This window comes from Pseudomonadota bacterium (assembly GCA_013285445.1).
Classification (GTDB): Bacteria; Pseudomonadota; Gammaproteobacteria; order Xanthomonadales; family Wenzhouxiangellaceae; genus Wenzhouxiangella.
In genome coordinates this window covers 571,858-686,607 of record CP053448.1, presented here as the reverse complement: position 1 = coordinate 686,607, position 114,750 = coordinate 571,858, and the positions used below count along the sequence as shown (strand labels likewise).

Below are 114,750 nucleotides of genomic sequence, written 5' to 3'. Positions count from 1 at the left end.
CGGCTACCGGGAACTGGCGCCGCAGCTCACCCAGGTTGCGCACCACCTGGCGGTTGACCGCCACCACGATATCGCCGGCTCGCAGGCCGGCTTCCCAGGCACTCGAGCGACGCCGCACGTCCTCGACCAGCACGCCGCGCACGCGGCTGCGTTCCGGGATTCGCACCAGCATGGCGCCGTCGAGCCGGCTATCGAGCCGGCGGCCGGAGATGCGGGCATCGAGATCCTCCTCGATCGGCACGCGCACTGCACGCTCCCTGCCTTCGCGCACAAAGACAACCCGGACCTGGGAGCCAACAGCCAGCAGTCCCTCGATATTGCGCAGCGACTGCACACCGTCGACCGGGCGCTGGTCGATTTCAACGATCACGTCGCCGACCCGCAACCCCGCCTCGGCCAGCGGCGAATCACCAGCCAGCCCGGCGATCACCACACCGCGGTTGGGCGGAACCTCAAGGGCCTCGCGCAGCGCCTCGTCGAGGTCCTGCAACTCGACACCGAACGAGCCTCGACGGACCTCGCCGTAGCGAATCAGCTGACCCATGACGTACTCGGCTGTCGAGACGGGAATGGCAAAGCCGATGCCAACGTTGCCGCCAGAGGGCGTGAAGATGGCGGTATTGATCCCGACCAGCTCGCCGCGCAGGTTGATCAGGGCACCCCCCGAGTTGCCCGGATTGATCGACGCGTCGGTCTGGATGAAGTTCTGGTACTCGAGACCCCGCAGTCCGCTGCGGCCGAGCGCCGAGACGATGCCCGAGGTGACCGTCTGCCCGAGACCGAACGGGTTGCCGACCGCAACCACGAAGTCACCGACCCTCAGCTTCCCGGATTCGTCCAGCGGCAGCTCGGCCAGGTCGCCTGCATCGATCCGGATCACGGCCAGATCGGTATCGCGATCCGCACCGACGAACTCGGCCGAGAGCTCTCGCCCATCGTGCAGCCGCACGGCGATGTCGTCGGCACCGTCAATAACGTGGTTATTGGTCAGGATATAGCCGCCGTCGGCGTCCACAATGACACCCGAGCCCAGGCTTTGCTGCACTCGCTCGCGCGGCACACTCGGGAAATCAAAGAAGCGCCGGAAAAAGGGATCGTCGAAAAACGGGCTGGTTCGAACCTGGACCCGCGTTCGCGTATGCACGTTGACCACCGCCGGCATCACGTCCTCGAGGACTGGTGCAAGCGACGGCATCGGCTCGCCGCCGACCGCCGCCGGCAGTGCAGCCAGCACAGGTGGCGCCAAAGCCAGCAGGCCGGCAATCAACACCAGGCGTATTCTCAGCATCATGAAGCTCATCCTTGTGGTGCGACAGACACCGGCCTTTGACTGGACAAGCCGGACAGGGTTTCATGAATCACGGCACCGCCTGGTGTGTCGCGTTGCCTGGCCTCCGGTGCATGCGCCCGCTCAGCCGATCCGTTCACGACTCGACCATACTACCCCGCAACCGGCAGCCTGTCCCGCCCGGAGAACGCTCGACGCGTGTACCCGGCGGATCGGGCGCCGCCGCGCGGACAGCCGGGGTTGCATTTGCCGGCAAAACCCGGATGATAGGGGCGCAGCTCGAATTGTTCCACCCAACATATTGGGGTTGAGCGGTCTGGAGAACACCAGATGTTGAATCTAGATCAGCAGGTACTCAGAACCGACATCACCGGAATGCCGCTTGAGTGGATCGGTTATCAGGATGCGGTTCGACTGATCGTGCTCGATCAGGTCAGCTATGCGCTGGGCAGCATCCTCTATCACCTGCACGGCGGCATCAATGCGCGCAGCGGGCAGCGCACCGAGATTGCGGTCAACGCGATCATTGCCACACACGGCTCCCATCCCAACGCCCACCAGTTCTACGACCGCTACACGCCGCCGCTGTCCAATCGGGCGCTGTTTCGCCGTGACGAAAACCTGTGCCTTTACTGCGGCGACCAGTTTCCTGATCGCCAGCTGTCGCGCGATCATGTGCAGCCGCTGGCCCTGGGCGGTGAGGATGACTGGGCGAACGTGGTTACAGCCTGCAAGCGCTGCAACAACCACAAGGGCTCACGCACACCCGAGCAGGCCGGCATGCAGCTGCTTGCCATCCCGTTCACCCCGACCCATGCCGAATATGTCTACCTGCAGGGACGGCGGGTCCTGGCCGACCAGATGGAGTTTCTGCTGGCCCACTTCCCGCGCAACAGCATCCTGCGCAAGCGCCTGACCGGCCAGCACGCCTGATGGCGCTGCACAGCGCTCCGGGAGCGGCTTGCCGGTCCGCCTGTCGGAAATACGTCGATGACAGCGCACGCAGCTAGGCCCGACCGGCCGACCTATCTGGTCGATGCCAGCGTCTATGTCTTTCGCGCCTGGCATTCCCTTCCGGCGGCCTTCGCCGACCCGGCCGGCCGACCCACCAACGCCGTCTACGGCTACGCCCGTTTCCTGTGCGAGCTGCTTGAGCGCACCGGTGCCACCGACATCGCGGTGGCCTTCGATGAATCGCTGACCCGCTCCTTTCGCAATGAAATCTACCCCGACTACAAGGCCAATCGCGAACCCGCTCCCGATGCACTCAAACAGCAGTTTTCCTGGTGCCAGGATCTGACGCGGGCGCTCGGGATCTCGGTGTGGTCCGATGCCCGTCACGAGGCCGACGACTTCATCGCCACCCTGGCCGCAGGCTGCCGCCGCCGGGCCAGCCGCATCTGCGTCATCAGCGGCGACAAGGATTTGACGCAGCTGATCGGAGACGGTGATCACTGGTGGGACTTTCCCCGCCGCCGGCTGGACGGCGCCGGGGTACAGGCCCGGTTTGGCGTGCGCCCGGAACAGATGGCTGATTTTCTAGCCCTGACCGGCGACAGCATCGACAACATCCCCGGCGTGCCCGGCGTCGGCCCGAAAACCGCTGCCGCCCTGTTGCAGCACTTCGGAGACCTCGACGCCCTCTATCGGCGGCTTGACGAAATTGCCTGGTTAAGCATTCGCGGCGCCTCGAAGCTGGCCCAGCGACTGCGCCAGCATGAGTCGGCCGCGCGCCTGGCCCGTCGGCTGACCGGGCTGAAATCCGACGTACCGATGGCCAGTCAGGTCAACCGACTGGCGCGCCAGCGCACCGATCACGATGCCGTCAACGCCCTGATGGACAGGCTCGGCTTCGGCCGCCCGATGCGGGAGCGGCTGCTCGGCATCCCGCAGCGCCCGTAAACGGCCGATCCAAGCACTGGCCAATATCGTCCGGCTTTACTGGTCGCTGTCGCCGGACTCCATCTGCTGGCGCAGCTGCTGGAGAATATGTTCACCGACGATCTGGTTGGCGGCATCGGCAATGTTCACGCGCAGCACCGGCACCTCGGGCAAGGGCTCGTCCGGCACCCCCTGGGCATCAACGTGATGCCAGTGGCTGCCCCCCAGGAAAAACAGATCATCGTCCCGAACGAAACCGAAGGTCGGTGTATCGAACGATTCGACCGCGGCGGCCAGCGGCGCGACCGAGGTCACGCCCAGTCCGTCTTCGCCAAGTTCCAGGCGCATGATGCGTTGCGGTGAAATCCCGTTCTGGATGGTGACCAGATGACCGTCCCACCAGTAGAGCCCGTCAATTCCGCCCTCGTTGAGCGTGTCCGGAACGGCCAGCTTCCACGCCTGCTTGCCGGCTTTGGCATCGACAATGAAAATACCGTGCTCGTAGTCTGCCACGTACAGCAGACGATCATCGCCCGACAGGGCCATACCGCGCAGGCTCGCCAGATTGGCGTGACCGAAGAACGGCTCGAGCGCCTCGGCGCCGGGCCTGAGCCAGTAGACGAACGGCAATTCCATGTCGTTGGCGAAAACCGTGCCATCCGAAGCCAGCACGAGATTGCCGAGCAGGTTGCGGCCGCCGCCCTTGCTCAACTGGTATTCCTGCTCGAGCTCACCGCTTTCAAGATCCAGTCGCAGCAGCGAGCTGCGGACTCCATCCGGGTGAGGTCTGCCGTGAAACTGGCTGACGCGACCGCTGGCAACCCAGAGCGCTCCACGCTCGGCATCCACGGCCAGGCTGAAGACCGCCTGCAGCTGCGGCAGGCTGTCAGCGGACACGAACCGGGTCCAGTTCTCCCCATCGCTCGTTACCAGGATCAGCCCGTCACGCACGGTGCCGGCAAACACCCGGTCGCCGGACTTGTCATAGGCCAGCGCTTCAGGCATGGCCTGGCCGGATTCCAGACGCGACCACTCGGTCACTTCGCCGACCGGTTCACCCGCTTCTTTCATCAGTCCGTTGAGGTGCGAATACAGATCGTGCCGCCGCATGGGCTCGACCGCCTCGATTTTGTCCCAGTTCTCGGCCAGGCCCTGCTGCTGCATCTTGAGCATCATCGCGAAGGCTTCGGATAGATTGCCCAGCCGGGCATTGCCTTCAACCAGGTGGCGCATGATGTCCTGGTTGTAGGGACGCAGCTTGTGCAGCTGCCGGGAGGCCGCCACCCACTGCTCGATGTCCTGTTCCTGGTAAGCCTCGGCGGCACGCCGCAGCCAGTGGCTGAACTGTTCGGCCGGATGGTCTGTTGAACGCTTGGGTGACGATTCCGGCGCGGCGATCAGCGGCGGCGGCGCCGACCCGGGCTGTCCACTGCCCGGCTCCCCGGCCCGGGCTGAACCGGCGGCGACGAGCGCGCCGAGCATGATTGTCAAAGCAAGAATCCGCATGATTGTTCCTGTTATCGAGTCGTTGAGGTCATCGGTTGCCCGCACTGGGACTGCAGCCGGCGTCATTCGTTCATCCGGCTGGCGCCAGCCGCTGTCAACAGGCCCGGATTCTCCGGCAGCCGGACCGGTACAATGGAACCCGGCGGGGCTGGCGATCCGCGCCGGGGCTTTGAATCCCGGACCGCTGCCAGGTCACACTGGCAGCGCGCCCGCTGCGGGCCGAACCGCTTCATTTTCGCACGAACCGGACGCCGACGAGGATGCATCAGGCATGACCGACACCACAAGGCCACTCTATCAGGGCCGTTATCTGAGTCTGGTTGAACGCAGCGGCTGGGAACTGGTTTCGCGACGCCACCCGGTCGTCGTCGTGATTGCCTGGACGCCCGATGATGAGCTGCTGCTGGTCGAGCAGTTCCGCATTCCCGTCAATCGTCGCACCATCGAACTGCCGGCGGGCCTGGTCGGCGACGAAACCGGTCAGGGCAGCGAGTCGCTGGCCGATGCGGCGATCCGGGAGCTGGAGGAGGAAACCGGCTGGCGTGCCGGGCGGGTCATCGAGCAAATGCACTGCCCCAGTTCGGCCGGCATGAGCGATGAAATGGTCGTTTTCCTGCGCGCGCTCGATCTGGTTCGCGCGGGCAGCGGGGGCGGCGATGCGAGTGAAGCGATCACCGTGCACGCCGTAGCGCGCGAGCGCATCGACGCCTGGCTGAATGAACGCTATCGTGACGGGCTGGCGATCGATCCGAAAATCTATGCAGCACTATACTGGGAGCGACTGTATTGATCCCGCATCAGGGTACCGGAGGTCATTGACAGGCGAGGTCTGCAGCGCCTGTCCACAAGCGCCCTCGCTGCGCACTCCCCTCGATCAGCAAGCGTCCGGCGCCGACCGTTGGGACCCGTGCCCGGACAGCCACGACTCGATTGTGGCGACCGTGCGTTCCGGCCGGCGCATCCAGCGGTAGTGGTCGGAAAGCTCACCGGACGAGGCGGCTGCGACATCGGTGGTCGTGATCTCGCACCGCCTCAGCTTGCCCAGCAGCCAGTCAAACGATGCAGCGGGCACGAACCAGTCGTCGGCCATCCGTACTGCCAGGACCGGCAGCGTCAGATCCGCCATGCCCTGCTCCAGATCCTGATCAACGCCGCCGGGTTCGTAGCGACCGTCGCGGGCACTGCGGGCCCAGTCAGACATGACGCCGCGCGCCTCGCGCCCGGCAAACCCGATGCGCTTGCCGGGATAATGGCCGACCATAGCGGCCAGCAGCGGAAACAACCCGACCACGCCCAGCATCATCCAGCGCTTGGCCCCCGGAAAAACCCGCCAGTACGGGGCGCCGCCGGCAATCAGCACCAGCGCGCGGCAGCCGGCCGACGACCGTCCGGCACTCAGGCAGGCGAACTGCGCGCCCAGGCTGTGTCCAGCCAGCACGAACGCGCCATCGATGCGCGCCACAACCGCCGCCCGCGCCGCATCGATATCGTCGAGCAACTCCAGATAACCCCAGCTGCAGCGGCGCGATGCGCGCCGGTTCGAGCTGCCCACGCCGCGCCACTCGTGTATGAATACCTCAATGCCGCGCTCGGCCAGAGCCCTGGCGAAGGTGATGTACTGGCGCGCGCTCAAGCCCATGCCCGGCAGCAGCAGCAGACACCTGCGGGCGTCGGTGCACGGGACATGGATCAGCTCGAAGCGGTGCTGATCGGCAGTGGTGACAACAACAACAGGCTGATGATGAGGCATGATTCCAGTGGCTTTCCCGCAACAGGTTTCGGCAGTGTGAAGCTGCAGCAGGGTACACTAGGTTTGTAACCGCTCGCACAGCAGAACGCAGGATATTCGCATGGCCCATATCGATCCGCTGCCGCCCGATCATACGCCGGAACTCGAAGAGACATTCCGGCACTTCGAGCAGATCCTGGGATTCGTCCCGAACAGCCTGCTGACGATGCAGCGAAGGCCGGCGATCGTCAAGGCCTTCGGCGAACTGACCGCTGCGGTCATGGACCCTGGCGGCAGCGTCGATCCGGCCTTCAAGCGCCTGCTCGCCCATTTTGCCAGTCGCGCAGCCGGTTGCCGGTATTGCCAGGCTCACTCGCTGGTCGCCGCAAGCATCAGCGGACTGCCGCAGGCCAAGCTGGACGACCTGTGGGCTTACCAGACCAGTCAACACTATTCTGAGGCCGAGCGTGCGGCACTGGATTTCGCCCTGGCCGCCGGCAGTGTCCCCAATGGCGTCGACGAGGCATTGATGCGCCGCCTCAGGCAGCACTGGTCGGACGATCAGATCGTCGAAATCCTGGCCGCGGTCTGCCTGTACGGCTTTCTCAACCGCTGGAACGACTCGATGGCCACCGAGCTCGAATCCGAACCGCGCCGGCTGGGCGAACAGGTGCTGGGCCCGGGGGGCTGGAGCGGCGGCAAGCACCTCAAGGATCCTCCCGGCTAGCCGGCGGCATGGCGGCTTTCACAGACTGCAGGCGGATCATCTGTTCTACTTCGTATCATGAACGGGGCAAACGTCAACCAGACCCGCCGCCGGCTGCTCAGACAGTCGCTGCTGTCGCTGCCGCTGCTGATCTGCGGCAGTCAGACCGTGCGGGCGATGGCCGCAGGAGGACCCATGCCATTCGAACCCCTCGATTGGAGCGACGCACAGTGGCGTGAACTGCTCTCATCCGAGCAGTTCCGCGTGCTGCGCCAGGACGGCACCGAACGTGCCGGCTCCAGCCCGCTCAACGACGAAAAGCGCGCCGGCACGTATATTTGCGCCGGCTGCTTCCTGCCGCTTTTCTCCAGCGAGCACAAGTACGAATCCGGCACCGGCTGGCCCAGTTTCTGGCGACCGCTTGCGGAAGACCACATCGCGACCAGGCGCGATTTCAGGCTGATCTGGCCGCGCACCGAATATCACTGCGCCCGTTGCGGCGGCCACCAGGGCCACGTTTTCGACGATGGGCCCCAGCCGACCGGCCAGCGCTGGTGCAACAATGGCGTGGCGTTGAGATTCGTTCCCGGCGACGAAGCCCTGCCCGAACTTCGCCGCCGCCCGTGATCAGGATGCCGACGCTCACGCCCGCTCCCGGTCGCAGAGCCCCATACCGTGGCCGGGGTCGCACGCGCCTGACGGTGTCCGGAACAAGATTCACCGCCAGCCTGCTCGCCGTGTTACTGCTGTCCGGTTCAGTCCTGGCCGACACCGACCGGTCGCTGGCGCGCGCCACCTTTGCCGGTGGCTGCTTCTGGTGCATGGAGCCACCCTTCGACGCTGTTGACGGCGTTGTTGAAACGATTTCCGGCTTCAGCGGTGGCCACCTGGCCGAGCCGACCTACCGACAGGTCGTGCAGGGCGGAACCGGGCACCTGGAGGTCGTGCAGGTCGTCTACGATCCGGCAGCCGTCGACTATCGGGCGCTGCTCGAGATCTACTGGCGAAACGTCGACCCGTTCGACGGCGACGGCCAGTTCTGCGACCGCGGCCGGAGTTACCGCCCGGCGATCTTCGTCCATGACCCGCACCAGGCGCGACTTGCGCGTGCATCGCTGGCTGCCCTGTCCGAGCGATTCCGGCAGCCGATCGCAGTCACGATCGAGCCGTTCGAGGCCTTCTGGCCGGCCGGGGACGACCACCAGGATTTCTACACCAGCAACCCGGTGCGCTACAAATACTACCGCTGGCGCTGCGGCCGCGACGACCGGCTCGAAGCCATCTGGGGCGAGACATCCGGCGACTGAGCCCGACCGACTGAAAGCAGGACCGTGACTTTGGGCACACCCCATCGCGGCGCGGATGCGGCATGATGTGCGGTTCGAACCCAACCCGGAGTCCATTTCATGCCGTATCCCACACGTATCTGCATCCGCTTCTGCCTTGGTCTGCTGCTGGCAGCACCGCTGCTGGTCGCGGCCCAGGTAGACCACATCAGGCACGTCACAACCGTGGAGGGCATCAGCGAGTACCGACTCGACAACGGGCTGAAGGTGCTGCTCATGCCCGACGAGAGCCGGCCGACGGCAACCATCAATATCACCTACTTCGTCGGCTCCAAGCACGAGAGCTACGGCGAGACCGGCATGGCGCATCTGCTCGAACACATGCTGTTCTACGGCACGCCGGACCACCAGGACATCAAGGCCGAAATTTCCGAACGCGGCGGCCGGGCCAACGGTACAACATCCTTCGATCGCACCAACTACTTCCAGACGCTGCCCTCGGGCGAAGACAACCTCGAGTGGGCCATCCGCATGGAGGCTGACCGGATGGTCAACTCGACCATCTCCGGCGACGATCTGGAGTCGGAAATGACGGTCGTTCGCAATGAGTTTGAAATCGGCGAGACCAATCCGATCGGCGTGCTTTTCAAGCGGATGCAGGCCATCGCCTACCAGTGGCACGGCTATGGCCGGTCGACCATCGGCGCACGCTCGGACATCGAAAACGTGCCGGTCGAACGCCTGCAGTCGTTCTACCGTCGCTACTACCAGCCAGACAACGCGGTACTGATCCTTTCGGGCAACTTCGACACCGATCGCGCCCTGGAACTGATCGACCGGCACTTCGGCAGGATTCCCGCGCCGGAGCGCACCGGAGACATGACGCTCTGGCCGACCTATACGCGCGAGCCGGTACAGGACGGGGAGCGCACGGTCACGGTGCGCCGCGCCGGCCAGTTCCAGGCACTGATGGGTTTCTGGCACGTGCCCGCTGCCTCGCACGAGGACTTTGCCGCCATTCAGATCCTCGCCCACCTGCTTGGCGACTCGCCCTCGGGGCGCCTGCACAAGGCGCTGGTAGAGCAGGAACTGGCCAGTCAGGTCATGGCCTTCGCGCGACCACTGGGAGAGCCCTCCGCACTGAGCGTTCTGGTGCAGATCGATCAGGACCAGGATATCGGCGAGACCCGCAAAGAGATGCTGGCCACGATTGATGCGCTGGCCGAACAGCCACCGACCGGGGAAGAAGTCAATCGCGCGATCAATGCGCTCAAGCGCAATATCGAGCAGACCCTCAACGACACCAACCGCGTCGGCATCCAGCTCAGCGAGTGGGAGGCCGCCGGTGACTGGCGCCTGATGTTCCTGCATCGCGACCGGCTCGAAGCAGTCACCGTGGACGACGTCACCCGCGTCGCCGGGCGCTACCTGACCCGCGACAACCGCACCATCGGCCAGTTCATCCCGGACAGCAGTCCGGATCGCGCCGTCATACCGGCCGAGCCCGAGCTCGACGTACTTCTGGCTGACTACAGCGGCCGTGAAGACCGCGCGGCCGGAGAAGCCTTTGACCCGAGCCCCGAAAGTATCGAACAGCACCTGGTGCGCTTCGAGCTGGCCAGCGGCGCCCGGGTTGCGCTGCTGCCCAAGGCCACGCGCGGCAACCGGATCGAGGGGCAGATCACCATGCGCCTGGGCACACTCGAGACCCTGTCGGGACTCGACAGCGTGCCGGATTTCACCGGCAGCATGCTGATGCGCGGCACACAAACCCGCAGCCGCGAAGACATCCGCGACCAGGTCAACGCCCTGCAATCCAGCCTCGGCGTCGGCGGCGGCAGCATTGTCACGGCGCGGCTGGAAACCCGCCGCGATAACCTTCAGGCGCTGCTCGACATCACCGCTGACGTACTCAGAAACCCGGATTTCGAGGTCGGGGAAATCGACGAGCTGCGCCGCCAGCAGCTGACCGGGCTCGATCAGCAGCGTGACCAGCCCATCGCGGTCGCCTCGCGTCTGCTCAGCCGACACACCACGCCAGTACCGTCCGATCATCCCGACTACATGCCGGATTTCGATGAGTCCGAGGCACGCTTGCACGCCATCGAGCGTGAACAGCTGGTCGATTTTCACCGCCGTTTCTACGGTTTCGGGCCCGGCACAACCATCACCTTCGTCGGCGATTTCGACCCCGACGAGCTGCGCGCGGCGCTGGAGTCGCACTTCAACGACTTTACGCCCGAGATCGCCTTCGAACGCTACGCCCGCGAGTTCCGCGACGTCGAACCCGCCGTGCTCGAGCGGCAGCTCGACGACAAGGCCAATGCCGGGCTGATCGGTGCCCAGCTGATTCGCCTGCGCGATGACGACCCAGACTATCCGGCAGTCTCGCTGGCCGGTCATCTGCTGGGTGGTGGCTTCCTGAGTTCGCGCCTGGCCGACCGCATTCGCGACACCGAGGGCCTGAGCTACGGGGTTGGCGGGGCGTTCAACGCCCACAGCATTGACGAACGCGGCAGTTTCTTTGTCTATGCCATGTTCGCCCCGGAGAACCGTGAACGCCTGGTCGATGTGCTGTTCGAAGAGCTGGAAGCAGCGGTCGAAGACGGTTTCGAGGCCGAAGAGGTCGAGCGCGGACGACGCGGCTACCTCCAGCAACTCGAGCTCAACCGCAGCAACGACAGCCAGCTCATGGCGATGCTCAACGAGCAGCTCTACCTCGAACGCGACATGGGACACCAGGCCCGGTTCGAGGCGCGAGTGGCTGAGCTGACCGCCGGGGATGTCACCGCCGCGGTGCGCAAGTACCTCGATCCGCAGCGCCTGAGCTACGCGATCGCCGGGGACTTCGACAGCGAGGACGATTCCGAAACCGCTACCGACTGATTGTGTCGCGCGCCGGATTCGACTCAGCGGCGATCCCGCGTTCGGCACCACACCCCGGCGGACGTGGCCGCCGGGGTATCATTCGCGGCATCATGTTCCGACGACACATCATGCCGCGACTGGTCTACTGGTTTTATCGCCTGTGGTCGTGGTCCTGGCGCCTGCGCCGGCACGAACCGCAGGCGTTCAGCCAGCGGCTGGCCGCCGGAGAGCCTTTCCTGATCGCCATGTGGCACGGCGACGAGCTCGGGCTATTCGCGTTCTGTCGCTTTTATCCAGTCGCCACCATGACCTCCTACAGCAAGGACGGCGAACTGCTCGACTATGTCCTGCGTCGCCTCGGCTTCGCCACCACCCGCGGCTCGTCGAGCCGGGGCGGAGCTGGCGCGCTGCGTGGCCTGGTCCGGCTGGCCCGCGCCGGCTATTGTCCGGTGATCACGGTAGACGGCCCCAAGGGTCCCGTGTACCGGGCCAAGCCCGGCATCCTCGAGCTGGCGCGCCTGACCGGCCTGCCGATCTTTCCCTGCGCCATGGCCTGCAGCAGCCATATCCCCCTGCACCGCTCCTGGGACCTGGCCGCCCTGCCGCTGCCCTTTGCCCGGGTCCTGATCTGCTGGGGCGATCCAATCGAAGTCGACAGCCGTGATGCCGCCCGTTCACCACACACCACGCGCCAGCTTGAAGCAGCCATCAACGCCTGCCGCAGTCAGGCCAAAGCCATGATTGCACCGCCGGAAAGTCTCTGAACAACCTGCCTGTTCACCGTCCCCGGCCGGCGCCAGCAGCCCGGCCAAACCAGGCCGATCCGGCCTGGTTTGGCCGGGCTGCTGGCGCCGGCCAAACCAGGCCGGATCGGCCTGGCTGCAGACGATAAACCACGGATTGAGCAGCGACTCGCGCGCGTTGTAGCGCAGCGCCTCGCCGGTCTCGGCGTCGAGCACTTGTCCGCCCGCCTGCTCGACGACCGCCTGGGCCGCACAGGTGTCCCATTCGCTGGTCGGACCCAGGCGCGGATAGAGATCAGCTGAGCCATCGGCAACCAGGCACAGCTTGAGCGAACTGCCCATGGCGACAAATTCGGCTGCTCCCAGCCGGGCGACGAAATCCTCGACCTCCCGGGTATTGTGCGAGCGGCTGCCGACGACCTGCCACGGCCGGTCGAACTGCTTTTCGCCAACCTCGATTGCGACCGGATCGCGCGCGTCGTCCTGACGCCACGCCCCCTCGCCGTCGGCAGCGAAGTACCAGCGATCGAGCGCGGGCGCATAGACCACGCCCAGTACCGGGCGCTGGTTCCGGACCAGCGCGACGTTGACGGTGAACTCGTCGTTGCGTTTGAGAAACTCGCGCGTGCCGTCCAGCGGATCCACAACCCACAGCGTGTTCCAGGCCCGACGCTCCGACCAGGGCGCGTGTTTCGACTCCTCCGACAGAATCGGCGTGTCCGGCGCCAGCGCCCTGAGCCGATCGACCAGAATACGGTTGGCGGCCAGGTCGGCTTCGGTCAATGGACTCTTGTCGGCCTTGTCAACGACTTCGGTGGTGGCCGGATCACGATAAACCGCCAGGATCGCCGCGCCGGCTTCGGCCACGGCTGCGCGCACCTGCGGCAGCATGTCATTCAATTGCATCACTTTTTCTGATTGGTTCCGTATTTACGCAAAGGCAAAGGGCACGAGGACATCTTCTTTTTCTGCCTGAATGGCTCAATGGCGAGAGACCGTCGCGCGGGAGGCTGTATCGCCGGTGCTCCGTGCAAAAAGCCTGCGTTCCTTGCCTCCCGGCGGTTCAAGTGCGCTCCAGCCAGGCGCTGAAGTCGCCTCCCAGCTCCGGGTGCATTCGACCCAGCTCCACGGTGGCCTGCAGAAAGCCCAGCTTCGAGCCGCAATCGTAGTGACGGCCCTCGAATCGATAGGCATCGACCGGCGACTCCTCGAGCAGCCTGGCAATCGCGTCGGTGATCTGGATCTCGCCGCGATGATCCGGTTCGGTTCGCTCGAGAAGCTCGAAAATGCGGCTACTGAGCACGTAACGCCCGACAATCGCCAGATTCGATGGCGCGGCTGCGGGTGCCGGTTTTTCCACCACGCCCCGAATACGGCCGCTGCGGCCGGCGAACGACTCGACATCCACCACGCCATACAACGACGTGCGCTCGGCCGGGACCGCCTCGACGCTGATCACCGAAGCGCCGGTTGCGGCCTGATGGCGCACCAGCTGAGCCAGAGCGGGATCAGTGTCATGGACGATCAGATCGTCCGGCAGAATGATGCCGAAATACTCGCCGGTGATCAGCGAGCGCGCACAGGCGATGGCGTGACCAAGCCCCAGCGCCTGACGCTGGCGCACGTACAGACACTCCACGCCATCGGGCAGGCAGGCCCGAGCCGTGGCCAGGAGCTCGTGCTTGCCGCGCTGCTCGAGCTCGGTTTCGAGCTCGTAGGCCATGTCAAAGTGATCGGCGATCGCGTTCTTGGTTCGTCCGGTGACAAACACCAGTCGGCGCGCCCCGGCGGCCGCCGCCTCTTCGACCGCATACTGGATCAGCGGCTTGTCGACCACCGGAAGCATTTCCTTCGGAACAGCCTTGCTTGCCGGCAGGAACCGGGTACCAAGCCCGGCGACGGGGAAGACGACGGTATCGATCATGCTGCGAGGAGCCGCTGGGTTGCCATAACGCGGCCATGGTAGCGGAAAAAGGGGTTACGGGTTGCGGCTTACGAAAGACGTCAGTAATGGCCGGCCAGGCGCATGTCGCGCAGCCGGCTCTCGGCCAGGCGCGCCAGCGTCGTACCCGGATACTGGCTTCGCACCTGCTCAAGCGCCGCGCGCGCCTCGTTCCAGTTTTCAAGCTCGTAGTGGGTGAACCCCAGCTTGAGCAGCGCATCACCCTGTTTGCCGCTCTCCGGATACTGATCGATCAGGTCGCCAAACAGACGCAGCGCAGTGGTGAAGTCACGCGTGACATAGTAAGTCTCGGCCAGCCAGTACAATGCATTGACCGCGTAGGGCGAATCAGGGTATTGATCCAGAAAGTCGGAAAACCCGTCGGCTGCGTCCGCGTAGCGGGTTTCACGCAGCGCCGCGAAAGCACGGTCGTAGGCGGCCTGTTCCGCCTCCCCGACAGTGTCCAGATCGCGTGCCGCGGCCACACGGCTATCGGCCAGCGGGGTGATTTCCGGACGAGCCTCGATCGGCTGGCGTACTTCGGGAACCTCGGTGGCCGGTGGCATCGGCTCGCGTTCGGCCACCGTGGGCGGCGCACTGTCTTGTCCTGCCGTGACGTCGGCCACAGCCGACGATTCGTTCTGCTCGATCCGCTGCAGCCGCTGATCGAGATCCAGGTATTGGTCACGCTGACGCCGTCGCAGGTTTTCCAGATCACGTTGCTGTGACTCGACCTGGCCACGCAGCTCACGCACTTCCTCAAGCAGTGCCTGCACCTGATAGAGCAGCTCGCTGCTGCTCTCCTGGGCCTGAACCGGCAACGGGATGGCCGGCACAAGGCCGGCCAGCCCGAGCATGAGACCCGCAGTGAAGCGACCAGCAGACATCAGCGCGCCGTGTAGACGATCTCCACGCGCCGGTTGCGCTGCCAGCAGTTTTCGTCGCTTTCACGACAGACCGGGCGCTCCTCGCCATAGCTGACCACCTCCAGCTGGCGACCGGATGCGCCGCCGGCTTCAAGCAGCGATTCAACCGAGTTGCCGCGACGCTCACCGAGGCCGAGGTTGTACTCGCGCGAACCGCGTTCGTCGGCATGGCCTTCCAGGATCACCCGGGCACTGGCGTTGGCCCGAAGGTAGGCTGCGTGCGCTTCGATGATCGGACGGAACTGTGACTGGACATTGGAGCGGTCGAACTCGAAGTAGATCACGCGCTCGCTGAGCAGGCTGTCGGCGTTGTCCAGATTGCGCGGATCGGTGTAGTCACGCGGGTCCAGCGGCCGGGTTTCCGGTTCCGGAGCAGGTTCCGGTGCCGGCGGCGGCTCGGGCGGAGCCGGTTCTTCGACGGTTTCCCTCGCGCAGGCAGCCAGGATGGCGGCCAGCATCACGAGGGCGAGAAAACGCAGTGCAGTCTTCATGCTACCTCCTGGATTGGTCTGAATCTTGTTGGGGGCAAAGTCACGTTATCGAATTATGGGCGACCAGGCCGGCTCACGCACGTCACCTTCCTCACCGAGAATGAGGCGCTGCCTGACCCGGCCGTCCGCGGATACCGCGGCCAGTTCGCCACGCCCCTCGCGACGCGTGGCATACAGCACCATGCTCCCGTTCGGAGCAAAGCTCGGCGACTCGTCAAGCCGACCGTCAGATAATACACGCAATCGCTCCGTTTCGCGATCATGGATGGCAATCCGGTAGTCCTCGTCGCCCTCGCTGTAAATGACAGCAAGATAGCGTTCATCGAGGCCGATCGAGGCGTGCGCGTTGTAGCGCCCTTCCCAGGTCACCCGCTCCGGATCGCCGCCGCTGGCATTCATGACGTAGATCTGCGGCCGGCCGGCCCGGTCCGAGGTGAAATAGACGCGCTCTCCGTCCGGCGAAAAGACCGGCTCGGTGTCGATGGCCCAGTGGCTGGTCAGGCGTTCGCTGTCGCCGCTTGCCAGATCGATGATCCAGATGTCCGGACTGCCGGCACGCGACAGACTGACCGCCAGCCGCCTGCCGTCAGGAGAAAATGCCGGCGCGCCGTTGACGCCCCGATCGGCGCTGACCGTTCGATTCTGACCGGTATAGAGATCCTGGACGATGACCTGCGAGCGACCGGTGGCGAATGACACATAGGCCAGGCTGCGACCATCCGGAGACCAGGCCGGAGACAGAATGGGTTCGTCACTTCGCACCACGGTCTGTGGATTGAAGCCATCGGCATCGGCCACAACCAGCTCGAAGCTCTCGTCCGGACCGGTGCCGCTGGCGACAACGTAGGCAATACGGGTCGTGAACGCACCCGGCACCCCGACCAGCGCTTCGTAGACCGCGTCAGCCACACGGTGGGCGCCGACCCGCAGGTTGCCCGGGCCGACGGTCAGCGCCTGCGAAAGCACCACCCGGCTGGCATGCACGTCAAGCAGATGATACTCGAGCTCGTAGCCCATGCCGCCGGGCGCGTCACGCACGCTGCCGATGACCAGATGATCGACCTTGAGCAGTCGCCAGGTGCCGAAACGCACGTCAGGCACGCGGGTCGGTCGATCGATCATGTCCTCGGCAGCCATGGGATCGAAAAGACCCGATCGATGCAGGTCCGCGCTGACGATCCCGGCCACGCCGTTTTCCGACTCGGGCATCTCCGAGGCCCAGTCAAAAGGCACCACCGCAATCGGCATGGCGCCCTCCACCCCGTCGATGATTTCGATCCGCAGCTGCGCGCCGGCCAGTGCCGGCAGCAGCAGGAACAGCAGTGTGCTAGCCGTCGTACAGAAACGTAAAGACAATCTCTCGGGCAAAAACATCCTCGTATCCTCGGTAGGGCAACTGGCCGGCCCGCATGACCGCCGCACTGATTGAGCGGCGGGTCGCGTCGTCGGCGTTGCACGGTGAGACAATAGTCGCATCGATGATTTCTCCGCCCGGAATCTGCACCACCCGAACGTCGCAGCGAACGCCGGGTCGTGCGGTGGGCGGACGGATCCAGTTGCGCCGGACCCGCTCCCGGATGGTCGCAACGTACTCCTCACGCAGGGTGGCGCGCCGCGCCGCTTCGGCGGCCTGTTGCTCGGCCAGTCGCAGTCGTTCGGCCGCCTCTCGCGCTTCCTGCTCGGCCGCCTCGTCTGCGCGATTCCCGGCGAGTTCAGCCAAACGTCGCTCCTCGGCCTCACGCCGGCGCTGCGCCTCCTCGCGCTGTCGCCTGAGGGCCTCCAGTTCACGCTGGCGCGCCTGCTCGCGTTCGCGCCGCTCCCGCTCGAGCTGACGACGCGTTTCCTGCTCGGCCTGTCGCTGCGCCTCCCGGGCAGCCGCATTCGGTTCCGGTTCCGGTTCCGGTTCCGGTTCCGGTTCCGGTTCCGGTTCCGGCTCCGGTTCCGGCTCCGGCTCCGGCTCCGGCTCCGGCTCCGGCTCCGGTTCGGGTTCGGGTTCGGGCTCTGGTTCCGGTTGCGGGTCGGGTTCGGGCGCCGGGTCGGGTTCGGAAACGACTTGCTCCGGACTGTCGCTGTCGGGTATCACGACCGGACCCTGATCAACCAGTGTTACGCGCACCGGCACCGGCCGATGCTCGAACGGCTTCCAGTCCCGGCTGCCAAGCACCAGCAGCAGCAGGAATCCGGCGTGAACGGCCAGCGCGAGCACGAACGCGGTCAGGCCATCCCTGATCGCCCGGGCCGATTGACCGGTTGAGCGTTTCATGGCCCGAGCAACGACATCCGGGCGCCAGCTCAGTCTTCTTCCGGATCGCCAACCAGACCGACTGCGGGCACACCGGCACGCTGCAGCAGCACCATCGCACCATAGATATGCTGGTAGTCCGTATGGCGATCTCCGCTGACGGTGACCTGCAGTTCCGGGTTACGCGCCACGATAGCGCTCACCGTCTCGACCAGCGTTTCACCATCGACCAGCTCGGGCGCGTCGCCGGTATCCAGGTAAAGGTCACCGGAGGCCAAAACCGTGACCATCAGTGGATCACCCCGATCGCTCAAGGGCCCGGCCTGCCCGGTCGGTAACTCGACCTCCACCCCCAGGTTCATCAGCGGCGCAGTGACCATGAAAATAATCAACAGCACCAGCATCACGTCGATGTAGGGCACGACGTTGATTTCCGACATGCGCTTGCGGCGACGGCGAATGACCAGCTGGTCGCTCATCGCTGTGCAACCTCCTGCAGACGGCGAGCCTGGCGATGAAGGATGGCGGCAAACTCCTCCTTGAAATTGTCGTAGCGCACTTCGAGCCGCTCGACCTGGTTGGAAAACTTGTTGTAGGCAATGACCGCCGGAATCGCCGCAAACAGACCCATGGCGGTAGCAATCAGCGCCTCGGAGATGCCCGGCGCCACCATGGCAATGGTCGCCTGCTGTGCCCCGGCCAGGCCGCGAAAGGCGTTCATGATGCCCCAGACCGTGCCGAACAGGCCGACATAGGGGCTGACCGATCCGACCGTCGCCAGAAAGCTCAGGTGCTGCTCCAGCCGATCCATTTCACGTGTCAGCGTCACCCGCATGCTGCGCTGGGCGCCGTTGGCCAGCGTGTCTGGATCCAGGCGCCGCTCCTCGCGCAAGCGCGAGAATTCGCGAAAGCCCGACTCGAAGATGGCTTCGGCGCCCTCGCGCGCGGCACGCTGACCGGCGACGGCGTCATAGAGCTTGTTGAGGTCGGCGCCTGACCAGAACTTTTCCTCGAACTGGCGGGCACGTCGCTCGGCCCGACCCAGCATCATGCGCTTGCCGAAAATCACCATCCAGGAGCCAAGCGAGGCCAGCAGCAGCAGCAGCATGACCAGCTGCACCAGCAGGCTGGCGTTTTGGATCAGTTCCCAGATTTGCAGTTCGCCGTTCATTGTTGTCTCGATTCCTTGCGGTTCGGCGTGGAAGTTTCATCAGGTTCCAGGCGACCATCGATGGCCGTACGCAGATTCGCCGGCAGCCGGACCGGTCGAAAATCACTGGCGCGCAGACAGGCGACCTCGACGCGCGCCCGACACAGACAATCGTCACCGCGTAACAGTGCCTGGTCGAAGGTCAACGACGCCGCACGAAGGTGTTCGACGCCGACGACGACGGCAAGTTCATCCTCGAGCCGTGCCGGGGCGATAAAATCAAGGCGCATGCGTCGGACCACGAACAGCCGGTTTTCGCGCTCCTGCAGCGCGCTCTGCGGATAGCCCATCGCCCGTAGCCAGTCCGAGCGGGCACGCTCGAAAAAATGCAGATAGCGAGCGTGATAGACCACGCCACCGGCGTCGGTATCTTCCCAGTAGACGCGATAGCGGAACGGGCCGATCATGCCGGACGATCTGTCGGCCGATCCCGATCGACCCGCCCGAACCGCAGCCGGCCCAACACCCCGGTCGGGGCCGCGACCGGCCTCATGACCCGTCGTCGCTGGAGACAAACAGGTCCCCTGCCGGAGCGTCCGGCGGATTGAGCCCGAAATGCCGCCAGGCGGCCGCCGTGGCCATGCGCCCGCGCGCGGTGCGCATCAGGTAACCCTGCTGGATCAGAAACGGCTCGATCACGTCCTCGATCGTGCCACGTTCTTCCGACAGCGCCGCGGCCAGGCTCTCCACTCCGACCGGTCCGCCGCCAAAGTCATCAACAAGCTTCTTCAGCAGCCGTCGATCCATGGTGTCGAATCCGCGCGCGTCAACCTGCATCATCTCGAGCGCGGCGGCGGCCACAGGCCCGGTGATGATACCGTCGGCGCGCACCTGGGCGAAATCGCGCACCCGCCGCAGCAGACGATTGGCAATGCGTGGCGTGCCGCGTGCACGCCGGGCGATTTCGGCCGCCCCGGCATCATCGGATTCGATGTCGAGAATGCCGGCTGAGCGCTGCACGATCTCGGCCAGCTCGGCGGCGGCATAGAACTCCAGCCGCTCGACGATGCCGAAGCGGTCCCGTAACGGCGAGGTCAGCAATCCCGCCCGCGTGGTCGCCCCGACCAGGGTAAACCGCGGCAGATCGAGCTGGATCGAGCGCGCCGCCGGGCCTTCGCCGATGATGATGTCGATGCGGTAGTCCTCCATGGCCGGGTAGAGCACTTCCTCGACCACCGGGCTCAGGCGATGGATCTCGTCGACGAACAGCACGTCGCCCGGCTCGAGATTGGTCAGCAGCGCCGCCAGGTCGCCGGCGCGCTCGAGCACCGGCCCGGATGTCTGGCGCAGGTTGACGCCCATCTCGTGGGCGACGACGTGGGCGAGCGTGGTCTTGCCCAGCCCCGGCGGACCGAAGATCAGCACGTGATCGAGCGCCTCGTGGCGCCTGCGGGCCGATTCGAGGTAGATGGCAAGCCGCTCCTTCATCTCCGGCTGCCCAATGTACTCGGACAGGTGCGCGGGCCGCAGGCTGGCCTCGATGCGCGCCTCCTCGCTGTCGACTTCGGCGGTCACCAGGCGTTCCGATTCCATCATTGTGCCCCGCCGCTGATTGTGTGGGTTCGAGTGATCCGGACAGTGCCTGCCAACGCCGCAGGGGAGCGCTTTCCGGTTTGCCCTGCGCAGGCGTGCCGCCGCAGGCGCGTTCCGAATGTTGCAGCACCAGCGGTGGGGTACATCATCCTTGCATCTTCTTCTTCAAAGCCGCGCGGATCAGGGCCTCTGCAGGCAGCTCGGGGTCAGCCACCGCCCGCACCATCTTCAGCGCCTCGGAGGAAGAATAGCCCAGCGCGGTCAGCGCCGCACGCGCCTCGGCTGCGGTATCACCGCCACCGACGGCGGCAGTCGTCCCGTCGCGTTCGGGCAGGCGGCCGCGCATCTCCAGGATCAGCCGCTCGGCGGTCTTCTTGCCGATGCCGGGCAATCGCGTCAGTGCCTGACTGTCGCCGGCCTCGACCATCAGCGCGAAATCGTCGCCGCTGACGCCCGACAGGATGGCCAGCGCCAGCCGCGGCCCAATGCCCGAGACCTTGAGCAGCTCGCGAAACAGCTGCCGATCCGCATCGGTGAGAAACCCGTAGAGCGTGTGTGCATCCTCGCGCACCACCAGATGGGTCAGCAGCGTGACCGGCTGGCCGGCGGCCGGCAGCCGGTCAAACACGTTGAGCGGTGTTTCGACCTCGTAGCCGACACCGCCGACATCGACCACCAGCGCCGGCGGCCGGCGCTCCAGCAGGGTCCCGGACAGACGCACGATCATCGCAGCACGACGCCCGGCGGCAGCCGGCTGGCGGTCTGGGCCGTGTGGTGATGACACAAGGCCACGGCCAGCGCATCGTGCGCGTCCTCGCCCAGATCGCCGTCGATCTTCAACAGCACGCGCGTCATGTGCTGGATCTGCTGCTTGGCCGCCCCGCCGCGTCCGACGACGGCCTGCTTGATCGCCCGCGGCGCGTACTCATGAACCGCCAGCCCCGCACTGACCGCCGCGCAGATGGCCGCGCCGCGCGCCTGGCCCAGCTTGATCGCGGCCTGCGCGTTGCGGCTCATGAAGACCGTTTCGATCGCGGCCACATCCGGGTGATGCTGATCGATCAGCCGTCTGACGCCGACAAAGATCGCCGCCAGGCGTTCGGGCATCGGACCGCTGCCCAGCTGTAGCGCCTCGGCATGAATCAACCGCTCGCTGTCGATGATGCCGACACCAGTGATGCGCGAACCCGGATCGAGGCCGATGATGCGCATCAGTCGTAGGCAGCCGCCGGAATATCGGCATTCGACCAGACGTTCTGGGTGTCGTCGAGGTCCTCGAGCACATCGAGAAAGCGGAGCACCTGGCGGCCGCTTTCGACATCCAGCTCGACCAGGGTGCTGGCGCGCTCGGTCACTTCGGCCTCCTCGAATTCGAGCCCGGCTTGACGCAGGCCGTCGCGTACCGTTTCGAAATCCTCCGGCGCGGTCAGCACCTCGATCGATCCGTCGTCATCGCTGACGATATCCTCGGCGCCGGCCTCGAGGGCGGCGTCCATGACGGCATCTTCGCCGGTGCCCGGCGCAAAGGTGATGACGCCCTTGCGTTCGAACAGGTAGCCAACCGAGCCGTCCTGGCCCAGGTTGCCGCCATGCTTGTTGAAGGCGTGGCGCACGGCAGCGACAGTCCGGTTGCGATTGTCGCTGAGGCAGTCGACCATCACCGCCACGCCGCCGGGCGCATAGCCCTCATAGCGGATCTCCTCGTAGGCGGCGCCTCCCAGCTCCCCGGTGGCCTTCTTGATGGCCCGTTCGATGTTGTCCTTGGGCACGTTGGCGCTGTTGGCCTTGTCGATGGCCAGGCGCAGACGTGGATTGGCTTCCGGATCGCCGCCACCCTCCCGTGCCGCCACCGAGATTTCGCGGATCAGGCGAGTGAAGATCTTGCCGCGCTTGGCGTCCTGCGCCTTCTTGCGGTGCTGGATATTGGCCCACTTGCTGTGACCGGCCATGCGTCACGTGCCTCCTGTGTCGGTTCAAATGATGCATTTTAACCCGGCTCTTGCCGACATTTCCGGCGCCGCGGGGTTTCACTGCCCGGACCCGCACGGCTAGGGAGCCGGATAATCCTGTTCAGCCATCGGTCAGGCTGAGGCGCTAGAATGCGGTACAGACTCACCCGAAGGCGTCAACTCATGCGCTATCTCCTGACTGCCCTGATGCTTCTGCTTGCCGGTCGCGCGGCGGCTACCGGCGAAATCAACGTACTGACCGATCTGAAGTCCCCCTTTCCGCCGGGTTGCGTAGCCGTCGCGCTGCCGCCGGAACCGGCCTCGAGCGACAACACCCTGTGGGATGTGAACGTTGATGTGCCCTCGGTCGGCAGCCCGACGCGCGATGCGCGCATGCGGGTGACGATCTGGCGCGTGGGCTGCCCCGACCCGGGTTTTTCGGTTGTCATGGTCCGACTGCAGCGCGTGTCCGGCAGCGGGCCGGTCATCATTCCGCGGGTGTTTGCCGAGGCCGGCGAGGTCGATTTGCCGATGCACAAGGCTCAGCTCATTCGACACCCGGCCGTCGGCGACGTCGGGGCCTCGGGGGACGTGCTCAACCAGGCGCCGATCACCTACATGCTGGCGGTCGACCCGTTCGCCCTGCAGGGTGACGGGGTATTCACGCCGGCCGACTACAACGACACCTTCACGCTGGAGTTCTTCTGGGGTCACTATGCCAGCGGCGTGATCCCCGAAGCCGAGCTGTTCACGATCGATGGGTACGTGCCCGCGCTCGATCCACCCCAGTTCGAGTTCCCGGCCCTGCACGGCCGCATGTCGGGGCAGTACACGATCGACGGCATACCGTTCACCGGGCTGGTGCTCCAGGTCGGTGAGGCCGCCAACGATACCAATTCGGTCACAGCCATCTTCTTTACCTACTTCGAAGGTTTCCCGTTCTGGGTCATCGGCACCGCCGGCAATCTCCCTCCGGGTCTGGATCAGGTCGAACTCGAGATGCTCGAACTTTACGGTGGCGAGTTCTTCTCGGCCGGACCGGGCAGCTTCGACGAGAACGACGTGGCGATCGCCTCGGTCGGCACCCTGATCGTCGAAGTGCTGGACTGCAAGCGCTTGCTGCTGGGCTATGACTTTACCGAAGGCGGCCTGGGCAGCGGCGTACTGGAAGTCGAGCGCCTGATCCGCATGGCCGGTTACGACTGCAACCCCTGGGAGTGATCGTGGCCGAACCGGCCCGACTGCAGAAACACTGACACGGCATCGGCGACCGATCGCGCCGCCACCAGGCCGGTATGCGTCACAGGCAGGGTTATCAGATCGGCGCCAGGCAGACGGCACTCATCGACTGCCACGGTGCCGTCGTCGGGTCCGGACAGACCGCCGAACAGGCGACCGACCCCTACCGACCGTTCGCCGGCGATCACGCCGGTTTCGCGCCCCGGCGGCGCGCGATCAAAACCGACCGCCAGGGCGGCCCGGGCCTGACCGACCAGTGGCCGAAGCAGTCGCTTGCCGGCCACGCGGCGGGCCACGGCCGAGCCCCAGACCGGACTGCCAAGCAGCACCACACGGCCCGGGGGAATGTCGCCGTATTCGTCGAGCATGCGCAGGATAACCAGCCCCCCGAGACTGTGGCCGACCAGATCACAGCGATCGACATCGAGTGACCGGATGAAGTCGCGCAGCGCCCGGGCGTTGGCCGGCAGCGACTGACGAAGCGTCGGATAGCCGAAGCAGTGCACCTCATGCCCCGCCTTGCGCAAGCGCCGGCCCAGCAGTGCCAGGCTCACCGGGCCATACCACAGGCCGTGGACCAGAACCACGCATCGCTTCACCGGCCACGGCCCCCTTTGCCGATATCCGGGATCTGGCCGGCCAAGCCCCCTGCAACGCACCGGACCCGGGCCGCAAAGACAATCACAATGCGGCTCCGCTGCTTGTCTACCTTGCGATTCAAGGCGCCTTCAGTCCCGGGTCGTCAGATCCAGCTTGAGCTCGGCCAGCTGGCCGGGCTCGACCGCGGCCGGGGCACCGGTCAGCAGGCAGGAAGCGTTGGTCGTCTTGGGAAAGGCGATGACCTCGCGGATGGAGTCCTCGCCGGCCATGAGCGCGGCAATCCGGTCGATACCGAAGGCAATACCGCCGTGCGGCGGGCAGCCGTACTGGAGCGCCTCGAGCAGGAAACCGAAGCGGGCCTGTGCCTGGTCTGCATTGATGCCGAGCACGTCGAAGGCCGCCTGCTGCAGCTTCGGATTGTGGATACGAATCGAGCCACCGCCGATCTCGGCGCCGTTGAGCACCATGTCGTAGGCGCGCGACAGCGCGCCGGCCGGGTCGGCCTTGAGCGCATCCGCATCGTCGACTGCCGGCGCGGTAAACGGATGATGCAGCGCGTAGTAGCGACCCTCCCCCCGGTCGTACTCGAACATCGGGAAGTCGACCACCCACAGCGGTTTCCAGCCATCCCTGACCTGTCCGAGATCCTTTGCCACCCTGACGCGCAGCGCGCCGAGAAAGGCATTGACCGTCATCTTCTCCCCGGCGCCAAAAAACAGAATATCGCCGTCCTGCGCGCCGGTCTTGCCCAGGATGCCGGATACGGCCTGCTGGTCGAGAAACTTGGCGATGGGCGATTGAACACCATCAATGCCGGCCCCGGCATCAGTGACCTTCATCCAGGCCAGCCCCCTGGCCCCGTAGCGACCGACGAAATCGGCATAGTCATCGATCTGCCGGCGCGTCAGCTTTGCACCGTCAGGTACGCGCAGCACAGCCACCTTCGAGGCCGGATCACCGGCCGGGCCGGAGAAGACCTTGAACTCGACGTGACGGACCTGCTCACAGATCGTGACCAGTTCCATGTCAATGCGCAGATCCGGCTTGTCCGAGCCATAGCGGTCCATGGCCTCGGCGTAGGACAGGCGCGGAAAGGGGTCGGGCAGTTCGACATCGAGCACGTGTTCGAACACCGAGCGTATCAGATGCTCGGCCACGGCCTGAACGTCGCGCTCTTCAACGAACGACATTTCCATGTCGAGCTGGGTGAATTCCGGCTGCCGATCGGCGCGCAAGTCCTCGTCCCGAAAGCAGCGCGCGATCTGATAGTAGCGATCCAGACCGGCCACCATCAGCAGCTGCTTGAAAATCTGCGGCGACTGCGGCAAGGCAAAGAAGCGGCCCGGCTGCACGCGGCTGGGGACCAGGTAGTCGCGCGCGCCCTCGGGTGTGGCGCGCGTCAGAATCGGGGTTTCGGCGTCGATAAAACCCTGCCGGTCGAGCTGCGAACGAATGGCGGCGGTCAGTCGGGCACGCAGCCGAAGGTTTCTCTGCAAGCGTTCTCGGCGCAAGTCCAGGTAGCGGTACTTCAGGCGCACCTCTTCGCCATCCTCATCGCTCATCAGCAGCGGCAGCGGTGCACTGACACTGAGAATCTCGAGGCCATCGGCAAGCAGTTCGACCTGGCCGGTTGCCATCCCGGCATTGCGCTGACGCTCCGGTCGCAAGCGCACCTGGCCCGTCACACGAACACAGAATTCGTTGCGCAGCTTCTCGGCCTCGGCAAAAGCCGGCTTGTTGTCGGGCTCGACCACGACCTGAAGCACGCCGGCATGATCGCGCAGGCCGATAAAGATCAGCCCGCCGAGGTCACGGGCGCGATTGACCCAGCCGCAGACCGTGACCGTCTGGCCGTCCAGGGCCTCATTGACGTCTCCACACAGGTGTGAACGCATCGATCAGGCCGCCTGGCCGGTCGAGGCGCTGCTTGCGCCGCCACTTTTTTCGCTGGACGCGGCCGGCTTCTTGTCCGGCTGCTTGTCGCCGCCGGTGTCCGTCCGGGCATCCGGGCGCTTTTCGCCCTTGCCTTCGCCGACCAGGTTACGCTTGTTGTCCTTCTTGAAATCGGTCTCATACCAGCCGCCGCCCTTGAGACGGAAGCCGGCCGCCGAGACCAGTTTGGTTAATGCGGGACGGCCGCAGGCAGGGCAGTCAATCAGCGGATCATCGGTCATCTTCTGCAGCTTCTCCAGTTCGTGCTGGCACGCCTGGCAGCGGTACTCGTAGATCGGCATGTCTCGTCATCCCCATGGATTCAGAACAAATCTGTCCGGCCTGCGTATTGTGGGGGCCGGAACCGGATTTTTCGAGCCCTGTGATGGCGCGCACCCCGGAGGACGGCACCCGGGTAGGATATCGCCATGACTCGAAGCCCATCGAATCTGCCGCCGCTGGCCGCCGCCCTGAAGTCGTTCGACCCGGCGCGCCATCGGCTGATTGCGCGCTCCAGCCAGGGCCAGCTGCTTGAGGTCAACGCGCGGGAAGGCCGCTTCGTCGTCAAGATGCCGGTCGGGCGCCGCCTGGCCGGCATGCTGTGGCGCCACGCTCTGCGACGCGAGCATACCGCCTACCGCCAGCTGCAGGGGCTACCCGGTTTCCCCCGTTGCCACGGCCTGTTCGATGACCGCCACCTGGTCATCGAGCGCATCGCCGGGGTTCCGCTGCGTCAAGCAACGTTGCTGCAGCGGGAGCGATTCTTCGCCAACCTGCAGGCCACAATCACGGCCATGCATCAGCGTGGCATCGCTCATGGCGATCTCAAGAACCGCGACAACATCATGGTCCGGGCCGACGACCAGCATCCATTCATCATCGACCTTGGCACAGCGGTCGTTCGAAAGCCCGGCCTGCATCCATTCAACCACAGGCTATTCGACTATCTTTGCCGGATCGATCGCAACGCCTGGATCAAGCTCAAGTACGGCGGCTACGACCGGGTTCAACCCGCCGACCGGGCCTGGCTGCGCCGCTCGCTGATCGAGCGCATCAATTCCCGCCTGCGGCGAGGCCGCCGGCGTGTTCAGTCGCGTTCCTGTTAACCCGGCAGTCTACCCGGTCACTCATGGTGTGCTTGACAACCGGCCGCCTTGTGCATCGCGCAGCAGGCGCAGTCCCTCGTCGATACTGACCGCCGGGCTGTAGCTGAGGTCACGCCGCGCCGCGCTCAGATCGAACCAGTGCGCGGTGGCCAGGTGCTCGACCACGAACCGCGACAGCGGCGGATCGCCGCGCCGCCGGAGGCCTCGCCAGAGCCACTCAGTCACCGTTGCTGCAATCATCGCAACGGCCCGCGGGGCATGACCGATCCGCGGTGTTTCGCCGGCGGCTTCGAGCAGCGCAGCCAGCATGTCGCGCACCGCGCGCGGTTCGCCATTCGAGATGAAATACGCCCGCCCCGCGGCAGAACCGGCCCCGGCCAGGTTATCCAGCGCCAGCAGGTGCGCCCGGGCCGCATTGTCGATATAGACCGTGTCGATGCGCTTGTCCGGCGCCGGCAGCTTCAGCCGACCGGCACGATTCTTCTCGATCAGCCGCGGCAGCAGCTGGTTGTCGCCCGGCCCCCAGATCAGGTGCGGACGCAGCGCGCAGGCCCTCAGGCGGTCATCGCTGGCACCAAGCACCAGCATTTCGGCTTCGGCCTTGGTTGCCGGATACGGCGCGGCATAATGGTCGGGGTAAGGCAGCGATTCGTCGCCTCCTTCGATGTCGACTCCAGCATGCACCACGCTGGGTGAGGAGGTGTGCACCAGCACGCCGATACCGCGACGACGACAGGCATCGATGACGTTGCCGGTCCCCACCACATTGGTCGCCAGGAAATCGGCGGCCCGCAGTCCGGGGCCGGCTTTGGCGGCCACGTGGATGACCGCGTCGGCGCCCTCGGCCGCGACCATGACCGCCTCGCGGTCGGCAATATCGCCGCGATGGCAGGTCACGCCGAGCTCCGCCAGCTCCGGGTAGTCGGAACGGTTGATGGTGGTGACCGTGTCGCCGCGGTCGAGCAGCTGGCGGACGATGGCCCGGCCGAGAAAGCCGCCGCCGCCGGTTACCAGGACCTTCATCGCTTGAATCTCCGATTAAAGACGGTTGACAAGCTTACCCTATTGCCCGCGTCGATCAGCCTCGTCGGTCGGGGATGCGACCCCGACCTACAGCGCGTAGTCGGCCTCGTCGGTCGGGGATGCGACCCCGACCTACAGCGCGTAGTCGGCCTCGTCGGTCGGGGATGCGACCCCGACCTACAGCGCGTAGTCGGCCTCGTCGGTCGGGGATGCGACCCCGACCTACACGGCGTAGTCGGCCTCGTCGGTCGGGGATGCCACCCTGGCCTGCGGCGAACAGGTGGCGCCCTGATCCCTCACCACCGACTGGCAATCCGCTACACTCGCCCCCACATTCTCGCACTCGCAACACACCCAACGGATTGCTTCGATGGCCCAGTATGTCTACACCATGCACCGCGTGTCCAAGGTGGTGCCGCCTAACCGCACCCTGATCAAGGACATCTCGCTGTCGTTCTTTCCCGGCGCCAAGATCGGCGTGCTCGGCCTGAACGGTGCCGGCAAATCCACGGTGCTGCGGATCATGGCCGGCGTCGATACCGAATTCGACGGTGAAGCCCGTCCGCAGCCGGGCATCCGCATCGGCTACCTGCCGCAGGAGCCGGAGCTGCCAGAAGGACAGACCGTGCGCGACGTGGTGATGGACGGCATCGGTGAGGTGCGAGACATGCTGGCACGCTTCGAGGATATCTCCGAGCGGTTCGCTGAGCCGATGAGCGACGAGGAGATGACCGAGCTGCTCAACGAACAGGCCGAACTGCAGGACCGGATCGATGCGGCCGGCGGCTGGGAGATCGAGCGCACCCTGGAAGTCGCCGCCGACGCCCTGCGGCTGCCCGACTGGGAAGTCAGAGTGGACGTGCTCTCCGGCGGTGAGCGCCGCCGCGTGGCCCTGTGCCGCCTGCTGCTGTCGAAACCCGACATGCTGTTGCTCGATGAGCCCACCAACCACCTCGATGCCGAGTCGGTGGCCTGGCTGGAACGCTATCTCGACGAATTCCCGGGCACGGTCATGGCCGTGACCCACGACCGTTACTTTCTCGACAACGTCGCCGGCTGGATCCTCGAAATGGATCGCGGTCACGGCCTGCCCTTCCAGGGCAACTACTCTTCCTGGCTGGAGCAAAAGGAGGCCCGGCTGGCCGTGGAGGAGAAGCAGGAACAGGCCCGCCAGAAGGAAATCCGGCACGAACTGGAGTGGGTGCGGGCCAACCCGAAGGGCCGACAGGCCAAGTCCAGGGCGCGACTGAGGCAGTTCGAGGAACTCAGCTCCAGAGACGTCCAGAAGCGCAACGAGACCCAGCAGATCTACATTCCGCCGGGCCCGCGGCTGGGCGACAAGGTGATCGAGGTCGACGGCCTGTACAAGGGTTACGACGACCGGCTGCTGATCGAGGATCTGAGCTTCAAGGTGCCGCCGGGCGCGATCGTCGGAATCATCGGCGGCAATGGCGCGGGCAAGACAACGCTGTTTCGCATGATCACGGGTCAGGAACAACCCGACAGTGGTCATCTCGACGTCGGCGAAACGGTCAAACTCGGCTACGTCGACCAGCATCGCGACAGCCTCGACGGTCAGCGCCAGGTATGGGAGGAGATCTCCGACGGCGCCGAAGAGATCCACGTCGGCCACTACCGGATCCCGGCACGCGCCTATGCCAGCCGCTTCAACTTCAAGGGCGCCGAACAGCAAAAGCGCATCGCCCAGCTCTCCGGCGGCGAGCGCAACCGCGTCCATCTGGCCAAGGTACTCAGATCCGGCGCCAACGTCCTGCTGCTCGACGAACCCACCAACGACCTCGACGTCGAGACGCTGCGCGCTCTGGAAGAAGGGCTGCTGGCCTTTCCCGGCTGCGTCATGGTGATCTCGCATGACCGCTGGTTCCTCGACCGCATCGCCACCCATGTGCTCGCCTTTGAAGGCGACAGCCAGGTCGAATGGTTCGAGGGCAACTTCAGCGACTACGAGAAGGATCTCAAACGCCGGCGCGGCGACCAGGCCGGGCCACACCGGCTGAAATACAAGCGCCTGAAATAGCGGCTCGGGTCATCTGCCGCGGCGCCGAGCCCGCCCGGGGCCTTTCAGGGGCGAAACGGACGCGGATTCCAGCCCAGGCGCTCGCGCGCGGGCTGGTCGTCGACCACCAGGTCCATGCGCTGCCGTTCGATCATGACCGGCGTGACGTCACGCAGTCGACCCGCCAGCCGGGCGATGCGCAGCCCTATCTTCAGCAGCCAGCAAGGCAAGACAACGACCCGCACGCTGCGACCGCGGGCCGCCGCAATGCGCCGAACCATATCCGGATACGCCAGCGTCTCGCCGCCGGCAAGCCACCAGGTGCCGGCGCTGGCGCCGCCGACCGCCAGGCAGGCATGGGCCAGCCGGGCAAGATCATCGGCGTGAACCGGCGCGCGCAGTCCATGGCCGGCAACCGGCACCCACGGCAGCCGTTTGGCCAGCTCGGCAACGCGGTCAACATTGCCGTCACCGCCACCGTAGATCAGGGTCGGCTTGATGAGGGTCAGCACGATGTTGCGCTGCCCGGACACTGCTGCGAGCCGCTCTTCGGCCGCTTGAATCGCGGCCATCCGGGCGCGCTCGCCGGCGTCCGGTGAATGCCGCTTGAAACGCGTGCTGGCGGTGCTGATCGCGACGATGCGCCCGACAAAGGGTGTCCGGTCCATCTGGTCAAGCACGAACTGAAGTGGTCCGAAGCTGACCAGGGTGGATGCGCGGACGTCCACCGGCCCGCTGCTCAGGTCGTGCTGCAGCCAGGTCACGTGCGGCAGCGAACGAGTCGGTTGGTTCCGAGAGACCGCCAGCACGCGCACGCCCTGGTTTGCCGTGCGCTCGATGAACGCCCGGCCAGCCGGACCGCTCGCCCCGAACAGCAGGACAACGGGTGCTTCGCTCACCGGCGCCGGACCAACGTGACCGGCACCATGCAGGCGGCATGAACGACGATCATCAGCCACCACAGCGCGCGGTTCCAGAAGACCCATTCCCCGGCGCAGTGCTTGCGCAGATAGCGCCACAGCCCGCGATGTTTGTTCAGCATCACCAGCACCGGGCGCTGGCGCGAGGACACGCCGCCGGCGTGGGAGATGAACACCGACGGAACCAGCCGAATGCGCCAGCCGTGCTGAGCGAGCCTGGCCATCAGATCGAGATCCTCGAAGTGCAGATAAAAGTCCGGGTCGAAGCCCCCCAGGTCACGCAACACCTGAGTGCGCATCAGCATGCAGGCGCCGGAGACCGCCTCCACTTCAATCGGTCCGTCCGGCGCCGGATCGGCGGTCAGATCAATACCGTTGTGGCCGGCCAGCGGGTTGATTTCGGCCAGCACGTGCCGACGGGTGGGCAAACGCCGCCGGCTGCCGCGCTGCTCGCTGCCGCGCATGTCGAATACCCGGCCGGAAACCATCGCGGCTTCGGGGCAGGCCTCGAGTTCCTCGATCAGGCGCTCAATGGCCGCCGGCAGAATCAGGCAATCGGGGTTGATGATCAGCAGGTATTCGGTGCGGATCGTGCGCAGCGCCTGATTGACGCCGCGTCCGAATCCGAGATTGCCGTGCGCCCGCCGCACCCGGATGCCCGGCAGCGCCGGCAGCTCCTCGACGCTGCCGTCATCCGAGGCGTTGTCGATGACCAGCACCGGCGGCCGGCCTGCACCATGGTCGCGCAGGCTGCGCACGCAACGACCGAGCCACCGACCGGAGTTGAAGTTGACGATGACCGCGGTGACGCGGTCGAGCGGATGAAGCGGACCGGTATTGTTCATGGTCCCAGCAGGCGCCGCCACCAGGGGCGCTTGAGGCGCGCACGCAAACGCTCGATTTCCGCCTCGCGCTCGGCGAGGAGGTGGCCGGCCCGAATGTGACGCGCCACTTCCTCATTGTAGTGTTGATACACCGACTCGCTGCGGTCGCCATACATCGACTGCGCGGGCGCTGCGGGCAAATAGCGCTCCTCGGCGCTGGCCACAGCCAGAAAATAGACCGGTGGCCAGCCTGGCCGCGCCGCCTCGGCGACCACACCGTTGTCGTCGACCAGCCATTGACTCGGGCCGTGTCCGTCCAGTGCCCACAGCGCCGAGACGAACATCAGCTTCTGGCCCCACAGCCGGTAGGCGGAAAAGTGACGCGCCAGCAGTGCCTCGAGTTCATCCCGATAGAGCTCACGCACGTGAAACGGATTGTCGTAGCCGCGCTCATCGCTGTAGATGCTGCGGTCAGGCGAGGACAGCAGCACGAAGCCGTCTGGACGCAGCACGCGGCGAAACTCGCTGAGCAAGTCGTCCTGCGCCTCGAGATGTTCGAGCGTCTCGAACGATACGACCACCTCGAAGGCATCGTCGTCGTAGGGCAGCCGCGTGCAGTCTCCGCAATCGAAGCCAAGGCGCTCGCTGCCGTATCGGCTGCGCGCATGTTCGACCGTGGCCTGGTCGATGTCGATGCCGGTCACCGACCGGGCAGTGCGGGCCAGAAGCTGACTGCCGTAGCCCTCACCACAGGCGGCATCGAGCACGCGCCGGCCCCTGACCAGTCCGGCAGCCCAGGCATAGCGGTGCCAGTGCTCGTAGGCGATTTCACGAACGCATTCCGGCGTGAACCGCTCACCGGTGAATTCGAGTGCGGGTTGATCGGACATCTCGCGGCCGTCAATTGTGTGCGCGATCAGTTTAACCGCTCGGCTGGCCGGTCGCGATCGCCTGGAGACGAGATCCGCCATTTGAACGCAGGCGCGGAAGGGTGTAACCCGTCACTCAGTCGGCTGCGGCACGATAGGCCTCGATGATTCTGTGCCGGCGTTCGGCCATGGGATCGGCGTCGATGAAGGCGCGAACGCGCTCCATGTAGTCGGGGTAGCGCGCCAGCAGGGTCTCCATTGCCTGGCCGCCTGGCCGAATCCCCAGCGGACCAAAGCTCGCACTGCCCTGATGCGCGACATAGGCATCGTCACACAAGACGTGTCGCCAGCCGTCGGCTGTCGCCCGCAGGCACCAGTCGTTTTCCTCGCCGTAGCCGCGTCCGAACGCGGCCTCGTCGAATACGCCAATTCGATCCAGGCAGTCACGCCGGAGGAACATGCAGAAGCCGACCGCGGTGGGCACCTCCGGATAGTCTGGCGGGCCGGCCTGACGACAGGCACATGCCCAGCGTTCGGGATTCTCGGGCCATGGGTTGGGCCGGCAGAATTCGGGGATCGAGGCGATTTCGCCGTTGTTGGTCAGTGGCGTAACCGAGGCAATGCCCTTGTCGCTGGCCGCACAGCGCTCGATGGCCGTTAGCCAGCCTGAAGTGACGCAGGTGTCGGCGTTGAGCAGCACCACGTTGGCCGTGGCGGTCACCGCCAGGCCGAGATTCGCGCTGGCCACGAACCCCAGGTTTCGCGCATTACGCACCCGGTACCAGTGCTCCGGCACAGCGGCCAGCACCGACTCGATCGCCGGATCGTCTGAGGCATCGTCAATCAATACCACCGGCTGATCCGCTGGCACGGTCGCTACAAGCGCGTCCAGGCAGCGCCGGGTGGCCTCCGGTGCGTTGAAGATCGGGACGACGATGGCGGTCACGGCGAACGCCAGTTGTGCTCGATGCGCACCAGGCCAAGTTCGCGTGAGCGCCCGCGTACGGTAAAGGGGCGCTCGACCGTGTCATGCAGCCTGAGCCCTTCCGGATCGAGGGCGTGGGCGCGCACCGCGTACCCGCCCGGCAGCAGGGGCAGACGGGGGAAGTCGAGCACGATGGCGAAACGATCGTCGGCCAGCGGCTCGGGCACCACGCCGTCATGGTCGGTCGCCACGCCATAGACCGGCGTACCGTCTACCCGCACCAGCCCGATCAGGGCCGCCGGTGGCCGGCCCTCGGGTGAAACCAGCTCAAGGTGAATGCGCAGACCGTCACCATGCTCCAGCACGACTTCAGTGTCGGAGGCGCCGTTGATCAGCAGTCGGTCAACCCGATACGGGGCCCGCACCGTGGCCCGGGTCTGCCGGGTCTGCTGGCGCGCGTCCTTGCGCTCGTGCCAGGCCAGGTAGGACTGGGTGACATCGAACACATCCCCCATGGCCCGGGCCCGACCGCCGTCCAGCCAGATCGCGTGTCGGCACAGCTTCTGGACCTGGTACATGTTGTGCGAAACCATCAGCAGCGTGCCGCCGGCGTCGAGATAGCCCTCGATCCAGCGGATGCATTTCTTCTGGAACGACTCGTCGCCAACGGCAAGCACTTCGTCGGTGATCAGGAGATCCGGTCGTACCGATGCGACGACAGCAAACCCGAGGCGCACGACCATGCCGGACGAGTAGTGCTTGACCGGCTCGTCGATCGAGGCACCGATATCGGCAAAGGCGAGGATGTCGTCGAGCCGCTCGTCGATCTGGCGTCGCGACAGCCCGAGCAGCGCGGCGTTCATGCGCAGATTATCCAGCCCGGTATATTCCGGGTCGAAGCCGGCGCCGAGCTCCAGCAGCGCCGCCGAGGTCCCGTTTCTTTCAACCCTGCCGGCGGTCGGCGCCAGCACGCCCGAGATCAGCTTGAGCAGCGTGGACTTGCCGGCACCATTGCTGCCGATCACGGCGAGCGACTCGCCCGGACGGACCTCGAAGCCGATGTCGGTCAGCACGTCAATACCCCCCTCGGCCCGATTGCGCCACAGAATCTGCCAGAACGCCTTCAGGCGCTCACGCGGCTGTGCGGTGGGCGGATAGCGCTTGCTCAGCCCCTGAACCCGAAGCAGCGGCGCGCTCACAGGAAGTCCTCGAAATGGGGGCAGAGACGGCGAAAGAGCGCCAGCCCGCCCCAGCCCGACAACGCTGCAAAACCGACCAGCCAGAGGGCATCCATGCCCGGCAGGCGCTGACCGTGAAGCAGCGCCGAACGGATGCCTTCCATCCACCAGGTTACCGGGTTGAGCTGCAGCCACTGGCCCATATCGCCAGGCAGAAAATCAGGCGCGTATAGAATGGGGGTGAGAAAGAACCAGAACATGAACAGCGTCGGCACCGCCTGCTCGAGATCACGCACGAACACCTGCAGCGCGGCCAGGGCCAGCGCCAGACCAGCGGCGAAAACATAGAGCGTGGCCAGGTGAAACAGCAGGTTGCCCAGCGCCAGCCAGCTGATCGCGGTGGCCGTGAGCTGGAGCACCAGCAGCACACCCAGATAACCGGCCAGGTGAAGCAGGAAGACCGCGCTGACCGACGAGACGACCAGCAGCTCGCGGCGTAGTGCAACCTTGGAGATCAGCGCGGCGTGTTCGCGTATGGCCTGGGCGCCGCGCAGCACACCCTCGGAGAACATCAGCCAGGGCCAAAGCGCGACGGCCAGCCAGGCAATGAACGGCATGTCCAGACCGGCCGGCACCCGCGCGCGGAAGATCAGGCCAAAGACAAAGGCGTAGACGGCCAGCAGGAGCAGCGGGTTGAGCACCACCCAGACCCAGCCGCTGTAGCTCCCGATCAGGCGCGAGGCGATATCGCGCGCGATCAGTTGCGGCAGTACGCGCACCGGAATCCCGCGCTCTCGTGATGCTTCAGCGTTCGCTTGCGGTCAGCAGCGGTATCAGGGGCCGGTCTCTTCCAGCGGCACCGCCGACTGAAGCGCGCCATCCGCGCCAGGAGCGACGCCGTAGCGGGCCAGCAGCGCATCCAGGCCGCCTTCCACGAACTCCCAGGAACCGGACTGATTGAGCCGCTTGAGATACTCATCACGCAGTTCCGCGCGATGTTCCTCGCGCACGGTTTCAATGGCGCGATCCCGGACCGCCTCGAAGGATTCCGGCACGGATTCTTTGATCGCATCGAGCCGGGCGACGTGCCAGCCGAACCGCGTCAGGAACGGTTCGGTAATCTGCCCGGGTTCGACATCCAGCAGGTGATCGGCAAACCGCTCGTCCAGCTCATTGACAGCGACATCGGAATACACACCCGCATTGTCCTCGACCGACGGGTCCCCGGAGTGCTCGACAGCCAGCTCGGAAAACGCCGCCGGCTGCTCGGAAACCTGCTCGTAGATTTCGATGATGCGTCGCATCGCGGCCAGTTCCCGGCCCGGTTCATCGACAATGAGAATATGCGCGAAGTCGAGACGATCAGGTCCCGCGAAACGCTTCGGATCGAGCAGGTAGAGCTCGCGCGCGCGCGCCTCGTAGCTCTCGGCATCGTTGGTGTCAACGTAGTGATCGAGGTAGATACTGGTCAGGGCTTCGACCAGGGCGTGGTAGAGCTTGGCCTGCGTATCGGGTCGGGCATGAAAGCCGGCGGCGACAGCCTCGGAGACCACCTGGCGTTTGAGCATCAGATTCTCCATCAGCCGCGAGATTCGCTCGCGGTCGAACAGCACGCCGGCCCGGTGCTGTTCGGGAATCTGGCTCATGTAGGCATCGACCTCGGCATGGGTCAGGACACTCTCACCCTTGCGGGCCAGCACCGCTGATTCAAACTGCAGATCGAAGGTCCGCTCGACGGACCCGGCCTGATCATCGGCCCTGGCAGACCCTGCAATGCCGGCCGTCGCGACAAGCAGGCATCCGGCCGTGATGGTCACCAAAGACTGTCTCATTCCTGATCTTCCTTGATCGTTGATCCTGCGATTGACGGTTCGCCTCACGGGCTGCTAGTCCCAGCCGATAAAATTGCCGGGGTTCATCGCGTTACCGCAGACCGAATTGTTCATCTCGCAATTCCACTGCAGCTCGCTGACCGGCGTGTTCTCGGGCTGCGTATTGTAGAAGAAGTTGAGATAGTAGGTGACGCCGGGGTTCAGCGCACAGCGCGATTCGTCGGTCCGGAAACTGGCACCGCCGAAGGTAAAGGACTCGGTAAAGAACAATGCGTCTCTCTTGATACAGCCCGGCCCCAGATCCGGATCGCTCTCGATGGCCTGCCAGTCGAAATCGCCCGGGCAGGTCGAGATGGACCACAGCTTGAAGCCGGTCGACTCCTGCGCATAGCCCTGCGGGATATTCACGTTAATCTGGCCCTTGGCGCCCGACGGGATCGAGTCCCGGCTGAACTGCAGAGCGGCGTATGTATTGCTGTTGAGCAGAATCTCCTGGGTGTTCGAGGTACCGGGGAAGGTGGCGTTGAACACCGAGCTGTAGATGCGCCCGTCCTTTGTGTTATCGGTGGTGATGATCGCAGCCCGGGTCATGCCGGGCGGCGGTGGCCGGTTCTCGCAGCCGGGTGCGCCGGGATCGGCCACGTTGACGGTGCGCGTGGTCCAGGGCGAATCGCCAGCGGAGTTCGAGCAGCGCAGCCGCACGACGTACTGGCCGGGTAACAGGCTGCCGGAGGTCGTGACCGTCAGCGAACCCGAAGTCGGCTTCGACCCGCTCCAGCCCGGAAGCGTGCTGCCCGAGGCCGAGCAGCTGGTGGCGCTGCTAGAGCTCCAGACGACGTCGACGTCGTCACCGGGATCGATCGTCGTCGAGCTTGAACCGTTGACGGTCAGGCTGGGCGCATTGGGTGGCGAGCCCACGTCCGGGGCAATCACCTCCACCAGCGTGCTTTCGTTGAGCGGATCCTCGCCCTGGCGGGCGCATTCGACGCCAGCGCTGTACTGACCCGGGGTGGCCGAGGTCGGAACGCTGACCGTTTCCGGCCCCTGCAGGCCGATGACCCTGCCTGACCAGCCGCCCGGCAGGTTGCCGGTGGGGGTACAGGTCTCGGCGTTGGCCGAGGCCCACAGGATTTCCACCGAGGAGCCGGCTTCGACCGGCTGCGGACTGGACAGCACCGGACTGAGCGACAGACCGCCACCGATACAGTCCTGCAGATCGGCCACCTGCACCTTGACGTTGCCGGTCGCCGACTCGATCGCCACCGCGGAGGTCGCGTCCAGATCACAGGGATGCTGCTCGTTGATGACCAGCTGCTTGTTGGCGAGCACCGGCAGCATGACTACGAGCGCGCACAGGGCGCTAGCGGAGCGGATCAGGAGGTGATGGTTGTGTTTCACGGCCATGGACGTCTCGGTTGTAGGTGATCGATACTATACGGCTAATGCGGGTAAACGCGGGCGAAAACAAGCGTTAATAATTCATCAACAGCGATACCGGCAACTGAAAAGGGGCTACCCGGTGGGTAGCCCCTCTGTGAGCTTGGGAGCAGGAAGCGGCGGAGCCGCATCCTGTCCCGGCAGGACGTCAGACAATCAGTCGCTGACGATCCGGCGGCTGCCGCGATGCTCGAAGGCGCTGGCGTAGTTCGACAGCACCGAAGTACCGGCATCATCAAGCAGGGTACCGTTGGTGTAGCGCTGCACCCAGAAACCGACCGTCGGCAGACCGGCATAGCGGACGCCCGTCGTGTTGGCCGGAACCGACAGACGGGAGCCACCAGTCGGAATGGTGGTCAGATCGAACTTGACCCAGCCGCTGTCAAAGCCAGCCGGCAGCTCGAAATTGGTGTAGCTCAGGTGCGTGAAGCCACCGTCCCGACGGATTTCCTTGAGGATTTCCGTCTGGTCGGGCACGATGGAATCGCGGCTGAAGCGAATCACGTTGGCTTCGCGGCACAGGAAGAAGCCCACCTGCGGCGGCGGCGGCGAGATGATGATCTCACCTTCCGGCTCACGCTCCTCGCGATCCCAGACGCGCAGCTCCATGTCTTCACAGGCCGGCTGGCTCCAGGTCCGCGTAAACGGCGGAATCGGGGCGCCCGGCGGAACGAAGGCACCGCCCGGGGCATCGTCGGTGTGGAAGCGCTTGGTCGGGAAGGTCACCACCCACTCCGAGCGCGCGGCCAGATCCGGATCGACGATGTATTCATTGAACAGCTCGTCGAAGGTCAGCGTGGCGTTCAGGGCGAAGACGCCGGCCGGCCAGGTCTGGGTATCGACCATGGCGACACCGGTCAGGAACACGTTGCTGGTGGTATCGCCCGAGTTCAGGTCGGGAACCAGGCTGCCGGGATCGGTATGGCTACCGATGGAGCCGAACTCCCAGAAGCTGTCGATGGCCGTGGCGTTGTAGCTGAACATCGTGCCCTCGGCGACATTGAGGATCGAGGCACCGCCAAACAGACCGCCTTCAACCGGCTCCAGCTCGAAATTCGGGTTGGCACGCCACGGACCGCCAGAGGCCCAGTAGCTGTTGACCAGGGCGCAGCTGGCCGGGACACCACCGACGTGGGTCGCACCCGCCGCGGCATTGCCCACCAGGGTACCCATCTCGATCATTTCCAAATAGCCCGAAGCGGTACGCTCGATGCCCTGCGGGCCGCCGTCGCTGCGCGCGCCGGTGTACTGGAAGTTCAGGAACGGCTGCACGCCGATATTGCCCGGCACGCCGCCCTGGAAGTAGGGCACGGTGCAGGAGGTATCGGGAATCAGCAGCTGTCCGCCGCCGGCATCGGTTTCGGTGATGGCAGCAACCCACACGTCGTAGGGCGACAGGTAGAGGTTGAAGTCAAGCACTTCGCGCGAGTTCAGGGCCTCGATGAAACGGACTTTGACCGCCTTGGCCTTGGCCGTGGTGTTGACCACTGAAAACAGCGTGTCATTGCCACCGCGTGCGGTGTAGTACGGGTAAATCAGGACCTGCCCGAGACCGTCGGGGTTGAGGTTGACGGCGTGCGAGACGCTCGCCATGCCCGCCAGACCCGTCAGACCCGCCAGCACTGCGGTCGTCAAGGTATTTCTTTTCATTACAACACTCCTCATTTGTTGGACACAGGGCTCTGTGTAAGCACATGTTGAGCAGGACCGGAAAGCCCGGCCTGACCCAGCGCGTTCGATTCTAGGGCATCCAGGGGCGAAAGTAAAGGGGTTAGTCCTGGGCGTACCACCACTGCCCGTCGACCTGAATCCAGGGCTCCTCGACGGTGGTCGGGATCTCCACGCTGTCCTGGCCCATCCGCGCCTTGATCGCGCGATAGGTCACTTCGGTCCAGACCGTGCAGCGCTTTTCTTCGCACTCCGAGCCGAGCACCTCCGCGGCGAGCCAGCGCAGCGGCCGGTCACGCATATTGTCACGAAACTGCTGTTCGGAGACCAGCTCCCTGAATCCCGGCGAGTAGTAGGCCCGGGCCTGCTCGTACTCGCCCTCGATCAGGTGATTCCAGCGCGCCTCGGCGCGCGCCTCGACGTCGGGCGGGCCCGCGTCCTGCTGACACCCTGCCCCCAGGGCAAGCAGCAGCGCGGCGCACAACAGTCTACCCGCGTGTCTGAATGATGGATCTTCTTTCATGTCGTTGAACCTGTACAAGTGTGGAAAATCAAGAGTCCGGATCGGCCTCGCTACCGCCATCGAGCGGCTTGAGCCCCCGGAAACGGCGCTGGATACTGCGTGAGACCGCTTCCAGCCGCTCGGTCGACTCCAGCACGGTTGGCGTAATCAGCACCAGCGTCTCGGAGCGATCGGCCACATTGCTGCGTGACCCAAACAAGGCGCCGAGGCCCGGGATCCGGCTCAGAAACGGCACGCCCGATCGGCCCCGGGTGCTGGATTCCTGGATCAACCCGCCCAGGATGACCGTCTGGCCGGACTGGACGGCCACCTCTGTATTGACCTCGCGGTTGGCCACGGTGGGGTTGCGGCCTGCGTCCAGGTCGCTCTGGTCGGGACTTGAAACCTCCTGGCGCACCTGCAGATAGACCAGGCCACCGGGATTGACGCGCGGCGTCACCTCGAGAATGATACCGGTGTTGAGAAACTGGGTGGTGCCCAGCACCCGGTCCGAATTGCCGGTCGAGATCGAGGTCGACTGGATCGGCACCTGGCGGCCGACATTGATCGAGGCCTCGGCGTTGTTGCGCACCAGCAGCGTCGGCGTCGACAGCGTGCGCACATCCGACAGGGTCTCGAGCATATTGATCGTTGCGGTCACGAAGGTGCGATCGACGCTGCGCCGGGTAATGGTCGTAAACAGCCCCCCCGGACCGAGCAAGGCCCGGTCCTGTTCGCGCGACGGGGAAAACACGGAATCTTCCGGAAATCCAGGAAAATCCTCGCTGTCGGGGTTGGCGTTGGACAGGAACCAGTTGACCCCGTAGCGCAGGTCATCGGTCAGCGTCACCTCGATGACCTGTGCCTCGATGATCACCTGCAGCGGCTCTTCGTCAAGCCGCTCGATGGCGCTGAGAATGGCATCGTACTGGCTCGGCGAGGCCTGGATCAGCAGCGAGTTGGTCTCGATCACGGCGGTGATGCGAACATCCCCGTCCGCGCCGAGCTGCAGCCCGCCCTCGGTGATCCGGCGCTGATCCTGGCCGCCACTGTCGCGCTCGGCGCGCGACTGCTGGAACTCGCCAACCGTGGATGTCGACGCGCGCTCCAGCCCCGGCGCCAGGCCGCCGCGCGACTCGCGCGGCCGGCTGCTGCGACCGCCGCCGGTGCCGAACAGATCACCCAGGTAACCGGCCAGCACGTCGGCGTCCAGGTTCTTGACCCGGTAGACGTACAGCCGGGCACCGGCCTCCGGACTGGAGCGGTCCAGGCGCTGGATCCATTTTTCCGCCTCTTCGAGGTAGTGCTCGTTGGGGGTGATGACCATCAGCGCATTGAGCCGCTCGAGCGGCAGCAGGCGAAACATGCCGGCCAGCGGCGTATCGCCCTCCTCTCCGAAAATGCCCTCCAGCTCCGGCAGGAGGTCACCCACCTCGACCCGCTGCAGGTTGAAAATGCCCACCGACATGCCGGCAAGCCAGTCGACGTCGAAGGTCTCGACGATCTGCAGATAGTTGCCCAGCTCGAACCGCGTGCCGGCCAGAAACAGCAGGCTGCGCGCGTTATCGGTGCTGAACACGGCGTCTTCCTTGGCCCACGGCTCGAGAATCTCGGCCATCTTGTCGGGCGATACATACTCCAGCGGCACCGCCATCACCTCGTAGCCCCGGGCACGCTGGGCCGAGTCCAGGCGTGGCACGAGATTGCCGGGCACGGCATCGGAAACCGGTACCACGTGATAACGCCCTTCGCGCCAGATCAGGGTTGCGTTATTCCAGCGCAACAGCATCTCGAGCACCGGCATGACCTGGTCACGCTTGATCGGCTTGGCGGTGGCGAAGGTCACCTCCCCGCTGACTCCGGGGGCGATCACGTAGTTCTCCTGGAACAACTGGCCAAGCAGGGCATGCACCACTTCCTGAATACCCTGGCCCTCGAAATTGAGCGTGATCTCGCCGTCTTCCGACGGCGGTTCGGCGCGCGGCCGCGTGGCGCTTTCGTCGATGAACACGCCGCTGCCCGAAAAAAGTTCGGTGTCCTCGAAACTGTCTTCATCCGAGTCTTCGTCACCACCACGCAGCCGGATCTCACCGTCGCCGGGGCGCGCAGACTGTCCGGCGGCATATTCGGTCGGCTGCGACCGCTGCATGGCGTCACGACGATCCTCGGTGGAGGCGCAGGCGGCCAGCAGCATCAGCAACAACGGCACATACAGCACGACCGGGGGAACGGCGTATTGGCGAAACGATGGATCAGTCATCAATTATCCTGTCGACCTTTTTGTTGTTGGGCGCGCTGTTCGGCCTCGGCGCGCAGCTGTGCGCGCCGCTCGGCAACGCGACGTCGGATCTCCTCGGCCCGCGCCCGCGCCTCCTCGGTGGCCTCCTCCGCGGTCGCGTCGGCCTCTTGCGTTTCTTCGCCGGCCGCCTGTCCGGCGGCGTCCCGGGACCGTCGCCCGGGGCTGGGCGGCGCGCCGGTCAGCGCCTGGGTATTGACGCTCAATTCGAGGTCGGTCTCGCGGCCGTCGACCGACACGAATCGAACCGTGCGCGCCTCGATCGTCTCGAGTCGCCAGGCCGCCTGCTCGCCCTGCAGACTCATGCCCTCGCGCAGCACGACGGTCTTGCCGGCGCTTTCGTCGTTGACCATGGCCAGCTTGAGCTCAGGCGTGATCACGATACCGGCCACCGCGGCCTTGAGCGCCTCGACCTGCTCGACCTGCTCGTCTTCGAGCACAACCATCTCCTCGTCTTCGCCGGGCGCCTCGACCACCGGCAGACGACGATCGGAGAAGAACACCGGCTTTTCCAGAATGGACACGTAGCGATCGAACTCGGCCAGCCCGGTTTCGGGCGCGTCGACCTGCACGTCCTCCAGGGTCGGTGCACGCGTCGCTTCGATCCGCTCGACATCCACCGGCCCCAGCAGCCAGGGCAACACCGCACCGAGCGCGACCAGACCGGCCAGGCCGGCCACCAGCAGAGTCGTCAACAAGTTGCGCTGGAAATCAAGCATGACCAACCCGCTACTCCTCGCTTTGTTCGCTGAGAAAACCATACATGTCGAAACGTGCATCGATCTGGCCGTAGCTGGTGCCGCGACGACGCCCGACCCGATCGGCTGGTACCCGCTGCAGCAGCATCAGATTGTCGATGAAGACCAGCGGCACGGACGTTTCGAGGGCGTAGAAAATACGCACCAGGTCCGGCAGCGGACACTGCATACGCACATTGACCGTGACCCGCTCGAAACGTTCAGGCTCGCGATCGGGACGATTGGCCGTCTGGATGACCGAACACAGATCGGTATCATCGGCATGTTCACGTATGGCATCGCGCAACTGCCGGCTGAGTCGAGCGGCGGCTACGTTGAAATTGCTGTCGGACAGAAACAGGGCCGAGTCAAGCCGCTCGCTCTGCAGCCGTTCAAGCTGCGCCTCGAGATGAGGCCGCCGGGCGGCGGCCGCCTTGAAGCGGGCGGCACGCTGTTCGAGGTCCGACATCTCATCGGCCAGCGCCAGGTGCCTGGCGACGAACCAGTGAAACCCCACCAGGTAGACCACCGCCAGCGCAATGAGCAGCAGACCCAGCGCCAGCGGCCGGTTATTCTCGAGATTCGGCAGCAGCTGCATCGCGCTCATTCTGTGTCAGTACCCGGGCGGCGGCGCGGAATCGCTCCCGACCGGTGTTGGGGTCGATGTCGATCGAGCCGCGAAACTCGGCGTCGGTCAGCATTTCGGCATCATCGATCAGCTCGATCAGTCGCTGGGCACCGTCGGCCATGCCGTGCATTTCGAGCTCGTTTTCCTTCAGCTGCAGTTGCTGCAGCCACATATCATCGGGCAGGATGCGCGTGATTTCGTCCAGCACCCGAACAAAGACCGGGCGCTGGCGCCGATGCTCGGCCAGGAAATTCGCCGCATTCAGGGCCTCGTCAAGCTCCTGCTGCAGCGCCAGCACTGCTTCCGCCTGAGCACGCAGCTGCTCGACGTCACGGTTGAGACGATCGACCGCCTGCTGCCGCACGATCAGCGAGACCGCCATAACCACGGCAAGCACCCCAACCAGGGCGCCGGCCAGCAGCCAGTTGGTGCGCGCCCTGGCGTAGACGTAGCGCGGCCGCTCCGATTCCGACAGCAGATTGAAGCCCTCGGCGACGATCGAATCATCAGCAGACGCCAGGCAGTCCACGGCATGCGGCCGAACACCAATCGCCCCCAGCAGGGTGGTCAACTCGTCGACTCGCGCCACGGGCACCAGCCGCAGATCCAGTTTCAGGCGACCGCGCTCAGGGTCGCGCTCCACAACCGCATAGTCGAAACAGACCTGGTCGGCGCTGAACGGTGTGATCTGGTCGAGCTGGTAGCGCAACGCCTGGCCCAGGTTCGATTCGACCGCCAGGGGCAGCTCCACCGGGCACTGCAGCACCTGATCAGGCGGCAGACACAGCCGCACTTCCGGATTGCCGTCGCGAAACTCATCCAGCAGGGCACGCCAGCGATCACGCTGCAGCGCAGGATCGGAGCGCAGATCGAACCGATCGCGCTGTTCCGGCGGCTCGCTCCCGGCCCAGACCGACACTTGGTCGCCGTCGCCGTCCGGCAGCAGCAAGACCACCGGCCTGGGCGGAATCATGCGGCGCCTGAGCCCGGCCGGCAGCATTCCGGCCAGCTCGCCCCGCCACCAGCGCAAGAATGCCGGCAGCGGGCTGCTGCGGTATCGGCCCCGCAATTGGGCCCAGTATTCGTTGACTCGATCCTGGATCATTGGTCCTCAACATGATCACGCCACTTCAGGACGCGGAAAGGGCGGCCACGCAGATCACTGCCCAGCTCGACGGTCGCCTGGACTTCACTCCAGGTGCCGGTCGACAGCACTGCGCGCGAGCGAATGCTAAAGGTCCGGCCGCCGCCGCGCAAGCTCACCAGCATTCCATTGGGCAACATCAGTTCCCGCATGTCGGTCGGCAGCATCTGTCGACGTTCCTCGACGAACTGGCGCGCCCCTTCCAAATCAACGTCCGGCAGCGCCGCCAGCAACTCCGGCGGAGCAAAGGCCGGGTTGATCTGACCGCGATTGGCATGCACGGTGAGATAAGGCTCGATGCGCTGAAACAACTCCCAGCTCATGCCGATAAGCTGCTGGAGCTCGTCAACCGAACCGAACGGCATATTGGCCGGACCGTAAGGATAACCGGCCGCGCTGTACTCATCGACTTCGGCACCGTACAGGCGCGGCAGGTCGTCATTGTCCTGCCAGTCCTGGACGGCATCGGCCAGATGCATGGCCTCGGTCTCCTCGACACCGCGTGAGATGAAGAAATCGGTCAGAAGTTCCACGCTGGCGCGATTCAGGTCCAGTTTTCCGGTCTCGTCGGTGATCCGCATCTCGACCATGGCATCACCGAATTCCATTTGGTAGGGCCGACCATCGGGCACCCAGCGGGTTTCGATATCCGGGTTGCGCATCTCGTAGGCGGCGCGATGAATGCCCGCCTCGGCGGCGTAGCGGGCCGTCGTGGTGTCGAACAGAAAGCGTGCCTGCAGGCTCTCGGTTCGCGCCAGCACGGCGAAAACGCCCACCGTGATCGTCAGCAGCACGACAATCCACAGCACCACGATCAGGGCAACGCCGCGCTGCTCTCGCTTTGTGAACGCCCCGGCCACGGTCATCAGCGACGCCTGCGGTCCGATCCGTCTCGCCCCGGCGGCATCAGCAAGTCGCTGGCTCGGCGAAGACCTCGCGGCTGCTGCGCGCGATCGCTGTCAATCATCACCGGCACGATCAGATCCGGCCAGCTCAGCCCGTTGGCACGATCCATGTCCAGCAACACACCGACGCCCAGCGGCAGGCGTTCGGGCGCCTCCCAGTAATCGGTCCAGAAGGTGGACATGCCGTCTTCCTCGGCATCCAGAAAGATGAATTCACCGTCGGCCAGCCCGTCGAGCAGCACAATACCGTCGCTGCTCTCGAGATCACCGGGTTCATAGCCGTTGAGCATGGCGTAGTAGTAGACCAGCTCGAGACCGTCATCGCCGCGCTCCAGACTGATTTGCTGTACATACGGCCCGCCATAGCTGAGATAGCCCGGCATCGGCGCGACGAAGCGGATGCGGTCGCGCTCGCCCTCGAAGCGGATGATCGCCTCTTCGTCCAGCGTCTCGATGATCAGCGAGCGGCTCTGCATCAGCTGGCGACGCAGGAACTGGTGCACGATGCGCAGGCGATTGGTCTCCTCGATCAGCGCCTCGCCGGAGCTGGTGGCGCGCACGCTGGCTCGAAACCCGCCGTAGGCCATCGCCATGATCAGCGCGACCAGCGCAATGGCCAGCAGCACTTCAACCAGCGTGAATCCGGCCTGGCGGCCGCGCCAGCCGGGCACCCCGGTCACCGGGCCGGCAGCCCGACAGACCTGCCAGCGCGGTCGGCCGGCCGTCCTGTCGAAGCCTGGCATCATCTCGGCCCACCCCCCATCTGCTGCTGGCGTTCCTCCCAGTAGGTGTCAACCGAGCGCAGGGTTTCGAAAACCGCCTGGCGCGGCCGGCCCTCGCCCCATTCGACAGTCAAGCGAACGTAGTAGAGCGAAATCGGCAGCGCTTCAGGATCAAGACCGCGCTCATCGAACACGCCCGTCTCCTCGATCTCCAGCAGCCAGGAAAAGCGCGCGTCGAACTGCCCCTGGGAGACGCCCGGCTCAATCATCTCCTCGATGCCGAGCCCGTCAAGCATTGACTGCGCCCACAGCGCTGCACGCGTATAGTCTCCCGACAATCGCGTATTGCTGACCGATGTCGACAGAATCTGCAGCACCACGCCGAACAGCAACGCAAACACCACAAACGCCAGCATGACCTCGATCAGGGTAAATCCCGCCACAGCGCGCGGAAGCGGAGACGTGCCGATAGTCGTTGGGGTACGAACCACTAATACTCCTGGTCGATACTGACCTCGCCGGTCAACCAGCCGACAGTGATTTCCCATTCACGCTCGCCGGCGCGCAACACGATGCTGCCGCCGGTCGAGGCGCCGTCAGGAAAGAAGCGGATGCCGCCGACGCGCTCGTCGGTCATTTCCGAGCGGGCGGTATTGATGGTCATTTCCAGACCATCGGGCAGCGGCCTGGGCTCGCGACCGGCCGCCTGCCAGGTGCGACGGTCGGTATCGACCTGAAAGACCTGCTGCTGACGCCGGATGATCGCCTGTCCACGAGTGTGCCGCAGTCCGGCAGTCAGCTCGCGCGCGGCATTGCGAACCTCGGCGCCGCTGATCGAGCGCGAAACCGACAGGCCGACTGCGGCAAACAGCAGCGCAACCAGCACCATCACGACCATCAGCTCGATCAGCGAGAAGCCGGCCTGCAAGATGCCGCCGGTGTCCGGCTCCGGTCTGCAAGAGGCGTCAGTCCCAGCTGTTGATATCCGCATTGGGCCCCTCGCCGCCCGGCGATCCGTCGGCACCGTAGGACCAGATATCGAAATCCCGGTGTTCCCCGGGATAGCGGTACTGGTAGGTGTTGTCCCAGGGGTCGGTGAGATTGGACTGGTTGACGTAGGGACCGTTCCAGTTGCGTGCGTTCGAGGGCGCATTGACCAGCTCGCTCAGTTCGCGCGGCGGACGGCCATTGTCCAGATAGAACTCCGAGACCGCCTGATTGAGCCGCTGTACGGAGGCCGCGGCCGCCTTGGCCTTGGCGTCCTCGCCACGCTTGAGCACGTTGGGCACGACCAGCCCGGCAATCAGGCCGAGAATGACCAGTACCACCAGCAATTCGATCAGGGAAAATCCTCCGCTGGGTCTGAACCTGTTCATTGAATCCTTACCTCCGGCTTCGCTTGATCGAAGCAGTTCATGAAAATCCACCGGTCATACGACCAGCTCGTTGATGCTGAGAATGGCCATCAGTACCGACATCACGATAACCCCGATGACCAACGCCAGCCCCAGGGTCAGCGCCGGCACCAGCAGGGCCATCAGCCGATCGATGGTGACCCGCACCTCGCGATCGTAGGTATCGGCAACCTTGAGCAGCATCTCGTCGAGTTTGCCGGTTTCCTCGCCGACGTTGACCATCTGCAGCGCCAGACGCGGAAAGTTGCCGTTCGCCGCCAGCGCGCGTGCCATCGGCGTTCCGGTCTTGACCTGTTTGGCGGCCTCGGCGACATCGTCACCGAGCACCGTATTAGTCATGACATTCTTGGCGATGGAAAGTGCCGACAGCAGCGGCACGCCGTTGACCAGCAGCGTCCCGGCGGTACGCGCCAGGCGCGCCGTTTCCATCTTCGAGATGACCTCGCCCACGCCCTTGAGGTGCAGAAAGCGCCGGTCCCACCGTCGCCGGGAGGCCGGTCGTCGCATCTGGCCGCGGAACCACAGCACCAGCACGACCACCGTCCCGATCATTGCCCACCAGTACTGCTGCAGCGCTGCGCCGATACCCATCACGATGCGGGTCAGCAGGGGCAGGTCACCGCCAAACTCCTCGAACATCGGCGCAAACTGCGGAATCACGTAGACCATCAGCAGAATCAGCGAGGCAATCGCGAGCACCACCAGCAGCGCCGGGTAGATCAGCGCCGAGACCACGCTGTCCCTGAGCTCCTTGGATCGCTCCAGGTACTCGGCCATGCGCGAGAGCGTGCGGTCCAGCGATCCACCGATTTCACCGGCCCGTACCATGTTGATGTAGAAGCGTGAGAACACGCCGTGGCGCTCCTCGAGCGCTTCGGACAATGCGCCCCCTTCGCGCACCCGGTTGCGAATCTTGTCGACGGTCGCCTCAATTCGATCGTTCTCGGCCAGCTCGGAGAGAATGCCCAGGGAACGGTCGAGCGGCAGGCCGGCGCCCAGTAGCGTCGCCAGCTGCTGGGTCAGATCGCCGATCTCGCGCTGCTTGAGCCCCCGCCGACCGTGCATCAGCGTCGACAGGCGAAAACCCGACCCCACCTCGCGCGCCGAAACCGGGATATTCCCGGACTCCTGCAGATGCGCGATGACCAGGTCCTTGCTCGGCGCGTCCATCTCCCCGGTCAGCGTTTCCCCTGACGGCGCCACCGCCTTGTACTCAAACAATGGCATTCAGCGCTCCCCGGGACCGGGTCTCACCGCAGCTGCATCGGCCGGCTGGAAACCTGGCCATCACGCCTCCTGAGTGACGCGCAGCACTTCCTCGGCGGAAGTCACGCCGGCCAGCGCCTTGAGCAGACCATCTTCGTACATCGTGCGCATTCCTTCCCTGCGGGCCTGCTGCTCGATCTCGCTGGAGGTGGCGTGCTTCATGACCATGCGCCGGATTTCCTCTGACAGCACCAGCAGTTCGTGAATGCCGGTGCGTCCACGGTAGCCGGTCGGACTGACCTCGGAAGTGCCCGGATGCCACAGCCGGATCGGCCGCTCATCGGTAAACTTGTCGAGCCCGAGCTCCTCGACCATCTCGGGCAGCACTTCATAGACTTCCTTCGTTTCCGGGTCAAGCCGCCTGACCAGCCGCTGGGCCATGATGGCGTTGACCGTTGAAGTCAGCAGGTAGTCTTCCACGCCCATGTCGAGCATTCGGGTCACGCCGCCGGCGGCGTCGTTGGTGTGCAGGGTCGAGAGCACCAGGTGGCCGGTCAGCGCCGACTGAATGGCGATCTTGGCCGTCTCCAGATCGCGCATCTCGCCAATCATGATCACGTCGGGATCCTGGCGCACGATCGAGCGCAGGGCGCGGGCGAAATCGAGCCCGATCGAGGACTTCGCCTGGATCTGGTTGACGCCCTCGAGCTGATACTCGACCGGATCCTCGACCGTGATGATCTTGCGTTCCGGGGTGTTGAGCCGAGACAGGGCGGTATACAAAGTGGTGGTCTTGCCCGAACCGGTTGGACCGGTGACCAGTATGATGCCGTGCGGCACTTCCAGCTCGCGTTCGAGCGTCTTCTGGGTATCCGCGGCAAAACCCAGGCTGGCAAAATCGAGCACGACCGCCTCACGGTCAAGGATACGCATGACCACCGACTCGCCGTGCGCGGTCGGCACGGTCGAGACACGCAGATCGAGTTCCTTGCCGCCAACCCGGTGCATGATGCGGCCGTCCTGCGGCAGCCGGCGCTCGGCGATATTGAGCTTGGCCATGATCTTGACGCGTGAAATCACCGCAGCGGTCGAGCGCGCCGGCGGCGCCTCGACCTCCTGCAGTACGCCATCGATGCGATAGCGCACTTTCAGGCGGTTCTCGAACGGCTCGATGTGAATGTCGGAGGCCCGCGACTCGACGGCGCGCTGCAGGATCAGATTGACCAGACGGATGACCGGTGCTTCCGAGGCCAGGTCGCGCAGATGCTCGACATCCTCTTCATCCTCGCCGCCGCCTTCCCCGCCCAGATGCTCGGCAATCTGCCCCATGGCCGACTTGCCGCCACCAAAGTAGCGTTCGATCGCGTTGTCAATCTCCGAGCTGATGCCGACCCGCGGCGAGATCCGCCGGTTGGTGGCCATTTCCAGCGCCTTGTTGGCCACCGGATCGGTCGGGTCGGCCATGACCACGACCACCTGCTCATCGTCGACCTGGACCGGCACCAGGTGCTGCTGCTTCATGTAGCGAATCGAGATGCTGTCGATCTGCGGCCCCGCTTCGGGATAGTTCTTGTCGGTGACCAGGTCGACGCCGAGCAGCTCCGACTGGGCGCGCGCCAGGTCACGCTCCGAGACCAGTCCCAGCCGGACGAGCAGCGTGAGCAGGTTGCCGCCATGCTGTTCCTGATAGCTGCGGGCCCGCTGCAGATCCTCCTCGCGCAGCCGCTCCTGTTCGATCAGCAGGCGGCACAGTTCGTTGGCCCGGTCCTCCAGGTGATCGCCAATGCTCGGCAGCAGCTCGGTATCGCCGGTCGCGGTCAGGGTTTCAGTTTCCATAGTCGGGCTCGATTATTGCGACAGGATAAACTCCGACCCGCCCTCGGCGGCGGGTTCGCTTCCTACAGACAGCGCCGGGAAGACATCGTTTCACGGCCGCTGACGAATGACCTGCTGTTCGATGAAAGCGCGATTCATGAGAATCCAGGCGGCAATTGGCACGACGCCCGGCAGCACCAGAAAGCCGAGCTGGTAACACAGCGCAATGACCGACGGCGACAACCCGCTGGAGCGCACCGCAGCGGCCGCCTCGGCCCCCATCAGGAAAGCCAGGTCGCGCCATGCCTCCCAGAATACGCCCCAGGCGGCAACCGGCACCAGCACGGCAATGCCGACGACAATCTGAAACAGGCGTTGCCTGCCGGAAAGCGGTGTGGCCATGACCAGACCGAAAACAAGCGCCATGCCCCAGGCATAGATCATCGGATTGATGACCAGATTGAGGGCGGCGGTCTGTCCCTCGACCTGCTGCGTCATGATGATGCGGGTCTGGATCTCGAACTGGAAGCCAAGCTGAACAATCTGCTCGAACAGATCGGGATAGAAGCCAACCAGCGCCAGCTCGGCCAGGCGCCCGACCGGGAACATCAGCGCACTGGCCATGAAAAACCACAAAAAAAAGCCCAGCGGCAGATAGAGGGCCGCCAGCAGGAACATCTCCTTGATCGGGTTGCCGCCACCGGTGTCGGTCCCGGCAGATTCGGTCGAGTGCGACTCGTGCTTGTTGCTGTCGTTGCTGTCTTGTGTCATGCCAGCCACTCGCGCGCATTGTGGAACATCTGCATCCACGGCGATATCTCGCCCCACTCCGGCGGCGCCCATGAGAAATTCAGCGTCCGCAGCAGGCGCTCCGGATGCGGCATCATGATCGTCGCCCGACCAGTCGTGCTGGTCAACCCGGTCACGCCCAGCGGCGAACCGTTGGGGTTGTCCGGATAGCGCTCGGCCGGCCGGCCATCGGCGTCGACGTAGCGCACTGCAACCGGTGCCTGGCGCGGATCGGCGTGCTCGAAACGCGCCCGGCCCTCGCCGTGAGAGGTCACCACCGGCAGGCGCGCACCGGCCATGCCCCGGAAAAACAGGGATGGACCGGGCTCGATCGCGACCAGGCTGAGGCGGGCCTCGAACTGGCGCGAGCGGTTGACATCGAACCAGGGCCAGTCGTCCGTACCGGGAATCAGCTCGCGCAAGGCCGACAACATCTGACAGCCGTTGCACACGCCCAGCGCGAAGCGATCGGACGCCTCGAAGAAGCTTTGGAACTGATCACGCAGCGCCGGATTGAACAGAATTGACCGGGCCCAGCCCTGGCCGGCGCCGAGCACGTCGCCAAAGGAGAATCCGCCACAGGCCACCAGCCCCTGGAATGCCTGGAGCTGTGCTGTCCCGCGCTCCAGATCGCTCATGTGCACATCGACGGCTTCGAACCCGGCCCGCATGAAAGCGACCGCCATCTCGCGCTGGCCGTTGACGCCCTGTTCGCGCAGTACGGCCACCCGGGGAGGCCGGCCGGTGGTCACGGCGGGCGCTGCCGGCGGCGGCGCAAACGTCAGCCGCGGACGCAGGCCCGGCCGGCGCCAGTCGCGCAGTGCAGCGTACTCCTCTTCGGCGCAATCGGGATGGTCCCGCAGGCGCTGCATGCGGTAGCTGGTCTCGCCCCAGCGTCCGGCCAGCTCGGCCAGATCGCGGCAACTGATGATGCGTCCGGCTGCCTGCACCTCCAGCACCGGCGCCTCGACCAGGCGGCCGATTCGGCTCAGGCGATCACCCAGGCCCGCCGCCTCGAAGATCGCGCCGACCGAGTCAGATTCGGACACCGGAACCTGCAGCACCAGGCCGATTTCCTCATTGAACAGCAGCGACAGTGGCTGCGGCTCCCCGGCGCCCAGATCGACGCTGACACCGACGTGTCCGGCCAGGGCCATTTCCAGCAGGCAGGCATACAGGCCCCCATCGGAGCGATCGTGGCAGGCCAGCACCCGCCCGTCGGCAATCAGCCCCTGGACAAGCTCGAACGCGCGCCGCAGTGCCGCGGCATCATCGACATCGGGTGGCGGGCCAAGCTCGCGACTGAAGACCCGGGCGAGCGCCGATCCACCCAGGCGTTGCCGACCCAGGTCGAGCAGGACCAGCGCGGTCTCACCGGCATCCGTGCGCAGCCGGGGCGTGCAGTGACGGCGAACATCGGCAACCGGCGCAAAGGCCGACACGATCAGCGAAACCGGAGCCGTCATTTGCCGATCGCCCGAAGGCCTCGACCAGCTGGTCTGCATCGACAGTGAATCCTTGCCGACCGGTATTGCCAGCCCGAGTTCACGGCACAATGCCGAGGCCGCCTCGACTGCGCGGCGCAGGGCCGCGTCCTGGCCCGGCGCCCCGGCTGCGGCCATCCAGTTGGCCGACAACTTGACGCGCTCGATGTTCGGGACAACCACACCGGCGAGGTTGGTCAGGACTTCACCAATGGCCATACGACTGGCGGCCGCAGCATCGTGGACCGCAATCGGGGTCCGCTCGCCAATGGCCATGGCCGAGCCGGCATCGCCCTGATAGTCAAGCAGACTGATGGCGCAGTCGGCTACCGGCACCTGGTGCGGACCGACCATCTGGTCGCGAACGCTCAGCCCGCCCACGGTCCGATCGCCAATGGTGATCAGAAACTGTTTGCTGCCGACTGCCGGCAGCGCCAGGACGCGGTCGATGGCCTCATCCAGGTCCATCGACGACAGCCCGTCGTCAGCCGCCGCAACGGGCCGGGTCGCGGCCTGGCGATGCAGCCGTGGCGGTTGCCCCAGCAATACCGCGAGCGGCAGGTCGACCGGCGCACGATCGCCCTGACGATCATCCAGCCGCAGGCGGCCATCCCCGGTGGCGGGCCCGAGGTCGGCCCACGGGCACCGCTCCCGGCGGCAGATGGCCGCGAATTGCCCGAGCCGTTCCGGCGCAATGGCCAGCACGTAACGCTCCTGTGCCTCATTGCACCACAGTGCCATGGGCGACAGACCCGGGTCATTGGCCGGGATCTCTCGCAGCTGCAGATGGCCGCCGACGCCGCCGTCGTGCAGCAGCTCCGGGATCGCGTTGGACAAACCACCGGCACCGACATCATGGATCGAGCGAATGGGGTTGTCGTTACCCTGCATCCAGCAACGGTCGATAACCTCCTGGCAGCGGCGCTGCATTTCGGGATTGCCGCGCTGAACCGAGGCGAAATCAAGTTCGGCATCGGACTGCCCTGCGCCCATGGAAGACGCCGCTCCGCCACCCAGACCAATCAGCATGGCCGGGCCACCGAGAACAATGATGCGATCACCGGCAGCGAGCGCCTGCTTGCGAATCTGATCGTCCATGATCGTGCCGCTGCCGCCGGCCAGCATGATCGGCTTGTGGTAGCCCCACCAGCGCCCGTCGACCCGGGCCGTGAAGGTGCGGAAATACCCGAGTAACGCCGGACGTCCGAATTCGTTGTTGAAGCGTGCCGCGCCAATCGGGCCATCGCGCATGATGGTCAACGCCGGTGCCAGGCGCTCGGGCGGCGGCGGCGCATCCTCCCAGGGGCGCGGAGCATCCGGCAGACACAAATCGGACACCGAGAACCCGGTCAGCGCGGCCACCGGTCGCGCGCCCCGGCCGGTGGCCGATTCGTCGCGAATCTCCCCGCCGGCGCCGGTCGCCGCGCCGGGATCAGGCGAGATGGCGGTCGGATGGTTGTGGGTTTCAACCTTGATCTGGACGTGAACACGGTCGGTGTGTTCGCGATAGACCGGGTCATCGAATCGACTAAGCAGCGCCATGGCATCAAAGCCTTCGATGACCGCGGCGTTGTCGTCGTAAGCGGTCAGCGTACCTTGCGGCGTGGTCTGATGCGTGGCACGAATCAGATCGAACAGCGATCCCTCGAGTGGCTCGCCGTCAAGGGTCCAGGAAGCATTGAAGATCTTGTGCCGGCAGTGCTCTGAATTGGCCTGCGCGAACATCATCAGCTCGGCGTCGGTGGGGTCGCGACCGAGGGCGCGATAGGCTTCGGTCAGATAGTCGATTTCACCGCGGTTGAGCGCCAGACCGAGCGATCGGTTGGCGTGTTCAAGCACCGCCTGCGGGCACTCCCCCAGCGCGATGGTGCGCAATGGCTCGGCCGTGCGCGGCGCAAACCAGTCGTCGATGCCGTCAAGGCTTTCGACCACTTCGTGGGTCATGCGGTCGTGCAGCAGTCCACGCGCGGCTGGCGACAGCCCGCAGGCCGTTTTTCCGTCGATATCGAAACAGACGCCGTGCTCGATGCGCGAAAAAGCGCTCAGGCCGCAGCGGGTCAGGATGTCGCCAGCTTTGCTCGACCATGGGGTCACCGTGCCGCGACGCGGCAACACGGCCAGCTGATTGGTGCTGAGCCTTGCCGGATCCCATGGCGCAGCCGAAAGCAGCGCCGTCAGCCTCGACAGCGTTTCGCCGTCCGGCACATCGTCCGCATCGACCAGCATCAGCTCGCGCGCATCCAGCTCGAGCGGCACCTGCTCGATGGCAGAAACGGCCGCGGCAATCTGGGCCAGACGAAACGGCGGCAACGCAGCCCTGCCCAGCAAGACGATCATGACCTCAGCGGAACTCCCTGCAGCACCCGGTCGGCATTATAGGCGACCGCGCCTGTCGGCGCGGCACCGGGCCGCGGCGCACGCGCCAAATGGCGCGCAAAGCTCAGTTGCGGGCGGCGTGCATCCTGTCGAGCCGCTCGCGCAGCTGCTGCGGCGGCACGTAGCCGGGAATCATCTCGCCGTCGAAGGTCAGCATGGACGGCGTCCCGGTGACTCCGACCGACCGGCCGAGATTGTACTGCTCGGCCACCGGGCTGTCGCACTGCTCCTCGGGCGGCTGACCGCCGGCCTTGGCAATATCCATGGCCTCCTGCCGATCTTCCGAACACCACACCGACACCATCGTGTTGAAGGTATCCGAGCCGACGCCGGCGCGCGGGAAGGCCGCGTAATTGATCTGGATGCCCTGGGCGGCGTATTCGTCGATCTGGTCATGCAGGCGCCGACAATAGCCGCAATCGGTATCGGTAAACACCAGCAGCTCGTAGTCGGCCTCTTCCGGGCCGAACGAGACCAGCTTGGAACGATCGAGCGCGGCCAGTTGCTCGCGGCGCAGGTAGGACTTCGCTGCATCGGTCAGGTCGGTTTGCGTCTCAAGATCAATAAGCTGGCCCTGCATCAGATAGCGGCCGTCTTCGCTCATGTAGACGATATCGTTGTTGATCCGGACTTCCATCACGCCGGGGACCGGTGTTTCCGAAATGACCAGATTACTGACCTGCGGCACCAGCGTGCGGACCCGGTCCTCGATCGCCGCGTCCTCGGCGACCACCACCCCGCTGGCCAGCGCAATCGCAGCAACGGCGCCCAGCATCAAAACATTCACCCTCATTGGTTTCTCCTTGGCAAGTTCATTCATTTGGATCTCGTCAGACAAGCTCGCGGACAGTCGTTGGAACGCGTCGTCCGCCACAAGTTTCACCCGATTCATGATCAACCACGCGGATGATGCCGGGCGTGCAGATCGCGCAGGCGCGATCGCGATACGTGGGTATAGATCTGGGTCGTTGCCAGATCTGCGTGGCCCAGCAGCATTTGCACCACGCGCAAGTCAGCACCGTTGTCGAGCAGGTGAGTCGCAAAGGAATGGCGCAGTCGATGCGGATGAACCGGCGTTTGCACGCCGGCTTGCCGCGCCAGCAGGCGGATCCGCTGCCATAGCGCCTGGCGCGACAACGGACGACCGGTGCGGGAGACAAAAACCTGCTCACCACGCGGCCTGAGCTGCGGTCGGCCCACATCGATCCAGCGGGCCAGGGCCACCAGGGCCGCATCACCAACCGGAACCAGCCGTTCTCGACCACCCTTGCCCAGGACGCGCACGACGCCCTGAAGAAGATTGAGGCGCGACAGTGGAAGTTCGACGGCTTCGCTCACGCGCATTCCGGTTGCATAAAGCGTTTCAATCATCGCCCGGTCACGCAGATCCAGGGGCGAATCACCGCTCGGTGCAGCGAGCAGCGCCTCGACCTCGGACTTTGACAGGGTGCCGGGTAGATTCAGCGGCCGGCGCGGTCCCTCAAGGTCAATCATCGGATCCTTGGCCAGATGACCCTCGCGCACCGCCCAGGCGAAAAACTGGCGCAGGCAGGATAGCTGCCGCACGATACTGCTGACGCTGGCCCCGGAGCGCATCCGCTGCGACAGCCGCTCCAGCACGGCGGCCCGAGCTGCGCACTGCGGCCATTCTGCCGGTGCGCTCAGAAATGAGCGCAGGTCCTGTTCATACGCAGACAGGCTTGCCTGCGCCAGGCCGCGTTCGGCCCAGGCGGCATCGAGAAAAGTGTCAATCAGGACCGCAATCCGATTGCCGGGGCGGCCGTCGGAAGCGGCACCTGCCGCTTCCCTGGGGGCGGATCGCTTCGTCAACCCTTGCCGGTCAGGCGCGCCAGACTGCGCTGTGCGGCGGTTTCGAGATCCGATATCTTGGCGCGTGCCGCAGCTCGCAGATCTTCGACCGCCTCACGCCGATGACGCAGCTCACTGCCGGCCAGGTCGTTGACTGCGTCGCGCAGCTCCTCGACCGCGGCAACAATACGCGCAAAACTGTCGTCACGGTAAGACGCCTTCTTCTTCTTGGACGCCTTCTTCTTGGAAGCCTTCTTCTTGGAAGCCTTCTTCTTGGAAGCCTTCTTCTTGGAAGCCTTCTTCTTGGAAGCCTTCTTCTTGGAAGCCTTCTTCTTGGAAGCCTTCTTCTTGGAAGCCTTCTTCTTGGAAGCCTTCTTCTTGGAAGCCTTCTTCTTGGACGCCTTCTTCTTGGACGCCTTCTTCTTGGAAGGCCTTCTTCTTGGACGCCTTCTTCTTGGACGCCTTCTTCTTGGACGCCTTCTTCTTGGACGCCTTCTTCTTGGACGCCTTCTTCTTGGAGGCCTTCTTCTTGGACGCCTTCTTCTTGGAAGCCTTCTTCTTGGACGCCTTCTTCTTGGAAGCCTTCTTCTTGGAGGCCTTCTTCTTGGAAGCTTTCTTCCTGGAGGCCTGGTCAGGTGCGGCAGTCATGGCCCCGGACCCCGAAGCAGTGCCACCGTCCTCTGGTGCTTGTTGTTCCAACTTGCTTTCTTCGCTCATCTGCATGATGTTGACCTCCCTGGGTCTTATCAATTCCTGGCTAACTGCCGGCTTGCCGGGATCTTTCTTGTTGGATGTGGTTGATCCATTCCCTGGCAGCCCGCTCTACTCTGCCATATTTCAAGGCTTCGTTAAAGGCATCCAGCGCAGCATCTAGGTTGCCGCTGCTGGCGTGGGCGTTACCCAGGAGAAGATAGGCGTTGCCAACCTGGCTTTCGCGCAAGCCGCCCAGTTCAAGTGCCCGGCTTAACGCATCCTTGGCCTCGTCCCAGCGCTCGAGGTCGACCAGGATATAGGCGCGCTGCAAATCGATCTTGCCGTCCATGGACTGCGCGCCGGCCTGTTCATAGGCGTCCAGCGCCCGATCAAGCTCGCGCGCCTCATACCAGGCGCCGGCGGTCATCTCCCAGTTACGGCGAGTGCTTTCTACAATGCCCTGCTCAAGACCTTCCTGCAGCACTTCTGCTGCTTTTCGGGGCGCGTCAAATTCTTGCTGCAGGCTGGCCAGCTGCAGATACTCCGACTGGCGGTCGAGCAAACCCCTGCGATGCGCCAGGGCCAGGGTGGCCATGGAGTCACGCTGCTGTTCAAGCTCGGAGTACACCGAGGACAATTGAATCCAGTAGTCCTTGCGGGTCGGATTCATGTTGATCAGTATTTTCAGGACGCCGACCGCGTTGTTCCACTCCTTGAGTTCGAAGTGCATTCCCAGCTTGAGCTGGTACCACTGTTCTCGCGGCTCATCGGCAAGTGCAATGGCCCGATCGATGGCCTCGAGCGCCTGCCGGAACTCCTCGATCTGGGCATGGATGCTGGCTTTCATGACCCAGACATTGACCTTGTTCTTCTGGTCATCCGGTGTCATGCAGAACCACAGGTCGAGCTCGTCAAGCGCTTCACGGTATCGCTCGATGCTGTAATAGAGCTGAGCGACCTGCAGGACCATGTCGAAATGCTGGTTGTTGGGCATGCGATCGAGCTCGATTGCACGCTTGAACAGATCGATGGCCTCCTGATAGCGTTCCTGCTGAGCCCGGATGTAGGCCATGGCCTGGTAGATGGTCGCTTTTTCGTAATCATCGCGCCGCGTGCTTTCCAGCAACTCCTGCAAACCGGCGTAGGCCTCGGCGTATTTTTCCTCGCCGATCTCCTCGTAGATGCGTGTCAAACGATTATAGGTTCGCTCCGTGAGGGCGCCGGCCTGCACCTCTCTTTCAACCCCGCATTCCACGCCCTGCACGCGAGTCTGCGCATTGACTGCGCCGGCCGTTGACAGGGCCAGCACCAGCACGAACAGTCTGAGGATATTGATCATGAGTCTTCCAGCGAGAATTCAATGACCTGAGTTGCCCTGCGCTGCACGGGCTGCCCGTCAATCACGCGCGGCTTGAACTTCCAGCGCAGGATGGCGCGAATCGCCTCGCGATCGAACACGCGCGGCGGCCGTGCTTCGACCACCCGCGGCTGACGCACCGATCCGGTCTCATCAATAATGAACTCGATCTTGACCCAGCCCTCGATCGAGGCAATGGCGGCGTCACGCGGATACTGCGGCTGAATCCTGACCAGCGGCACGATATCGCCTTCCTGGTTGCGGTCGACCTGGGCCATCGAGCCCAGGAAGGGTCCCGAGCCGGTCGTCGGCACGTCAAGCGGCGGCAGATCCAGATTAGGCATGTCCTGCACCTGCTGATCGACTTGCGAAATTTCCATCTCAGGCGGAGGCGGTGGCGTTTCAGGAGGCGGCGGCGGCGGCGGCCGGCGACGATCGCGGCGCTCGACGCGATCGTCGATTTCGACCGGGCCGAACCGGATTCCCGGCGGTGGTTCGAGCTGCTCCGGATCGCCGCGCGTTCCCGATATCAGCATATGCATGACATAGAACGTGACCAGCGTGACGATCACTGCCAGCACAACCGCAACCGCATAGCGTACGCCAGGACTCATTGACTACCTCCCGCCATCTTCTTCGGCCGAGATCGATATTCGCGAGATGCCGGCAGCCTGGACCTGATCCATGACCTCGACGAGCATGCCCGTTCGCGAACCGCGATCAGCGATCAGGACAACCGCGCTTTCAGGGTTCTCGGCACGGGCACGCTCCACCTGGGTCTTGACTTCGTGCAACTCGATGTTCTGGCGATTCATCCAGATCTCGTCATTATCGCGTATGGCAATTAGAACATTGCCCTGCGGCCTGGGTTCCGCAGTCAGCGCCGTGGGCTTGTTCACCTCAACCCCGGTCTCGCGGATGAATGACGTCGTGACAATGAAGAAAATCAGCATGATAAACACGATATCAAGCATCGGCGTGATGTTGATTTCGGGCTCGTCCTTGGTCGCGTGTTGTCGGGCCATTTCCTGAACCTGTGTAAATGCAGCGCAGCGCTATTCGAAACGCAACAGATCCTCGAGCCGTTCGGACTCGATTTCCGATTTGCGCTCGAGATGAGAACCAAAATAAAGCCCGGAAAGCGCCGCCACCATGCCGGCCATGGTCGGGATGGTTGCCTGGGAAACGCCAGCGGCCATGGCCCGGGCATTGCCGGTGCCAAAAAAGGCCATGACGTCGAACACCGCCACCATGCCGGTAACGGTGCCCAGCAAGCCCAGCAGCGGACAGACTGCAATCAGGGTCTGGATCGTGGGTACGTTACGCTTCATCTCCAGCGAAAGCTGGCTGATCATTTCCTCGCGAATGCGTCCGGCGTACCAGGACTGGCTTTCGCTGCGTTCACGCCAGGCGTTGACGATTTCCCGCCGACGCTGGGGCAACACCCGGAAAAAATACCAGTAGCGCTCGATAATCAGCGTCCACATCATCAGCAACACGACAAGGATGGCCCACAGGACATCCCCGCCGAGCTCGATGAAGCCGCGTATTGCTTCGAAAAAACTAGTCAGCGCTACCATGACGACGCTCTGCGAGGCGTGCAATGATACCGGCGGCCTGCTCTTCCAGAATCTGGATCAGCGAGCGGCTGCGGCTTTGCAGCAGACTGTGGATGATCGTCAGCGGAATGGCAACGCACAGACCCAGCACGGTCGTGATCAGGGCCATTGAAATACCGCTGGCCATCATGCGCGGGTCACCGGTACCGAACAGCGTAATCTGCTGGAACGTGACGATCATGCCCACGACGGTGCCGAGCAGACCGATCAGCGGCGCAACGACATAGAGCACCTTGATCAGCGGCAGCCCGGATTCCAGCGGCGCGGTCTCGCGCAGGATCGCCTCGTCGAGCTTGAGCTCGAGGGTTTCGACGTCCTGATCGGGGTTGTCCTGGTAGACCTTGAGCACGCGACCAAGCGCATTGCCCTGGTCGGCCTCGTCACGCTTGAGCTGGCGCTTGATGGCGTTACCCTTGAGCGCCAGCACAACGCCACGCCAGATCGAGAACAGCACGCCAAAAATGCCCAGCGCAATGATCACGTAGCCAACCTCGGCACCCTGACGGATACGCTCGCCGAGCGTCGGCGCCCGCACCACCTGGGCCAGGATCGCGCCGCGGGTACCGTCGATGGCCATATCAACCACCTCACCGGGCTGCGCGTCCTGCAGATCACGGGCCATGCCCTGGAAGCGGGAAGCCGGCTGCCGCGGCAGCTCGATCAGCAGTCCCTGGCTACCGTCCCACCGCAGAAAATGACCGTTCGAAACGACGTTGAACACGCCAACCCGAACGATTTCACGGTTTTCTTCCAGCACGCCGTCGGCGTTGATCATGTCGGCGTTGAACTTCACCACTTTGCCCGACTGCGCGATTTCGCGCACCATCTCGTACCACATGCGCCGAAGCTCCTGCACCGTCGGCAGCTGGCGACGCTCGGCAAGCTCGCCCAGGAACTCGCCACGCCCCGGCAGCTGGGCACTGACCATCGAATCCTCGATGTTGCCCCGGGTATCACCGGCGACCTGACGCACCACCCCGAACAACTCACCCAGGTTACCCATGCGCTCGTCAAGAACGGTTTCGAGTTCGACCAGTTCGAGTTCATTCTCCTCGAAGGCCACGCGCAAACGATCAGAGCGATCTTCTTCGGCACGCAGCTGTTGACGGGCTTCGGCCAGAAGCTGCCGCTGATTGTTGCGTTCACGGATGAAGCGCTGAAGCCGCTCCTGATCGATGCGCTGCTCTTCCTGCGCGGCCTGCTGGACCTGCTGCAGCAGTTCGTCAAGCGTGGACTGAGCGGTCGCGCTCAGTGGCGCGACCAGCGCCAGCACGGCGAAAAGAATCCTTCGGTTAATCATTATTCACTCTCCGGTGCGGGCACGGGCAAGCGGATGAGATCCGGCGCCACCTGGTTGCGGGCGATCGCCAGGCCGTCACTGACCGGCAGGCGATAGCGGTCCTCGAGCTGCTCGAACTGGCGATTGTTCGGGTTCCACCAGCCGGTCGTCTGGCCGTCGAGCGACTGCCAGAACAACAGCGTTCGGCCCACTCTCAGGAACTCGACCTGCTGGCCGTTGGGAAGCGCGCTTTGGTAGGCCTCCATGGTCCGCCCATATTCCATTTCGGCCTGATAGGCCTCGAGGATCAGGCGATACTTTTCCGAATTCGTGATATCCGATCGGTCCAGCGTGTCAACAATGCTGTCGGCCCGGTTGATGCGCTCGTCCAGCCGGAAAGGCAGATCGGCACGCACCAGCTGACCCAGCGTCTCGGCCATCTCGATCATCAACGGCACAACATCCCGATTGGTGGCCTCAAGGCCATCGAGCTGCTGGTTGATCGAGGCGATCTCCTCTTCCTGATTGTCAACGATAGCCTGCATCTGCTGGTTGTAGGCGCGCAGGCTCTCGGTCTCGCTGATCACGCGACGATACTCGTCAATCAGCTGCTGTGTTTCCTCGTCGACCTGATTGATCTGCTCCTGCGCCTGAGCCACCTGGCGATTGATCCGGTTCTCGGTCTCGATACTGCGATCGAGCACCTGGGCCTGCACCGCAACCGCCATCAGAATGCCGGGTGCGACCGCGAGGCGTGCAAGAAAGGTTGATGATTGTGACATTGTCGTATCCGCTATGCTTGAGAATTCGTGTTTTGGTTCGACCTGGTATGTACCCGCCAGTAATCGGAATAGAATACCGCGCAGACTCGCGAATTGAAAGGTCGCGGCGTCCGAGCCGATTGCCGGAATGCGGAACCTACCTGTATCGGGGGCTGTCGTCAAACCTTAACCGAAAAAAAAATGAAAAAAAAAGTGTCCCGTGAGCCCGTGTCGGGCTGCCCGCTGTGGCGGCGACTGGCCGCCATGAGCTATGACGCGCTGCTGGTCACCGGCCTGCTGATGGTGGCTGCAGCGATCGTGGTGATTCCGTCAGGCACCGGTATTCGCGCCGGCCACCCCGCGTTCCAGCTTTATCTGCTGGTGGCCTGGTGGCTGTATTTCGCGGTCTGCTGGCGCAGCGGCGGCCAGACGCTCGGCATGCGTGCCTGGCGAATCCGTCTGGTTGCCGATACGCCACCTTTTGGCTGGGGCGACAGCGCGATTCGCTTTATCGCCGCCATCTTTTCTGCGCTGGCACTCGGGCTGGGCTTTGCCTGGAGCCTGATTGACCCAAAGCGATTGACCTGGCACGACCGCTTGTCGAACTCGCGCCTGATCGTGGCAAACGGGCCGGGTAGCGTACCCCGCTGCTAAAGCCGCCTGAGCAGCACCAGACCCAGCAGTCCGAACAGCAGTGCCGGCATCAGCATCAGCAGCCACAGCGGTCCCGGCCAGAGCAGTGCCGCGCCGCGCACCAGACGGCTGACCACAAAAAACATCAACCCCAGGCTCACGCCCGCCAGCAGACTCAAGCCACGCCCACCATGCCGCGCACCACCAAAGGCGAACGGCAGGCTGATCAGGATCATGGCCAGCACGTTGAGCGGATAGAACAGACGATTCCACAGCGCCTGGCGATAAGGTTCGGTATTGAGTTCGTTGGCGCCAAGCAGCTTGATCATGTCGATCAGATCGGCGATGGCCAGCATGCGCGGCCGGGTCACCGCGGACGAAAACAGATCGTAGCTCAGCGTCGACTCCAGCACGAGCTGCGCGTGCTGTTCGGGCGGCTCGCTGCCGTCGATGGTTCGCGCGGCCACGTCGCTCAGCCGCCAGCGCGAGCCATCATGGCTGGCTGTCCCGGCAGTCAGAATCTGCAGTGGCCGCATGGCATCGTCCAGACGATAGATCAACAGCTGGCTGAATTCCGGCGTCTCGCGAGCCGACCAGGACGAATAGTCAATCCGCAGCATCAGGTGACCGTCGCGCAGCCACAGGGCGCCATAGCGACCGAGACGCACCTGACCACTGCGCGCTTGATCCCGCTCGGCGCTGGCGCGGGCTTCGAGCTGCGGCAGCAGGGTTTCGCTGACGACAAACAGCACCGCCAGGCACAGCCCGACCGCAGCCAGCACGCTGATCAGAATCTGCCGGCGGTCGAAGCCGGCCGCGCGCATGGCCACCAGTTCGCGGGTTGCGGCCAGCCCGCCAAGGCCGAGCAGGGTACCGATCAGGACGGCAAACGGAAAAATATCGTACAGCCGGCTCGGCGTCGTCTGGGCAAGGTAGACCAGCATCTCGACGACCCCGTAATCGCCGGTCAGGTCGCGTGACTCCCGGACCAGTTCGATGATGGTATACAGCCCGACCAGCAGCACGGCGACAATCAGCACCGCGGCGAGTACGGCACGACCCACGTAACGTCCGAGGATGCCGGCAATCACCAGTTTTTCTCCATGCGCTGAAGCAGAAACAGCACCAGCACGCCCAGCGCCAGGTGTACCGGCCACAGGCCCGGTCCGGTCAGACGATTGTGCTGCTCCATCAGAATCAGACCGGCGTGCACGGCGTTGCTGTAGAACAGGTAAATCACCAGCGCAGTCACGACACTGCCATGCCGACCCTGGCGCGGCTGGCGACCGGCGAGCGGCAACGCCAGCAGCCCCAGCAGAAAGGCCGCGACCGGCGCTGCCAGGCGCCAATGCCACTCCCGCCGCTCTTCGGGGGCCCCGGATGACCACAGCTCGGGCAGCCGGGCGGTCGCTTCACTGTCGCTCATGTCGGGTTCCGGCGGCGGCAGGCGCAGCTCGTTGCGCGCGAAGCGCATCTCCCGCAACGGCCCCGCGGCCGGGTTGGAAGCGTGCTGGACCTGGTGGCCTTCGCGCAACAGCAAATACGGTCCGGTCTGCTCTTCATCGAGCCACAATCGTCCCTCGCGCGCTGTCAGCAGCTCGACAAATCCCTGTTCCTGGTGTTGTATGAACACGTCATGAAACGTCTCCGCCTCGCGGTCAATGCGGCTGACGTAGACCGTCGTGCGACCCTGATTGAGATGATCGAACTGGCCGGCCCGCAGACCGGCCTGAATGGCGCTTCGGGCTGCCTCAGCCAGGATCTCCGATGAGCGCTCCACCGCCAGCGGCGAGAGCCAGCCGGAGACCGCCAGCAGCAGACCGGCCCATAGCGCGGCGAGCAGCATGACCGGAGCCAGCACCCGGCCAAATGACAGCCCGCTGCTGCGAATCACGATCAGCTCGCTGTCTTCCTGCAACCGACCCAGCGCCAGCAGCAGGCCCGTGAGCAAGGCCAGCGGCCCGACCAGCATCAGGGCCTCCGGCAGGCGCAGCGCCAGCATCAGCATCACACTGGCGCCAGGCAGTTCGCCCTGCGCGGCGTCCCGCATGAGCTCGGCCAGAAACAACGCGCCGACCACGCCCAGAAAGACCACCAGACTCATCAGGCTGGCCGACAGGCCGTGGCGCAGCAGGTAGCGTGCCAGGATCAGCATTCAGCTTCGCGGTGGGGCCGGGTACAATGCCGGCTCATCATCATTCGAGCTCATTCGACAGGATTTCATAGCATGGAGTTTACAACCACCACCAACGGCATAGGCGAGGTTGATTGCGACTGCCTGCTCGTCGGCCTGTTCGAGGACCAGCCATTCAGCGAAAGCTTGCAGGCCCTTGACCAGGCATCCGGCGGGCTGCTCGCGCGATTGCGCGACAGCGGTGAACTACCGCTGAAGGTCGGGCGGACCCTGCTGTTGCACGCGGTCCCCGGCATGGCCGCACGCCGCCTGCTGCTGGCCGGTATGGGCAAGGCGCAGAAGCTCGACCGGGCCGCCTTCGACAAGGCGGTCAAGGCCGCCGGCAAGGCGCTGCGCAAATCGCAGGCGCGCAGCGCGCACTGCCGGATGGCGGAAGCTGAGGTCATCGACAGCGACACGCGCTGGGCGGTGCGCCAGGCGGCCGTTGCACTGGCCTACGCCGACTATGTCTACAGTGCGACCAAGAAGCCGGCCGACGACGCCGCACCACCGACCGAAACGATCAGCTTTCCGGCCGGAGAAGACCGCGACCGGCAGCTGGCCCTGGCCACCGCCATTGCCGCCGGGGTCCAGCGCGCCCGCGAGCTGGCCGACCTGCCTCCCAATATCTGCACGCCGGCCTGCCTGGCCGAGACCGCCCGCGAGCTGGCCGCAGAGCATGACCGGCTGGACGTGGAAATCCTCGAGGAAGACGAGATGCGTTCGCTGGGCATGAACGCCCTGATGGCCGTTGCCGACGGCAGCGCCAACCGCCCGCGCCTGATTCGCCTGAGCTGGAAGGGCGGCTCGCAGGATGACGCGCCGGTAGCGATGGTCGGCAAGGGCGTGACCTTTGATACCGGCGGCATCTCGATCAAGCCGCGTGATCTGATGGAACAGATGAAGTTCGACATGGGCGGCGCGGCCGCCACCATCGGCGCCATGGAGGCCGTGGCCCGGCTGAAGCTGCCGTTGAACATCGAGGGCGTGGTCGCCGCGGTCGAGAACATGCCCGACGGCAGGGCCTACCGACCGGGCGACGTCATCACCGCCATGAACGGCAAGACCATCGAGGTGCACAATACCGACGCCGAAGGCCGCATGATTCTGGCCGATGCCCTGACCTGGACCGGGAAGAACCTCCAGCCCCAGACCACGGTCGACCTGGCCACCCTGACCGGCGCCTGCGTGATCGCACTCGGCCATCACGCCAGCGCGGTCATGACCACGGACGATGCGCTGGCCGAGGAACTGCTCACGGCCGGGCAAGCCTCGGCCGATCGCAGCTGGCGTTTGCCGCTGTGGGACGACTACCAGGAGCAGATCGACTCGCCGTTTGCCGACATGAAGAATGTCGGCGGCATGCCGGCCGGCTCGATCACGGCCGGCTGTTTCCTGTCGCGTTTTGCCGATGACCAGCGCTGGGCGCATATCGACATCGCAGGCAGCGCCTGGCAGTGGGGCAAGCCTGAATCGGCGACCGGCCGCCCGGTGAGCATGCTGGTCGACTGGCTGGTCAATCGCGCCGGCGGTTGGGATGCGCTCGGCTAATGGCGCGTCCCCGGCGGTGGCGACTTCGGCCAGGGCTTGTGCCGGTTGAATGCTCGTAAAGGCGCCGGGGCCGCAAAGAAAAATGAACTGTTTTTCAGGAAAGTTCGAGCGTGCGCGACGGCCGCGCGCTCTTGGTGGAAGACAGAGACCAGTAAGCCGGGTTCACGCCTTGCGTCGTTCGCGTGCCAGAGACTTGTCTGAACCATGAGGGTCGACTTCTATGAAATGAGCGGGCGGTTCACCGATCCGCTGTTTGTCGCCCGGGTCCTGGTCTCCAGGGCCTGGCCGGCGACGCGTGATATCGCCGTGGTCGGCAGCGCCGATGATCTGGCCCAGCTCGACGAACAGCTGTGGACACAGCCCGATGGCCGTTTCCTGCCGCACGAGCGCGGCGGAACGAAGGCGCCGATCCGGCTGCTGGAAGATGCACCCGAGGAAGCAGACCTCCTGATCAACCTGGACCCCGCCTCCCCCCTGCCAGAAGGCCGCTACCAGCGCGTCCTCGAAATCGTGCCGCCGGACGAGTCGCTCAAGCAGAAGCTGCGCGAGCGCTGGAAGGCATGGAAGCAGCGGGGGGCGGAGTTGCAGCACCATGTTTTGAAATGACGGTTTACGGTTTAAGGTTTACGGAAAAACACGCGACCGAAGAACAGTCGCCTTCTGCCGTGCGTAACCCGTAACCCGTAACCCGTAACCCAGCAGATCCTTCGCCACCGCCGACCGAAAACCCGATCATCATGGACAAATCCTATAACCCCGAAGCCATCGAACAACGCTGGTACCCCTACTGGGAAGAAAAAGGCTGCTTCAAACCCTCCCGCGAGGGCGAGCCGTTCACCATCCTGCTGCCGCCCCCGAACGTCACCGGCACGCTGCACATGGGGCACGCTTTCCAGCACACGCTGATGGACGCGCTGATTCGCTATAAGCGCCTGCAAGGGCGCGACACCCTGTGGCAGGTGGGCGTCGACCATGCCGGTATCGCCACCGAGATGGTGGTCACCCGCCAGATCGAGGCCGAAGGCGGCAAGCGCGACGATTACACGCGCGATGAATTCATCGACAAGGTCTGGGACTGGAAGGAGCATTCCGGTTCGACCATCACCTCGCAGATGCGCCGCCTGGGCGCATCATGCGACTGGTCGCGCGAGCGCTTCACCATGAACCCGGACCTGTCCGAAGCCGTCATCGAGACCTTCGTGCGCCTGTACGAGGAAGGCAAGATCTACCGCGGCCCGCGCCTGGTCAACTGGGATCCCGTGCTCCAGACCGCCATCTCGGACCTGGAAGTCGTCAGCAGCGAAGAACAGGGCAAGCTGTGGTCGATCCGCTACCCGAGAACCGATGGCGAGGGCGACGTGATCGTCGCGACCACGCGCCCGGAAACCCTGCTCGGCGACGTCTGCGTGGCCGTGCATCCCAACGACGCGCGCTACGCCGACCTGGTCAGCAAAACCGTTCAACTGCCGCTGACCGGGCGCGAGATTCCGGTGGTGGCCGACGACTACGTCGACATGGAATTCGGCACCGGCTGCGTCAAGATTACCCCGGCGCACGACTTCAACGACTGGGAAGTCGGCAACCGTCACGGCTTCGAGCCGATCAACATCTTCACGCCCACGGCCGAGATCAACGCCAACGCGCCGGCAGCCTACCGCGGCCTCGACCGCTTCGAAGCCCGAAAGCGGGTGATCGAAGACCTGAAGGCGCAGAACCTGCTGGTCGAGGAGAAACCGCACACCCTGATGGTGCCCCGCGGCGATCGCTCGGGACAGATCATCGAGCCGTTCCTGACCGACCAGTGGTTCGTGAAGATGGACGAGCTCGGAAAGATCGGTCTGGATGCGGTCGAATCCGGCGAGATCGAGTTCGTGCCCGGCAACTGGATCAACACCTACCGACACTGGATGGAAAACCTGCAGGACTGGTGCATCTCGCGCCAGTTGTGGTGGGGCCACCGCATTCCGGCCTGGTACGACGCACAGGGCAACATCTACGTCGGTCGCAGTGAAGACGAGGTTCGCGAGAGCAATGAACTGACCGACACGGTAGAGCTGACCCGCGACGAGGACGTGCTCGAGACCTGGTTCTCGTCGGCCCTGTGGGCGCATTCCACCCTGGGCTGGCCCGACGAAGACAGAATGCAATCGGAAGGCTTCGAGCGCTACCTGCCCAGCTCGGTGCTGATCACCGGCTTCGACATCATCTTCTTCTGGGTCGCAAGAATGATTATGATGACGAAACACTTCACCGGCAAGGTGCCTTTCGAGCAGGTCTACATCACCGGCCTGATCCGCGACCGCGACGGCCAGAAGATGTCGAAGTCCAAGGGCAACGTGCTCGACCCGATCGACCTGATCGACGGGATCGATCTCGAGGCCCTGGTCGAAAAGCGCACCCGCGCCCTGATGCAGCCCGACAAGGCCAGGGCAATCGCAAAGGCCACGCGCGATGAGTACCCCGACGGCATCCCGGCCTTCGGTGCCGACGCCCTGCGCTTCACCTTCACCGCACTGGCCGGCCACGGCCGCGACATCAAGTTCGACCTGGGCCGCTGCGAGGGCTACCGCAATTTCCTCAATAAGCTCTGGAACGCCGCGCGCTTTACCCTGATGAATACCGGCGAACAGACCCTGCCGGTGCCGGCCGAAAGCGACTACGACGTGCTCTCGCGCTGGATCCGCTCGGCGCTTGGCCGCACGATCAATGAAGTCGACGCCGCGCTGGCCGACTACCGCTTCGACCTGGCCGCCAAAACACTCTATGAATTCGTCTGGCACGAGTTCTGCGACTGGTACCTGGAACTGGCCAAGCCCGCGCTTGCCGACGACGCCGACGAGGCGACCGCCCGCGCCACCCGCTACACCCTGGCGAGCGTGCTCGAGATCACGCTCAGGCTGCTCCACCCCTTCGTGCCTTTCATTACCGAGGAGATCTGGCAGCGCGTGCGCGTGCCCGCCGGCAGCGAAGCCGACACCATCATGGCGACGCGCTGGCCCCAGGCCGGTGACATCGACGAAGCCGCGGAGCGTGACGCCGAATGGCTCAAGACCGTGATCTCGGCCATCCGCTCGGCGCGCACCGAACTGGGCCTGGCCCCGGGCAAGCCGATGCCGCTGGTGGTCCAGCTCGGCACCGACGACGACCACGAGCGCCTGCAGCGCTTCGGCGCCCTGATCCAGCGCCTGGCTCGAATCGAATCGATCGAGCGCGTGGCCGACGAACGCGACAGCGCCGATAGCGCCGTCGCGCTCGCCGGCAACCTGCGCCTGCTCATTCCCCTGGCCGGCCTGGTCGACATCGGCGAGGAACTGGCCCGCCTCAACAAGCAGCTCGAACGCGAACAAAAGGGCCTGACCCAGGCCGAGAAGAAACTCGCCAACGAACGCTTCGTCGACAACGCCCCGGCCGAAGTGGTCGACAAGGAACGCCAGCGCCTGGAAGAGCACCGGAGCAAGGTGGCCGAACTGTCGAGTCAGGTCGAGAAACTGTCGCAGCTCCAGTAGTCCCTTGTCACGACCAACCCCGGGACCTCGACGACATTCAGCACTTGAGACAGCTGCAGGAGTCAGGCAATCATCAGTAGGCAAAAGCGGCCTGTCGACTGGCGGAAAACCACATTCGAGGGCAGCCGCCGCGAACAGTTGCGTCGCGTCCAGTCCATGACCGTGCGTCAGAGGTTAGAGGCGATGAGCGATCTCGCAGAGCTCACCGAGCGCCTGCAGACCATGCCGCGTCGTGGTGGTGGTTGTACTGGCCAATAGACCCCATCTCTCATGACCAACGCCGCGCATCCAGGAGTTTCATGAAATTGCGCTTGCGCCAATGCTCGGCGCGAATGCGTTCCAGAAAATCGGCAAACTCATCGTTTCGGTCGAGGTGTCTCATCAACACTCTCACCTTGTCCAGATAATGAACGGCCCGGCCGTATGCATCGTTGTTCTTCTGGCTCAGGGCCGGTTCGATCTGGCGCTGGTAGATGGGTAAGGCATCCTCGGGGCAAGCGCGCTCCCGCCGGGCGGCGAGCTCCAGCCACAGCGACTCCGTACAGCCTCGCTTGCGGGCTTCCTGCCAGGCGCCATCGATATCATATTCTCACAGCAGGATACGAACCAGCTCGCCGTTGTGGACGGGAGAAAACCATGTCCGCTCCTTGCCGCCGGTGTTGCGCCGCTCCTCATCGATGGTCTTTCGCAGAAAGTCCAGCGCCTTCGGACGCCAGGCCGGCCACTGCCCGCTTTTGTCGGCGTGGCGCTTGAGCTGGCGATAGGTCTCCAGCATCGGCGAATCGGCGTACACGGCCCAGGCCAGCGTCATCGCCTCGTCGTGCCGGCGGCTGCGATGGTACTCGTTGGCCAGCAACTCGTAGAGCCGACCGTCGACACGCTCCGGGAAAGCGCTGACGCCCTTCTCGGCCCACTCCAGGGCCGAGTTGTAGCGGCGTGCCGCTCTGTAGCGTTCTACGATGTTCACAAACGCAGAAGGCGTGGACAGGTCGTGCGCGAGGATCGCGACCTCGGCCTCGACATCACCGCTTTGCCGGGCCAGCGTCTCCATGATCCGGGTGATCTGGTGGCGCTCGAGCGTTCCCCGGCTTTTCCGATCGCCCGGCTCGCGCGCCGGCACCCTGTCCCATTCCGCTTGCGCCAGGCCGAGCCGCGCGCGCATGTACGGACGGCTTCATCCATGCGACGTAGTCGCTGAACGGCGGGCCGAGCCGCGCGCGCATGTACGGACGGGTTTCCAGAATGCCCCAGAAGTGACCAACATCCTCTTCGAAAACCGCCTTGCCCAGCGCCCGCTCACCGGCCGACACACCTTCTGCGCAGAATTCGTGGGCTTCAAGCAGCGTATCCGCCATATCCTGGGCCAGAATCACCCAGGCATCGGCGCAATCGGGCCAAAGCTCCAGCGCCTTGCGGGCACGGGCCGCCCGCTCGCGGGGGATCGGGAGTCTCCCAGGCCTCGAAAACCAGCGCCTGCGCATCGCGCTCACCATCCGACTGGCCAACCCCGCCCAGCCCCATCTGGTGAAACAGACTCTCGGTGACCATGCGCGGTGGTGGAGCCGCAGAAGATGGCCTGCGGCGGGCTTTTGATGTCTTCGATTTCCGTCTTTTGCGGGTATTGCGGGATTTGGGCATGAAAAGACCTTTGTCGAGCGGCTTTCAGGGGAGCGTATACGATTCTGCTCGCCGCCGGATCGTAGCATTAATGACTGTGCCAGCTCGCCCCGACCGCAGAACCGGGTTCTGCAGCAGACAACCACGCCCTCAGCATGCAACTGATTCGCCGTACAGCAAGACCGCCCGAAACAGCCCAACTGGTTGAAACCCTGCGGCGAAGATGAGCCATGCGTAGATAACCCGAAATCTCGATACGGCAAGCTTGCAAAACCTCGGAGACTTGCACAAATGCCTTATGCTCTGGACCAAGGCACTCTCGGGCAATAATCGTGGCGTCGACGCTTCACCAGGACACACCAGCGTATCGAGCGACTTCTCCAGCGAGGCATTCAAGAACGCTGCTGTGTGTTTGCGGGCTCTCCCCGCAGATCATTACCGAAACCCTGTTCGCGCTGATCAGTCGCGACGGGCCAGAGCTGGCACCGCGCCGTATTGTCGTGATCACGACCGGGCCCGGCGAGGAGCTGATCCGCAATGAACTGCTCGATCCCGCTGGCCCCTGTCATCTGGCGCGATTGCTCGATGGGTTCGGGATCAGTGGTGAACACGATCCACTCGAAGTTCGGGATATTTGCGTCATACGCAGTCGGGATGGCCAACCACTGCAAGACATCCGCTCTCGAGCGGACAATGAGGCGGCCGCCGATCTCATCGCTCGGACAGTGCGCCAACTGACCGGCGATGCCGCTGGCCCTTTGCACGCATCCATCGCTGGTGGCCGCAAGACCATGGGTTTTTATCTAGGCCACGCCATGAGCCTGTTCGCACGCCCACGCGACGAGGTCACGCACGTGCTGGTCAACCCGCCGTTTGAAGGTCACCCGGATTTTTATTTCCCGCCACAGGAACCCGAAATGCTGCGTGTCACGGAAAACGGTCGAGTTCGCCGGGTGCGCACCGATGCGGCCCGAATCACACTTGCGCCAATTCCCATCGTGCGCCTGCGTCGGTCGCTGCCTCCAGAGCTCCTGGCCCCCGAGACCAGCTACAGCGAAGCCATTGCACTGGCCCAGCGCAGTCTCGACCCGCCCCGGCTGATCATCGATATTGAACAGCGCCGGGCCAGCTGCTCAGGGCAGCATTTCCGGCTGCCGGGGGCGCAACTTGCCCTTCTGGCCTGGATGGCCGACCGCATGCGGCGAGCTCGCGGTGGCGTTCGGCGATCCAACATATCTGACCACGCCGGCGAGATACTCCACTGGCGCAGCCGTGTAACCGGCGAACATTCAGGCAGCAGCGAAGGACTGGAACAAGCCTGGCGCAGCCGCAGCAGCATTGATGAGTCCTGGTTCGACCAGACCAAAAGCCGGCTGAATTCGGCCCTCGACAAAAGGCTTGGTCGCGATTTGGCGCGACACTACCGAATCGAGCAGGAGAACGGTCGCAGAAATCAACCATTCACGTTGGCCCTCACGCCGGACCAGATTGAGTTCGCGCAACTGCAGGACCCGAGGCAAGAATAATGAAAGTGCTGATTTCGTTGCTCGGCAGAGTGCAGCGTCCCGGTTCGGGCAGCTACCGGACCGTTGAATATCAGTTTGACGACGGCACACGAGCGGAAGCTGCCTTCCTGGGCTGGCCGCTGGCCCGGCGGCTGAAGCCGGATCGCCTGCTCATTCTTGGCACCGCGACCAGCATGTGGGACCATTTATTCGAGGGCGATCTGGATATCGCTGACCAGGCCGAGGAGCGGCGGCTGGAGCTGATGCGGCTGGTGGATGCAGACCAACCCGTTCCCGAAGCACTCCTGCATTCACTCGAGCCGGCGCTGGCCGACCAACTGGGCTGCGAGGTCCATCTGTCCATTGCACCTCGCGGGCTGGACACCAGCGCACAGATGACCATCTTCGGTCGACTCGCCGAGCTGATCAATACTGGCGACGAAATCACACTGGACTGCACGCACGGTTTTCGGCACATGCCGATGCTGCTTTTGGCTGGCGCGCAGTACCTCGAAGGGGTCAGCCAGGCCAGCATTGACGGGATTTATTACGGGCTGCTTGAACCCGGCCAGAGTACGGCACGGGTCTGTCGGCTCGACAGTCTGGCCCAGATCGCCCGGAGTGTGCGTGCCCTGGCAAGCTTTGACGCCAGCGGAGACTATGAACCGCTGCTGGAAGTGCTGTCGCCGTGCCTGCCGCCGGAACTCCGGCTCGGCGAGCTTCAAGAAGCCGCCTTCCATGAGCGCACACTGCGCATACCCCAGGCCCGCAAGAGCCTGCAGCGTTTCTACCGTTTTCTGGCAAGCAGCGATCTGCCTTTCCCGCACAACCTGTTGCGCCAGCCATTGCTCGAGCGATTGGCATGGACGACCGAAGCGACCCACGACAGGCGACAGCTGACCGCTGCGAGCAGTGCACTCTCGCGTCGAGACTATCCAAGAGCGGCCGCCCTGCTCTACGAGGCTGTGATCAACCGCATAGTTCGCGAAGACAATCTGGGAGACGCCGAAAACGCCGACGTCCGTGAACAGGCACGCGAGCGGCTGCAAGAGCGTCTGCGGGAAGGCAAACTGCCTCGCGACCTGGAAACACTGCGCTTTGTCCGCAATGCCATGGCCCACGGCGCCCGGCCCGTCAGCGCTGTCGCGCAACAGCTGTTGGCCTCGGAAACCGCACTGAACAGGTTTCTCGAAACGCTGATCCAGGAACTGACCTGAGCCGACGAACTTGCGTAACAACAGCCAGTTGGTGAATACTTGATATCGGGAGGACATGGTGCACGGCGAGACCGGGGACAGCGCAAGAATCAACCCAAACCACCATCCAGATTCTGGATTGCCGCCGTTCCGGCACATTTCGCAAGCTTGCCATTTTCACCCTGCGCAGCGCTATCGGCGAGGATTCACTGCATGAACGAATCACCAGTTGCCAATTCGGCCGTACCGAAGATGATCCAGCGTAGCTATCGGGTGCGCTTTCTGACCCCTGCCTTCCTCGGCGACGCCGAGCAGAGCGCCCGCTGGCGCACACCGCCTTTCAAGCACTTGCTGCGCGAGTGGTGGCGGGTGGCCTATTTCGCCGACCATGCCAGCGACTTCAGCCTTGAGGCCATGCGCCACGAAGAGGGCCTGCTGTTCGGGCATGCCTGGCTTGATGACGACTTCAGCGAGACCAACGGCCGGCGCGAGAAGATTAGTGCCCGCAAGAGCCTGGTGCGCATTCGACTCGAAACCGAAGCGCGCAATCAGCCCGCCTGGTTCGGGCTGCTTGACGCGAAGACCAAAGCGCCGCTGCGCTCAGGGATCAAGCCCGATGCAGCAGAGGGGCAGCGAATCGTCAGAATGGCCTGGCCAGAGCCCGAGGACGGCCGAATGCGACGCGTGATGCAGTTGATGAGCAACTTCGGCCAGCTCGGTTCACGATCGCGCGGCGGCTGGGGCGCGCTGCACATCGATGATGTCGATTCGCTGGATCCGGCTGAACTGGGTCGCTTTGCCCGACCGCTTCAAGACTGCCTTGCAGGCAAATGGCCCGCTTCGTTTGCCTCGGACGCCGGAGGGCTCATGCTCTGGAACAGCCGACAAGACTTTGAAGACTGGTCGAAACTGATGCGTTTTGTCGACCTCCGGCGCAAGGAGGTCCGCGAATCGCTCAAGTCTTTGTCCGGTGCCGACCTGCGGGCCGTGCTCGGCAGCGCCAAGGGCGGCGATCGTCTCGCCAACCCGTTGCGCTGGCGGCCGGTGCTCGAGGCGGATGGAAAGCTGCGCTTGCGGATTTTCGCGATGCCGTGGCGCGTCACCGGCCAGGTGCGATCCGTGACGATTTCGGATACACAACTGGCCGCGGCCTGGCAGGCCGTAACCCGGACGCTGGATCAACACAGCGATCTGGAAAGGAGCGCGGCATGAAAGCACGGGTGAATCAAGTATCGGCGCGGACCAGTCTTAGCGCGGGCAAAACCCGGCTGATGGCCGCAAAATCCCGATCCTTGGCAAGGAGCGAAACCTCGTGCGCCACCGCCAGCGAAGCGATCAGACAATCGTGCGGGCTGCGGGGCGTGATGCCCTGCCAGCGGCATCGTGCATACAGTTCGCCAGCGGCGACATATGTCGAAATGTCCGTGGTCAGCAGCGGTAGTTCGAGCAGGCGCTGCCGCAATTTCGCAAGTGCTGCCTCCGAGCGCGCGCCCTGCAGCAGCTCCTGCACGATCACCGCGGCCAGCGCGACTTCGCCTTGCCGCAACAGCCGACGCAGACTGTCGACCTCGGGCGTGCGCAGGCCGCGCAGGAAATCGATCCAGACCGAAGTGTCAACCAGCGTCACGATTCATGCGCACCCGCACTGCCCGCACGTCATAGTCGGGGTCGATGAGGTCCTGGCCGGCCAGATCCAGCACGGCAACCTGCTTGCCGCGCGCCACCAGCTCGCGCAATGCGCGATCAACGGCTTCTCGTTTGGTCCTGGCACCCGACAAGCGCATGGCTTCGCCGATCAGTTCGTCATCCAGAACGATATTGGTTCTCATGGCGATACACCTCCTGATGTGTATGTTAATGCATCCAGTCGGGTCGTGCCATGTCGCCTGGATCGCCGCTGGAGTGTTTCATGACCGAAAAGGACAGATTCTGGCGCATCAAGCTCGACGCCCGGCTGCACGACCCGATCGAAAAGCCGCTGATTCTGATGCGCACGGCCGAGGGCCACGAGGGCGGCACCACTCGTGCCCTGCGTGAGCAACTCGGGCTGGATCGGCTCGATCCGGCCGGGCGAAAGGCGGTCAAGACTGCCGACCACTGGGCCTCGGCGATGGATCGCGCCGCGTTCCCGAATCGCAATGAAGACGGCCGTTATCCAAAGTGGCAGCAGGTGCGCTTTCATGAATGTCCGGTAATCATCAACCCGCTCTCGGGTGCCGAATACGATCTTCGCAAGCTATCCGAAGTCGAACCGGACCAGGCCGCGGCGATGGCGCTGGATCACCTGCGCGGGCTGATTCACCCCGACGACCCAAAGCGCACCGCGCTGGCGTTCTGGCGCTTTGGACCGGATATTGACGCGCCCGAGATCCGCAGCCTCTGGCCGCTACTGCCAGCCGATTCGCGCGTGCCCGACCACACCATCTTCGACCATCTGGATTTGGTCTCTGCTCTGGCCGGCGCGTTTTCGATCGACCCGGACGATGGTCCGGCTCTGCTGACGATCAGCCTCGGCCCCGTGCAGGATTTCATTGCTGCCGCACGCTCAACCTCCGATCTCTGGGCCGGCTCGCACCTGCTCGCGCGTTTCAGTTGGGAGGCCATGCGCGTGATTTGCGACGAGCTTGGCCCGGAAGCCATTCTGTTCCCGCGTCTGCGTGGCATCCCCCAGGTCGACTGGTGGCTGAAGCGCACCTGCGGCCTCGACGAGTCCTTGTTCAGCACTGCCGACTGGCATCGCAAGGAGACCGACAGCAACCCGCTGTTCGCCGCCGCGCTACCGAATCGCTTCACTGCGCTGGTGCCGGCCAATCGGGCGCGCGAGCTGGCCGAGCGCATCACCGGAAGGGTGCGCACATTCGCTCTTGAAAAGGCCGAAGATGCCTGGCGCAAGCTGCTGGCTGAGGCTGGCGAGCCCGATGATCCGACAATGCCGGCCTACGCGCAGATCCGCGAGCAGCTAAAGGGTTTTCCAGAAGTGCACTGGGCCATGGTGCCGTGGTCGCTGGTCGGACAGGATGCCGGTGGCAAGGTGGCTGGCTCAGACGATCGGCTACGTGCGGCCATGCAGCCATTTTTCGAGTCCAATCCGCCGGGATACCTGGGTACCCAGGCTTGGAGAATCCTCTCCGGAACCGGCGGCGTCGAACTGGAGAAAGGCTGGTTCTGGACGCCCAACCCCGGCACGCTGTATCCGGCGCTGCACGAGCTGCTCGACCGCGTGCTCGCCGCGGCCAAGAGCACCCGGCCGTTTGGTCAATCGACCCAGCACGGCTACCGCGATTCACTGACCGGTGAGCGCGAGTGGTTGACTGCCGACCGAGACCAACTCGCACTCCCCCCGGGACAACGAAATGACACGATCTGGGCGCGCGTCGCCACGGCGCGACCGGCCTGGCTCAAGGCCGGAGAACACCTGGACGCGCAAGGCCTGCTCAAGCGGATGTGGCCATCCTTGTTCGTCGATGAACTCGACAAGGAACTCGGCCTCGACGTTGATCGTTTCGTCGTCAGCACCCATACGATGGCGCTGGCGACCTCGATGGTCGGGTTGATCGAACGCGGCAGCACAGTCCCGGAATCGATCCGGAACAAGCTGTCCGACGCACCGCGCACCGCGCTGCCGGCCGAGTTGGCTTCGAAACTGCGTAATCGACCAGACGCCGATGCGCTGTTCCGGCTGCCCGGCTGGCTGGAGCAGCTCGACGAGCAAGAGCGCGACGACGAACGCGCCCGCGCCGAACAGGAGCTGGAAAAACTGCTCGGCCACAAGCCCGAGGCCTACTACGCGCTGCTGCTGATGGACGGCGACCAGATGGGGCAGTGGATGTCGGCGACCCCGAAGAAGACGCTCGCGCACCGCAGCAGCTTCCACCCGCAGATCCGCGCCGCGCTCGAGCATTTCAAAGAAGACCCGAAATTCGTCGACTACGCCGGCGAGGCACGCGCCCCGAATCCGGCCCGCCATATGGCGATCTCCGATGCGCTGAACAATTTCGCGATCCGGCTGGCGCCGGCGGTGGTCGAGCGCCACTACGGCCGGATCCTCTATGCCGGTGGTGATGACCTGATGGCCATGCTACCGCTCTACGAGCTGTTGCCGGCGATCGGCGGGCTGCGCGCGGCGTTTTCGGGCACCGATTCGTCGCGAGCCGGCCCGGCCAGCAACGAAGGGTTCCAGCGCCAGGGCAACGGTTTCGTCTTGCACCGCAAGCAGCTGTTGCGCACCATGGGGGATCAGGCCAGCGCCTCCTGCGGGGTTGTCGTAGCCCACCACAAGGCGCCGCTCGGTGCGGTGCTGCGCGAGCTGCGCGCAGCCGAAAAGCGCGCCAAGACCGAGGGCGGCCGCGATGCCTTCAGCCTGGCCGTCGTCAAGCGCTCCGGCGGCGCACTGCGCCTGACCGCGAAATTCGGCCAGGCGCTGGCGCTGCTCATCCGGCTACGGGAGTTTCTGGCCGAACCCGGTGTGTCGCGCCGGGCAGTCTACAACACGCTGGTCTGGCTGCGCGACCTGCCGCCGCCGGTCGAAGACTCGGCGCGCGAGATGCTTGGCCGGATGCTGTACTGGCAGCTTGCGCGGCAGACACAGAAAAAGACGCTGAACGACTACACCGATCTGCCCGGCCTTGCGGCCAACTTGGTTGAAGTGGCGATGAATCAGGCCGAAAAGCCCGAAACCGTGCCCGGCTGGCTGGAGAATTTCCTGTCGACGGCCGAGTTCCTGGCCCGCGAAACGCGTGCGCCGGCTCAGCCCGACACGGAAACAGGCGAAGGGAGGAAGCACGCATGACCGACCGCTTCTTCATCGAACCGCTCGATGTGCTGATCCTGCGCGGCAACAAGCTGTTCGGCGAGGCCGGCAGTTATGGCCAATCCCTGATCCCGCCCTGGCCGTCGCTGGCCGCCGGGGCGCTGCGCTCGGCGCTGCTGGTCCATGACGGGATCGACCTGACTGCGTTCGCCCGCGGCGAAGCCGGTCACTATCACCCGACCATCGGCACCAGGGACAAGCCGGGCGAGTTTGCCGTGCTCGGCTTTCAATTGGCGCGCCGGCGCAATGGCCGCGTCGAGACACTGCACCCGATACCGGCTGATCTCGATGTTGTCGATCACCGGGAACACCACCGCGACAATCACCGGTTCGAGCTCCGTCGGCTGACTCCGAAGAATCTCGCAGCCGGAATCGAATCCTCATCACCGCTGGCACAGCTGGCCGTGCTGTCTAGTGACGCGCAGGCCAAGCCGGCCAAGGGCCTTTGGCTGATTCAGGCCGGCTTCGCCGATTACCTGACCGGGATCGTGCCGGCGCCGGAGACGCTGGTCCGTTCAGAAGAACTCTGGAAGATTGACCCGCGCGTCGGCGTGGCGCTGGATGGCACCTATGGAAGGGCACGCGACGGCGCGCTGTTTACGACCGAAACCGTTGCATTTGGAGACGGCGTGGGTTTCGTCGTTGCCGCACACGGTGTCGACGGTTTGCCCGATTCGGGCACGCTGCGCTTCGGCGGCGACGGCCGCGCGGCGGGCTGGCAGCGCATTGGCCACAAGTCCGGCGCGCCGAACCTTGTCGAGATTGCGCAAAATGGCCGCTGCCGGCTGGTGTTGACCGCTCCGGGGCTCTTTCCCGATGGCTGGCTGCCGCCTGGCATGACGAGCGACGACGGTGAATACCGCTTCGAACTCCACGGCGTCCGCGCCCGTGTGAGTTGCGCCGCCGTGCCGCGTGCTGGCGTGGTGTCGGGATGGGATCTCGCCCACCGTCAACCCAAGCCGGCCCAGCGTGCGGTGCCCGCGGGCAGCGTGTACTGGCTCGAGGATCTCGAAGCCACCCCCGAGGCGCTCGGCAAGCTTGCCGTTTCCGGTCTCTGGCCCGCAACGGGCGACAATGCTGTCCGTCGCGCCGAAGGTTTCAATCGTTTCGTCTTTGCGCACTACTGAAGGATTGCCAACATGTTCGAGCAACAGGCTGCTGTTTTTTTCTACGCGCTGAGTCCGGTCCACATGGGTGCCGGGACAGCCAGCGGAGTGATCGACAACCCGATTCAGCGCGAGCGCCATACCGGCCACCCCAGCCTTGCCGGCTCCGGCCTCAAGGGCGCGGTGCGCCACGGCTGGAAATCGCTGGGCGGTGCGGATGACCTGATCGACCCGCTGCTTGGCCCCGCCAGCAACAGCGGCGAGCTGCACGCCGGCGCGGTCAGCTTCGGCGATGCGCAGTTAGTCGCTTTCCCCGTCCGCTGTCTGCGCGAGAGCTTTGTCTACGCCACCAGCCCGCAGACGCTGGCCCGCACGGCCCGGATGCTCAAGCATGCCGGCCATGCAGTCGATTGGCAGGTGCCCGAAGTGGCCGAAGGGCAGGCCCTGGTGTTCAACGAGCAGCTGACCAGCGACGGCAAACTGGCGCTGGAGGCTTATGAATACACTGCTGAGACGCGAAGCGAGCTGTCCGATGTCGGCCGTTCGCTCGCTACCCTGGCGCTGCCGGACAAGCCGGAATACCGGTTCTTTGCCGACAAGCTGGCGCGCGACCTGGTGGTATTGAACGACACCGATTTCGCCTGGTTCTGCGACCACGCCACGTTGGTCGAGCCGCATGTGCGGATCGATGAAAAAACCGGCGCGGCCGCGAAAACGGGGCTGTTCTACACCGAAAACCTGCCGCCCGAAGCGCTGCTGCTGGCCCCGCTGACGGCCAGCCAGACCCGCACCGGGAAAGGCGAACCGGATCCGGCCGCCTTTGTCATGGACAAGATGGCCAATCTGCTCCATGGCGCCGTGTTTCAGGTCGGCGGTGATGCGACAACGGGGCGCGGCCTGGTGCTCACCAACGTGGTGAGGGGGTAAGCCATGTCCAGTCCATCGACATCGAGACTGACGCTCGAACAGCAGCGCGCCGCGCATGCCTGGAGCAAGGCCAGCGAGGGCGTGGCGCGGCACCCCAAGGATTACGTCAACGACGCCAAGGGCCTGCCGGCGCTGATCATGAACTCCGGTCTGATGCAGGTCATGGCCTTCCTGCACGGCAAGGGCGGGCGACATGTCACCCTGGCCAATCATCTGCTCGAATGGCTGCATCAGCGGATGGACACGCCGAAGGACTTTTCAGCCTTCATGACCCATCTGGCCGCGATGGAAGACGCCCGCCAGTTTCAGGCGATCACCACCGAGGCCCTGGCCTGGCTGAAATGGCTGCGGCAACTGGCCCCAGCCGTGGAGCAGTAATGATGGATGGGAAAATTTCGTCACTAGAGGCCACGCAGCTGCCGGTAGCCTTCCCTGGACGAGACAAAATGCATGCCATCAATGGTTTCAAGGTTCAACAGCGCCTGATCGCCGGTGATGAACAGACCGGCCCGCGCCGCCAGGGCCGCGGCCACAATGGCGATGTCGTCAGGATCCGGAAAATCCGGCGGTGCAATCCATTCACCGCCGCAGCTTCGATTCGGCACCGCCAGCAGTCGATCGAGCCGTTGCCGACCCGCGTCGCTGAGACTGAACTGCTGCTCAAGCACGCGCGTGACTTCCTCAATCACCTCGCGGCTGATCCACAGGCTGTGAGGACTGCCTTTCTTCAACAGCCATTCCAGCAGGTCGGCACAGAATCCGCGCGATGCGAATGCGCTGATCCAGATATTGCTGTCAATAAAGACCCTCACGAAACGTCGCGAAAGAAATCATCTTCACTCAGGTATCCGGCCCGTTCGGCCTGCGGCACAAGTTCTTCGCGCAGCAGATGCAGATCTGCAACAGCGGCTTGCCGCCGCAGCATCTCGCGCACCAGATCACTCTTGCTGCGTTTCTGCTCGGCGGCCAGTTGGCTGAGGGTTTCGTCCAGCTCCTTGTCGAGACGAATGGTCAGGGTTGTTGACATCTGTTCAGCCTCCATTCCGAGCGTAAGACAATGTAACACGTGGGGTACCTGATGTCGATTGCCGCCATTCCCGCCTACCTGAAAAAACACGACCATGCGCTCGCCTCGCCCGCGCTGCGCTTCAGCTTGCTGTTACCGGTCTGGGAGCCGAATTTTTCCGACACTGAAAACGACAACACGCAGGCCTGGAAGCTGGCTTGCCCGCTCAACGCGGCCGATCAAGCCCTGATGGGCGCGCTCGGTGCGCGCCAGGCGGCCCTGCGCGATGGCCCGCTGCAGCGGGAGGGTCTGGCCAGCTTCGATGCGGTCTCGACCGCACCGTTCGCCACCGGTCTCGGCAACGAGCATCCGCTGGAAAACGGGTTTGCCTTCCTGCATCCCTACGGCCTGCCCTATCTCCCCGGCAGCGGCGTCAAGGGGGTGCTGCGCCAGTCAGCGCGCGAACTGGCCGCCGGCCTGTGGGGCGACAGCCACGGCTGGACGATCGATGCCATCACCGCGCTGTTCGGTGCCGAGGATGCCCATGCCGCGCGGCGCGGCGCGCTGATCTTTCACGATGTCATCCCGCAAATTCGCGCGGACAAGCTGATGGTCGAGATCATGACCCCGCACCAGGGCGAGTATTACCAGGGCAAGGCAGCGCCGCACGACTCCGGCATGCCCACCCCGATCCAATTCCTCACCGTCCCGCCGGGCACGGCCTTTTCCTTCCTGGTCGGCTGCAACCCGGCCCTGCTTCAGCATGAAAACCTGGACCTGAGCGACCATTGGCAGAGTCTGCTCGAAGCCGCGTTCGAACACGCCTTCGAATGGCTCGGCTTTGGCGCCAAGACTGCTGTGGGCTATGGCGCGATGCAGCGTCTTGACGACCAGCAGGTTGCAAAGCAACGCCGACACGAACACGCCGCGGTACTGCGCTGCAACTGGGTCGATGAAATGATCGGGAAGCTGGTCGAAAAAAACCGGTCGAGTGCCGATGAGGCACTTCGGGGCAAGGCACTCGCCGAAGCATGGCGGGACATCGAAGACGAGGTGCTCAAACAGCGTGCCCTGGACGACATCCAATCCCGGTGGGAAGAGCAGGGCTGGTGGGATGCCCCACCGTCCAAATCTGCCAGAAGAGTACGCGCCATGTACGACGACTCAGAATGAGCGCCCGGGGCAGCCGCAAGCTCATCACGTTTCTCGGTACCGGCGACTACCAGCCCGCGCTCTACGAATGGCCCGGCCTGGGGCAGGCGGAATCCACGCCGTTTGTCTGTGCCGCCCTGGCGCATTTGTGGCAGCCAGGTCACATTCACGTGCTGGCAACTTCCGAGGCGCGGGCCCGGAATGAGCATCTCTTGCGCCAGGCGCTAAGCGATGCCGGCGTGCCGGCACCTGAATTCTGCGACATTCGCACGGGCCGCCGGGAAAGCGGATTGTGGGACCAGTTCAATGCTTTGATCGGGCTGGTAGGCAAAAAGGGGGACAACACTGACGAGACTGAAGTACTGCTTGATATCACCCATGGCTTTCGAGCCCAGCCGTTTTTCGCCGGTGCCGTGATCGGACTGCTTCAGGCCATTGGCCGCCAGCCCGACCGACTGCAGGTGGTCTATGCCGAGTATCGAGGCGACCAGGGCGTTTCGCGGATCTGGAGCCTGAACCTGTTCGTTGAATTGACCGAATGGGCGCAGGCGCTGAGACTTTTCCTGCAAACCGGCATGGCCGGTCCCGTCCTGGCGCTCAGCCGACGTATCCGGCAGCGGCAGGCGACGCAAGCCCGTCTGGACGGAAGCGAGTTCCCAACCTGGCATCGCCTGGTCGAGGCCATGGCCGATTTTGCCACCGATCTGAGCACAGTGCGAATCGCTGGCCTGGTCACCGGCTATCAGCAGAACCCGCGCAAGAAGGCCGGCGCCGTTGGCAGCGCCAGGCGGCTCCTGCAGGCCATCACGGCCACGCGCACCGAGATCATCCACCGGCTGCCGCCGATGGCCTTGGTGCTCGATGAACTGCAAGCCGTCATTGAGCCACTGACAGCCGACCGACTCTACAGCGACGAGGGCCATGCAGCGCTGCAGGCATTGGCCCGGCATTACCTGCAACTGGAGCGTTATCCGGAAGCGGCCGTGACGGTGCGCGAAGCGATGGTCAACCTGCATGCAGCAGACCGCAACGGCGCGGAAGTCAATCATCCCGGCTTCAGCGAACGCGCTCGCAGGCAGGCTGAACAGAAATTTTCTGTCTCCGGCAATGCCGCCCGGACGATCGCCGATCTTCGCAACGATATCGAACACGGTGGTTTTCGAAGGCAACCCCTGGACGCCAGAGCATTGACCGATCGCATCACCCAGATGGTCCATGACTTCGCCGGCGCGGACTGGCCTTCGACGGAACAGATGACGCCTCGCCAAACTTCGCAGACCCTGCTGGTCTCACGCCACCCCGGCGCACGCGACTGGTTCAGGCAACAGAAGTTGGCATTCGATCGTCAGGTCGAACACCTCGATCCGGCCGAGGTCAACCCGGGCGACATCGCGATCGGTACGTTTCCGCTGCACATCGCCGCTGCCCTGTGCGCGCGGGGCGCTCGCGTTGTGTTTCTCTCGATCGATCTGCCGCCCGAGTGGCGTGGCCGCGAGCTCGACGCACATCAGCTCGCTCAGTGCAATCCATGTCTGGAGGAATTTCGCGTGCAGAAACTCGGCGAGTTTCAATCCCGCACGGCATGTCCATGACAGCCGGCAAACCAGCACCAGTCAGCGGTTTGGTGGCAGGACGGCAATCTCGCCCGGATATCTTCCCGGTCCTCACCGTGGGGCGATATGACCTGACTTTTGCTGCTCGCACGGCCGGCCAACTGCCCGACTGGGCTGGGTCGGCCTGGCGCGGCGCGTTCGGGCACGCGCTCAAACAATCGGTTTGCGTGACCGGCATGAAGGACTGTGCGCCCTGCCCAATGTTCGATCGCTGCGTGCACGCCCGCATTTTTGAAACGCCGCCGCCGACCGGTCAGGGCAAGATGCGCAAGTACACAACCGCGCCACGGCCCTATGTGCTGCTGCCAACGCCAGGGGGCAGAATCGAAGCAGGTCAGACCATGAAGCTGGCGCTCCGGCTGTTTGGATCATCCAATCAGGATCACGCCCTGATCATTCGCGCGCTGGAACGCGCGGCCTGGCGTGGCCTGGGCAGGAACCAGCTTAGCCTGAAGCTGAGTCAGCCAGAGACTTCGACCGTTTCCACGCTGGACGCAGCCCCAGGCAGGGACTTGCCTGAAATTGACGGCGATCTGCACATTGAACTGTTAACACCGCTGAGAATCCGCATTCGTGATCGCTACGTTGGCCCGGCCGACCTGAGCTTCGGCGATTTTTTCTCTGTCCTGCTCCGGCGCATCTCCATGCTGTGCACGTTCCACCAACGTCAGCCCTTCGAGCTTGACTTTCGCGCGCTGGTCGATGCCGCCCGCAGAGTCCACTGGCAGTCTGCAAACCTGCGCCTGACGCCGCTCAAGCGCTATTCCTCGCGCCAGCAGACCGGCATCGACATGAGCGGCCTGACCGGCACCCTGGTGCTGGCCCAACGCGATGCCGCAAGCTTCTGGCCCTGGCTGTGGCTGGGCCAGCACACGCTGGTCGGACGCGGCTGCGTTATGGGGCTGGGCCATTACCGAATGACGACAGTCAAAAGCGCCATCTGAGCGGTCCCATTCTCGCAAGCTTGCCATTTCCCCAGCCTGTTCCGGGTTTGGCCACAATGCAGCCAGTTACAACGGATTTCAGGCTGCGCGATGAACACCGACCGCTACATCACCGCCTACGACATCAGCTCTCCCCGCCGCCTGCGCGGCGCACTAAAGATCCTGCTGGACTATGCCGTCGGCCGCCAGAAGTCAGTCTTCGAATGTGAACTAAGCGCCCTCCACTTCGATGAACTGTGCGAGCGCATGGAAGCGCTGATCGATCCGGCTGAAGACCGCTTCATGATCCTGCCGGCATCCTGCCTGCGGCCCTGGCATACCCTGGGGATTGCGCCGCAGCACGACCATCGTGATTTCTTTCTTCTGCAGTGACCGCAATGCACACCGTCTATCTGGATCGGAAACATGCCAGCATCGAAGTCCAGGGCGACAGCATGCGCGTCAAGCCCGCCCCGCGCGGGTGCGGCAACATACCGCTCAAACTCGTCGCACGACTGGTGCTGCTTGGCGAAATACAGTTGACCACCAGCACCCTGGCGCGACTGACCGACGCCGGCGTCTCCGTGGTCTGCCTGAGCGGCCGCGGTCACAGGCGTGTAGCGCAGTTATGCGGGCCGCCCGGCAAGGACGTTGAACGCCGCCTGCTGCAGTTTCAGGCCGCTGCCAATCCCATCCTATCCACCGCTCTAGCCCGGGAGCTGGTTGCGGGAAAGCTCGCCGCCTGCGGTCGTGAACTGCATGAGGCCGAGGCACGCAGACCGGCAAGGCGGCGGCCGCTGCTTGCCGCCCGCCGAACCCTCGCGGCGCTCCAGGAGGATATTCCGGGAGCCAACCTGGTGTCGTTACGCGGGCTCGAAGGTGCCGGTGCAGCAGCCTGGTTCCGCGCGTTGGCGACGCTGTTTCCGGCCAGTGCCGGGTTCAACGGAAGAAGCCGGCGACCACCTCGAGACCCGGCCAACGCGATACTTTCGCTGTGCTACACCCTGCTCCATGCCGAAGCGGTCGCTGTCTGCCATGCCCAAGGGCTCGATCCGATGCTTGGTTTCCTGCACGAACCACTCCATGGGCGTGAATCGCTGGCCTGCGATCTGATCGAACCATTGCGACCGAGAATTGACGGCTGCGTCGTAAAGCTGTTTGCCACCCGCCTTGTCAAGGCCGAGCACTTTTCGAACGGCGCCGCCGGATGCCGTCTGCGAAAGAATGGACGGCAACACTTCTGGCCTTGGTGGGAGGAGACCGCACCACCATTCCGGCGCTATCTGCGTACCCGTGGCCATGAACTGATTCGAACGCTTCGGGCGCATCAGCCATGAAGCCGCTCTACATCCTCAACGAGTCCGTCCCGCGCATCTCAACGCAGGGTACCGCACTGCGCATCGATTGCGAGCAGCAGGCTCCGGCGGTCATGGCCATCCGCTACATATCCCAGGTTGTTGCACCCGCCACGGCCCGCTGGACTCCGCGTGCCCTGACCCTGTGCATGCGCAGCGGCGTACCCATCGTGTTCGTATCCGATCATGGTCACGTCCTGGGCTTCTTGCACGGAACCGGCAGCCACCAGCGAAGCGGCCTGTTCGATCGGCTGCGTGAACTCCTGGCCCAGCCGAACGGAAGGCGCATTTATAACGTCTGGTGGAAGTCGATGGAAAGTCGCCAACGCTGTCGGCTCGCCGGTCAATTACGTATACCACCGGACCGGCACCGCTGTCGAAGCTTACGGCGCGCCATGGAAAGGGCCCGTCATGCCCGTGCATCCACAACCCTTGTCAAGATGGTGGAGCAGACCTGGAAGCGAGGTCTTTCCGGTCTGGTTGCCGAGCTGCTGGCTGATCAGGGTCTGGACGCGACACGTCGCCGGGCGTTGTGGCCGCAGCTCGATCCCGCCTCGGACCTCATCGCACTTCTGGAATGGTCTTTGTTTCTGCCGAGTCTGCAGGAACTGATACGCGTGCAGGCCGCGCTCGACCGTGGGGATCCACCGCCGATGATTCGCGCGACCATGCTTACCCGCTTCCAGCACCTGGTTCCAGACCTGAGAAGCCGGGCCATCGACGTGCTTCACCGGCTGGACCAGCGCCTGCTCGAAGAAGGTATCGTCTGATGCCGCAGCGTGAAACCCTCTGGCTGGTAAGCTACGACATTGCTGACCCACGCCGACTGGGCCGCGTTGCCCGCTTCATGGAGAAGCACGGCGTACGGATACAGTATTCGGTGTTTGTGGTGCACGAAAAGACCGCATTCATCAATGATCTTTGCGATCGCCTGGCCGAAATCATGAATCACCGGGAAGATGATGTCCGCATCTATCCCATTGCCGCGACCGGCAAATCGGTCATGATGGGCTCGACCTCCGTACCGCCTGATCTCCTGCCGGCCCACCCGGTATTTCGGCAATTGCAACTGCCGCTGAATTTCAGGCATAGTACCCGGACAAGGAAGCCCAACCGGCATCCCCCGGCGGGCGGTTGAAGAAAAAATGGGCTCTTCACTGAATCGTGTGGGTAGCATTCATTTTCGCACCGCCTCCGGGTAGAGATCGAGGCCACCGAGGTGGAAGTAGATCGCAGCCTTGAAGCGCTCCTTGTTTCTGAACCCTCGGGCGTCGCGCTTGATCTTCTGGATCATGGTGTTGAAGCCTTCGGCGCGGGCATTGGTCGCGCCTGTGACCACGGCCGTCAGGACGCCTTCGAGATGAGCCTTGATCGTTCGCGCGACCTTCTTGACCGGCTCCAGGCGCGAGCGGATCGCCCAGTTGTACCAGTCCATCCAGGCCCGACGCGCCCAGCCTCTGACCTGGTAGTCCCACAGGCACATCGCGTGGGTCTTGATTGCCCAGGCCCGGGCGGTTTTGAGGTTGGCGGATTTGAGCGCCTGGAGACGGCCCCAGTTGTTGTCGGTCATGTTGTCGGGATGCTGCAGCCAGAGATAGCGGCTTTTGATCAGGACCGACTCGCCTTCGGCCAGCAAGGCCTTGTGCTCGGCCCGGCGAACCTTGTCGACGGCATCGCCGAGATGCATGGCGACGTGGAACTTGTCGAAGGCGATCTTGTGCACCGCCCCCGGAACATGGGCCAGCGTCGAATCGATGAAAGGGCGCCACATGTCCATCGCTACCGTTCGCAAGCCTGCCAGCGCCTCGGCCGGCTGCGCCGCGTACCAGGCGTCCAGGCTCGCACGCTTGCGGTCGTCGGCGATGTGCAGCACCCGATCGCCGCTGCTGATCACCGTCACATACTGGTGCCGGCGCTGAAACGCCGTCTCGTCGATGCCGATCGCGTCCGGAAAGTCCTGCGTCCGCCGCGCCAGACCCCGCGCCACCGCGCGCTCCTGCACGCCGCTGACCGCCGACCAGCTCAAACCGAGTCGCTCGGCAACCTCCGAGATCGTGCCGATCTTGAGCCAATCGATCACCAGCGCCTCGAAAAGCGCCGTCAGTCGAGAGTTGTTCTCCGCCCACGGCACCGGCAGCTGATGAACGCCGTGCTCGGGACACCGAAGCCTCGGCACCTGCGCGACCAGCCAGGTCTTGTACTGGCAGGTGTCGAGATGCCGCCACTTGCGCTCGCGGGTGTCGTAGCCCGAACAGGCCGCACCGCACTGCGGGCACGCCAGATCCGAGCCGGAGTGCCGAATATGGACCGTCACGCCGGTGCCGGGCAGGTCGACTTCCACCTCGGACACCTCCCAGGGCGCCTGAACGCCGAGAATCTGGCGGTAAAGCTCGCGGTCGTGCATGAAACTGGACTCGAATCGGGGCCAGCCGGTAGCCTATCCGAACCGGTCAACCCACACAAAACCGGGAAGAGCCAAAAAATGTTAACATTTGAAACCATCTGGATTTCGACAATGCCTATGTCAAGCTACCGGAATAAAACGGAAATTCACAGCCAGCGGCTCGAACACCGTTCCTTGAAAAGAAGGGATTAAGACAACCTTGAGAATAATGAGTCGGTCGGGAAGTTGGGGCTCGAACACCGTTCCTTGAAAAGAAGGGATTAAGACGCAATCAGTTCATAGTCCTTGCGGGTCATGGTGCTCGAACACCGTTCCTTGAAAAGAAGGGATTAAGACACTTGTAGACCGGCCAGCCTTCGTCGTCGTCCAGCTCGAACACCGTTCCTTGAAAAGAAGGGATTAAGACAGCCTCGGGATCATCGAACGGGATGCGCTTGCGGGCTCGAACACCGTTCCTTGAAAAGAAGGGATTAAGACCGGTCGAATTGCGGGTTTTCGATGGACAGGTCCGCTCGAACACCGTTCCTTGAAAAGAAGGGATTAAGACGTCGCCTTCCGGGTAAACCCGGTCGGCGACATGGCTCGAACACCGTTCCTTGAAAAGAAGGGATTAAGACCAGCAGCTTGCTGCCAGGCTTTGAGTTGCGAATAACGCTCGAACACCGTTCCTTGAAAAGAAGGGATTAAGACGTATGGCGGCAAACATAATTCATGGATGGCCAGGCTCGAACACCGTTCCTTGAAAAGAAGGGATTAAGACCACGGCCAGATGATAGTAGTTCGGGAGGTTTACGGCTCGAACACCGTTCCTTGAAAAGAAGGGATTAAGACGCCTCGGGTTTTGCCGCTGTCGCTGTCGATGTGGCTCGAACACCGTTCCTTGAAAAGAAGGGATTAAGACGGCTTTGAGTTGCGAATAACGAAGATTCATGGTGCTCGAACACCGTTCCTTGAAAAGAAGGGATTAAGACAATATCTATGGCGTACTTTTTGTGTTTCATGCAACGCTCGAACACCGTTCCTTGAAAAGAAGGGATTAAGACTGATCCCACCCATGAAGTCTGGGTTTTCTGCGGCTCGAACACCGTTCCTTGAAAAGAAGGGATTAAGACGCGGCACTGGCGTCCGATTCGATTTGATCCAGGTGCTCGAACACCGTTCCTTGAAAAGAAGGGATTAAGACTTCACCCATGCGGTGAACTGCGCCTTGAGTTGGCGCTCGAACACCGTTCCTTGAAAAGAAGGGATTAAGACTCAAAGACAGGCGCATCGTCCACGATGACGATGCGCTCGAACACCGTTCCTTGAAAAGAAGGGATTAAGACCAAAAAATGAAACTGAGTACATATCGGGTCTCCGCTCGAACACCGTTCCTTGAAAAGAAGGGATTAAGACTCCGCCGAGCCGGACTGATCGGCCTGCTGGATGAGCTCGAACACCGTTCCTTGAAAAGAAGGGATTAAGACGTCAGCCGGCCCATCGCATCACTGACCTTGTAGAGCTCGAACACCGTTCCTTGAAAAGAAGGGATTAAGACGAACGAAATTTTTCCGGTTGGCGCCGCGATAGGCGCTCGAACACCGTTCCTTGAAAAGAAGGGATTAAGACTGATGCTGCCGTTGGTTTGCGCGCTACGAGCTGCTCGAACACCGTTCCTTGAAAAGAAGGGATTAAGACGCTTTAGCTTCTGATCGAATGCCCATGAGATTGCGCTCGAACACCGTTCCTTGAAAAGAAGGGATTAAGACTCTCTTGCTGCGTCAATATCTATGGCGTACTTTGCTCGAACACCGTTCCTTGAAAAGAAGGGATTAAGACGTCGGCCCACCGTGGCGGTTCTGGTAAACCTGGGCTCGAACACCGTTCCTTGAAAAGAAGGGATTAAGACACGGTCGGGTAGCGGTAATGGCGCGTTACATGCGCTCGAACACCGTTCCTTGAAAAGAAGGGATTAAGACCCTGATCGTCAGGGACGATTTCAAAGCATGGCGCAGGCTCGAACACCGTTCCTTGAAAAGAAGGGATTAAGACGGAATAACGACGATTCATTGGCTTGGTCCTCTTGCGCTCGAACACCGTTCCTTGAAAAGAAGGGATTAAGACGTTTTGCCGCTGTCGATGTGTGTCGTCAATTCAAGCTCGAACACCGTTCCTTGAAAAGAAGGGATTAAGACAGCGGCGAGCATGTCGCCTTCCGGGTAAACCCGGTGCTCGAACACCGTTCCTTGAAAAGAAGGGATTAAGACGCGCTCGGCGCAGGACAGTTCTTCGATGCGGGGGCTCGAACACCGTTCCTTGAAAAGAAGGGATTAAGACCATGTTTGCCCTCAAAACTTTTGCCCCGGTAGCGCTCGAACACCGTTCCTTGAAAAGAAGGGATTAAGACTTAGTCGTGATGACTACTTCGTCGGAGCCCTCGGTGCTCGAACACCGTTCCTTGAAAAGAAGGGATTAAGACGCCGCACCGCCGCGGGAATCCTTGGGGCAGTCAGCTCGAACACCGTAAGCGCCTACGAACCGACACTCTTCTCAACGACGCATAGATCACTATGCTGATTCCATCGATTTTCAGGATGGAGCAAGCAAGTGAGCAGACGTTACCTCAAAGCCGATCAGTGGCGAGAGCTGATCGCGCAGCAGGCTGCCGGCGCAGAGTCGGTGGCTGAGTTCTGTCAGCGCCATGGCCTGACACCGAAGTCCTTCTACCGGCGCCGCAAGGCGCTGCGCGAGGCGGATACGCATCAGGGCCTGGTCGCGGTCGCGCCGCCGATGCCGTCTCAGCTCACCGGCCAGATAGCGGTGTCGTGGCGCGGTGTCGCGCTGGAGCTTCCAAGCTCGGCTTGTCCGGCCTGGGTCGCCCAACTGATGCGGGAGCTGGCCGATGCGTCTGTTTCGTGACCTGCCCAAGGTTTACCTGCACCGCGACGTGGTGGACTTTCGCAAGTCCATTGACGGCCTGGCGGCCATCGTCGAGCAGCAGATGGCCCTGGATCCGTTCGCCGATGCGCTGTACGTGTTCTGCAACCGCCACCGCGACCGGCTCAAGGTGCTCTACTGGGACCAGACCGGCTTTTGCCTCTGGTACAAGCGCCTGGAGAAGGCGAAGTTCCAGTGGCCGCGCAAGCATGCCGACGGCGTGATCCGCTGGGGCGAGCGTGAGTTCAACTGGCTGCTCGAGGGTTTTGATGTGATGCGCATGCAGGGCCATCAACAACTGCACTTTTCGGCCACTAATTCGTTGATTGGTGGTGCTTCATGCTATTGATTATGCTATACTTTCTGCATGTCGTCGGCCGTCAACAAAGCCTCTGTTGCAGATCCCTCAACGGCCGATCAGATCGCCGCTCTCCAGGCGCAGCTGGCCAGCCAGCAGGCAACCCTCGAGGCGCGCGAAGCGCGCATTCATCAGCTCGAAGAGATCATCCGCACTTTCCAGCGCAAGACCTTTGCCGGCACCAGCGAGCAGGCCAGTGCAGATCAGCTGGGCCTGTTCAACGAAGCCGAGGAGATCGCGGCAAGCGAGCCCCCCGAGGTCGCTGTCAAGCCGCACTCTCGCCAGCGTCGGGGCCGGCCGGCCCTGCCGCCGGAGCTGCCGCGCGAGGAAGTCATTCACGACCTGCCCGAGGCCGACAAGGTCTGTCCGCACGATGGTGCGGTTCTGGAGCGCATCGGCGAGGAGACCTCCGAGCAGCTCGATATCATTCCGGCGAGCGTCAAGGTCATCCGCCACGTCCGGCTGAAGTACGCCTGCCCCTGCTGCGAAGGGCATGTGGCCACCGCCACCAAGCCCGCCCAGCCGCTGGGCAAGTCGATGGCCGCACCGGGCCTGCTGGCCTACATCGCCACGGCCAAGTACGTCGACGCCCTGCCGCTGTACCGACAGATTCAGCAGTTCGCGCGGCTGGGCGTCGAGCTCGACCGCACCACCCTGGCCAACTGGATGATCCGCTGCGGCAAGCTGGTCCAGCCCCTGATCAATCGTCTGACCGAGCAGATCCTCGAAGCCCCGGTCATCGGCATGGACGAGACCACCGTCCAGGTCCTCGACGAACCCGGCAAGCCGGCACGAAGCAACAGCTACATGTGGGTCATGGGATCTGGCCCACCAGGGCAGCGGCTGCGGGTCTATCACTACGAAGCCAGTCGTGCCGGCGATGTGCCCGTGGCGCGCCTGGAAGGCTTCTCCGGTGCCCTGATGGCCGACGCCTATTCCGGCTATGGCGCGGCCTGTCGAGACCATGGCATCACCCGTCTGGGCTGCTGGGCCCATGCCCGGCGCAAGTTCTTCGATGCCGCCAAGCTCCAGCCAAAGGGCAAGATCGGACGCCCGGATCAGGCCCTGGCGCTGATCGGCAAGCTCTACCGGATCGAGCGCGAAGCCCAGGCGCTGAACCCGACCGAGCGCCACCGCTTGCGCCAGGACAAGTCACAGCCCGTCATCGACCAGCTGAACGCCTGGTTGACCACGACACTGCCGCGTGTCGCGCCAAAGACCAAGCTGGGCGAAGCGCTTCAGTACCTGCACAACCAATGGCCAGCGCTGGTGCGCTACCTCGACGATGGCCGCTACCCGATCGACAACAACGCCATCGAAAACGCCATCCGGCCGTTCGCCATCGGCCGCAAGAACTGGCTGTTCTCCAAGTCACCAGCGGGCGCTCGCGCCAGCGCCAACCTCTACAGCCTGATCGAAACCGCCAAGGGCCACGCCATCGAGCCCTATGCCTACCTGCGTCAGGTTTTTCAAGAGCTGCCACTGGCCGAAACCATCGACGATATTGACGCATTACTGCCGGGCAACGTCAAGGGTGGGGATTTGTAGGCGCTTACCGAACACCGTTCCTTGAAAAGAAGGGATTAAGACCGACTGTGCTGCGATGTTTCTTGATCGCCTTGCTCGAACACCGTTCCTTGAAAAGAAGGGATTAAGACCTCACGCTCGTCGCGGGGCTCGACGGTGAAAAGGAGCTCGAACACCGTTCCTTGAAAAGAAGGGATTAAGACCGAGTCAAACGTCAACAGCTCCCGGAGCTTGTCGCTCGAACACCGTTCCTTGAAAAGAAGGGATTAAGACATCGGCCTCAGGGAATACCCTGTCTGCAATGTGGCTCGAACACCGTTCCTTGAAAAGAAGGGATTAAGACCCGTTGAAGACGGCCAGATCGGCGATTTTTTCGGCGCTCGAACACCGTTCCTTGAAAAGAAGGGATTAAGACGAACGATTCCCGTACATATACGGGCAGGACGTTATTGCTCGAACACCGTTCCTTGAAAAGAAGGGATTAAGACGATTCCAGGTCTACCACGCCGGCGGCTTGCTGCGGCTCGAACACCGTTCCTTGAAAAGAAGGGATTAAGACGCTGGTGTCGAGAGCGGGGCGCTCATCGGTTCCGCTCGAACACCGTTCCTTGAAAAGAAGGGATTAAGACCCTGAGTACGCGGATATGTTTCTGCCTCACTTTGCGCTCGAACACCGTTCCTTGAAAAGAAGGGATTAAGACAGACGGCCAGGTCGGCAATCTGTTCGGCCCGCTCGCTCGAACACCGTTCCTTGAAAAGAAGGGATTAAGACGCCCGCCTGGAACCGGATGGCGGCTACCGCATCGCTCGAACACCGTTCCTTGAAAAGAAGGGATTAAGACCCAGTCCGGCAAGCGCCTTAATGGCCTGAGCCTGCTCGAACACCGTTCCTTGAAAAGAAGGGATTAAGACTTCGTCGTTGGTTTGTTTGTGACAGTGTGAACGCTCGAACACCGTTCCTTGAAAAGAAGGGATTAAGACGGGCAGGCAGGACGCGATCGCCGTTGTCGCCCCAGCTCGAACACCGTTCCTTGAAAAGAAGGGATTAAGACAGCTTGGAGAGATTCGCCGGCGTATGTGTCGCGGCTCGAACACCGTTCCTTGAAAAGAAGGGATTAAGACGAAGAGCTCTGCGAGCGTCTGCGGCAGCCATGAGCTCGAACACCGTTCCTTGAAAAGAAGGGATTAAGACCATGGTCGTGGTCCTCGTTTGTGCCAATTAGGGGCGCTCGAACACCGTTCCTTGAAAAGAAGGGATTAAGACTCCTGCTGGCGATTGCCGCCATGATGGTATCGGGCTCGAACACCGTTCCTTGAAAAGAAGGGATTAAGACGGGCTGTGGCGGCTTTGATTTGCATTGATTTGTGCTCGAACACCGTTCCTTGAAAAGAAGGGATTAAGACCAAATTCTCGCGTACTTTACGCATGGCCCTACTGCTCGAACACCGTTCCTTGAAAAGAAGGGATTATTAACCCGGCGGATAAGTAGAAATGCTCAAGCACAGGCTGCATATTGAATGGGCTCGGCTTGGAAGTACTTTATAACTCGCCCGGGCAGTTTCTGCAGTTTCCTCAGATGAGCGATTGTCTTTGCCTTCAGTTCCTTTTTGCTTCTGGCCGGCAGCCTACCATGGACGCCGGCCTTGAGATCACAATTGAGATATTCGTCTGGGTTTAGTTCCGGCGAATAGGAAGGCAGGTAGAAGACCTCGATTTCATCCTTGTGCTCGGCAAGCCAGGCTTTGACGACCTTGGCGTGATGAACCCGCAGGTTATCGAGAATCAGAAAGACTTTGCGTTTCGCGTCTCTAATCAGGCGCTTCATGAAGTCAATCAGGATGTCTGCATTCATGGTCCCATCGAACATCCGGAACCGAACCTTGCCCTGGTTAGTGACCGCAGAGATCAGGTTGATGGACTCACGCTTGGCATTCAGGCGAAGAACGGGTGTTTTGCCCTTGGGCGCATAGCCCCGAACATGTTGACTGTCGCTGCGAAGCCCCGTCTCATCGCCCCAGTAAATCTCAGCTTTCTCAGCCTTGGCGCGAGCATGAATGGCCGGATATTCGTCGTCCAGCCACTGCTTCACTTCAGCAGGACGCTGCTCGTAGGCCTGTTTCTTGGGCTTCTGGACCGTAAAACCCCAGCGCTTGAGATAGTCGCCCACAGTACGGATTGCCAGCCGGATGCCAGTCTCCTGCAAAATCAACTGTTGTACTGCTTCGCGTGTCCAAAGGGCGTAACTCAGCTTGAGTTGATCCGGCGTCTTATCAATCAGAACCTTCTGAATCTGGTTCTCTTGCTCCTCACTCATGGATCGTCCAGATCCAACCGGGCGACCCTGTGCCTTGGAAGCCCGCAGGGCTTTCATGCCTTCGGCTTGGTATGTTCGAACCCAGCGTCCGACAGTCAAATAGTGAACGCCGACTTGCTCGGCAATTTCACGGTGGGTGTAGCGGCGTTTCTGCCACATGCGGATGGCCTGTTTGCGTTTTTCTTCCTGGACCACCGCAGGAAGTGCGCGGGCATCTTCTTTCATAGCCCGATTATACCTTATCTACTTTCCTGCCGGGTTAATAAGACCGCTCTGGCGGGGCTATAGATAACTTCCGACAGCGCTCGAACACCGTTCCTTGAAAAGAAGGGATTAAGACTTTCACGACGCGCGCGTCATAGGCTGCATCTGACGCTCGAACACCGTTCCTTGAAAAGAAGGGATTAAGACGCCAAGCACGTCGTGTGTTATTCGGGAGTCATAAGCTCGAACACCGTTCCTTGAAAAGAAGGGATTAAGACGCTCGCGAAATGGTGGTCTTGAAAGGTAAAACCGCGCTCGAACACCGTTCCTTGAAAAGAAGGGATTAAGACTACGATAATAACGAATCATAAATCACCTCGTTAGGCTCGAACACCGTTCCTTGAAAAGAAGGGATTAAGACTACACTGGAGGCTGAATTGTAACGACCGCCAAGGCTCGAACACCGTTCCTTGAAAAGAAGGGATTAAGACAGAGAGAAAGCTGTCTGTCATGGTCGACCGGTTTTCCTTGCCGTGCCACTTGATGAGGGGTTGACTCGCGAAGGTATCGGCCTGGTGCTGGAATCCGGTCGGCTGGAACGCGCAGACTGACTCGATGCACCACACGCTGCAATGTGGCGCCTGGATTCAGGGGAAGTCGTGTTCCCCGCGCCCGCGGGGATGAACCGGTGAGGATTTGTCTGAGCTACCCCCCGAAATGTGCTAGCATATACCCATAATTATGGAATTATGGCAATGAAGACAACCCTGGAACTTCCTGACGAACTGATGCGGCGCGTCAAAATCCGGGCGGCGGCCACCGACCACAAACTCAAAGAAACAGTCGAGGATCTGATCCGTCGCGGTCTCGCCGACGCTGAGAACGACGCCGCTGACAGCCCGCTGGTGGCGCTGAAGCAGCGACTGCGCTTTCACGCCGACGGCAGCATGACCAACCCGGATGGCATCGAAGATCCCGCCTTTTTCGAGGCGCTTGACGAAATCCGGGCAGTCGGCCGGGCCGAAAGCCCTCGCGACCCGTTTTCGTGATGCGCCTTCTCGACACCAATATCCTCAGCGAAATCATCCGACCCCGACCCGACCCCGGCGTCATCAACAAACTGCTGGGGCACCCGGCCAGCACGCTCTTCGCCTCTGAACTCACCCGCTTCGAGCTACGCCGCGGCACCTGTCTGCGCGATCACCCCGATCCCCTGTGGCAAGCGATTTCCGAACAGATCCTGCCGATCGTCAACTGGCTGCCGTTGACCGAGCCGATCAGTCTCAACGCCGGAAACCTGTCCGCGCAGCTGCGTCGGCAGGGTATGGAAATCGGCATCGTCGATACCCTCCTGGCCGCCACCGCACTGACCCACGGAATGGCGATGGTCACGCGCAATCTTCGACACTTCGAACGTGTACCCGGGCTGACCGTCGAGAACTGGTTCGATCCGGCAGTCACCTAAGCGGGAAGCCGCGAACCACAACACCCCGCGGTTGAACCAGGCAGCAAAGAAACGCGCCGCCGTCGGGGAAGTTCTGCTCGCCGCGACCGTGGGACCGACGTGATGAACCGGCAGGTGCCGTCAATGGCTTTAAGATCCAACAGCGCCTGATCACCGGTAGAGACCTTCTGAGAGATCACGCCCAGGCGTTCCCAACAAGCATCAAGCCTCACCAAAACGCACCATGTGCCTGATCTCGTCGGTCTTGAAGCCGGGCAGCATCGGCCGGATGGCGCCGGCAATGGCGGCCACGTCGAACAGCTCCTCGACCACGCCCTCGATGCGCAGGTGATGGAGCAGGTCGCCGGTTTCGATGTCGACCACGACGATGCCGCAGCGCGTTTCAGCGTTGCGTTTTTGCAGTTGCTCATCGAGCGCCAGGCCGCTGAACGACTGGTTGCGCGCCTTCGACAACCCGACCAGCGCATACTTGCCGTGAAAGGCCAGCCCGCGCGCGTACCCGGGCACGAAACACAGCGGCTCGAAGGTTCCCTTTTTCAGATCGACGTACCCCAGTTCGCCGCTGCCGGAATTGAGCAGCCACAGCCGGCGTTTGTACCAGCGCGGCGAATGCGGCATCGACAGCCCCTCGCACACCACTTCATTCGTGCGCACATCCATCACCAGCCCGCCGTCGTGGCGATGGTCGCGCCAGCCCTCGGCCACGTCGCTTTGGCTGATCATGCTCACCCACGCCGGCTCGCCCTGGTCCATCGCCAGGCCGTTGAGGTGACAGCGATCCTCGGGCGCCAGGCGGCTGATGAACGGCGGTTTCTTTTCCTGGGCTGGTTTCAAGGCGGTCATTGCGCGTTCCTGATGGCCTTGTATAACCATGGTGCCATAGAGAATCACCGCACGAACCTGCCGCCCATTTGTATCCTTGATCCCCGGATAAGGATCTCCCTGTAAACGAAGAAGCGCACCAGTTGGAGTGATTACGGCACAATGCCGGGTGACAAAACCACTCACTCCAAAGGTGCGCTTGATGGACAGGATAGCGGGAATGCCGGCCAAGGTCGATGTGGATTTCACGGATGCGCGTTTGACGCATCGAGGGGGCTGGGTTTTTCTGGGGCAGATTTTCAGGCGGCTTGGGCTAGGCCGGCGTTTATCCCGGGCGCTGTCGCTCAAGCGTCGTCGTCGCGGAGCTTCGGATGCGGAGATGGTGTTGAGTCTTGTGGCGTCGCAGGTGGCCGGTGGCGGTGCGCTGTCGGACGTGGACGCGCTGCGCTGTGATGACACCTCGCGGCGCCTGCTGGGCTTGAGTGAGGTGCCTGACAGTCGACGTCTGGGTGAGTATCTGAGCCGGTTTGGCGTGGCCGATGTGGCTTCGCTCGAGCGCCTGGTGGGATCGGTTGCCGCCGAGCTGGGGCCTGAGGTGGTGGCCCATGAGCAGGCCAGTCGGGGTTATGTGCCGGTGTTTGTCGATGGTTCGGCCATCGAGGTCGAAGGCCGGCTGTTCGAGCGTTCAGGCAAAGGCTACGACGGCACCCAGCAGTACTGGCTGCACGGGGTGTTCGTGGGTGGTCTGTGGGCGGCAGGCCGGCTGCATCCCGGCGGTGTGTCGGTCACCGCCGGCTGGCGCGAGCAGCTCGAATCGATCCGTGACTGGTTCGGTCCGGACGAAGCGGTCTGGGTGCATGTCGACAATGCTTACTACGACCGGGCATTCGTGGACTTCTGCCATCAGCAGGGCTGGGACTACTCGGTCAGTGTCACCCACGATGGGTTCCGTGCTCCGGTGCTGCGCATGCTCACCGGCCTGTCGGAGTCGGCCTGGACCGATATCGGCATGGGTGAGCAGGCCACGGTGGTCCATCACCGCCCACAGGGCTGGCGTGAGCACGCCTATGTCGTCATCCGCCGCACCCACGATGGCGCCCAGCAACGCCTGAAACCGGCCTACACCATCATTCTCGTCTCGCGCGATGACTTGCCCGTGGGGGAGCTGGTCGCCCGTCATCGCCAGAAACAGGGTCAGGAGAATGCCTTCAAGGGCCCGCTGATCGACTTGGACCTGCATCATCCCCCTTGCCGGGACTTCCATGCCAATCAGGCCTATTATCTGTGCGGACAACTCGCCCAGATCCTGCTCAGGATGCTGCAGTACACCTTCCTGCCCGCCGATAATCGCAAGCACTCGATCCGGCCCATCATCCGCTACTTGATCCATGCGGCAGCCCGGCTGGTCAGGCGGGCTCGCCAGTGGCGGTTGGACTTCGCCAAGACCGCCTTACGCCTCGACTGGCTCTATCACGCCGCCTGTCAGCTCGAGTAGCCGCCTTCGATCCAAGTGAGCCCGCTGACATTGACCGGTTAGCACCGGTCACGGGCAGGTGTTGTCTGCGCGCCGTACAACGCCAGTGATGCATCCCTCAACCACGCCAGCCAGTCGCTCTACAGCAATCATGTCGCGCTCATTGGGCCCTAAAACAAGCTTCAGGACGCTGACGGCCAACTTCCGAAACACTCGAAGCGCTTATCCGGGGATCGAGGATTTGTATCACTCAACCCGCAGCGGTTATGCTCTTGTGTACAACTGATATGCCGGAGTCGACTGCGGCCGGGAGCATGCAGTGGCGGATCATGTGAATCGGGGTAATGTTTGTGGTCGGTCGCGCGGGTGCGGGGCGCATGGAGTCGCCTGGCTGCACCGGCGACGCCGGCCGCTGGTGCTGGCCATTTCCGGGGTATTGGCCCTGGGGCTGGCCCATTCGGCGCGGGCCGATTATCCCGCCGTGGTGCAATTGTCCGAACTCACCGGCGCCAACGGCTTCAAGCTCGACGGCGAGGCGGTGAATGACTGGTCCGGCCGCTCGGTCAGCGCCGCCGGTGATATCAACGGCGATGGCATCGATGAGCTGATTATCGGAGCATTATTGGCCGATCCTAATGGCAGCTCATCCGGGCGCAGCTACGTGGTGTACGGAAGAGGCGATTCGATCTTCGCCGACCGCTTCAAGCTCGAGTAGTGGTCCTCAGTTCGAAACTTCTGCGAATTCATGCCGGTCAGCGAAGAAAACGAACGTTCAGCGATGCAGTCAAACGCGAAAAACCTCGAGAGTCGTCGCCTGCGCCGGATCATGGGGCCAATACTGGTCGCTGCGTGCCTGCTTTCGCCGCTTGCCGTAGAACATGGATCGACCCGGGACACCGCGAACTCTCAGTTCGAGGCGGGCAGACTCGCCAAGCAGGCGCCGTTTTTCGGCCTGCCCCGCAACCCCTTCCACCAGCCATTCGCGTCGAACTCGATCTGGAACCACCCGATTGGCACCGAGGCCGAACGGGTTCCGGCCGAGCTGAGGGCGTCGACACAATTCGGCGTGTTTGTCGAGGAGGAGATCATCATCCTCAAGCCGCATGCACCATTGACGCCGATTTACGAAAACCATGCGGACTGGCAACCCGGTGCCGATCGCACTTCCCGGGACGGTCCGCTGCTTGCTCGCCTGCCGATCCCGGGCCATTTCACGACGCGCGACCACGTCGGCGCCACACCGAACCATGCTGCCGCCATTCTCCGCAGAAACGGCCGTACCCTGCACAACTCACAACCGTTTACCCGCGCACGAGCCGGGGAATTCGCCACCTCGCACTACGTCTATCCGCCCGGCGATCTTTACGGGCCGGGACGAAGCGGAGCCCACGGCGGGAGCGGTCTGTCTGCCCTCGGTGGCACGATTCGGCTGGGTGAACTGGTGCCCGGCGGCAGGATCCCGCACGCACTGAAGCTGGTCATCGACGGACGCTGGCTCCACTATTGTAACGATGCCACGCCAGGCTGGCGCTGGCCAGCGAGCAAGGCCGACGGGCATGCGTCTTCTTGGACCTACACCGGTGACGTGCCGGCACTGGAAATGGGCGCTCTGCTGGCGCTGCCGCCGAACTTCCCGATCGAGCGCCTGAGTACCGAGCCGGGGCGAATCGTGGCCCGGGCCTTACGGGACTACGGCGCTTATGTCTGTGATAACGCCGGCTGGGACGCGTACTACCTCGCCACCGAATGGAGCCCGGACGGGCGCGTCATCGATGAATTTCACCGCGTCTGGGGTTTCAGTTTCGTGATGCCCGATACCGGCCACCCCTGGTCGCTGGATTTCGCCCTGTTGATCGAGGCACTGCACGTGGTCGACAACAACGGCCCGAACCGCATCGGTGGAGGCGGTGTGCCTCGTCAGCCACTGCCGCCTCCACTGAGAAGGCCGCCCACTCGCCTGAAGGCTCGCTGAACCGAGTGCATGTCACACGCCACCAGCCATTCGTGCTGCGGGCACAGCGCCTCGGGGGCCCAACGCTCAAGGCGGGGCCAGTGCTGATTATTATTAACCCGGCAGCAACGTGAATCGCATTCAGCCGGGTTAAGGGCATAACGGTTACACTGGTGGACTAAGCTTTGAGAGAGTGAACAATCATGATTCAATCCGTCAAGACAAACGGCCGCGGCCAGCAAGGCCCGCCCGATCTGACCGCAATTCTGGAAAAATTCACCGGTGGTGGTGGTCCTTCGGGCAAAGCCATTATCGGCATCGTGATACTGATCGCACTGATCTGGGGCGCATTCGGCGCGTTCTATACCGTCCAGCCCGAAGAGCGGGCGGTGGTCAAGCGCTTTGGCGCGGTCATCGGCATCACCGACCCGGGCCTGCACTTCAAGATTCCGTTCGGCGTCGACCAGATCCAGCGCGTCGCCACCGAGCGCGTACTCAAGCAGGAATTCGGCTTTCGCACCCAGGGCACGCGTGCCGGCGCAGCCTCCACCTACAGCAGTCAGAACTTCGAGGCCGAATCGCTGATGCTCACCGGCGACCTGAACATGATCGACGTCGAGTGGGTGGTCCAGTACCGCATCGCCGATCCGATCAAGTTCCTCTATCAGATGCGTGAGCCCACGCGCACGCTGCGCGACATATCCGAATCGGTGATGCGCCGTATCGTCGGCAACATGCTCGGCTCGGAGGTGCTCACCATCGGACGCGTGGAGATCCAGCAAAAGGCGCAGGATGAAATCCAGGCCATCATGGACGGCTACGACGCCGGCATCCGGATCAACACGGTCGAAATGCAGGACGTGGTTCCGCCGCCGGCGGTGCAGCCGGCGTTCAACGAGGTCAACGAGGCGCGCCAGGAGCGCGAGCGCATGATCAACGAGGCGCAGAAACGCGTCAACCAGGAAATCCCCAACGCCGAGGGCGTGGCCCTGCGGACCGTGGCCGAGGCCCAGGGCTACGCGACCGAGCGCGTCAACCGGGCGATGGGCGAGAGTGTCCGGTTCACGGCGGTTCTGAACGAATACCTCCAGGCGCCCGAGGTCACCCGCTCCAGGCTCTACCTGGAAACCCTCAACGAGGTGCTGCCCAATATCGGCCAGGTGCTGGTCGTCCAGGACGGCCAGATCTCGCCGCTGCCGCTGCTCGATGTCAACCGCAACGCCGCGCCGCGCGCCGGAGGTGAACAATGAAGCCGATCATCCTTGCAATCGCCGCAATCGCATTGATCGCTGGCGGCAACTTCGTGTTCTACACGATTGACGAAGCCGAGCAGGCCATCATCGTCCAGTTCGGCGAACCTATCGGCGGCGTGATCAGCGAACCGGGACTGAAGATGAAACTGCCCTGGCAGAACGTGCGTCGCTTCGACAAGCGGCTGCTGGTCTGGGACGGCGACGTCACCCAGATTCCGACCCTGGGTCGGGAATTCATCCTGGTCGATACCACGGCGCGCTGGCGCATCGCCGACCCGCTGCTGTTTTTGACCAGCGTGCGCGACGAGGCCGGCGCCCGGACGCGGCTCGACGACATCGTCGACTCGGTGGTTCGCGACATGGTCTCGTCGACCGAGCTCGAGGAAATCGTGCGCTCCAAGGACTGGGAAGTCGACGTCGACAACCTGGCCGACCCGGCAATGGCCGACCGCGGCGACATCAACCTCGAACAGCAGCCCAAGCTCGGCCGAGAACTGCTTGAGACCGAAATCCTCGAGCGCGCGCGCGATTCCATGCCCACCCTGGGCATCGTGCTCGACGACGTGCGCGTCAAGCGGGTCAACTACATCGATTCGGTGCGCAGGCAGGTCGAGAACCGGATGATCGCCGAACGGCAGTCGATCGCTGAGCGATTCCGCTCCGAGGGCCAGGGCCGCAGCCAGGAAATCCTCGGCAACATGGAACGCGATCTTCGACGCATTCGCTCGGAAGCCGAGCGCGAGGCCGAGGAAATCCGCGGCGAAGCCGATGCGGAAGCCACGAAGATCTACGGCGAGGCCTTCGGCGCCGACCCGGAGTTCTACTCGTTCTTCCGCACGCTGGAAAGCTACCGGGCGCTGGGGCCCAACGCCACCATCATGCTCAGCGCCGACTCCGACTTCTTCCGTTACCTGGAAGAGTCGCAGGTGCAGTAAGCCGATCGCTCCATCTTCCCCCGCGCCGCGGGGGAAGGTGATCTTGCCCCAAGCGGCAGCGAGCCGTCGGGATCTTCGATGGCTACTTCTGTCATCGAGTTGCAGGTAACGGTTGCCGTCCATCGGCAATGGAATCATGGGCGCCTGTGTCCTTGTTTTGGCTTTTTGCAGGCTTGCCGGCTTTTGCTGGTTTTTGCATTATTTAGCACCAAATTCGCTGCAATTTATCGATAACCTCGCGACTCCAGGGCGCCCATTTCATACGGTTGGGGTGAAGCCGCGGCATATTGCCCGGCCGAAGCGCCAAAAGGAGAGTACGACATGAAAACACGTGATTTCCAACGATCGAACACACTGTCCGCACCGGCGTGGCTGCTTTGCGCGGCCATGACGGTTGCCTCGACTACCCCGACAGAAGCGTCCGACGGACGCATCTTCTGGGTGGGCCCCGAAGCGTCCTGCGATCACGCAAGCATCCAGGCAGCGCTTGCAGATGGTGCAGGAAGCGCTGCCGGTGACGAGGTACGCGTTTCTCTGAGCTACAGTCACTCGGGCATGGTCACGATCGGAGGCGACCTCACCCTGCGGGGCGGTTTTGAGTCCTGCCGGGGTCAAGTCACAAGCGATCGATCCGCGCTCTACGCGCCGCCCATGGACCCGTTATTCGTCCTTGAAGCCGGGCACCGGCTCGAGCTGCTGGATCTGCGGCTGGTCGGAGACAACAGCGGACCAAGGGACGGCGGGGTCATCCGGATGCAGCCAGGCCGGATTGTGCTGGTGCTGGACGATGTGCTGATCGAAAACGGCAACGCTGTGCGCGGCGGCGCGATCTTCATGGCGGGCGACGGCAATCGGCTCGAAATGAACGAGACCCAGATCGCCGGCAACACTGCGGTGACCGGTGGCGGCGTCTACTGTGCGCGCGGCGCCGAGCTCAGCCTGCATTCCGGCCGGATTGAGGGCAATTCGGCCACGCTGGCCGGGGGCGGCATCTATGTCGAGGCAGGATGCAATCTGCCGGACGAACCGAACAGGTTGTCACGGGTGGTCGCCGACAACCACGTCACGAGCGACCAGTTCGGTTACGAAGTGGGGGTGGAGCTGGCCACGGCGGGATCCCGGTAAAGGGTGGGACCGACCGCCAGCAGATGCCACGCTGGCGGTCGGTTGTTGTCAATTCTAGTCGTGGCGCTTGACCTTGATGCAGGCGACCGGCGCACCCGCGAGCACCCCGGGAATCGCCGCCCGCTGCGGCTCATCGGCGGCGACGATGGTGAAAGGGTAGGCGTTTTCGGTCAATCGCTCCCGCAACGGCAGGCGATGGCGCTCGCCGCCTTGAAGCTCTACCACGAAGTCTCCGGAACGCAGCGGCGAACGTTCGTCACGGCTGGACGAGAAGGCCACTATCACGCGATGCGGGTAGTCCTGCAGATCGATCATGAAAGTCTCCCCGGCGATCACCACGCCATCTTTGGCATCGATGCAGATTTCCTCTTTCGTTGGCATTCAGGGTCTCCTTGTGTCGTGTTCATCGGTCGAATAAGGGAAGCGAACCCAGGTCGGGGTCGGCCTCCAGAAAGGTCCGCGGATAGCCCAGCTCGATCGCATGTTGCGCCCATTGCGAGGCCTCGCCGATCAAGTCGAGCGCTTCATAACCCAGCGCGATGTCGAGCGCGACCTCCTCGGTGATTTCCCCGGTCAGAGCGCGTTGTATGGCCGCCCGGCCGGAATCTGTGTCACCCAGGCGGATGCCGTAGACTCCGATGGAAGCGTGGAGCTCGGCGTCGTTGGGGCGAATCGACAGCTGCTGTCCGGCCAGCTCGACTGCCTTCTGGTAATAAAGCCTTGCCTGTTCGTCCGAGCAGTCCGGCGCATGACGGCAGCTGTCGCCAAGGTTGCCCCATATGAAGTAACCGCCCGGATTGGCGGCTGATGCCTCAAGAAACAGGCCGTGGGCACGCGCGAACTGGCCGGCAAGATAATGGCTGGCGCCGGCATTGTTAAGGGCCAGCCCCGCGTCGCCATCATGCGGAATGGCCGCCTCGAAGACCGCCGCGGCTTCATCGAATCGGCCCCGGTAGAACAACGCAACCCCGAAATCGATCCGGTACTTGGAATCGTGCGGCACCAGACTGATCGCTCGCTCGAAACGGGGAATCGCCTCGTCGAACCGGTTCTGCCGGCCAAGGAAAAACGCGTATTCACTCAGGATCTCCGCGTTGCCCGGCTCGAGGGCAGCCGCGATGTCGAAGTGACGATCCGCCTGCGTAGTCCGATCCCGCTCGGCCAGCACTTCGGCCAGCTCCAGGTGGGCCAGGGCATGCTGCGGAAAGTCCGCCACGGCGTCGCGGAGCTGGCTTTCCGCGAGCTCCATCTGGCCGGTCATCTGCAACAGGTTGCCAAGCTCGAGGCGGGCGGTTAAATGATTGGGCGAGAGGTCAATGGCGCGACGGCACGACTGCAGCGCGAGATCCAGTTGGCCTGGGTGTTCATCCAGGTCGAGCAGTCGCCGGTGTGCGGTGCATTTCGCCGCCTCGGCCTCGACGAACAGCGGTTCACGGGTGAGCGCCTGGTCAAGGCGCTCGAGCGCCTCGCCCACGATGCCGGAATCCCGGGCGTGGCGAAGCATTTCGCTAGCCTGGAGGTAAAGATCGTAGGCGACGGGATCGTCGGTGCTGACGTCGACCGCGGTCGCGATCTCCGCCGGCACCAGCTCAGTGCGCAACTTGCCGGCAATGCTCCTTGCGATTTGCTCCTGGGTGTCGATCAGATCACTGCCCCGGAGATCGAAATCCCCGGCCCAAAGTTCGTAGCCGCTGGCGACCTCGACGAGCTGAGCGTTTACCCGAAGGCGGGCGTCGTCACCACTTACGCTGCCTACGATGACGTGAGTGGCGTCAAGGGTCTTGCCGATCGAACGAATATCATCCCCCGGATCCTCGCCGAAAGAAGCGATGCGACTGACGACCTGCAGATGCGGCACCTGGGCGAGCTTGTTGAGAATCTCGGCCGACAGGCTCCGGGCCAGGTAGGTTCTCTCGGCCTGAGGGCGGTTATCGCTGAACGGCAGGACGGCCAGCACCGTCGGAGCCGGGGTCGATCCCGTTGAAGCTGGGTCGACCCACCATGTGAGCGTGATCACAACCACGGCCACGGCAACCGCCGCCAACGCCCAGACCGAAGCACGCACGACGATCCCGTGCCCGGAATCAGCGGCCGGGGCGCGGGCGTCCGCCTCATCCGCCCTGGCCTGCGCTTCGAAGATGAACCCGCGCCGCGGTACAGTCCGGATGATCTGGTGGTCTTCGTCCTCAAGGACCCGTCGAATATCGATGATGCACTGGGTCAAAGCACCGTCGGTGACCACCGTGTCCGACCAGATTGCCTCCATCAGCTCGTCTTTCGAGACCAGCACGCCCTGATGCTCTATCAGATGCATCAGGACTGCGAAGGACTTCGGACGCAGGTAAAGCTCTTCGTCCGCTCGCGACACGGTACCGCGGTCGACATCGACCCGGTAGTCGTCGAAGACGATGATCCGATGGCCTTGAGTGCCCACGTGCCGCTCACCCGTAGGGAACCCTTTGATGATATCCCCGGTTCCGTTGCATGTACAAATCCGATGAGGACTGCATCCGGCCGCCGCCGTCTTCAAGGCGCTTTTCGATCAGGACGCACTCGCCTTCTTCATCACTCGATGCAGGCATCGACCAACAGCAGCTCCGGCCATGTTCCGGGGCAACGCACAGATCTGTCCGATATCAGGATTCCCGAATTGCCGTCCGCGTTCAGGCAGCCTGGTGCCGGATACAGGGTGCCGATATCGAAACGTCGCTGAGCGCTGTCCGGAGACCGGCCACGCCATTGGGTCGAAGCTCAATCCGGCGGCAATGCAGATCGGATTCAGCCGTGCGAAGGCGACCTGGGCCCATGACCATTATTTGCCCGCATCGAACCGGAGGAGGGCAGCGGAGCAGGCCTCATCACGCTGTAACAGACCTCTTGCATGCTTTCGATGAACTTGCACCCGATTCGTCAGCCATGCAACGCAAGATTCTGCTGTTGTACAACACGCCCAAGGCGCGACGCTACTTCACTGCCTTGCGCAGGAACATTCCAGAGCTGAATCTCCGTGTGGCCGGGATTGGCGTGCGTGGTGGCGCAGCGTTACCCGCTGAATTCAAGCGCGAGATCGCCGCCTACACGATGGCCCGCAAGTATGTGCGTGAGCGTATCCCGCCATGGCGCCTGCACCACCTGCAGGCGATACACGACCGTTTTGCACGCTGGCATTTCCACGCCGCGCTGGCGCGCATCCGCGCGTCGCGGCCGGACGCGATTGGCGTCTGGGGCGGGCAGTCCATCGATGTACGCGCCGCGCTGCGCGCCGCCGAGTGCCTGGGCATACCGCACTACACTTTTGAATGCGGCCTTCTGCCAAGAACGACGACCTGCGATCCACGGGGAGTCAATGCGGACAACTCCGTGCCGCGGGATCCTGCCTTCTACGCGTCCTACCGCGGCAAGGTCGCATTGCCGCAAACGCTGTTGCAGCGACCATCATGGCAGGCGCGCGAGGCGGTTTCCGAGCTGCCCGAGCGCTACCTGTTTGTACCCTTTCAAATGCGCCTGGACAGCCAGGTGCTGCTGTATTCGCCCTGGGTGCGCGATATGCGGCACCTGTTCGAGATCATCGCTGAGGCGGCCCGCGAGGCGGTCGGTGACGCTGTCGCACTGGTGTTCAAGAGACATCCGTCTTGCCGGGCGCCCTACCGCGAGCTGCGACGCGCCGCCGATGCGTTGCCCAACGTCATGTTCGCCGACGGTAACCGGGCGCAGGAGCTGATTGACGGGTCGGAAGGCGTAATCACCATCAATTCCACCGTCGGGATTGAAGCACTGCTGCGTCGGCGTCCCGTGCTGACGCTGGGTCGCGCCTGCTACGCCGTTAGCGGTGTCGCCGGATCGGCGCGCACGGTGGGACAGGTTGCAGCCTGGATGCGCGCCGTGGCTGCAGGTCAGGCACCACCCGCGCCGCACCGCGACGCATTTCTGCGCTATCTTGCAAATGAATACTGCATTCCCGGTCACCACAAGAGCCCGGATGAGGCGCATTTTGCCGCCATCGGTGAACGCCTGTCGGCGCATCCCGGGGCCGTCGCGCCGCCGATCCCGCTGGCGGAGAGGCGCCGTGGGCTCGTCTCGATCTGAGCAGACGGCTGCAGCATGCCTGCCGCAGCCGCGGCGCGTGTGCCTGATTCGCCTGTCGGCGCTTGGTGACGTCACCCATCTCCTGCCGATCGTGCATACGCTGCGGCAGGTCTGGCCGGAGACTGCAGTTACCTGGGTCATCGGCCGGCGTGAATATCGTTTGGCAAGTCTCCTTCCCGACATCGATTTTCGTGTACTCGACAAGAACGCAGGCTGGCGCGGCTACCGCAATCTGCGCCGCGACTTGCTCGGCGATTCCTTTGACCTGCTCCTGCTGATGCAGGTATCGATGCGTGCGCATCTGGCCAGTCTGTGTGTGCGGGCGCAACGGCGGCTGGGTTATGACACGGTGCGCGCGCGGGATCTGCACGGCCTGTTCGTGAATGAGCGCATCCCGCACCGCGACCGCGAACATGTGCTCGATGCCCAATTCGGCTTCCTGGAGCATCTGGGAATCCACGAGCGCCACATGGACTGGACGCTGCCGATCCCGGCGGCCGACCGCTGCTGGGCTGAGCGGCAGCTCCCGGGGGCGCATCCGACGCTGTTGATCTCACCGGCATCGAGTGTGGCACTGCGCAACTGGCCGGCCGGGCACTACGCGGCAGTCGCGGCGCACGCGCAGCGCTCGCACGGGATGCGCGTGGTCTTGTGCGGCGGTCCGAGTGCGGCTGAACGTGCGTTGGCCGACGCGATCAAGGCGGCGATGCCGGGCCGCACTTTGATCGACCTCGTCGGCCGCGATACCCTGCCGCGACTGCTCGCGCTGTTCGAGCGTGCCACCGTACTGCTTGGCCCGGACTCCGGGCCGGCGCACATGGCGGCGATCACCGACACCCCGGTCATCGGTCTTTACGGCGTCAGCAACCCCGCCCGCTGTGGGCCCTACAAGAGCATCGACTGGTGCGTGGACGGATACACCCCTGCCTGCGAACAGATCCTGGGATGTCCGGCCTCGGCGCTGCCCTGGGGCACAAGGATCGAATCACACGACGCCATGCGAATGGTACCGGTCGCCGCTGTCTGTGAGCAGCTGGATCGACTCATCGCAGCGCAGACGCCCGAACCCGCACGGCATACCCGAAGCGCCTGAGAGCGCCGCGCCAATCGCGCCGAGGATCAGGTCAAACCGGCCCCGGACAAAGAGACCCGGGCACCCGGATTCTGTCGAACCGGGGATTGTCCCGCTCTGTTTAGTTCTGCTTTCAGGTCCCCTTGCGCGACTTGAACCGGGCCTTGCGTTCGGCACGCGTTCGGGCCGGGCGCGCTGGCCTGGGCTTGTCCGGTTGATCCGGTTTCTTTCTTGTATCCCGCCCACCCTGATCTCGCGACTCGTTCTTGTCAGGCATCCGGGGTCTGTCCGCCGGCGCTGGCTTGTCGGCCGGGCGCTTCGGGTTTGAGGCGGCGCGAGCGGGCTGGCCCGGCCCGGGCGCGGCCTGGCCGGACCCGCCGGCATCCAGCCTGATCAGGAGAGGCCGGCTGGCCACACGCACTGTGCGCAAATGCCCGAGGGTCTCCGCGGCCAGGTTGGCGGGAAGATCGACAGTGCTGAAATCATGCTGGATATTGATCCGTCCGATCTGGCTTGAATCCAGCTTGGCCTCGTTGGCGATCGCGCCGACGATGTTGCCGGGCTTCACCCCATGGCCTGCGCCGACCTCGATGCGATAGCGGACCAGGTCGTCATTGCCCTTCGGCCGGGGCGCGGTGTCGCGGCGCGATGGTGCACCCTGCCCGCGCGGCGCCCGCCCTGTTTCCGGGCCCGATTCGTCGACCGGCTCACGGTCGTCGGCCAGCCTGCGCGCATTGCCGCGCGCAAGCATCGCAAGTGCCGCGGCCAGGTCTTCGATGGAGGTATCCAGCGTGTCCAGTGTCTGCTCTACGGTCTCCCGTCCCGCGTCCAGCCCGTCGCTCTCGAGTGCGGCCTGAATCCGCGCCTGGAAGCGGACCAGGCGCTGGGCGTTGACATCGCCGACGGTCGGCAGCGCCATGGGCTCGATCGGCTGGCGCGTCGCGCGCTCGATGGCCCGCAGCATGCCGCGCTCGCGCGGGGCGACGAACAGGATCGCCTCGCCCGAGCGACCGGCCCGGCCCGTGCGGCCGATGCGGTGGACGTAGGCTTCCGTGTCGTGCGGAATGTCGTAGTTGACGACGTGACTGATGCGTTCGACGTCGAGACCGCGGGCGGCCACGTCGGTGGCCGCCAGGATGTCGATCTCGCCGTTTTTCAGACGATCCACGATCTGCTCGCGGTTTTTCTGCGGCACGTCGCCGTTGAGGGCGGCTGATGAAAACCCGCGCGCTTCCAGGCGCTGGGCAAGCTGCTCGGTCGCGATGCGCGTGCGGGCGAACACGAGCATGGCGTCGAATTCCTCGACCTCCAGGATGCGCGTCAGCGCATCGAGCTTGTGCACGCCGCTGACCATCCAGTAGCGCTGCCGGATATTGGTCGCCGTGGTGGTCTTCGAGCGGATCGTGATGTGCTCGGCCTGGCTCATGTGGCGTTCGGCGATGCGCCGGATCGGATCGGGCATGGTCGCCGAGAACAGCGCTTTCTGGCAGCTCGCCGGGATGCGTTCCATGACGTCGCGCACGTCGTCGATAAAGCCCATGCGCAGCATTTCGTCGGCCTCGTCGAGGACCAGGGTCTGGAGCCTGTCAATCCTGAGCGTGCCCTTGCCCAGGTGGTCGATGATGCGCCCCGGCGTGCCAACCACCACGTCGGGGCGGCGCTTGAGCCCGTTGAGCTGCGGCGCGTAGGCCTGACCGCCGTAGATCGGCAGGACGTGAAAACCGGGTAATCCGCTGGCGTAGGTTTGAAAGGCTTCGGCCACCTGGATGGCCAGCTCGCGCGTCGGCGCGAGCACCAGCGCGGCCGGACGAGACTCGCCGGGCTTCAATCGGGCCAGGATGGGCAGCGCGAACGCGGCCGTCTTGCCGGTGCCGGTCTGCGCCTGGCCGAGCACATCACGCCCGGCCAGCAGCGCCGGAATGGTCGCAGCCTGGATCGGCGACGGCGCCTCGTAACCGAGCGCTTGCAGCGTGGTCAGAAGCTCGGCGGGCAGACCCAGGGCGTCAAAGCCCGGCTCGGAGCCGTTGGGATGAGACATGATTCGAAACCCGGACAGAAGGGTCAATGATACTGCCCAGGCCGACCCCACCGCCCGAATTGGCCGCAAATTCGATACGAGACCAGGTCAGTCCGAAGCGCTGGACCACCCCCTTATCGCGCAACGGCCTGACGCCAGCTGTGTTTTCCGCACACCCGGACATGAGCCGCTTCGCGCTGACTCGGTGTCGCACAGCCCACCGGGCGTGTTCAGCGGGAGGCGCGCCGGGCGGACAGCTGGCCGGCCCGGAACAGAACCCCGCGCGTCCAGGCCCGAAGCCGATCCAGCAGCACGTAGACGAAGGGCACGACGACCAGGCTGACCA

107 protein-coding genes, 1 pseudogene and 3 CRISPR repeat arrays (2 of these 111 cut by a window edge) are annotated in these 114,750 nt (G+C 63.8%); of the genes and pseudogenes, 42 read left to right on the top strand and 66 right to left on the bottom strand.

What is annotated here, in order from left to right; all coding sequences use genetic code 11:
- Positions 1-1,288, bottom strand: partial view of a Do family serine endopeptidase gene (locus HND55_03215; GenBank protein QKK03965.1) — the 5' portion only. Its footprint begins 77 nt before the window's first position; the window shows 1,288 of its 1,365 coding nt (coding positions 1-1,288); its start codon is at positions 1,286-1,288; its stop codon lies beyond the left edge, outside the window.
- A gap of 330 nt (positions 1,289-1,618) precedes the next feature.
- On the opposite strand from HND55_03215, the gene HND55_03210 reads away from it, so the two are divergent.
- Entirely contained in the window at positions 1,619-2,221 is a 603-nt protein-coding gene (locus HND55_03210) for an HNH endonuclease (GenBank protein QKK01756.1), read from the top strand.
- A 57-nt stretch (positions 2,222-2,278) separates the two neighbouring features.
- The gene (locus tag HND55_03205; GenBank protein QKK01755.1) at positions 2,279-3,190 is read left to right on the top strand and encodes an exodeoxyribonuclease IX; all 912 of its coding nucleotides are present in this window, start codon (positions 2,279-2,281) and stop codon (positions 3,188-3,190) included.
- Positions 3,191-3,226: 36 nt separating this feature from the next.
- Here HND55_03205 and HND55_03200 read toward each other — a convergent pair whose 3' ends face one another.
- A complete protein-coding gene (locus HND55_03200) occupies positions 3,227-4,675 on the bottom strand; it encodes a hypothetical protein (GenBank protein QKK01754.1) in 1,449 nt (482 codons plus the stop codon).
- Between the two features lie 271 nt (positions 4,676-4,946).
- Between HND55_03200 and HND55_03195 the strand changes: the two genes are divergently transcribed.
- Positions 4,947-5,465 carry an NUDIX hydrolase gene (locus tag HND55_03195; GenBank protein QKK01753.1) on the top strand — a complete coding sequence of 173 codons (519 nt, stop codon included), beginning with the start codon at positions 4,947-4,949 and terminating at the stop codon, positions 5,463-5,465.
- A gap of 84 nt (positions 5,466-5,549) precedes the next feature.
- On the opposite strand, the gene HND55_03190 is transcribed toward HND55_03195, so the two are convergent.
- Entirely contained in the window at positions 5,550-6,425 is an 876-nt protein-coding gene (locus tag HND55_03190) for an alpha/beta fold hydrolase (GenBank protein QKK01752.1), read from the bottom strand.
- 100 nt (positions 6,426-6,525) lie between these two features.
- Between HND55_03190 and HND55_03185 the strand changes: the two genes are divergently transcribed.
- From HND55_03185 to HND55_03165, 5 genes are all read left to right on the top strand, one after another.
- The gene (locus HND55_03185; GenBank protein QKK01751.1) at positions 6,526-7,131 is read left to right on the top strand and encodes a carboxymuconolactone decarboxylase family protein; all 606 of its coding nucleotides are present in this window, start codon (positions 6,526-6,528) and stop codon (positions 7,129-7,131) included.
- A gap of 57 nt (positions 7,132-7,188) precedes the next feature.
- The gene (gene msrB, locus HND55_03180) at positions 7,189-7,737 is read left to right on the top strand and encodes a peptide-methionine (R)-S-oxide reductase MsrB (GenBank protein QKK01750.1); all 549 of its coding nucleotides are present in this window, start codon (positions 7,189-7,191) and stop codon (positions 7,735-7,737) included.
- A gap of 5 nt (positions 7,738-7,742) precedes the next feature.
- Positions 7,743-8,417, top strand: a complete 675-nt coding sequence (gene msrA, locus HND55_03175) for a peptide-methionine (S)-S-oxide reductase MsrA (protein QKK01749.1) — start codon at positions 7,743-7,745, stop codon at positions 8,415-8,417.
- A gap of 99 nt (positions 8,418-8,516) precedes the next feature.
- Positions 8,517-11,282 carry an insulinase family protein gene (locus tag HND55_03170; protein ID QKK01748.1) on the top strand — a complete coding sequence of 922 codons (2,766 nt, stop codon included), beginning with the start codon at positions 8,517-8,519 and terminating at the stop codon, positions 11,280-11,282.
- A gap of 92 nt (positions 11,283-11,374) precedes the next feature.
- On the top strand, positions 11,375-12,028 hold the full coding sequence (locus HND55_03165) for a lysophospholipid acyltransferase family protein (protein ID QKK01747.1): 654 nt from the start codon (positions 11,375-11,377) through the stop codon (positions 12,026-12,028).
- Here the strand turns inward: HND55_03165 and cysQ are convergent.
- The 13 genes from cysQ to HND55_03100 all read right to left on the bottom strand — a co-directional run bounded on the left by cysQ (position 11,939) and on the right by HND55_03100 (position 22,300).
- The gene (gene cysQ / locus HND55_03160; GenBank protein QKK01746.1) at positions 11,939-12,913 is read right to left on the bottom strand and encodes a 3'(2'),5'-bisphosphate nucleotidase CysQ; all 975 of its coding nucleotides are present in this window, start codon (positions 12,911-12,913) and stop codon (positions 11,939-11,941) included. The genes HND55_03165 and cysQ overlap by 90 nt on opposite strands.
- A 157-nt stretch (positions 12,914-13,070) precedes the next feature.
- Complete coding sequence (gene galU / locus HND55_03155) at positions 13,071-13,931, bottom strand: UTP--glucose-1-phosphate uridylyltransferase GalU (protein QKK01745.1); 861 nt, start codon at positions 13,929-13,931, stop codon at positions 13,071-13,073.
- A gap of 80 nt (positions 13,932-14,011) precedes the next feature.
- Complete coding sequence (ybgF, locus tag HND55_03150; GenBank protein QKK01744.1) at positions 14,012-14,836, bottom strand: tol-pal system protein YbgF; 825 nt, start codon at positions 14,834-14,836, stop codon at positions 14,012-14,014.
- Positions 14,836-15,366, bottom strand: coding sequence for a peptidoglycan-associated lipoprotein Pal (gene pal / locus HND55_03145; protein QKK01743.1), 531 nt, complete (start codon positions 15,364-15,366; stop codon positions 14,836-14,838). The genes ybgF and pal overlap by 1 nt, the downstream gene beginning before the upstream one ends.
- A gap of 45 nt (positions 15,367-15,411) precedes the next feature.
- The gene (tolB, locus tag HND55_03140) at positions 15,412-16,740 is read right to left on the bottom strand and encodes a Tol-Pal system beta propeller repeat protein TolB (GenBank protein ID QKK01742.1); all 1,329 of its coding nucleotides are present in this window, start codon (positions 16,738-16,740) and stop codon (positions 15,412-15,414) included.
- On the bottom strand, positions 16,694-17,629 hold the full coding sequence (locus HND55_03135; GenBank protein QKK01741.1) for a cell envelope integrity protein TolA: 936 nt from the start codon (positions 17,627-17,629) through the stop codon (positions 16,694-16,696). The genes tolB and HND55_03135 overlap by 47 nt, the downstream gene beginning before the upstream one ends.
- A gap of 29 nt (positions 17,630-17,658) precedes the next feature.
- A complete protein-coding gene (locus tag HND55_03130; protein QKK01740.1) occupies positions 17,659-18,087 on the bottom strand; it encodes an ExbD/TolR family protein in 429 nt (142 codons plus the stop codon).
- A complete protein-coding gene (gene tolQ, locus HND55_03125) occupies positions 18,084-18,779 on the bottom strand; it encodes a protein TolQ (protein QKK01739.1) in 696 nt (231 codons plus the stop codon). The genes HND55_03130 and tolQ overlap by 4 nt, the downstream gene beginning before the upstream one ends.
- Positions 18,776-19,225, bottom strand: a complete 450-nt coding sequence (gene ybgC / locus HND55_03120; GenBank protein ID QKK01738.1) for a tol-pal system-associated acyl-CoA thioesterase — start codon at positions 19,223-19,225, stop codon at positions 18,776-18,778. Before ybgC ends, tolQ begins: the two co-directional genes overlap by 4 nt.
- 82 nt (positions 19,226-19,307) lie before the next feature.
- Positions 19,308-20,354 carry a Holliday junction branch migration DNA helicase RuvB gene (ruvB, locus tag HND55_03115; GenBank protein ID QKK01737.1) on the bottom strand — a complete coding sequence of 349 codons (1,047 nt, stop codon included), beginning with the start codon at positions 20,352-20,354 and terminating at the stop codon, positions 19,308-19,310.
- Between the two features lie 142 nt (positions 20,355-20,496).
- A complete protein-coding gene (gene ruvA / locus HND55_03110) occupies positions 20,497-21,078 on the bottom strand; it encodes a Holliday junction branch migration protein RuvA (protein QKK01736.1) in 582 nt (193 codons plus the stop codon).
- Positions 21,075-21,563, bottom strand: a complete 489-nt coding sequence (ruvC, locus tag HND55_03105) for a crossover junction endodeoxyribonuclease RuvC (GenBank protein QKK01735.1) — start codon at positions 21,561-21,563, stop codon at positions 21,075-21,077. Before ruvC ends, ruvA begins: the two co-directional genes overlap by 4 nt.
- The gene (locus tag HND55_03100; protein ID QKK01734.1) at positions 21,563-22,300 is read right to left on the bottom strand and encodes a YebC/PmpR family DNA-binding transcriptional regulator; all 738 of its coding nucleotides are present in this window, start codon (positions 22,298-22,300) and stop codon (positions 21,563-21,565) included. The genes ruvC and HND55_03100 overlap by 1 nt, the downstream gene beginning before the upstream one ends.
- A 183-nt stretch (positions 22,301-22,483) precedes the next feature.
- On the opposite strand from HND55_03100, the gene HND55_03095 reads away from it, so the two are divergent.
- Positions 22,484-23,521, top strand: a complete 1,038-nt coding sequence (locus HND55_03095) for a hypothetical protein (GenBank protein QKK01733.1) — start codon at positions 22,484-22,486, stop codon at positions 23,519-23,521.
- Here HND55_03095 and HND55_03090 read toward each other — a convergent pair.
- The 3 genes from HND55_03090 to HND55_03080 all read right to left on the bottom strand — a co-directional run bounded on the left by HND55_03090 (position 23,497) and on the right by HND55_03080 (position 26,373).
- Positions 23,497-24,138, bottom strand: a complete 642-nt coding sequence (locus HND55_03090) for an alpha/beta fold hydrolase (GenBank protein ID QKK01732.1) — start codon at positions 24,136-24,138, stop codon at positions 23,497-23,499. The genes HND55_03095 and HND55_03090 overlap by 25 nt on opposite strands.
- 129 nt (positions 24,139-24,267) lie before the next feature.
- Positions 24,268-26,034 (bottom strand): aspartate--tRNA ligase, encoded by a 1,767-nt coding sequence (gene aspS / locus HND55_03085; GenBank protein ID QKK01731.1) that lies wholly within the window; start codon positions 26,032-26,034, stop codon positions 24,268-24,270.
- A gap of 3 nt (positions 26,035-26,037) precedes the next feature.
- The gene (locus tag HND55_03080) at positions 26,038-26,373 is read right to left on the bottom strand and encodes a zinc ribbon domain-containing protein (protein ID QKK01730.1); all 336 of its coding nucleotides are present in this window, start codon (positions 26,371-26,373) and stop codon (positions 26,038-26,040) included.
- Between the two features lie 126 nt (positions 26,374-26,499).
- Between HND55_03080 and HND55_03075 the strand changes: the two genes are divergently transcribed.
- On the top strand, positions 26,500-27,177 hold the full coding sequence (locus HND55_03075; protein QKK01729.1) for a hypothetical protein: 678 nt from the start codon (positions 26,500-26,502) through the stop codon (positions 27,175-27,177).
- 21 nt (positions 27,178-27,198) lie between these two features.
- On the opposite strand, the gene HND55_03070 is transcribed toward HND55_03075, so the two are convergent.
- The gene (locus HND55_03070; GenBank protein ID QKK01728.1) at positions 27,199-28,200 is read right to left on the bottom strand and encodes an NAD-dependent epimerase/dehydratase family protein; all 1,002 of its coding nucleotides are present in this window, start codon (positions 28,198-28,200) and stop codon (positions 27,199-27,201) included.
- 370 nt (positions 28,201-28,570) lie between these two features.
- On the opposite strand from HND55_03070, the gene ettA reads away from it, so the two are divergent.
- Positions 28,571-30,238 (top strand): energy-dependent translational throttle protein EttA, encoded by a 1,668-nt coding sequence (gene ettA / locus HND55_03065; protein ID QKK01727.1) that lies wholly within the window; start codon positions 28,571-28,573, stop codon positions 30,236-30,238.
- Positions 30,239-30,282: 44 nt separating this feature from the next.
- Here the strand turns inward: ettA and HND55_03060 are convergent, their stop codons facing one another.
- The 32 genes and pseudogenes from HND55_03060 to HND55_02905 all read right to left on the bottom strand — a co-directional run bounded on the left by HND55_03060 (position 30,283) and on the right by HND55_02905 (position 63,428).
- A complete protein-coding gene (locus HND55_03060; GenBank protein ID QKK01726.1) occupies positions 30,283-31,116 on the bottom strand; it encodes a hypothetical protein in 834 nt (277 codons plus the stop codon).
- On the bottom strand, positions 31,113-31,982 hold the full coding sequence (locus HND55_03055; protein ID QKK01725.1) for a glycosyltransferase family 2 protein: 870 nt from the start codon (positions 31,980-31,982) through the stop codon (positions 31,113-31,115). The genes HND55_03060 and HND55_03055 overlap by 4 nt, the downstream gene beginning before the upstream one ends.
- On the bottom strand, positions 31,979-32,851 hold the full coding sequence (locus HND55_03050; GenBank protein QKK01724.1) for a class I SAM-dependent methyltransferase: 873 nt from the start codon (positions 32,849-32,851) through the stop codon (positions 31,979-31,981). The genes HND55_03055 and HND55_03050 overlap by 4 nt, the downstream gene beginning before the upstream one ends.
- 115 nt (positions 32,852-32,966) lie before the next feature.
- Entirely contained in the window at positions 32,967-33,776 is an 810-nt protein-coding gene (locus tag HND55_03045) for a glycosyltransferase (protein ID QKK01723.1), read from the bottom strand.
- Entirely contained in the window at positions 33,773-34,954 is a 1,182-nt protein-coding gene (locus HND55_03040) for an ABC transporter ATP-binding protein (protein QKK01722.1), read from the bottom strand. Before HND55_03040 ends, HND55_03045 begins: the two co-directional genes overlap by 4 nt.
- On the bottom strand, positions 34,951-35,712 hold the full coding sequence (locus HND55_03035) for an ABC transporter permease (GenBank protein ID QKK01721.1): 762 nt from the start codon (positions 35,710-35,712) through the stop codon (positions 34,951-34,953). The genes HND55_03040 and HND55_03035 overlap by 4 nt, the downstream gene beginning before the upstream one ends.
- A 54-nt stretch (positions 35,713-35,766) precedes the next feature.
- The gene (locus HND55_03030) at positions 35,767-36,765 is read right to left on the bottom strand and encodes a hypothetical protein (protein QKK01720.1); all 999 of its coding nucleotides are present in this window, start codon (positions 36,763-36,765) and stop codon (positions 35,767-35,769) included.
- A gap of 54 nt (positions 36,766-36,819) precedes the next feature.
- Complete coding sequence (locus HND55_03025; protein QKK01719.1) at positions 36,820-38,169, bottom strand: hypothetical protein; 1,350 nt, start codon at positions 38,167-38,169, stop codon at positions 36,820-36,822.
- A 189-nt stretch (positions 38,170-38,358) separates the two neighbouring features.
- Positions 38,359-39,852, bottom strand: coding sequence for a hypothetical protein (locus tag HND55_03020; protein QKK01718.1), 1,494 nt, complete (start codon positions 39,850-39,852; stop codon positions 38,359-38,361).
- Positions 39,853-39,973: 121 nt separating this feature from the next.
- Complete coding sequence (locus tag HND55_03015; GenBank protein QKK01717.1) at positions 39,974-40,393, bottom strand: hypothetical protein; 420 nt, start codon at positions 40,391-40,393, stop codon at positions 39,974-39,976.
- Positions 40,394-40,421: 28 nt separating this feature from the next.
- On the bottom strand, positions 40,422-42,632 hold the full coding sequence (gspD, locus tag HND55_03010) for a type II secretion system secretin GspD (protein QKK01716.1): 2,211 nt from the start codon (positions 42,630-42,632) through the stop codon (positions 40,422-40,424).
- Positions 42,632-43,387, bottom strand: coding sequence for a hypothetical protein (locus HND55_03005; protein QKK01715.1), 756 nt, complete (start codon positions 43,385-43,387; stop codon positions 42,632-42,634). The genes gspD and HND55_03005 overlap by 1 nt, the downstream gene beginning before the upstream one ends.
- Positions 43,388-43,397: 10 nt before the next feature.
- A complete protein-coding gene (locus tag HND55_03000; protein ID QKK01714.1) occupies positions 43,398-44,003 on the bottom strand; it encodes a hypothetical protein in 606 nt (201 codons plus the stop codon).
- The gene (locus tag HND55_02995; protein ID QKK01713.1) at positions 43,975-45,138 is read right to left on the bottom strand and encodes a PilN domain-containing protein; all 1,164 of its coding nucleotides are present in this window, start codon (positions 45,136-45,138) and stop codon (positions 43,975-43,977) included. Before HND55_02995 ends, HND55_03000 begins: the two co-directional genes overlap by 29 nt.
- Entirely contained in the window at positions 45,135-46,043 is a 909-nt protein-coding gene (locus HND55_02990; protein ID QKK01712.1) for a general secretion pathway protein GspK, read from the bottom strand. The genes HND55_02995 and HND55_02990 overlap by 4 nt, the downstream gene beginning before the upstream one ends.
- Positions 46,043-46,828 (bottom strand): prepilin-type N-terminal cleavage/methylation domain-containing protein, encoded by a 786-nt coding sequence (locus HND55_02985; protein QKK01711.1) that lies wholly within the window; start codon positions 46,826-46,828, stop codon positions 46,043-46,045. The genes HND55_02990 and HND55_02985 overlap by 1 nt, the downstream gene beginning before the upstream one ends.
- On the bottom strand, positions 46,825-47,295 hold the full coding sequence (locus HND55_02980; GenBank protein QKK01710.1) for a hypothetical protein: 471 nt from the start codon (positions 47,293-47,295) through the stop codon (positions 46,825-46,827). The genes HND55_02985 and HND55_02980 overlap by 4 nt, the downstream gene beginning before the upstream one ends.
- Positions 47,295-47,732 (bottom strand): prepilin-type N-terminal cleavage/methylation domain-containing protein, encoded by a 438-nt coding sequence (locus HND55_02975; GenBank protein ID QKK01709.1) that lies wholly within the window; start codon positions 47,730-47,732, stop codon positions 47,295-47,297. Before HND55_02975 ends, HND55_02980 begins: the two co-directional genes overlap by 1 nt.
- Positions 47,733-47,769: 37 nt before the next feature.
- Complete coding sequence (gene gspG / locus HND55_02970; protein ID QKK01708.1) at positions 47,770-48,180, bottom strand: type II secretion system major pseudopilin GspG; 411 nt, start codon at positions 48,178-48,180, stop codon at positions 47,770-47,772.
- Positions 48,181-48,234: 54 nt separating this feature from the next.
- Positions 48,235-49,446 (bottom strand): type II secretion system F family protein, encoded by a 1,212-nt coding sequence (locus HND55_02965; GenBank protein QKK01707.1) that lies wholly within the window; start codon positions 49,444-49,446, stop codon positions 48,235-48,237.
- Positions 49,447-49,506: 60 nt separating this feature from the next.
- A complete protein-coding gene (gene gspE, locus HND55_02960) occupies positions 49,507-51,261 on the bottom strand; it encodes a type II secretion system ATPase GspE (GenBank protein QKK01706.1) in 1,755 nt (584 codons plus the stop codon).
- Positions 51,262-51,351: 90 nt separating this feature from the next.
- Positions 51,352-52,011: a hypothetical protein gene (locus HND55_02955; GenBank protein QKK01705.1), complete on the bottom strand. Its 660-nt coding sequence runs from the start codon at positions 52,009-52,011 to the stop codon at positions 51,352-51,354.
- Positions 52,008-55,850 (bottom strand): phosphoribosylformylglycinamidine synthase, encoded by a 3,843-nt coding sequence (gene purL, locus HND55_02950; protein ID QKK01704.1) that lies wholly within the window; start codon positions 55,848-55,850, stop codon positions 52,008-52,010. The genes HND55_02955 and purL overlap by 4 nt, the downstream gene beginning before the upstream one ends.
- Before the next feature lie 103 nt (positions 55,851-55,953).
- Positions 55,954-56,709, bottom strand: a complete 756-nt coding sequence (locus HND55_02945) for a DsbC family protein (GenBank protein ID QKK01703.1) — start codon at positions 56,707-56,709, stop codon at positions 55,954-55,956.
- Positions 56,710-56,783: 74 nt separating this feature from the next.
- Positions 56,784-57,644 (bottom strand): site-specific tyrosine recombinase XerD, encoded by an 861-nt coding sequence (xerD, locus tag HND55_02940; protein QKK03964.1) that lies wholly within the window; start codon positions 57,642-57,644, stop codon positions 56,784-56,786.
- A 516-nt stretch (positions 57,645-58,160) separates the two neighbouring features.
- Positions 58,161-58,421 (bottom strand): annotated as a pseudogene (locus tag HND55_02935) (hypothetical protein).
- 34 nt (positions 58,422-58,455) lie between these two features.
- The gene (locus tag HND55_02930; GenBank protein ID QKK01702.1) at positions 58,456-59,730 is read right to left on the bottom strand and encodes a tetratricopeptide repeat protein; all 1,275 of its coding nucleotides are present in this window, start codon (positions 59,728-59,730) and stop codon (positions 58,456-58,458) included.
- Positions 59,727-60,362, bottom strand: a complete 636-nt coding sequence (locus HND55_02925; protein QKK01701.1) for an energy transducer TonB — start codon at positions 60,360-60,362, stop codon at positions 59,727-59,729. Before HND55_02925 ends, HND55_02930 begins: the two co-directional genes overlap by 4 nt.
- 3 nt (positions 60,363-60,365) lie before the next feature.
- The gene (locus HND55_02920; GenBank protein QKK01700.1) at positions 60,366-60,773 is read right to left on the bottom strand and encodes a biopolymer transporter ExbD; all 408 of its coding nucleotides are present in this window, start codon (positions 60,771-60,773) and stop codon (positions 60,366-60,368) included.
- A 30-nt stretch (positions 60,774-60,803) separates the two neighbouring features.
- Positions 60,804-61,328 carry a MotA/TolQ/ExbB proton channel family protein gene (locus HND55_02915; GenBank protein ID QKK01699.1) on the bottom strand — a complete coding sequence of 175 codons (525 nt, stop codon included), beginning with the start codon at positions 61,326-61,328 and terminating at the stop codon, positions 60,804-60,806.
- The gene (locus tag HND55_02910; GenBank protein ID QKK01698.1) at positions 61,312-62,667 is read right to left on the bottom strand and encodes a MotA/TolQ/ExbB proton channel family protein; all 1,356 of its coding nucleotides are present in this window, start codon (positions 62,665-62,667) and stop codon (positions 61,312-61,314) included. Before HND55_02910 ends, HND55_02915 begins: the two co-directional genes overlap by 17 nt.
- The gene (locus HND55_02905; GenBank protein QKK01697.1) at positions 62,667-63,428 is read right to left on the bottom strand and encodes a DUF3450 domain-containing protein; all 762 of its coding nucleotides are present in this window, start codon (positions 63,426-63,428) and stop codon (positions 62,667-62,669) included. Before HND55_02905 ends, HND55_02910 begins: the two co-directional genes overlap by 1 nt.
- A gap of 180 nt (positions 63,429-63,608) precedes the next feature.
- On the opposite strand from HND55_02905, the gene HND55_02900 reads away from it, so the two are divergent.
- Positions 63,609-64,061 carry an RDD family protein gene (locus tag HND55_02900; GenBank protein QKK01696.1) on the top strand — a complete coding sequence of 151 codons (453 nt, stop codon included), beginning with the start codon at positions 63,609-63,611 and terminating at the stop codon, positions 64,059-64,061.
- Here the strand turns inward: HND55_02900 and lptG are convergent.
- Together lptG and lptF are read right to left on the bottom strand one after the other, a co-directional pair.
- A complete protein-coding gene (gene lptG, locus HND55_02895; GenBank protein ID QKK01695.1) occupies positions 64,058-65,131 on the bottom strand; it encodes an LPS export ABC transporter permease LptG in 1,074 nt (357 codons plus the stop codon). The two genes, HND55_02900 and lptG, sit on opposite strands and share 4 nt — an antisense overlap.
- Complete coding sequence (gene lptF, locus HND55_02890; GenBank protein ID QKK01694.1) at positions 65,128-66,195, bottom strand: LPS export ABC transporter permease LptF; 1,068 nt, start codon at positions 66,193-66,195, stop codon at positions 65,128-65,130. The genes lptG and lptF overlap by 4 nt, the downstream gene beginning before the upstream one ends.
- Before the next feature lie 72 nt (positions 66,196-66,267).
- Here lptF and HND55_02885 point away from each other — a divergent pair, with 72 nt between their 5' ends.
- The 3 genes from HND55_02885 to HND55_02875 all read left to right on the top strand — a co-directional run bounded on the left by HND55_02885 (position 66,268) and on the right by HND55_02875 (position 71,270).
- Positions 66,268-67,764 (top strand): leucyl aminopeptidase, encoded by a 1,497-nt coding sequence (locus HND55_02885; protein QKK01693.1) that lies wholly within the window; start codon positions 66,268-66,270, stop codon positions 67,762-67,764.
- 204 nt (positions 67,765-67,968) lie between these two features.
- Positions 67,969-68,370 (top strand): DNA polymerase III subunit chi, encoded by a 402-nt coding sequence (locus tag HND55_02880; protein ID QKK01692.1) that lies wholly within the window; start codon positions 67,969-67,971, stop codon positions 68,368-68,370.
- Positions 68,371-68,501: 131 nt separating this feature from the next.
- Positions 68,502-71,270 (top strand): valine--tRNA ligase, encoded by a 2,769-nt coding sequence (locus HND55_02875; protein ID QKK01691.1) that lies wholly within the window; start codon positions 68,502-68,504, stop codon positions 71,268-71,270.
- A gap of 589 nt (positions 71,271-71,859) precedes the next feature.
- Here HND55_02875 and HND55_02870 read toward each other — a convergent pair.
- Entirely contained in the window at positions 71,860-72,432 is a 573-nt protein-coding gene (locus tag HND55_02870; protein QKK01690.1) for a hypothetical protein, read from the bottom strand.
- A 787-nt stretch (positions 72,433-73,219) separates the two neighbouring features.
- Here HND55_02870 and HND55_02865 point away from each other — a divergent pair.
- From HND55_02865 to HND55_02855, 3 genes are all read left to right on the top strand, one after another.
- Complete coding sequence (locus HND55_02865) at positions 73,220-74,413, top strand: TIGR02584 family CRISPR-associated protein (GenBank protein QKK01689.1); 1,194 nt, start codon at positions 73,220-73,222, stop codon at positions 74,411-74,413.
- The gene (locus HND55_02860) at positions 74,413-75,609 is read left to right on the top strand and encodes a TIGR02221 family CRISPR-associated protein (protein QKK01688.1); all 1,197 of its coding nucleotides are present in this window, start codon (positions 74,413-74,415) and stop codon (positions 75,607-75,609) included. Before HND55_02865 ends, HND55_02860 begins: the two co-directional genes overlap by 1 nt.
- Before the next feature lie 192 nt (positions 75,610-75,801).
- On the top strand, positions 75,802-76,800 hold the full coding sequence (locus HND55_02855) for a hypothetical protein (GenBank protein QKK01687.1): 999 nt from the start codon (positions 75,802-75,804) through the stop codon (positions 76,798-76,800).
- Between the two features lie 13 nt (positions 76,801-76,813).
- Here HND55_02855 and HND55_02850 read toward each other — a convergent pair whose 3' ends face one another.
- Together HND55_02850 and HND55_02845 are read right to left on the bottom strand one after the other, a co-directional pair.
- Positions 76,814-77,215, bottom strand: coding sequence for a PIN domain-containing protein (locus HND55_02850; GenBank protein QKK01686.1), 402 nt, complete (start codon positions 77,213-77,215; stop codon positions 76,814-76,816).
- A complete protein-coding gene (locus HND55_02845; GenBank protein ID QKK01685.1) occupies positions 77,202-77,417 on the bottom strand; it encodes a type II toxin-antitoxin system VapB family antitoxin in 216 nt (71 codons plus the stop codon). Before HND55_02845 ends, HND55_02850 begins: the two co-directional genes overlap by 14 nt.
- Before the next feature lie 80 nt (positions 77,418-77,497).
- Between HND55_02845 and cas10 the strand changes: the two genes are divergently transcribed.
- From cas10 to cmr5, 4 genes are read left to right on the top strand one after another with little or no spacing between them, the layout of a single operon-like run.
- On the top strand, positions 77,498-80,377 hold the full coding sequence (gene cas10 / locus HND55_02840; protein ID QKK01684.1) for a type III-B CRISPR-associated protein Cas10/Cmr2: 2,880 nt from the start codon (positions 77,498-77,500) through the stop codon (positions 80,375-80,377).
- Positions 80,374-81,525 carry a type III-B CRISPR module-associated protein Cmr3 gene (cmr3, locus tag HND55_02835; protein QKK01683.1) on the top strand — a complete coding sequence of 384 codons (1,152 nt, stop codon included), beginning with the start codon at positions 80,374-80,376 and terminating at the stop codon, positions 81,523-81,525. The genes cas10 and cmr3 overlap by 4 nt, the downstream gene beginning before the upstream one ends.
- A 12-nt stretch (positions 81,526-81,537) precedes the next feature.
- The gene (gene cmr4 / locus HND55_02830; protein QKK01682.1) at positions 81,538-82,431 is read left to right on the top strand and encodes a type III-B CRISPR module RAMP protein Cmr4; all 894 of its coding nucleotides are present in this window, start codon (positions 81,538-81,540) and stop codon (positions 82,429-82,431) included.
- 3 nt (positions 82,432-82,434) lie between these two features.
- Positions 82,435-82,809, top strand: a complete 375-nt coding sequence (gene cmr5, locus HND55_02825; protein QKK01681.1) for a type III-B CRISPR module-associated protein Cmr5 — start codon at positions 82,435-82,437, stop codon at positions 82,807-82,809.
- A 23-nt stretch (positions 82,810-82,832) separates the two neighbouring features.
- Here the strand turns inward: cmr5 and HND55_02820 are convergent, their stop codons facing one another.
- On the bottom strand, positions 82,833-83,243 hold the full coding sequence (locus tag HND55_02820; protein QKK01680.1) for a putative toxin-antitoxin system toxin component, PIN family: 411 nt from the start codon (positions 83,241-83,243) through the stop codon (positions 82,833-82,835).
- Entirely contained in the window at positions 83,240-83,458 is a 219-nt protein-coding gene (locus HND55_02815) for a CopG family transcriptional regulator (protein ID QKK01679.1), read from the bottom strand. Before HND55_02815 ends, HND55_02820 begins: the two co-directional genes overlap by 4 nt.
- Positions 83,459-83,509: 51 nt before the next feature.
- On the opposite strand from HND55_02815, the gene cmr6 reads away from it, so the two are divergent.
- The 7 genes from cmr6 to cas2 (HND55_02780) all read left to right on the top strand — a co-directional run bounded on the left by cmr6 (position 83,510) and on the right by cas2 (HND55_02780) (position 89,618).
- A complete protein-coding gene (cmr6, locus tag HND55_02810; GenBank protein ID QKK01678.1) occupies positions 83,510-84,610 on the top strand; it encodes a type III-B CRISPR module RAMP protein Cmr6 in 1,101 nt (366 codons plus the stop codon).
- The gene (gene csx16 / locus HND55_02805) at positions 84,607-86,181 is read left to right on the top strand and encodes a CRISPR-associated protein Csx16 (protein QKK01677.1); all 1,575 of its coding nucleotides are present in this window, start codon (positions 84,607-84,609) and stop codon (positions 86,179-86,181) included. Before cmr6 ends, csx16 begins: the two co-directional genes overlap by 4 nt.
- 77 nt (positions 86,182-86,258) lie before the next feature.
- The gene (cas6, locus tag HND55_02800; GenBank protein QKK01676.1) at positions 86,259-87,146 is read left to right on the top strand and encodes a CRISPR system precrRNA processing endoribonuclease RAMP protein Cas6; all 888 of its coding nucleotides are present in this window, start codon (positions 86,259-86,261) and stop codon (positions 87,144-87,146) included.
- A gap of 90 nt (positions 87,147-87,236) precedes the next feature.
- Positions 87,237-87,518, top strand: coding sequence for a CRISPR-associated endonuclease Cas2 (cas2, locus tag HND55_02795; GenBank protein QKK01675.1), 282 nt, complete (start codon positions 87,237-87,239; stop codon positions 87,516-87,518).
- A 5-nt stretch (positions 87,519-87,523) separates the two neighbouring features.
- Positions 87,524-88,462 (top strand): CRISPR-associated endonuclease Cas1, encoded by a 939-nt coding sequence (gene cas1, locus HND55_02790; GenBank protein ID QKK01674.1) that lies wholly within the window; start codon positions 87,524-87,526, stop codon positions 88,460-88,462.
- The gene (locus HND55_02785) at positions 88,459-89,250 is read left to right on the top strand and encodes a hypothetical protein (protein QKK01673.1); all 792 of its coding nucleotides are present in this window, start codon (positions 88,459-88,461) and stop codon (positions 89,248-89,250) included. Before cas1 ends, HND55_02785 begins: the two co-directional genes overlap by 4 nt.
- A complete protein-coding gene (gene cas2, locus HND55_02780) occupies positions 89,250-89,618 on the top strand; it encodes a CRISPR-associated endonuclease Cas2 (GenBank protein ID QKK01672.1) in 369 nt (122 codons plus the stop codon). Before HND55_02785 ends, cas2 (HND55_02780) begins: the two co-directional genes overlap by 1 nt.
- Positions 89,619-89,657: 39 nt before the next feature.
- Here cas2 (HND55_02780) and HND55_02775 read toward each other — a convergent pair whose 3' ends face one another.
- The gene (locus HND55_02775) at positions 89,658-90,884 is read right to left on the bottom strand and encodes an ISL3 family transposase (GenBank protein ID QKK01671.1); all 1,227 of its coding nucleotides are present in this window, start codon (positions 90,882-90,884) and stop codon (positions 89,658-89,660) included.
- Between the two features lie 158 nt (positions 90,885-91,042).
- A CRISPR array of direct repeats spans positions 91,043-93,412; the repeat unit is 37 nt; unit sequence GCTCGAACACCGTTCCTTGAAAAGAAGGGATTAAGAC.
- A 58-nt stretch (positions 93,413-93,470) separates the two neighbouring features.
- Between HND55_02775 and HND55_02770 the strand changes: the two genes are divergently transcribed.
- The 3 genes from HND55_02770 to HND55_02760 are packed head-to-tail and all read left to right on the top strand — an operon-like array spanning position 93,471 to position 95,706.
- Positions 93,471-93,782: a hypothetical protein gene (locus HND55_02770; protein QKK01670.1), complete on the top strand. Its 312-nt coding sequence runs from the start codon at positions 93,471-93,473 to the stop codon at positions 93,780-93,782.
- Positions 93,766-94,149: an IS66 family insertion sequence element accessory protein TnpB gene (gene tnpB / locus HND55_02765; protein ID QKK01669.1), complete on the top strand. Its 384-nt coding sequence runs from the start codon at positions 93,766-93,768 to the stop codon at positions 94,147-94,149. The genes HND55_02770 and tnpB overlap by 17 nt, the downstream gene beginning before the upstream one ends.
- An 18-nt stretch (positions 94,150-94,167) precedes the next feature.
- A complete protein-coding gene (locus HND55_02760) occupies positions 94,168-95,706 on the top strand; it encodes an IS66 family transposase (GenBank protein QKK01668.1) in 1,539 nt (512 codons plus the stop codon).
- Positions 95,707-95,711: 5 nt separating this feature from the next.
- Positions 95,712-97,159: a CRISPR direct-repeat array (repeat unit 37 nt; unit sequence GCTCGAACACCGTTCCTTGAAAAGAAGGGATTAAGAC).
- Positions 97,160-97,181: 22 nt separating this feature from the next.
- Here HND55_02760 and HND55_02755 read toward each other — a convergent pair.
- The gene (locus tag HND55_02755; protein QKK01667.1) at positions 97,182-98,225 is read right to left on the bottom strand and encodes an IS630 family transposase; all 1,044 of its coding nucleotides are present in this window, start codon (positions 98,223-98,225) and stop codon (positions 97,182-97,184) included.
- 78 nt (positions 98,226-98,303) lie between these two features.
- Positions 98,304-98,695: direct repeats of the CRISPR family, unit length 37 nt; unit sequence GCTCGAACACCGTTCCTTGAAAAGAAGGGATTAAGAC.
- A gap of 264 nt (positions 98,696-98,959) precedes the next feature.
- Between HND55_02755 and HND55_02750 the strand changes: the two genes are divergently transcribed.
- Positions 98,960-99,253, top strand: a complete 294-nt coding sequence (locus HND55_02750; GenBank protein ID QKK01666.1) for a hypothetical protein — start codon at positions 98,960-98,962, stop codon at positions 99,251-99,253.
- Positions 99,250-99,669, top strand: coding sequence for a PIN domain-containing protein (locus HND55_02745; GenBank protein ID QKK01665.1), 420 nt, complete (start codon positions 99,250-99,252; stop codon positions 99,667-99,669). Before HND55_02750 ends, HND55_02745 begins: the two co-directional genes overlap by 4 nt.
- A gap of 201 nt (positions 99,670-99,870) precedes the next feature.
- Here the strand turns inward: HND55_02745 and HND55_02740 are convergent, their stop codons facing one another.
- Positions 99,871-100,542: a TIGR03032 family protein gene (locus HND55_02740; protein ID QKK03963.1), complete on the bottom strand. Its 672-nt coding sequence runs from the start codon at positions 100,540-100,542 to the stop codon at positions 99,871-99,873.
- A gap of 169 nt (positions 100,543-100,711) precedes the next feature.
- Here HND55_02740 and HND55_02735 point away from each other — a divergent pair, with 169 nt between their 5' ends.
- The 6 genes from HND55_02735 (at position 100,712) to HND55_02710 (ending at position 107,229) form a co-directional block, all read left to right on the top strand.
- Complete coding sequence (locus HND55_02735; GenBank protein ID QKK01664.1) at positions 100,712-101,986, top strand: IS1380 family transposase; 1,275 nt, start codon at positions 100,712-100,714, stop codon at positions 101,984-101,986.
- A 298-nt stretch (positions 101,987-102,284) separates the two neighbouring features.
- A complete protein-coding gene (locus HND55_02730) occupies positions 102,285-102,680 on the top strand; it encodes a hypothetical protein (GenBank protein QKK01663.1) in 396 nt (131 codons plus the stop codon).
- Positions 102,681-102,743: 63 nt separating this feature from the next.
- The gene (locus tag HND55_02725) at positions 102,744-103,937 is read left to right on the top strand and encodes a hypothetical protein (GenBank protein QKK01662.1); all 1,194 of its coding nucleotides are present in this window, start codon (positions 102,744-102,746) and stop codon (positions 103,935-103,937) included.
- Between the two features lie 182 nt (positions 103,938-104,119).
- Positions 104,120-105,166 carry an FtsH protease activity modulator HflK gene (gene hflK / locus HND55_02720; GenBank protein ID QKK01661.1) on the top strand — a complete coding sequence of 349 codons (1,047 nt, stop codon included), beginning with the start codon at positions 104,120-104,122 and terminating at the stop codon, positions 105,164-105,166.
- The gene (hflC, locus tag HND55_02715) at positions 105,163-106,104 is read left to right on the top strand and encodes a protease modulator HflC (GenBank protein ID QKK01660.1); all 942 of its coding nucleotides are present in this window, start codon (positions 105,163-105,165) and stop codon (positions 106,102-106,104) included. Before hflK ends, hflC begins: the two co-directional genes overlap by 4 nt.
- Before the next feature lie 321 nt (positions 106,105-106,425).
- A complete protein-coding gene (locus tag HND55_02710; GenBank protein ID QKK01659.1) occupies positions 106,426-107,229 on the top strand; it encodes a hypothetical protein in 804 nt (267 codons plus the stop codon).
- Positions 107,230-107,283: 54 nt separating this feature from the next.
- On the opposite strand, the gene HND55_02705 is transcribed toward HND55_02710, so the two are convergent.
- Together HND55_02705 and HND55_02700 are read right to left on the bottom strand one after the other, a co-directional pair.
- A complete protein-coding gene (locus HND55_02705; GenBank protein QKK01658.1) occupies positions 107,284-107,610 on the bottom strand; it encodes a hypothetical protein in 327 nt (108 codons plus the stop codon).
- 22 nt (positions 107,611-107,632) lie between these two features.
- Entirely contained in the window at positions 107,633-109,663 is a 2,031-nt protein-coding gene (locus HND55_02700; protein QKK01657.1) for a tetratricopeptide repeat protein, read from the bottom strand.
- A 482-nt stretch (positions 109,664-110,145) separates the two neighbouring features.
- On the opposite strand from HND55_02700, the gene HND55_02695 reads away from it, so the two are divergent.
- Together HND55_02695 and HND55_02690 are read left to right on the top strand one after the other, a co-directional pair.
- Positions 110,146-111,315 carry a capsular biosynthesis protein gene (locus HND55_02695; protein ID QKK01656.1) on the top strand — a complete coding sequence of 390 codons (1,170 nt, stop codon included), beginning with the start codon at positions 110,146-110,148 and terminating at the stop codon, positions 111,313-111,315.
- Positions 111,209-112,408 carry a glycosyltransferase family 9 protein gene (locus tag HND55_02690; protein QKK01655.1) on the top strand — a complete coding sequence of 400 codons (1,200 nt, stop codon included), beginning with the start codon at positions 111,209-111,211 and terminating at the stop codon, positions 112,406-112,408. The genes HND55_02695 and HND55_02690 overlap by 107 nt, the downstream gene beginning before the upstream one ends.
- 112 nt (positions 112,409-112,520) lie before the next feature.
- Here the strand turns inward: HND55_02690 and HND55_02685 are convergent, their stop codons facing one another.
- A complete protein-coding gene (locus tag HND55_02685) occupies positions 112,521-114,425 on the bottom strand; it encodes a DEAD/DEAH box helicase (GenBank protein ID QKK01654.1) in 1,905 nt (634 codons plus the stop codon).
- A gap of 209 nt (positions 114,426-114,634) precedes the next feature.
- Positions 114,635-114,750: the final stretch of an efflux RND transporter permease subunit gene (locus HND55_02680; GenBank protein ID QKK01653.1), read on the bottom strand. The gene runs 2,944 nt beyond the window's last position; only the last 116 of its 3,060 coding nucleotides appear in the window; its start codon lies beyond the right edge, outside the window; it ends in the stop codon at positions 114,635-114,637.

What these genes read in the sequence shown, in the direction of transcription:
- HND55_03210 (QKK01756.1), top strand. Translation starts at nt 1,619, where the DNA reads ATGTTGAATCTAGATCAGCAGGTACTCAGAACCGACATCACCGGAATG.
- HND55_03205 (QKK01755.1), top strand. Translation starts at nt 2,279, where the DNA reads ATGACAGCGCACGCAGCTAGGCCCGACCGGCCGACCTATCTGGTCGAT.
- HND55_03200 (QKK01754.1), bottom strand. Translation starts at nt 4,675, where the DNA reads ATGCGGATTCTTGCTTTGACAATCATGCTCGGCGCGCTCGTCGCCGCC.
- HND55_03195 (QKK01753.1), top strand. Translation starts at nt 4,947, where the DNA reads ATGACCGACACCACAAGGCCACTCTATCAGGGCCGTTATCTGAGTCTG.
- HND55_03190 (QKK01752.1), bottom strand. Translation starts at nt 6,425, where the DNA reads ATGCCTCATCATCAGCCTGTTGTTGTTGTCACCACTGCCGATCAGCAC.
- HND55_03185 (QKK01751.1), top strand. Translation starts at nt 6,526, where the DNA reads ATGGCCCATATCGATCCGCTGCCGCCCGATCATACGCCGGAACTCGAA.
- msrB (QKK01750.1), top strand. Translation starts at nt 7,189, where the DNA reads ATGAACGGGGCAAACGTCAACCAGACCCGCCGCCGGCTGCTCAGACAG.
- msrA (QKK01749.1), top strand. Translation starts at nt 7,743, where the DNA reads ATGCCGACGCTCACGCCCGCTCCCGGTCGCAGAGCCCCATACCGTGGC.
- HND55_03170 (QKK01748.1), top strand. Translation starts at nt 8,517, where the DNA reads ATGCCGTATCCCACACGTATCTGCATCCGCTTCTGCCTTGGTCTGCTG.
- HND55_03165 (QKK01747.1), top strand. Translation starts at nt 11,375, where the DNA reads ATGTTCCGACGACACATCATGCCGCGACTGGTCTACTGGTTTTATCGC.
- cysQ (QKK01746.1), bottom strand. Translation starts at nt 12,913, where the DNA reads ATGCAATTGAATGACATGCTGCCGCAGGTGCGCGCAGCCGTGGCCGAA.
- galU (QKK01745.1), bottom strand. Translation starts at nt 13,931, where the DNA reads ATGATCGATACCGTCGTCTTCCCCGTCGCCGGGCTTGGTACCCGGTTC.
- ybgF (QKK01744.1), bottom strand. Translation starts at nt 14,836, where the DNA reads ATGTCTGCTGGTCGCTTCACTGCGGGTCTCATGCTCGGGCTGGCCGGC.
- pal (QKK01743.1), bottom strand. Translation starts at nt 15,366, where the DNA reads ATGAAGACTGCACTGCGTTTTCTCGCCCTCGTGATGCTGGCCGCCATC.
- tolB (QKK01742.1), bottom strand. Translation starts at nt 16,740, where the DNA reads ATGTTTTTGCCCGAGAGATTGTCTTTACGTTTCTGTACGACGGCTAGC.
- HND55_03135 (QKK01741.1), bottom strand. Translation starts at nt 17,629, where the DNA reads ATGAAACGCTCAACCGGTCAATCGGCCCGGGCGATCAGGGATGGCCTG.
- HND55_03130 (QKK01740.1), bottom strand. Translation starts at nt 18,087, where the DNA reads ATGAGCGACCAGCTGGTCATTCGCCGTCGCCGCAAGCGCATGTCGGAA.
- tolQ (QKK01739.1), bottom strand. Translation starts at nt 18,779, where the DNA reads ATGAACGGCGAACTGCAAATCTGGGAACTGATCCAAAACGCCAGCCTG.
- ybgC (QKK01738.1), bottom strand. Translation starts at nt 19,225, where the DNA reads ATGATCGGCCCGTTCCGCTATCGCGTCTACTGGGAAGATACCGACGCC.
- ruvB (QKK01737.1), bottom strand. Translation starts at nt 20,354, where the DNA reads ATGATGGAATCGGAACGCCTGGTGACCGCCGAAGTCGACAGCGAGGAG.
- ruvA (QKK01736.1), bottom strand. Translation starts at nt 21,078, where the DNA reads ATGATCGTGCGTCTGTCCGGGACCCTGCTGGAGCGCCGGCCGCCGGCG.
- ruvC (QKK01735.1), bottom strand. Translation starts at nt 21,563, where the DNA reads ATGCGCATCATCGGCCTCGATCCGGGTTCGCGCATCACTGGTGTCGGC.
- HND55_03100 (QKK01734.1), bottom strand. Translation starts at nt 22,300, where the DNA reads ATGGCCGGTCACAGCAAGTGGGCCAATATCCAGCACCGCAAGAAGGCG.
- HND55_03095 (QKK01733.1), top strand. Translation starts at nt 22,484, where the DNA reads ATGCGCTATCTCCTGACTGCCCTGATGCTTCTGCTTGCCGGTCGCGCG.
- aspS (QKK01731.1), bottom strand. Translation starts at nt 26,034, where the DNA reads ATGCGTTCACACCTGTGTGGAGACGTCAATGAGGCCCTGGACGGCCAG.
- HND55_03080 (QKK01730.1), bottom strand. Translation starts at nt 26,373, where the DNA reads ATGCCGATCTACGAGTACCGCTGCCAGGCGTGCCAGCACGAACTGGAG.
- HND55_03075 (QKK01729.1), top strand. Translation starts at nt 26,500, where the DNA reads ATGACTCGAAGCCCATCGAATCTGCCGCCGCTGGCCGCCGCCCTGAAG.
- HND55_03070 (QKK01728.1), bottom strand. Translation starts at nt 28,200, where the DNA reads ATGAAGGTCCTGGTAACCGGCGGCGGCGGCTTTCTCGGCCGGGCCATC.
- ettA (QKK01727.1), top strand. Translation starts at nt 28,571, where the DNA reads ATGGCCCAGTATGTCTACACCATGCACCGCGTGTCCAAGGTGGTGCCG.
- HND55_03055 (QKK01725.1), bottom strand. Translation starts at nt 31,982, where the DNA reads ATGAACAATACCGGTCCGCTTCATCCGCTCGACCGCGTCACCGCGGTC.
- HND55_03050 (QKK01724.1), bottom strand. Translation starts at nt 32,851, where the DNA reads ATGTCCGATCAACCCGCACTCGAATTCACCGGTGAGCGGTTCACGCCG.
- HND55_03030 (QKK01720.1), bottom strand. Translation starts at nt 36,765, where the DNA reads ATGAGACAGTCTTTGGTGACCATCACGGCCGGATGCCTGCTTGTCGCG.
- HND55_03025 (QKK01719.1), bottom strand. Translation starts at nt 38,169, where the DNA reads ATGGCCGTGAAACACAACCATCACCTCCTGATCCGCTCCGCTAGCGCC.
- HND55_03020 (QKK01718.1), bottom strand. Translation starts at nt 39,852, where the DNA reads ATGAAAAGAAATACCTTGACGACCGCAGTGCTGGCGGGTCTGACGGGT.
- HND55_03015 (QKK01717.1), bottom strand. Translation starts at nt 40,393, where the DNA reads ATGAAAGAAGATCCATCATTCAGACACGCGGGTAGACTGTTGTGCGCC.
- gspD (QKK01716.1), bottom strand. Translation starts at nt 42,632, where the DNA reads ATGACTGATCCATCGTTTCGCCAATACGCCGTTCCCCCGGTCGTGCTG.
- HND55_03005 (QKK01715.1), bottom strand. Translation starts at nt 43,387, where the DNA reads ATGCTTGATTTCCAGCGCAACTTGTTGACGACTCTGCTGGTGGCCGGC.
- HND55_03000 (QKK01714.1), bottom strand. Translation starts at nt 44,003, where the DNA reads ATGCAGCTGCTGCCGAATCTCGAGAATAACCGGCCGCTGGCGCTGGGT.
- HND55_02995 (QKK01713.1), bottom strand. Translation starts at nt 45,138, where the DNA reads ATGATCCAGGATCGAGTCAACGAATACTGGGCCCAATTGCGGGGCCGA.
- HND55_02990 (QKK01712.1), bottom strand. Translation starts at nt 46,043, where the DNA reads ATGACCGTGGCCGGGGCGTTCACAAAGCGAGAGCAGCGCGGCGTTGCC.
- HND55_02985 (QKK01711.1), bottom strand. Translation starts at nt 46,828, where the DNA reads ATGATGCCAGGCTTCGACAGGACGGCCGGCCGACCGCGCTGGCAGGTC.
- gspG (QKK01708.1), bottom strand. Translation starts at nt 48,180, where the DNA reads ATGAACAGGTTCAGACCCAGCGGAGGATTTTCCCTGATCGAATTGCTG.
- HND55_02965 (QKK01707.1), bottom strand. Translation starts at nt 49,446, where the DNA reads ATGCCATTGTTTGAGTACAAGGCGGTGGCGCCGTCAGGGGAAACGCTG.
- gspE (QKK01706.1), bottom strand. Translation starts at nt 51,261, where the DNA reads ATGGAAACTGAAACCCTGACCGCGACCGGCGATACCGAGCTGCTGCCG.
- HND55_02955 (QKK01705.1), bottom strand. Translation starts at nt 52,011, where the DNA reads ATGACACAAGACAGCAACGACAGCAACAAGCACGAGTCGCACTCGACC.
- purL (QKK01704.1), bottom strand. Translation starts at nt 55,850, where the DNA reads ATGATCGTCTTGCTGGGCAGGGCTGCGTTGCCGCCGTTTCGTCTGGCC.
- HND55_02945 (QKK01703.1), bottom strand. Translation starts at nt 56,709, where the DNA reads ATGAATGAACTTGCCAAGGAGAAACCAATGAGGGTGAATGTTTTGATG.
- HND55_02930 (QKK01702.1), bottom strand. Translation starts at nt 59,730, where the DNA reads ATGATCAATATCCTCAGACTGTTCGTGCTGGTGCTGGCCCTGTCAACG.
- HND55_02925 (QKK01701.1), bottom strand. Translation starts at nt 60,362, where the DNA reads ATGAGTCCTGGCGTACGCTATGCGGTTGCGGTTGTGCTGGCAGTGATC.
- HND55_02920 (QKK01700.1), bottom strand. Translation starts at nt 60,773, where the DNA reads ATGGCCCGACAACACGCGACCAAGGACGAGCCCGAAATCAACATCACG.
- HND55_02915 (QKK01699.1), bottom strand. Translation starts at nt 61,328, where the DNA reads ATGGTAGCGCTGACTAGTTTTTTCGAAGCAATACGCGGCTTCATCGAG.
- HND55_02910 (QKK01698.1), bottom strand. Translation starts at nt 62,667, where the DNA reads ATGATTAACCGAAGGATTCTTTTCGCCGTGCTGGCGCTGGTCGCGCCA.
- HND55_02905 (QKK01697.1), bottom strand. Translation starts at nt 63,428, where the DNA reads ATGTCACAATCATCAACCTTTCTTGCACGCCTCGCGGTCGCACCCGGC.
- HND55_02900 (QKK01696.1), top strand. Translation starts at nt 63,609, where the DNA reads ATGAAAAAAAAAGTGTCCCGTGAGCCCGTGTCGGGCTGCCCGCTGTGG.
- lptF (QKK01694.1), bottom strand. Translation starts at nt 66,195, where the DNA reads ATGCTGATCCTGGCACGCTACCTGCTGCGCCACGGCCTGTCGGCCAGC.
- HND55_02885 (QKK01693.1), top strand. Translation starts at nt 66,268, where the DNA reads ATGGAGTTTACAACCACCACCAACGGCATAGGCGAGGTTGATTGCGAC.
- HND55_02880 (QKK01692.1), top strand. Translation starts at nt 67,969, where the DNA reads ATGAGGGTCGACTTCTATGAAATGAGCGGGCGGTTCACCGATCCGCTG.
- HND55_02875 (QKK01691.1), top strand. Translation starts at nt 68,502, where the DNA reads ATGGACAAATCCTATAACCCCGAAGCCATCGAACAACGCTGGTACCCC.
- HND55_02870 (QKK01690.1), bottom strand. Translation starts at nt 72,432, where the DNA reads ATGCGCGCGCGGCTCGGCCTGGCGCAAGCGGAATGGGACAGGGTGCCG.
- HND55_02860 (QKK01688.1), top strand. Translation starts at nt 74,413, where the DNA reads ATGAAAGTGCTGATTTCGTTGCTCGGCAGAGTGCAGCGTCCCGGTTCG.
- HND55_02855 (QKK01687.1), top strand. Translation starts at nt 75,802, where the DNA reads ATGAACGAATCACCAGTTGCCAATTCGGCCGTACCGAAGATGATCCAG.
- HND55_02845 (QKK01685.1), bottom strand. Translation starts at nt 77,417, where the DNA reads ATGAGAACCAATATCGTTCTGGATGACGAACTGATCGGCGAAGCCATG.
- cas10 (QKK01684.1), top strand. Translation starts at nt 77,498, where the DNA reads ATGACCGAAAAGGACAGATTCTGGCGCATCAAGCTCGACGCCCGGCTG.
- cmr3 (QKK01683.1), top strand. Translation starts at nt 80,374, where the DNA reads ATGACCGACCGCTTCTTCATCGAACCGCTCGATGTGCTGATCCTGCGC.
- cmr4 (QKK01682.1), top strand. Translation starts at nt 81,538, where the DNA reads ATGTTCGAGCAACAGGCTGCTGTTTTTTTCTACGCGCTGAGTCCGGTC.
- cmr5 (QKK01681.1), top strand. Translation starts at nt 82,435, where the DNA reads ATGTCCAGTCCATCGACATCGAGACTGACGCTCGAACAGCAGCGCGCC.
- HND55_02815 (QKK01679.1), bottom strand. Translation starts at nt 83,458, where the DNA reads ATGTCAACAACCCTGACCATTCGTCTCGACAAGGAGCTGGACGAAACC.
- cmr6 (QKK01678.1), top strand. Translation starts at nt 83,510, where the DNA reads ATGTCGATTGCCGCCATTCCCGCCTACCTGAAAAAACACGACCATGCG.
- csx16 (QKK01677.1), top strand. Translation starts at nt 84,607, where the DNA reads ATGAGCGCCCGGGGCAGCCGCAAGCTCATCACGTTTCTCGGTACCGGC.
- cas2 (QKK01675.1), top strand. Translation starts at nt 87,237, where the DNA reads ATGAACACCGACCGCTACATCACCGCCTACGACATCAGCTCTCCCCGC.
- cas1 (QKK01674.1), top strand. Translation starts at nt 87,524, where the DNA reads ATGCACACCGTCTATCTGGATCGGAAACATGCCAGCATCGAAGTCCAG.
- HND55_02785 (QKK01673.1), top strand. Translation starts at nt 88,459, where the DNA reads ATGAAGCCGCTCTACATCCTCAACGAGTCCGTCCCGCGCATCTCAACG.
- cas2 (QKK01672.1), top strand. Translation starts at nt 89,250, where the DNA reads ATGCCGCAGCGTGAAACCCTCTGGCTGGTAAGCTACGACATTGCTGAC.
- HND55_02775 (QKK01671.1), bottom strand. Translation starts at nt 90,884, where the DNA reads ATGCACGACCGCGAGCTTTACCGCCAGATTCTCGGCGTTCAGGCGCCC.
- tnpB (QKK01669.1), top strand. Translation starts at nt 93,766, where the DNA reads ATGCGTCTGTTTCGTGACCTGCCCAAGGTTTACCTGCACCGCGACGTG.
- HND55_02760 (QKK01668.1), top strand. Translation starts at nt 94,168, where the DNA reads ATGTCGTCGGCCGTCAACAAAGCCTCTGTTGCAGATCCCTCAACGGCC.
- HND55_02755 (QKK01667.1), bottom strand. Translation starts at nt 98,225, where the DNA reads ATGAAAGAAGATGCCCGCGCACTTCCTGCGGTGGTCCAGGAAGAAAAA.
- HND55_02750 (QKK01666.1), top strand. Translation starts at nt 98,960, where the DNA reads ATGAAGACAACCCTGGAACTTCCTGACGAACTGATGCGGCGCGTCAAA.
- HND55_02740 (QKK03963.1), bottom strand. Translation starts at nt 100,542, where the DNA reads ATGGTTATACAAGGCCATCAGGAACGCGCAATGACCGCCTTGAAACCA.
- HND55_02735 (QKK01664.1), top strand. Translation starts at nt 100,712, where the DNA reads ATGCCGGCCAAGGTCGATGTGGATTTCACGGATGCGCGTTTGACGCAT.
- HND55_02725 (QKK01662.1), top strand. Translation starts at nt 102,744, where the DNA reads ATGCAGTCAAACGCGAAAAACCTCGAGAGTCGTCGCCTGCGCCGGATC.
- hflK (QKK01661.1), top strand. Translation starts at nt 104,120, where the DNA reads ATGATTCAATCCGTCAAGACAAACGGCCGCGGCCAGCAAGGCCCGCCC.
- hflC (QKK01660.1), top strand. Translation starts at nt 105,163, where the DNA reads ATGAAGCCGATCATCCTTGCAATCGCCGCAATCGCATTGATCGCTGGC.
- HND55_02710 (QKK01659.1), top strand. Translation starts at nt 106,426, where the DNA reads ATGAAAACACGTGATTTCCAACGATCGAACACACTGTCCGCACCGGCG.
- HND55_02705 (QKK01658.1), bottom strand. Translation starts at nt 107,610, where the DNA reads ATGCCAACGAAAGAGGAAATCTGCATCGATGCCAAAGATGGCGTGGTG.
- HND55_02695 (QKK01656.1), top strand. Translation starts at nt 110,146, where the DNA reads ATGCAACGCAAGATTCTGCTGTTGTACAACACGCCCAAGGCGCGACGC.
- HND55_02690 (QKK01655.1), top strand. Translation starts at nt 111,209, where the DNA reads ATGAGGCGCATTTTGCCGCCATCGGTGAACGCCTGTCGGCGCATCCCG.
- HND55_02685 (QKK01654.1), bottom strand. Translation starts at nt 114,425, where the DNA reads ATGTCTCATCCCAACGGCTCCGAGCCGGGCTTTGACGCCCTGGGTCTG.